Source organism: Pirellulales bacterium, from assembly GCA_036499395.1.
In the GTDB taxonomy this organism is placed as follows: domain Bacteria; phylum Planctomycetota; class Planctomycetia; order Pirellulales; family JACPPG01; genus JACPPG01.
Genome location: DASYDW010000064.1, coordinates 57,672 through 173,014, shown reverse-complemented (window position 1 = coordinate 173,014; position 115,343 = coordinate 57,672). Strand labels below are relative to the sequence as shown.

The window sequence follows — 115,343 nt, the reverse complement described above, 5'->3', positions numbered from 1 at the left end:
CCAAGTTCATTTGCATGACGCCCAGATTGTTGACGGCCTGGGCATAGGCGGGGCGTAGGTCGGCGGCGGCGGCGTATTCGTGCGCCGCGCCGCGCAAGTCACCCTGTGCCGCTAGCACGCCACCCAGTGCGTAATGAACCTCGGGCAAAGTGGGATCGAGGCGCAGCGCTTCTTGTAGATGGTCGCGGGCTGCCTGCGGCTGTGATCCGTTGAGCAATACAAGCGCTAGCCCATAGTGGGCTGCCGCGGAGCGCGGATCTTGTTCGACTGCTTGCTGCAAGTATTGGGCTGCTTCGTTGGCCTTGCCCAATGCCATGAAAATCGTTCCCCGGGCGTACAGCGCTTGCGCATTGCGCGGATTGATCTGCAATGCACGTGCGCAATGAGCATCCGCCTGGTCAGGCTGCCCACCTTTGAGCAAGGCGAACGCCAGATTCACGAGTGCGTCTTCGAAGTCGGGGCTGATCCGCAAGGCCTCGTTCAACTGTACCACTGCTTCGTCGAGTTGGCCTGGCTGAAAACCGTAGCGATCGCCAAGCGCCGTCAACGAAGCTCCCAGATTGTTGTGAATTCCCCGGCTGTCGCATCCCAGCGATAGTGCCTGCCGGGATACTGTGAGGGCTTCCTCTGGTCGACCGGCCACCAATAGTTCCGAAGCCAGATTCGCGTTGATCACGTTGCTAGCAGGGTAATAAGCAAGCGCGTCTTGCCAAATGTTTACCGTATCTGCGTACGCTTCCAGTCGGCGTCGATCGACGGCGCAATAGGTAATGATGAGAGCGATCCCGGCCGCCCCCATCACCCATAACGGCGCAGACGTTGGCGAATGCGCGGCCGTGAAGAAACGTCGCGCTAGGAGATAACCACCGCCGACGGCGAGCGCAACGAGCGCGGCCAGCGGCAGATACATGCGGCGTTCCACGGCAATTTCCGTCACGATCGGCACGAGCAACGTCGGCGACAGGACTGCAAACATCCACGTCAGCACGAATCCAGCCGCGGTGCGTCGCGCGACTAAAATAACGGTGAGCAGCATCAATCCGACGACGGGCAACACCCAAGGCAGCGCCGCGGCGACGGTGTCCAGATGCGGAATTTCGTAATGAATCACCAAGGGCCAAGGCCAAATGCAGAGCTTTAAATAAAGGAGCAGTACTTTCGTTTGCGTTGCCCACCACACATAGGGAGCCACGCCAAGATGAAAGCCGACCGATTCCGAACGCGATCCACCGTGATGCAAGACGAGCAGCAATAGCCAGGAACTTGCCAGAAGTGAATACAATCGCCACGAAGCGCGCCACGCCTGGCGAAATGAACCTGCGAGAAAGGTTCGTTCGAAGAGCAGCACCATGACGGGCGCCGAAGCCATTACTTCCTTGCACCCCATACCCGAGAAGCAAGCTGCTGCCGCGACCAGGCACCACGCCCACCGCCTGGGTTCGGTCGGGGCTGTCCAATAACGCAGGCTGGCATAGAGCGTCGCCAGATAAAACAGTCCCATCAGCAGCTCCGTTCGCTGCGTTACATATACGACCGCTTCGACATTCAGCGGATGAACGGCCCACAACAGCGCGACCAGCAGCGCAAGCGGATCGGCGACGCGTGCAAAGCGGTCACGAAAGAATTCGAGCCGCAGTGTGCGTCGCACGATTCTCCACAACAGCAGCGCCGAGAGGCCGTGCAGGACGATGTTGAAAAGGTGGTAGCCAGCAGGATCTAGCTGCCCAAAGTGGTAGTTGACCGCAAACGTCCAATTCACAACCGGTCGGCCAGCGGTCGAGAAATCCCTCGGCGGATTCAGAGGGCCCGGCCGTTCCGCGTCGCCGAATAGGGGCCACAGTTGCCTGATCGACGGATTGCCAACTACGCATTCTCGATCGTCGAAAATGAACGGGACGTGCAGCGCACCGCGATAGACGATCCCGACCGCCACGCCGACGGCTACGACTGCCAATAGGGTCCAGACCGGCGAATGTGGTGGTACGGCCGTTGGCACTCGAGGTACCTCGCCGGATTTCTCGCCGCGATTGGCACTGACGGGCGTTTGTAAGTTTCGTGCCATAGCGGATTTCGAGACGAGCGACAGGTTGCAACCAAGGGAGTGTTATTCTGGCTTTTGCTGACGTTTCATCTGTTGCGCTTGTTCGAGGTTGGCCCTGGCCTGCGGATTCTGTGGTTGCAGTTGCAGGACCTTTTCCAGATAGGGAATCGCCTCGTCGACTTTTTCAGAGATCAATAAGGCTGCTCCCAGGTTCTGCAACGCTTCGAGGTAATCGGGGCGCAACTGCACCGCTTCCATGTAGTGCTCGATCGCTAGATCCATCTGTCTCAGCGCGACGAAGGCGTTGGCCAATTGAAACTGCACGTCCGCACGGCTTGGATCGGCGGCGAGTAGTTTCTGGAAATGCTCGATCGCCGCGGCCGGGTTGCCTGCGTTCACCAAGGTGACGGCCAAGCCTAGTCGCGCTTCGTTATTCTGGGCATCGGATGCGAGTGCCTTTTCGAATGCGGTGGATGCCGCGGCCGTATTGCCCAGCCGAAGTTCCGCGATTCCTAGATTCACGAGCGCCGCCACATACTTCGGGCGCAGTTCAACTGCCCGGCGATAATGCAGTGCCGCCGCTTCAATTTCTCCTTTGGCCGAGAGAGCGTTGGCGATCGCATAATGGGCATCCGTGTAAGCAGGTTCCAGACGCAACGCCGTTTCTAGGTGCGCGATAGCCTCGTCGGTTCGGCCCTCCTCGATTTCCTGCAATCCCAGCCCGTAATGAGCCGGCGGCAGATCGGGGTCGCGCGCCAAGGCCTGCGCGTACCACTGCCGTGCTTCGTCCGGCTTCTTTAACTGCGTCATCAGTGAGCCCATACCGAACAGCGAGCGAGCGTCGCGAGGATTAATGTCCAGTGCGCGCCGCAGATGTACGACCGCTTCTTCGGGCCGATTGTCATACAGCATGGCCACCGCCAGATTGCAGTGCGATCCAAGGTACTTGGGATTCAACTCGCGAGCTTTACTTAATTCACGGACACTTTCGTCGAAACGTTCGCCGTGATCGCCAAGTTGCTGGCAATAGCCCAGCAGAATGGCCCCTAGATTGTTATGCACGCCAGCCCCCTCGGGATCACGCTTGATGGCTTCACGCGCGAGATCCAGCGCCTCGGCATTTCGGCCCAGGTCACCAAGATAGGCCGCGAGGTTCGAATAGGCGATGACGCCGGTCTGATTCTTCGCGATGGTGTCGCGATAGAGAACTTCCAGGTCTTCGTAAATCCGAGTCTGCTGAAAACTGAGTCCGACTAACATCAGCAGTACACCGGCCAGACACGCCTTGAGCATGGCGCGCCCCGGCGACGACAATCGCATCGCCGCAAGGCCCGCGCAGCTTCCGGCGAGCGCGAATAACGTCAGGCTGGCATGATATTGAAAATGATCTGCCACGAACGAGTAGCGAAAGGGATAGACGTTGAAGAAGCCCAAGGCCGGCATCAGTACGCCGCCATAAATGAGCGCTGCAGCCAGGGGACCGCGACCGATCCGGCGCCGCGCCATCCACAAAACCACGGGCACCATAAGCGCCGTCGCGGGATACAGGAATTGCCACCACTGCTGCTGGTCGATGTTCCAGCGGTGATAAAAGAAAATAAGCGGATAGGGCCAAGCCAGCTTTCCGGCGTAGAACCAGATCGCCCTGCCGGCAATCAAACCGCGTTCGATGGGCGTGAAGTCCCACTCTTCACCTTGTGCCCCCACGTGCGTCTTTTCCAGCATCGCCGTATGCCGGCCCATAATTCCGCCGATGATAAAAAACGGCAAGAGGGGGACGACGTTGCGCCAGCCGATTCGGCCTCGCTTCCACCAGATGACGACCAGGATTACAGCCGGCATCGTGGCCACGACCGTCTTGCTCAGTAGTGCCGCAAAAAACAACAGCCACGACAGCGCGTACCAACCCCAGCGACCAGCCTTGGACGAAGGCGATTCTTCGGCGTCGTCTTGATCCAGCGGCGCGAAGCGGAAATACGCGATCATCGAGCTCAGCACGAGCGCCAAGCTCAAGACGTTCTTGCGCTCGGTGACCCATACCACCGACTCGACGCACACGGGATGCACGGCGAATAATGCCGCCGCCAGCCATGCGCCAGGTACCTCGAGTCGCTTGAGCAACCTCCATAGCAGCCAGGCGCTCGTCGCGTGCAACAGCACGTTAACGAGGTGATATCCCAGGGGATTCAAGCCCCAGAGGTGATATTCGATCCAGAACGTCGTATGAACGAGCGGGTAGTATTGCGGGATCGACAGTGGCTCTAGCCACATTTGCCGCAACCCGGCGAGCGATCGCAAAGTGGGATTGCGCGTGACGTAGGCATCGTCGTCCCAAATGAATTTATCACGCACGACCGGCGCATAGGCGACGATGATCAGCAGGGCCAGTAAGGCCGCTCCGACCAACGTTCGGCGCGGTTCGAACCAATTTGTCGGCGCAGGCGCATCCGCCGGTTGGATCGTGCCTTGGTCTGGCGAGTTGTCACTCTGCAATACGTGCATCGAGATTGTTTCGTGTTTCGTCAATTCGCTTCGTCAGCGGTAGTTTTCTTGCGCTCGGCCTGCTGGTCGCCGCGGCTACTTTTCCATCGACATGCGCTTGAACTCTTGTGCTTGTGCCAGATTCGCACGGGCCTGGGCATTGTTCGGATCGAGGCGCAGTGTCTCGCCAAAGCACCGGATGGCGCGATCGTTCTGCCCCATTTTCAACAATGCGGCACCTAGGTTCTGCAATGCCTCGATATAACCGGGGCGCAATCTCACCGCTTCGGCGTAATGTTGTGCTGCCCCGGCGAGATCTTCTCGTGCGACGAGCAGGTTGGCCAGCTCGTAATGCACTTCCGGGCGATCGGGATACCGTTGGACGACGGCCGTCAAATGCTCGATGGCCTCGGACGTCTTTCCTTGTCTGACCAGCGCAACGGTCAGGTCGTTCTGGGCGTCGACGAGCCGCGGGTCACTTCTCAGTGCTTGCTCGAAGCGCTGTTGCGCCGCGGCCCAGCGGTCGGCCAGACCGTCCACACGGCCGAGCCCATACAAAGCCCGGGCATTTTCGGGTTCATAAACGAGCGTTTGCTCGAAATATCCGGCCGCTTCGTCGCGATGATCTTGCAGAGCCATGAAGCCGAGAGAGTTGTAAACATCGGTATACGAAGGTTTCAGACGTACCGCCTCTTGGTAATGCGCAATCGCTTCCTGTCGTTGGCGCGGATCACGGCGCGTCTCGCCCAATTCATCCAAAACATTTGCCAGGCAGGCATGCAGCCGTGGTTGGCTCGGCGCGACTTCCAGCCCCGCCCGCGCCATGTTCAGGGCCTCGTCCGCGCGACCGAGCGAATCCAGATGCGTGCTCAGGTTCAGATAAGCGATCCAACTCTGCGGATTCTTGGCGATCGTATCTCGATAGAGTACTTCCAGATCGTGATAGATAAATGTCTGACAATAAGTGAGCACGGCCAACGCGAACAGAACCAGGCTGGCTCCGACGCGCGCCATGACTCGCTGCTGCGGCTTTAACCCGCTCGAGAGGGTCACAGCACTCGCCGCGACAAGCGCGATCAGCGCTATGCTGGCATGGTACTGAAAATGGTCGGAAACCTGCGCGTACTGCATAAAGTAGACGTTAAAGAATCCCAGCGCAGGCACCATCACTCCACAAAAGATCAACACGGCCGCCAACGGGCCACGGCCTATCGAATTACGCGCGAGCCAAAGTCCGACCGGCAATAAAATGGCAGCCAGAGGAAAGAGGTATTGCCACCACTGCCCCGAGTCGATGGTGAAATTCGGATAGAAAAGCACCAACGGATGCGGCCAGGCCAACTTGGCTACATAAAACCACAGGGCGCGTCCGGCCAGGAGCAGACGTTCGACCTCTCCCATCGACCATTCGTTGCCCTCGGCGCCGACGTGATTCAATTCGACCCAGCGTGTGACCAGGCCCATCGCGATCGATAGACCAAACAGTGGGGCCATGTAGGCCACGTCGCGCGCCGTGACGCGGCCGCGTTTCCACCAATAAATCACCAGCATCACGGCGGGCAGCGTGACCACCACGGTTTTGGCGAACAGCGCCAGGGCGAACAGCACTACTGCGGTCGCATACCAGCGCCACCGCCCGGGACCGGGTGACGGTGCGGTCGAGGCTTCAGGCGGATCGAAGCGCACGTAGGCCAGCATCGCCAACAAGGCCAACGACAGGCTCAAGACATTTTTCCGCTCGGTCACCCAGGCTACCGACTCGACTTCAACCGGATGCACGGCAAAAATCGCCGCCGCCAGCCACGCCCCTGGCACTTGCAGCCGCAGCAGCAGACGCCACACCAATAGCGCGGCCGTGGCGTGCAGCAGGATATTGACCAGGTGATAGCCGAACGGAGCCAGTCCCCACAGGTGGTACTCCACCCAGTATGTGGTGTACATGAGGGGGTAATACTGCTGAATCGAGCGTGGCACAAACCACATTTGCCGTAGCCCGTCGAGCGATCGCAACGTCTCGTTGTTCGTGACGTTGGTTTCGTCATCCCAAATGAACTCGGCATCAAGCGCCGGCAGATAGGCAATGACGACCATGGCCACGAGCGCGACACCGGCCCAAATCGTCAACGATTGCCACGCCAGACCGACTTGAGGAGAGAGCGCACCGGCACCTCGGGTCGAGGCAGCTTGGCGGCGCTGTCGGTCCTGGGTCGACTTCGTGGGCGGCATGGCGAAGATACAAAGAAGTGAGATGACAATCGAGCCATCGGCACAGCGTCGGATACGCTGCGCCAGCGCTATCGCGGGCCGAATTACCGCAGTAGCAACAGCCCGAAATGGGTAGCGATCGGGGAAATCTTGAGCCTAATCGCCTGCCTGGCGGCGGACAAGCCGGCGTAACGCTTAAACCCAAGCCATTTCGGCCGTTGCACGCAATTGCATTGCCGCTTAACTTGCAACTTGGCGTCCATTTCGCCGAACGGCATTGCATGCGAGTGAACCGTGCATAGCGTCTGCTGCCGGCTCATGCCGCGAGGACAAGCTCACGATTCGAGGCCAAAAATCGATGCATGATCTCGTTCGCTGGACGGTCGCGGTGACACTCGTGCTGCTGGTGCCGATTATTCCATTTCTCAGCTTTGGTGACTCGCTCGAAGCGCAGGTCGAGCGCTGGTTCGACACGGCGCTTTCACCGATGGCGACGGCGGCCATCGTTGTCGGAATCCTGGCCAGTGACATTCTGCTCCCGGTTCCCTCGAGCTTCGTTAGCACGCTGGCCGGCGCACGTCTCGGCTTCCTCGGGGCAACGGCTGTGGTGTGGCTGGGCATGACGCTGGGCGCCATGATCGGTTTTGCACTGGCCCGCGCGTTCGGCCGGCCGCTGGCGCAGCGTTTCTCCTCGGCAGATGATCTGCGACGCATGGAAGCACTGGGCGAGGACCGCGGTCCAGCGGTACTGGCCCTGACCCGACCGTTGCCGGTCCTGGCCGAGGCGAGTGTCTTGCTGCTGGGTGCGGTGGGCGTTCCTTGGCGCCGGTTCTTGCCGGTCGTTGCGCTTGCCAATCTGGGGCTGGCCGCCGCCTACGCGGGCTTGGGGTACTATGCGGGTCAAGAAGGAAACTTGCCGGTCGCACTAGCGGCATCGATCGCGCTGCCACTGTTGGCCACGACGGCCGCGCGTTATTGGCTCCCCTCGGCACGCGAAGCATCTTGAGAATTGGCTAAGCGTGCTACGAGTTCAACACCGCTGATGTTGGACTATCGCTGGTTCGAATTGAATGTCCTTAAAACAAATGTAGTTGCTGATGACCAAGAATCACGAATTCTCTGCCGCCGAAGTCATCGGGGATAACCTGTCGGCCGTCGAGCATGTAACGACACATGCCACGGGCCCGGCTGGTGCGCTGCCGCTGACCGAGGAAATGTTGCGCGACTGGCCCAGCGGTGACATATTCGGACTGACGCAGAACGCGGGCATGGGCTGGCCCGTCACCGAAATGCTCGGCCCGCAGTTCGTCCTGCTCAGCACCCAAGGTGGCATTCGCGCAGCCGACGGAACGCCCATCGCCCTGGGGTATCACACAGGGCATTGGGAGGTCGGGCTGCTGATGCAGGCCGCGGCACGTGAACTAAAATCCGCAGGTGGCGTTCCATTCGCCGCGTTTTGCTCGGATCCTTGTGATGGGCGAACGCAAGGGACGACGGGCATGTTCGATAGTCTTCCTTATCGCAACGATGCTGCCATCATCTTCCGCCGCCTGATTCGTTCGCTTCCCACGCGTCGTGGTGTGCTGGGAGTCGCGACGTGCGACAAAGGGCTGCCGGCGATGATGTTGGCACTGGCCGGATCGCGTGAGTTGCCGTGCGTGCTGGTGCCTGGTGGAGTTACCTTGCCCGCCACCGAGGGAGAAGATGCCGGCAAAGTGCAATCAGTCGGGGCGCGCTTTGCTCATCAAGAGATCTCGCTCGAGGAGGCCGCGATCTTGGCGTGTCGTGCGTGTGCCTCGCCCGGTGGTGGCTGCCAATTCCTTGGTACGGCCGCAACGTCGCAAGTCGTGGGCGAGGCGCTGGGGCTTTCGCTGCCGCATTCGGCGCTCGCGCCGTCAGGTCAGCCGATCTGGCTCGACACGGCACGCCGCAGTGCACGGGCTCTGTGGAATTTGCATGCCCGCGGCATCAAGCTGCGCGATATTCTGACCGATGCGGCGGTTCGCAACGCGATGGTCGTACACGCTGCGTTCGGCGGCTCGACGAATCTGTTATTGCACATACCAGCGATCGCGCACGCGGCTGGATTGCGACGCCCGACGGTTGACGACTGGCATAAGATCAATCTACAAGTGCCACGACTTGTTGATGCCTTGCCCAACGGTCCGATGGGCCATCCCACGGTGCGCGTTTTCCTGGCGGGGGGCGTTCCCGAGGTGATGCTGCACTTGCGCGAGCTGGGACTCTTGGACCTTGGCGTGATGACGGCGGCCGGCATTACGCTCGGCGAAGTGCTCGCCTGGTGGGAGACGAGCGAGCGGCGCAAGAAACTTCGGCAAGCCCTTTTTACGGCCGACGGCGTTGATCCCGGCGATGTCATCATGTCGCCCGACAAGGCGCGCGAACGCGGCCTGACAAGCACTGTGTGCTTCCCGCGCGGCAATCTGGCGCCTGAAGGATCGGTCGTGAAAAGCACCGCCATCAGTCCCAAAGTCCTCGATCCGTCGGGCGTGTATCACAAGCTCGGCCCGGCTCGCGTCTTCACTCGCGAAGTCGATGCCACCGCGGCGATCAAGGGACGCGGCGAACGTCCGATCAAGCCTGGTGACGTGCTGGTGCTTGCCGGCCGCGGACCGCTGGGCTCGGGCATGGAAGAGATTTATCAGATCACCGCGGCGCTGAAGCATCTTTCCTGGGGCCACGAAGTGACGGTGGTGACCGACGCTCGCTTTTCCGGCGTCAGCACGGGCGCTTGCATTGGCCACGTCGGACCCGAGGCTCTGGCGGGCGGGCCGCTGGGTAAATTGCGCGACGGCGACCTGGTGCAAATCATGATCGATTGCCGCAACCTGGTGGGCACCGTCGACTTTGTCGGCGACGAGCACCAGCGACTCGAGCCAACGGCCGCGGCCGCTGTATTGGCCGCACGGCCGGTGCGCGAGGATCTGAAATCCGACGCCGCGTTGCCGGACGACACACGCCTGTGGGCGGCTCTGCAAAGCGCGAGCGGTGGTACCTGGGGGGGCTGCGTCTACGACGTCGACCGAATTATCGCGGCTTTGGCGCGCGGTGCGATCGAATAGCGGACTCTCAACGGGCTACGTCTACCGCACGGCGGCAGGAGTATGCGCCGATAGCTCGGCGAGCGCCGCTTGCAGCCTAGCGATCGCCGCTTCGTCATGAGCTGCGGATAGGCCGATCCGCAGTCGCGCCTGGCCCGGGACGACGCTGGGGGGACGAATCGCGGGAACATAGAAGCCGCGTTTAGCTAGTTCGCTCGATAGTTCCAGCGCCCGTTGCGGCTCTCCCACGACCAGCGGAATGATCTGACTGGCCGATCGATCGACGTCCCAGCCCTGCTTCGCTAGTGCGCTGCGCAACCGGTCGGCGCGTGCGAGCAATTGCTGGCGACGGCTTGGTTCTTCTCGCACGATCGCTAGCGCCGCCGAGGCCGCCGCACACGCGGCTGCCGGCGGGGCGGTGGAAAAGATATACGGTCGCGCGCGGTTGATAAGCCAATTAATCAGACTCATTGGCCCGCAGACGAAACCGCCGACGCCGCCGAGCGCCTTGCTGAGCGTGCCGACCCGCACGTCGATGCGGTCGCTGACACCGAAATACTCGGTCACACCGCGCCCTGCGGCGCCGAATACGCCCGTGGCATGCGCTTCGTCCACCATCAGCATCGCCTGATGCCGCGCGGCCAGATCCGAAATCTCGACCAAGGGAGCGAGATCACCGTTCATACTAAACAACGAGTCAGTCACGATCAGCCGGCGCCGCGCATCGCGCGAGGCGGCCAGCATCGCTTCCAATTGCCGCCAGTCGTTATGCGGATAAACGGCGATCTCGGCCCGCGACAGCCGGCAGCCGTCGATCAGGCTGGCATGGTTTGTTTCGTCCGCCAGGATGACATCCCCGCGCGAGACCAGCGTCGTAACCGTCGCCAGGTTGGCGGCGAAGCCTGAGGAGAAGACGATCGCGGCTTCCGCCTCTTCGAACGCGGCAAGATCGGCCTCGAGCTGCGCGTGAGCCGTGCCCCGTCCGGCCAACAGCGGACTCGCGGCGCTACCCCACCCTTCACGGTCGATACAGGCTTGCGCGGCGGCCGTCACGCGCGGATCGGCGGCCAGTCCGAGATAGTCATTCGAGCCGAAGTTCAAGCACGGCCGACCATTTACTTCGAGCGCGGCGCCTGCAGGTCCCTGATGCGTGAACTGCCGCCGCAGCAGATCCTGCGAGGCGAGTATCGTTAGTTCGTCTTCGATCCAATCGAGTGAGTTGCGTCTTTCGGCCATGCGTTACTTTCCGCCCTGGCGCGAATGAGCCAGCTTCACAATCGTGTCGAATTCCGGTTTCGTCACCGGCTGGATCGACAGTCGCGATCCCCGTTTCAACAGCTCCATTTTCGCGAGCGCCTTTTGCCCACGTAGAAAATCGAGAGGCAGTGCCGTCGGAAATATCTCTTCCAGTTGGATGTCGACCATGTACCAAATGGGTTTTTCAGCCGTCGACTTGGGATCGAAGTGATGATTCGTTTTTTGCCAGGCCGTATGGTCGGGATAGCCTTCGCGTACGACGCTGGCCGTCCCCACAACTGCCGGCGGGTCGGCGGCTGAATGATAAAACAACACATGATCGCCTGGCTTGATGTCGTCGCGTAGAGAATTGCGCGCTTGATAGTTGCGCACACCGTCCCAAAACGTCGTCTGTTTCGGCGCGGCAGCCAAATTTTGGATCGAAAAGCTTTCGGGCTCGGATTTGAAGAGCCAGTAGCGGGCGGATTTTGCCATTGTTGATAATGTGGGAACTGTGGCGATGAGCGGCAGGTTTGACAGCGGCTAAAATGCCGCAGCGAGTCGATTCTAGGGCACTGTCCGGCGATTCAAAAGGCGCTCGACAAGGGCAGTGATTTCAAGCCTTACCAGCTGCCACGGTATAATCTTAAGGCGATTCATGGCCGGCACTTCCGCGCACCGAGGCGACTCTTTTTCGAGAGTCGTGCAAGACGCCATGCCCTGGCGGTAACTCTGTTGGTAGCCATGACAAAGGCACAATCCCCCAACCAAGCCGAAGGGCGGGTGCCGCAGGTTGCGGTCGACTGGCAGGCGGCGCTTGCCGAGCACGACCGTTGGCTGCGGATGGTGGTCCGCGCGCGGGTGGGAGATTGGCAGGCGGTCGACGAGGTGCTGCAAGAGGTGTCGTTGGCCGCGGTGGCGCAGAAGGCGCCGCTTGCGGACGCCACGAAAGTCGCACCCTGGCTGTACCGTCTGGCCGTGCGGCAGGTGTTGCTCTACCGGCGCAAGCACGGCCGGCGGCGCAACCTGGTCGACCGTTTTGCACGCGAGACGCAGCCGACGGAGGTCGATCGACGCACGGTCGATCCCTTGCAATGGCTGATGGCCGATGAGCGAGGAAGACAAGTGCGCGAAGCGCTGGCGACGATGGTGTCGCGCGACGCGGAAATTCTGTTACTCAAGTATGCCGAAGATTGGAGCTACCACGATATCGCCAGCCACTTGGGTATCAGTCATAGCGCGGTCGAAGCGCGGCTGCACCGCGCCCGGCTACGTCTGCGCGAAGCGCTGACGGCGGTAAACGTGATCGAGGTATAACAATGATCAAGCACGAACAAGAATTCACTCCCGACGAACTGCGACAGCTCGACCGTTTGGTTGACGGCGAGTTGGGCGATCAAGAACGGCGGCAACTGCTCGCCACACTCGACACGCGGCCCGACGGCTGGCGCCGCTGCGCGCTGGCATTTCTCGAGGCGCAAACCTGGGAGCAGGAGCTAGGCAGCTTTGCAGTGCCGCCGAAATCTGTGAAGCCAAAAGTCGCGGATGTCGCCGCGCCGGTGGCGGAATCGACTGTGACGAGTTTCGAATCGAAACCAACGGTCGAAGCTTCTCCGAGCCTCTGGTGGAAAGCGACGAACGTGAGCCTGCCGTGGGCGATGGCCGCCACGTTCCTGTTGGCGTTTGGGCTGGCTTGGACAATTCGCTCCCCCGAAGCCCGGCAATTGGTCGGCGATTCCGACACGGGTGCGCCGGTCGTCACGAAATTGGCGACGGCCGATCCGCTGCCGCGCAATACCGCGAAGAAGGCTGATGCAGCTACTGACACAGGTCGTTTGGACACGGTCAAGCTCGTAATGGATGACGGCGCGCGTGGTCAGCGTGAAGTCGAGCTACCGATCGAATCCACAAGCGCTGACGATGCCTGGCTGACACAGCGCGAACCGATCGTGCCGCGCGAATTGCGGCAGGCCCTGGAGCGGATGGGACATCGCGTCGACGAGCGGCGGCAGTTTTTGCCAGTGCGCCTTGACGACGGTCGGCAGTATGTCGTGCCCGTCGACCAGGTCGAGTTCACGCCGGTCAGCGCCGCTGTTTACCACTAAATCCGTGTTATTGCGCCGAACCGCGGGGCTGCCGATTGGTTGGCCCGTTGCTGAAGATTAATTGAGGTACTACGTGTTCCGCCATTGTGAAAGGACAAATCCTATGGCACTCCCCACTTTGCGAACAAATTTGCTGCGCCTGGCGAGCCTGGCCGCCATGCTGACAATCGCCACGGTTGTACAGGGGCAAGAAACGCTTACGAAGGAATACATGCTGGGCGTGAGTTGCGCACCGCTCACCGAGGACCTGCGCGACGAATTGAAGATCGACGAAGAGAAAGGGCTGGTCGTCATCGACGTGATTCCCGACAGCCCGGCGGGCAAAGGGGGAATGCAGAAGAACGACATTCTAGTGTCGGTGGGTGACAGGCCGCTGGCCGAGGTCGCGGATTTGATCGCGGCGGTTAGCGCCGCCGGCGGAAGCGAGATAACCATTACCCTGGTCCGCGAGGGGGAGCGGCAAGACGTCGCCGTAACGCCGAGGAAACGTCGCGATATCAACTTCAATCTGCCAGTTCCTGGCGCAGGAACGCCGGTGGGTGTGCAGATCATCCGGCCGGGGCGCATGTTACCGCCACGGATGGCGCTGATGATGCATCATCCCGATCTGCCAGACGATATGTCGGTGACGATTCAGAAACGCGGCAAGGAGCCTGCGAAAATCAAGGTCGAGCAAGGAGACAAAACATGGGAAGTGACCGAAGGAACGCTCGACCAGCTTCCCGAAGAAGTCCGCCCGCATGTCGAGCCGATGGTGGGACGCCTGGCGATCAAACTGCCGGCAGGCGTTGGCGATGTGTTGACGTACGTGCCGAATTCCGACGAACTGCACGAGCACGTTCGCAATGCGCGTGATGCAGCTCGCACCGCAGGTCGCGAGGCCGAGCGGGCCGCCGCCGAGGCGCGCCAGGAAGCCGACGCCGTCACCCGTGAAGCGCAAGAGCAGGCTCGCGACGTGACACGCCAGGCGCGGCTGAAAGTTGTCGAGCTGCGGCGCTCTGCCGAAAAGGCCGCTCGCGATACGGCCGACGATGCCGTCGATCGCGGCCTGAGCTGGCTCGATAAACAACTGGACGAACGCTTCAACCAATTGGATCGTCGCATCGACGAACTGCACGGCATTGTCGATTCACTTCGCGGCGAGAAGATTCTTGTGCCGGATCAGGACGCGGCCGAGAAGCCAGCGGAGAAATCGGCCGACAAGCCGAAGGAATAGCCACATCGTAGCGAGAAGCAAAAATAAGGCGGCGGCCGTTTCGGCATGAGAGCCGTCGGCCGCCGCTTTTTTGTTTTCTCGCGTTGACGAGTGTGCGGAGCTATTTGCGCACTTGTTCGAAGTAGTTCGTCCCCTTCTTGTTCGACGTGGCGATGTCTAACAGTCCATCGCCGTTGATGTCGGCCACATCGAATTGCGTGCCGACGCCGCTGTCGTTATCGATTTCATGCGGAATCCAGATTGGCTTGCCATCCTGGCGCGTCAACTCGAACCAATAGACCACGGCCGGTGCGTCGGGATCGACGTCCCCCTTCGGACCGTGCGCCCAATAACGCTTGCCGGTGACGAAGTCGGGCAAGCCGTCGCCATTGATGTCGGCCATCATCAGGGCGTGCGTCTGCGAAAAGCCGCGATCGATCAGGTGGGTCTTCCAGCCTTGCGGCGATTGTTCGTGCCACCAGATGCCCAGCTCGTGTCCGGCCGAGGTGAGCACGTCATTGTCACCGTCGCCATCGAAGTCGTAGACGTACATCTGCGCGCAGTTGGCGCCGAGATCGGCCGGATGAAACTGCCATTCGCCTTGCGCTTTTTCCGCCGGTGGCGATTCCCACCAACCTTCACGAACGACCACGTCGTTGCGGCCATCTAGATTCAAATCCCCCACGCCCAGTCCGTGGATGAACTTGCCGGTACAAGGGGCGCCTTTGGCCGAGATGGCTTGGATCGGCCACAGCCCATGTACGTCTGCAGCCGGCCGGCGCGCGATGCCCATCCAGCGATCGGGTCCGTCGGGATTGGCAGGGTCGGTCGAGTATCCCATCACCAAGTCGCGGCGTCCGTCACCGTCGACGTCGAGATACGTGGGACTTTCGTTGTTCGTCACGGGAGTAACGATGTTTCGCTTCCAAGGGCCACCGGCCGATTGCGGATTCTCGAACCACCAGGTGTGTTGGCCCGGGAAATCGACGACCAAGAGATCGGTCCAGCCGTCGCCATTCACATCGTCGGCGAAGTTGCAAAAGCTGTTGCTGTAGTTGTGCGGGTCGTATTCCGTTGGATTCTCGATGACCGGATGCATCTTCCAATCGGGCGCGGCGAAATAAACATAGCCGGCCGAGATATCCTTAATCCCGTCGTGATTGAAGTCGCCGATCGAGGCCCCTTCACTACGAAACTTGCTATCGATTTGGGTGCGTTTGAAGCTGATCTTGGGCGCCTTGTCCGCGGCCGCGCCGTTCGAAATTAAGACGTTGAAGCATAAAGCTGCATAGAACAAACTCGCCATCGCCATTCCGCCGCGCATCGAGTCACCTCGCAAGTACATAGACCTTTCAGAAAGACCTCTGGCCACGAACACCAACCAGGGCCGGAGTTGCTTGCAAGTCTAACGTGCCGGCAACGCGGGCGATAGCACGCGAAACGCCGCGAAAATTGCCTCGGGAAGGCATCTGGTCGGGCGGTCTTCGGATGCCTCAAAGCGAAGGTATGTGACTCGATGGCCCGCTAGCGGCATGTGCTTGCGCACCCGCACGGAAAAATCGCGTCAATCGATCCGGCCACACGGCCGATACATGGAATACCGCACCTCTGGCGCGCTGAATTTTTGCGCGCCGCCGATCCTGCCTGACTCTCCTTCCGTCCTGTCATTCCTGCCGAGGCCGCGCCATGAAGTCGCGTTGCTGGACCTTCGCCATTGCAGGCACGCTGAGCGTGCTTGCCGGTTGCGTCACGACAAAGCAAACCGACACCGCGCGCACCGGCGTCGAGCAGTTGCTGCTTTCAACGGCCACGGATCAAGCGCTCGACAAGATCGACCTGGCTCCGATCGCCCGTGCCAAGGTATTCGTCGATACGCAATACCTGGATTGCGTGGATAAGAACTACGTCATTGTCTCGCTGCATCAGCGATTGCTGCGACAAGAGTGCAAGCTCGTCGAGAAGCGTGAAGACGCCGAAGTGGTCGTCGAAGTCGGTGCTGGCAGCCTGGGCACCGATCGTACGGAATGGTTCGTCGGCGTTCCCGAAATTCCGCTGGCCATGCCGTCGCCGATTTCGATTCCCAAGCTCTCGGTCTTCACGCGCACCAAGGCGATCGGCACGGCCAAGCTGTGCGTCGTCGCTTTGGACGTGCAAACGCACCAGGCCGTAATTAATTCGGGCTATTCTCTCGCGCGCAGCGATCAGAGAGACTGGAACGTGCTAGGGATCGGAAGCGTACAGACCGGTACTGTGCCGAAGCAAATCGAAGATTCGACGGGTGAGAGTGAGACGCTGAAGCTCCCGTCGAACATCGCGCAGAAAGCAACTTTGAAGCGCTAGCGCAAAAAAAGAACCCCCCTCGTCTCCGAGGGAGGTTCATCTGGTTGTTGCAAACGCGCGTTGACCTGATGCCACGATGCATCGCGCGGCCTAAAATCCCAGGTCCGAATTCTCGCCGACCAGTTGCTCGACCCGTTGCTTGATTAGAGAATCTCGCGAGCTGGTTCGCTTGTCGATCGATTCGCGCAAACGCTTGAGCTGACGCTCGAGGCGTTCCAATTCGAGCTGTCGGCGCTGCTGACGCACTTCGAATTGCTGGAGCACGACGTCTTCGAGGTCGCCACGCAGTGCGTCACGGTCGCTGTCGCTCGTCGTCGCTCGATAGCGGACCGTGATGTCTTGAGAGCGCGCTTCTAAGCGCGCTTCGGCCGTGTCGAGCTTTTCCATCTCGGGGTCGCGCGGACGGGGACCCGAGGGATGCGGCGCATACGGCGACATCGGGGGGTGTGGCGGCCTCGCCCCGTAAGGTCCAGGGGGCGGAGGAAGTGGTGCCCCTAGGCCATCACCCGGTTGCCGCGGCGGAGGAGGGCCATCAAGTCGCGGACGGGGAGGCGGCCCCGGCGGCGGCATGGGATCATCCGGACCCCGCTCGAAACCTCCTGGAGGCGCGTATGGGCTATCTGCGGCCGGCCGAACGGCCCGCGGCGCGTCGTCGTCAGGGGACGCTGGCTCGGCGCTCTGCACGTCGCCGGCCGCACGCAGTGCCGCACCAACGCCGGCGCGCAGTGCATCTGCCGCGGGGCGAGGTGTCCCCGGCGCGGCGCTCAAGGGCCTTCGCAGCCCACGCAGGCCGCCACCAGGCACCGCGGTTGGCGCTACTGGGGTGGCGGGCTTGGCCGCTGGTGCTGCCTTTGCGGCGGGCTTAGCCTCCTCGGCCGGCGCAGCCGGGCTCGCCGCAGCTTCCGCAGCTGGCTTGTCCGAGGACGATTCTTCTTTGGCCGCTGGAGCTGTGTCGTCGGCCCGCGCGCTATGGGCAGCGCCCAGCGCCAAGGCTATCGCGAAACAGATCAGATATCGCAACGTCATTTTGGCACTCCTAAAGTTCGCCACCCTTGATTTCCTGTTCGAACTGGTCGACTTGCGACTGAAAAAGCGCGATGCTGTCCGGCCGCTCGCGCCACTGCTTTTCGACGGTTTGCATCTGTTCGGCCAGTGACGCTGTCTCACCGGCCAATTCGTCTTCCCAAGGACTGATCTTGTAGGGCGGGTTAGCCGTCTCGATCGGAGAATCGTCGGCGATGGCGCTTTCGGGAGTCAAGGCCAGTCCCGACGGAACAAAGTCTTGCGGGGCCTGTACGGCCCTTTCAGGCAAGGCCACTGCCACGACCGTCTCGCCGCGTGGCGCTAGCATAACCCCACTAGCCAGAAGCAACAGTGATGCGGCCGTGGCCAATAGACTGGTGCCGATCACGAATCGTTTGCGCCGCTCGTGCCGTGTAATCTTGTCGAGCAATCGCGAGGTGAAAGCGCTCTCGTCGAAAGCCTGTTCGGACGCAGCCGCGAGGTGCGTAAAAGCACCCCAAGCCTCGGCCAGTTGCGGATCGTCGAGAGGATTCGGTTCCGAGTGATTCACGACGGATTCTCCACCAACAGCTTTCGCAGTGCCATCAATCCGCGGCGGGCATGGCTCAGCACCGTGTTGGTTGGGCATCCCAGAGTCTGTGCGATTTCCTGGAATTCCATATCGCCGTAGTATCGCAGTAGTAATGTGCGTCGCTGCACGTCGCTGAGGATCTCCAACGCTTCGGCCAGTTGTTGCCGGTTCTCGGTGCTCAATAGCGCCGCCAGCGGCGGACCATCAGCCACGACCGGCTCGACTTGTTCCCAATGCGCCTCGGTAATGATTCGTTCGCGTCCTGCCACCCGGGCCCGATCGCAAACCAACCGGTCCGCGATCCGCAGCAGGTAAGCACGCGGTGTGCCCTGTTCGGCGTAGCGTTCGCGGGCTTGCCAGGCTCGGCAGAATACCTCTTGCAGCAGATCGTCCACCGCGTGCTGGTCGCGGATCATGGCCGCCAAAAATCCCCGCACCGGCCGCGCATGGTCGCGGACCCATTCGGTCAGGCGCTCGGTGTGCGGGATGCGATTGGCCATGACTACAACGTTAACAACGACGTGAGGGAAGAAAAATTGCAGCCGGCAACAAAAAACGGCCAAAAGCGGACTTGTCGGCCGCCGGGCGGTGTGAAGAGTGTGCCCCACGCCCTGAGGCAGACCCCCTTTTTGCTGCGTTGTGGCCTGGGCTTGGCGTCCGGGGGGCCGATCCCCAGACAGTCCATAAACGACCGTTGACGCGGTGACTCGGCCGACGGATGCTCTATAGAAGCCGCTAGCAGCCGGGGTTGAGGCGGACCCTGCGAGCTGCTCGTTCCTCGAGGAGCTTGGGGTGCCAGAATCCCGCCTGTTGATCATTGACCCGGATCCCGCTGCGCCGGCCAGCTACGCCCAGGGGTTATCGGGCTTGGAAGGCTGCGTCCAGGTTTTCGAGCAAGATTTGGCCGCGGCCGAGCGGCGACTCGGCGACGAGTGGTACGACGCACTCATCGTATCATTGCGCCCGCCAGAGACGGCCACGCTCGAGCTGGTCGAGCGAGTTCACGGTCGTGAACCGTCGCTGCCGATCATCTTGGTCACGGATCCCGCGCTGCCCAACGGCGCGTCCACCGCGGCCCGGCTGGGCGCTGTGGAAAGCCTGTCGTTACCTTTGGGCAAAGGGGCGATGACGGCGCTCTTGGAAAGATTGCTCAAAGAGCGTCGCCGGGATGCCGAGCGCAGTTTGCTGCGCCGCCAGATCGAGCGTCCCTACAGCTTCGACGATATCGTCGGCACCTGCCCGGCAATGCGGAAGGTCTTTGAAACCATAAACCAGGTGGCGGATTCCGGCGTCGACGTGTTGGTCGTCGGCGACACCGGAACCGGCAAGGAGCTGGTCGCGCGTAGCATTCATCGCCGCAGCCGCCGCGCCGAAGGTCCGTTCGTGCCGGTCGATTGCGGCGCGATTCCCGAAAATCTCTTGGAAGCGGAATTCTTCGGCCACGAGAAGGGGGCCTTTACCGGCGCCGATCAGCGCAGCATCGGGCTGTTGGAGTTCGCTGACGGAGGAACCTTTTTTCTCGATGAGTTGGGTGAGTTGCCGCTGTTGATGCAGGCCAAGCTGCTGCGAACATTGCAGGAGCGAAAGATTCGCCGCGTCGGCGGCCGCCAGGAGAACGACGTAGACGTGCGCATCGTCGCCGCGACGGCGCGTGATCTGGACGCGATGGTCGCGCAAGGTCGATTCCGCAAGGATCTTTACTACCGCATTAACGTCGTACGAATCGACCTGCCGCCGCTGGTGGCGCGCGGCGACGATTTGGGACTGCTGGCCGAGCATTTCGCCGTGAAATACAGCCGCGAGATGAACAAGCCGGTCTCGGGCATTACGCCCGAGGCGTACCAGGTTTTTGCGCACTATGCCTGGCCTGGGAATGTTCGAGAGTTGCAGAACGTGATTCGCCGGGCACTCGCGCTTTCGACGGATGCGATGATCGGGCTCGAGGATCTGCCTGACTCGCTGGTCGTCGCGGCCGGCGCGCATAAGGCGCTTCCCGACGGGCCGGCCGGCTACTTTCGGGTGCGCGACGAACACATGGCCAAATTCGAGCGGCAGTACCTGACGGAGCTTTTGCGCCGCCACGGCGGTGAGGTGACGTCGGCGGCGCTCGAAGCGCAATTGCCGCGCGGAACGCTCTATCGACTGTTGAAGACCCACGGCATCGACGCCGGCAGTTTTCGCACGTAATTCGCCGTAAACTGCGCGCCACAGTTTTGTGACAGTCATGTGCAGCGGCGCGGCGCAGGGCTTAAATCACGATGGCGAATCATCTTGCGTAGCTGCGACCGGTGGATTTCTGCGCCGGAGCCGTCGCGCACGTAGTAATCAGCTCGCTGCGCATTTCCGCGGGCGCAAAAAATATCGGGATCGCGAAAGTGCAACGCAGTGGCGGGTTTAGCACGCGCGTCATCGCTTCGTTTGTACCCTGCGATTCTCATGGCACGCGCGTTGCTTTAAGGGATCGTGGCACCTGAAGGTTTTCGGGTGAGGCGGCCGTTGGCCGATATGTTGATTTGAGAATGAAAGAGAGCGTCGCCATGAAAAAGATCGAAGCCATTATTCGCCATTTCAAGTTGGAGGACGTCAAGAACGCCCTGACCGAGAAGGGCGTACACGGCATGACGGTCTCGGAAGTACGCGGTTTCGGCCGGCAGAAGGGGCACACCGAAACGTACCGCGGAGCGGAATACGCTGTGGACTTCATCCCCAAGGTGAAGATCGAGCTCGTCGTGGCTAGTGCCGACGCACACACCGTCGTCGACGCCATCGTGAGCAAGGCCCGCACGGGCCAGGTTGGGGACGGCAAGATCTTCGTGTCAGATCTGACCGAAGTCGTGCGCATTCGCACTGGTGAGACGGATCACGCCGCCCTGTAAGAGTCACGCATCGCACGACAGGCGGAGTATGCAGCCGCGGAGCGACGGATGGCGACCGTTGCTCTGCGGTTGCATTTTTTTGCGCTAGCAGAACTCTAGTCCGGCGCACGTCGAACTATGAGGTCGCGATTGATTGCGCGGCACGCGGACCGGCATTGCGAACTTCTTCGTCCGCGAATTGAGAATACTTGGCGAAGTTCGCCTGAAACAGGCTGATCAACTTGTCAGCCGTACTCTGATAGGCGTCGGCCGAGGACCAGGTGTTTTTCGGCTGCAGTATCGCGGTAGGCACACCCGGGCAGCTTCGCGGAATCTCCAGCCCGAATGTGGGCTCGATGATCGTCTCGGCCTGCGCCAGTTCGCCCGAGTGGATGGCGTCGATTATGGCGCGGGTGTAGGCGAGTTTGATGCGCGAGCCGACACCGTACGCGCCGCCGGACCAACCGGTATTCACCAGCCACGCTTGCGCGTTGTGACCGCGAATCCGTTCGGCCAACAGCGTGGCGTATTTCGTGGGATGCCACACCATGAATGCAGCGCCGAAGCAGGCCGAGAAGGTGACCGTTGGATCCGTGACGCCAACCTCGGTTCCGGCGACTTTGGCCGTGTAACCGCTGAGAAAATGGTACATGGCCTGGGCCGGCGACAGCTTGCTCACTGGCGGCAGCACGCCATAAGCGTCGCACGCCAGGAAGATGACGTTCGAGGGCTGGCCACCGACGCATGGGATCTTGGCGTTGGGAATGAACTCGATCGGATAACAGGCGCGCGTGTTCTCGGTGAGCGAGTCGTCGGCATAATCCGGCTCGCGCGTTTTTTCGTCGTGGACAACGTTTTCCAGCACCGAGCCGAAACGGATGGCGTCGTGGATTTGCGGTTCGGCCGCGGCCGACAGGCCGATGCATTTTGCGTAGCAGCCCCCTTCGATGTTGAAGACGCCGGCGTCGCTCCAGCAATGCTCGTCATCGCCGATCAGTCGACGATGCGGATCGGCCGAGAGCGTCGTCTTGCCGGTGCCTGACAGGCCGAAGAAGAGCGTGACGTCACCGTCGGATCCTTCGTTGGCCGAGCAGTGCATGGGAAAAACGCCACTAAGCGGCATCAGGTAGTTCATGATCGTGAACACGCCCTTTTTCATCTCGCCGGCGTATTCCGTGCCCAGGATCACGACCTCGCCCCGTTCGAAGCTGATATCGACACTGGTGCGCGACGTCATCCGCGCGGTCAGCAGGTTCGCCGGAAATTCTCCGGCGTTGAGAATCGTGTAATCGGGCTTGCCGAATCTGGCCAGCTCCTCGTGCGTGGGGCGGATCAGCATGTTGTACATGAACAACGCGTGATAGGGACGCGCGCAGATCACGCGCACTTTCAATCGATATTGCGGGTCCCAGCCGGCGTAGCCGTCGACGACGTAGATCGTGGGGCGTGTTTCCAGATAGTCGACGGCGCGCTGTAAATTCGTGAGAAACGTGTGCTCGTCGAGCGGAATATTGATGTCACCCCACCACACGTTCGGCGAGCTATCGGGATGATCGACCAGCCGCTTGTCCTTCGGGCTGCGTCCGGTCTTCGAGCCGGAGCGCGTGATCAACGCGCCCGACGCGGTGAGCGCGGCGCGATCGTGTAGGATGGCTTCCTCGTACAGCCGCGCCGGCGAGGCGTTGTAAACAAGCTTGGGATTGGTCAGGCCATACGGGTGAAGATCGACAGAGTCCGTCATCGAAAGTCTCTTCAGAAAGAAGTCGGCCGCGGGCAACCATTCCCACGACAATTGGTGCGCGTTGTCGTCTGGCTGAGCGGCCGCGCCGTTCGATGGCTCGTTAGCGACGCGGCCAGACGATGTTACGAATTGATTATCGCCAGCGAGTGCCCCGCCTAGCGCGCTTGCTGGCCGTGAACTATACCCCGGTTGGACTCTCCAGGCCAAGCTCCGGTGCAATACCCTGCAGTGCGTCGATCACGAACTGAAAGTGTTCGTCCAGGTCGACCCCCAGGTCCTCGGCCCCGCGACGGATATCTTCGCGATTGACCGCCGCCGCAAAACCCTTTTGTTTCAACTTCTTGCGCACGCTCGATGCCTGCATTCCGGCGAGCCGTTCGGGACGCATGAGCGCGACGGCGACCGCAAATCCGGCCAGTTCGTCGCACGCATACAGGGCCTTATCGAGCCGCGAGCGGCGGGGACAGTCTGTCAGATAATCCGCGTGCGACTTGATCGCATAGATCACGTGCTCGGGATAGCCGAGGCGCGCCAGGATCGCGGCCCCCTCGAGCGGATGCGCGGGGGGATCAGGCCAGCGCTCGTAATCGAAATCGTGTAGCAGGCCGACGATGCCCCACGTCTCTTCGTCCTCGCCGAAGCGCCGAGCGTAGGCCCGCATGGCCGCTTCGACGGCCAGCATGTGCTTGCGCAGACTGTCGCTGGCGGTGTACTCGCACACGAGCTGGAAGGCGTCGGCTCGATTCACTTTGACTTCGTGCGAATGACGCGGCTAACGACGGACTAACGGTTCACGATTTAGAAAACAACATACGACACTGCTCGCCAGCATCCACCGATCACCCTCGGCAGGCGGTACGACTTAGCGACGCGTGGTGTCGCCGCCTTGGTCGGCCGCGGCCGTCTGCAGTTCACGCCAAGGCTTCGACGATTGGTAACTTTCCAATTCCTTGGACAGATCGGCCTTTTGCGCCTCGTCGCCAAGCTCGAGCGCCTTCTTCGACCATTCGACGGCGGTCGTAAAGTCGCCCGTCTCGGCGTAGCCGGCAGCCAGTGTGCTGAGAATATGCGGCTGCTTGTACTCGGTCACCTCGCAGGCTCGTTTGGCCAGCTCGATGGCGCGGCTGCCGTTACGTAGGCCTTCGTCGGGGCTGGTCGCCAGGACCCAGGCCAGGTTGTTCAGGACGCCGCTGTCGTCGTCCTTGATCGTGAGAGCTTTTTCCAGGTCGGCGACCGCGTCACGATGTTTTCCCGAGGTGAGATGCAAATCGCCGCGACCGCGATATGCCATCCAGTTTTTCGGGTCAGCCTGAAGGATCTCTTCGTAGATGCGTTGGCCGTTTTCCAATTTGCCTTCCACGACATAGACCGCGGCCAGTTGCAGCGCGGCCGCTTGATCGGCCGGCTCCAGCTTTCGGGCGAGCTCCAGATCGCTCACCGCGGCGCTAAACTTCTTGGCATGGGCCAACAGCGATGCACGCTGACGCAGCGCGGGCACCAGGCCCGGACGCAGATCGAGCGCTCGATTCAGATCCTCGAGTGCTTCTTCCAAGTGATCGGGAATCGCGGCTTCGGCTCGCAACAGCAAGGCGGGAACATTTTCCGGATCGATTCGCAGGATCTCGCTGAAATCCACCAAACCGTCCTCGTTGTTGCCGGACATGACGTTGATTCGCCCACGCTGCAGCAGAATCTCGATCGAGCCTGGCGACAGTTCGAGTGCGCGATCGAGCGCCGCTCGCGCGGCTTCCCATTTTTCGTCGGTGGCCAACGTGAGGGCCTTGGCCTCGTACGTGGCTGCGTCGTCCGGTTCGAGTTCGAGCGCCGCGTCGAAATCGGCCACTGCGCCGGCCGAGTCCTTCAACGCCAGCTTCATGGCACCGCGAGTCCGCAGCGCCTTCGGATCCTTCGGCGCCAACTTTACCGCGTCGTTCAAGTCAGCCAAGCCCTGCTCGGGCGATTCTTGCAAGCCGCTGCGCAACACCAGCGCCTCGGCCTGCTTCTCAGGCTCTTCGCCGCTGAGCCGCACCAATTCGTTAATGGCTACTATCGCGCGTTTGCGATCTCCGCCGGGCAACGTCTGCAATCGGGCAATCAAAAGGTGCGCCTCGGCCACATTAGGATCGTATTGCAGGGCGCGCTCCAGATCGGCCAGGCCGATCTGTCTCATTTGCGGCCATTGCGGAGGAGGAGCGCCGCGGCCGAAGATCATTTCGCAAATCGCGGAACCGCGCTCGACCAGTGAAGCCGAGAGGAGTTGCTTGGCGAAAACTTCGTTCTTGGTGGTCAGCCCTTTATCCAGCGCGCTCTCGCACAGGGTGATCACCGAATTCAACTCGCGAATGCTGTGCGCCCCCAGCTTGGATTCGATCGCGCGATCGAGATCCTCTTGTCCACCTTCCTTCTCCTCGACGGCCCACGCGCTGGTCGCGGCAAGGATCATCAGGGAGAGAAAGCTCGCGGCTCGAACGGACGCACGCATAATGTAACTCCCTCAAATAGCGATTCTGTGACCGTCCCTGGCACAGTCTCCAGGTTCCCTAACCCCTATTATGCCCGCAATCGGTATTTGACGCTATCCGAGTCCTACGGCGTAAATGCTGGCGTACTAGCAGTTTATAGTGGGGCCGGTAAATCGCGTTGCGAGAAGATCGCAGCGGCCACCACATAACAGGCCAGTCCGATGCCGATCAGAACGCCGTCATATCGCACCGATAGTGCCCAGGCCTGCTCGGCGTCGATCACCAGTGCCTGAGGCTCGCAGGCGGTGCCAAACGTCAAATACATCAGCCACGAAAAACGGTCGACTAGGCGGCCGATGACCTTAAAAACCAACTGCACCACATAAAAACCGCCGACTACGCCGATCGTGCGCCAGCGATGATTGTCCGTCGACGAGACCAGGGTGCTGACGCCTGAGAGAAAGAACATCATCGCGAACAGGTTCACGGCGCCGGGCACGAACGTGGTCCAATCGACGTGCTCGCTCAGCGATACCGTGGCCAGTCCCATGCAAGTCCCCAGCAGCACTGCCGTGGCCAGAACGGCCGAGCCGAGCGTCGTGACCGCGGCTTGCGTGGCCAGCACCGAGATGCGGCGTACCGGCTGGGCCAGCAGCATCTCCATTGTTCCGCGCCCGATTTCACCGCTTACGGCGTCCGAGCCGCGTCCGACCGCCCAGATCGTGGTCGCGAACAGCACTACCGGGTCGACGTAAGCTGCCGAGATGCGACCGACCGGTGTCGCGACGCTGGCAAACGGAACGCCTGATAATTTTTCGAAGGCCGGCGGCAGCGTTTGCAAGAATACGCCCAGCGGTCCTAGATCGATCAAGCTCGATAAATACACAAAGAGCCAATTGAAGCCGAACAATAGCGCGGTCAGAAACAACAGCAATAGCCGCGCATCGCCGATCGCTTTCCGCCACAAGGCCTTATTGCCCATCACTCACCTCGGCCCCGTGAAAACGATCATAAATCGAGCGCAGACGAAACGGCTCGATGCGCACCTCGGCCAAGGGCAGCGTGGCCAGCCAACCCAACAGCGGCGAAAGCTCGCCGGGCGTTTCGATACGAACCGAATCGGGGCCGTCGTAATGGATTTGAATTTCGCCAGCCAATCGGGCAGGTACTGGCGGCAAGGCGGCCGTGAATCGCGCGGTGATGCGGTGCTGGCGCAGCAGTTCGCCCATGGCTTGCGTATGCACGAGCTTCCCCTTGCGCAAGATGCAGACGCGGCTGCAGGCGTCTTCGACTTCGTCCATCACGTGCGACGAAAAGATCACGGTCCGTCCGGCCTGTTGCGCTTCGCGAACGATCGCCACGACGTCGCTACGCACGGTGGGATCAAGATTTGCTGTCGGCTCGTCGAGGATCAACAGTGGCGTGTCGGCCGCCAGCACCGCCGCCAGGGCCAGTTTCTGCCGCATGCCTGTCGAGAACGACACGACTTGCCCCGACAGGTCAAGTTCCAAGCGTTCGGCAAAATCTAGCGCCCGGCTGAGGTCGGATTCGCGTCGCACTTCGCAAAAGAAACGCAGTACCTCGCGGCCGCGCATCTGACCGAATAGGCGCGCGTCACCCGGCAGATACGCCACGCGATGATGAACGGCCACACTCTGGTGGTAGCAATCCAGCCCGTCGATCGTGGCCCGCCCGCCGCTGGGGCGCAGGTATCCCATTAGCAGGCGCAGCAGCGTAGTTTTGCCGGCGCCATTGGGGCCGAGCAGGCCGAGGACTTCCCCCTGCGGGATCTCCAGGTTGCAGTGGTCCAGCGCAGTCTTGGGACCGTAGATCTTGGTCAGTGCTCGAGTTTCGACCAGCACGCGGACCATCCTTGAGGACATCGGCAAATGTCACGAGCGGCGCGATGCCGCAAACCGGAAAGGGCCTTACATTGTTGACGTGCGCACGAGCGGTGACAAGCGGGCAATCTGAGCGTGGCCCGCCGGAACGCGTTGCGATAAACTCGTGCGAGAATGGATACTCGTTCGTAGGGCCAGTGGTTTTTGAAATCAATCTGAAAACGTCGGATTATTTTGAATGGGGCAAAATCGCGTCGGTGATCGGCGTCCCATCGCGGCACGCGAGCCGGCAGTCTCTCGGCGTACGGCGCGTTGGCTAGCCGCACGAGGCGTTTCCGCCAACACGATCTCTGTCGCAGGCATGGTGGCTGGTTTGTCGGCAGGATCCTGCTTTTCGCTGACGGCTGTCTGGCCCGAATTCGCGCGCATCTTTTGGTTGATGGGCGCCGCGTGCGTCCAACTACGGCTACTAGCCAACATGTTCGATGGCATGGTCGCCATCGAGACAAAGACGGCATCGCCGGTCGGCGAACTATTCAACGAAGTGCCGGATCGCATCTCTGACACGGCGACGCTCATTGGACTGGGCTATTCCGCCGGTGGCATTCCAGTTCTCGGTTACTGGGCGGCCATCGCCGCGATCTTCACAGCTTACGTTCGTGGCGTGGGGAAGGTAGCCGGCGCTCCCCAAGATTTCTCGGGTCCGATGGCAAAGCAGCAGCGAATGTTCGTCGCAACGGTCGTGGGTGTTTATCTGGGAGTTGCTCCCAACTCCTGGCAGATACACGGGATTGGTTCGCTTGACGGAGGTCTGTCAGCCTCCGCTCTGTTGTTAATCATTGTGGGAAGCATTGTGACCGCAGGACGTCGGCTGTTGCGCACAGCCTCGATCTTGCAGCGAGGCGATGTATGACAGATCAAACACAGCAGCGTCTGTTCGGCTATAGCCATGCCTTCGATCAGGCTATTACTCTGTGGATCGTGGCCGCCGTGGCTGCTTTGCTCGCCCTGGCGCCGCTGCTGATCTTGTTTGTAACCAGTGTAACGGGCGCTTCTGCGAAGCTGCATGACGAATTGTGGAAGCGTTATTTGTCCTGGCTGTTTCTCGTGCCGGTCATGGCGGTTCCAGTTCTTCTCGGCGCAATTTGGACGATCCTGGCCATCGCCGCGCTCAGTCTACTTTGCTATCGTGAGTTCGCCCGTGTGACCGGACTCAATCGCGAACGGACTGTGAATACCACGGTGTATCTTGGCATTCTTGCTATCCATTTTGCCGTTCTCGATCACTGGTACGGATTCTTCGTCGCGCTGATTCCACTTTCGATCGGGGCTATTGCGGCCGTAACGATTTTGGATGACCGACCCCACGGATACATTCGGCGCGTCGCACTAGGGTCGCTGGGTTATGCGCTGTTTGGAAGTGGCCTAGCGCACCTTGGTTACCTGGCAAACGGTCCCAACTATCGCCCGCTAATCCTGACATTGCTCGTGACTGTTGAGTTGAACGACGTATTCGCCTACATGACGGGCCGTGCGTTTGGACGTCGGAAGCTCGCTCCGAACACGAGTCCCAATAAAACCGTCGCGGGTGCCGTCGGCGCGCTGATTCTCACCACGGGACTCGCCGCCGGGCTTGGGCATTTCGTGTTTGCCGGAACGCCACTTTCGCAGCCCGCACAGCTGGTGCTCTTTGGCGCGATGATCAGCACTTTAGGACAGCTCGGCGATTTGCTGCTCTCGTCAGTCAAGCGCGACTTGGGAATCAAAGACATGGGAGACTCAATTCCCGGCCACGGCGGAATCCTCGACCGATTCGACAGTCTGATCCTGGTCGCCCCTGCCGTATTTCACTACGTGCACTACTTTGTCGGCGTGGGACTCGACGAACCGGCTCGCATTTTCACGTTGCGATGACGTTGATGGGCAATGCCCTCAAGCTTCAGCGACCATGGCTGTGATGTTCTCGCGCGTCACGGGATCGATCACGCCCCGCTCGCAGATAATGGCCCGAATCAGCCGTGCCGGTGTGACATCGAAGGCGGGGTTGTAAACCTTTACTCCCGCCGGCGTGGTCTGTCGGCCAAAGCCGTGGGTGATCTCACGCTCGTTGCGTTGTTCGATCGGAATTCCACTGCCGTCGGCCAGCGATAAGTCGAAAGTGTTCGTTGGCGCTGCCACGTAAAACGGAATGTTGTGTGCCGCCGCCAATATGGCCACACCATAGGTGCCGATCTTATTCGCTGTGTCGCCGTTGGCCGCGATCCGATCGGCACCGGTCACCACGGCCTGTACGCGTCCTTCTCGCATCACTTGCGCCGCCATCGAATCGCAAATTACCGTGACGTCGATGCCGCGCTCTTGCAGTTCCCACGCCGTAAGCCGCGCTCCTTGCAGCAACGGACGCGTTTCATCGGCGTAAATATGCAGTTTCTTGCCCGCCTCCTGCGCTGCGAAGAACAGTGCCAGCGCGGTACCGTAATCGCTCGTGGCCAGCGCCCCGGCATTGCAGTGCGTCAGTACGCCTTGGCCATCACTGAGTAGCGCTTGCCCGTAACGGCCGATGGCGCGGCACATGGCGCGATCTTCTTCGTGAATCGCTTGTGCTTCGGCGAGCAGGCGGGCGATGCGGGCCGAGGGCGCAGTATCTATGTTTTGCGGTTCGCTCACCACACGCCGCATGCGCTCGATAGCCCAAAATAGATTCACGGCCGTAGGCCGGCTTTCCGCCAAACGATCTGCCGCTCGATGCACATCGCTTAGGAAAGAAGAGGCATCAGCCGAACTGGCTTGTTGCGCTCCGATGACAACGCCGTATGCGGCCGCTACACCGATGGCCGGCGCTCCGCGCACGCGCAGCGAGCGAATGGCCTCGAACACGGTTTCCACGTCGCGGCAGGCGATTTCGAGCACCTCGACCGGCAACAATGTCTGATCGATCAGCTGCAGATGACCGTCGACCCCGCCTATCCAGCGGAACGTCGGCCGCGCGCCGTTAATTTTATCAAGAGGCATGCGACTCCGTTCTATTCAGCGGTCAAATCGCAAATCGTGCTCGAAGCCAAACGTTTCGGCCACGGCGCGATTTGTTACGACACCATCCGTGATGTTAACGGCGCGGGCAATCGGCGCGAATCGCCCTGCCGCTTCGACGATGCCATGCTTTGCAATGTGCAAAGCCCAGGGCAGCGTCACATTGCACAAGGCATACGTGCTGGTGCGGCCAACGGCGCCAGGCATATTCGTGACGCAATAGTGCAAGACACCGTCGACCAGGTACGTCGGTTCGCTATGCGTCGTGGGGCGACTTGTCGCCACGCACCCTCCTTGATCGATCGCGACGTCGATAATCACGCTGCCGGGCTGCATGAGCTTCAGGTCGCTGGCTTCGATCAGCATTGGCGCCCGCGCGCCAGGAATTAGAACCGCGCCGATCACCAGATCCGCGCGCGATAGCTGGTCGCGTATCGTGTGGCGGTCGCTGAACAAGCAATCGACGTTGGCCGGCATGATATCGTCGAGATACCGCAGCCGTTCCATGTTGACGTCCAAGAGGCCAATGTTGGCGCCGAAGCCGGCCGCAACTTTGGCCGCGTTCGCCCCGACCACGCCTCCGCCGAGAATCGTGATATTGGCCGGCGCCACGCCCGGCACCCCGCCGAGCAGGATGCCGCGCCCCATCTGCGGGCGTTCGAGATACTTTGCCCCCTCTTGAATGCTCATGCGGCCCGCGACTTCGCTCATCGGGGTCAGCAGCGGCAGGCGACCGGCGTCATCTCGCAGGGTCTCATAGGCCACTGCGGTGCAGCCGCTCGTGAGCACGGCCTCGGTCAGTTTGCGATCAGCCGCGAAATGAAAGTAGGTGAAGACGACTTGGCCGCGCCGCAAGAGCGGCCACTCGGCCGGCAAAGGTTCCTTCACCTTCATGACCATGTCGGCCGCCGCGAACAACGGCTCGGGCCGGTCGACCATCTTCGCGCCTTGCTCAATGTAGCGCTCGTCGGGAATACCCGAGCCGAGCCCGGCGCCCGATTCGACCAGCACCTCGTGCTTAGCACGAACCAACTCTTCGACGCCAACCGGCAATAGCGCGACGCGATATTCGTCTCGCTTGATCTCCTTCGGCACACCGACAATCAAGGCATGGTCCTTTGCTCAAGATGGGTGAATTTTCACTCGCACGTTGGATTTTTGCGCGCTGTCGTTGGCGGCCTTGAAAAGGCACGTCGCGATTATTCTTCCTGTGCCGGCGTCGTGTCCAACTCGTGGTCTGTTGTGTCGGTGCCGCCGAGGCCGCTTCCTTCCTCGCTGCGACGCAAATAGAGCTTGATCGGTACTTCGGAAAACGGGAGATGATCGCGGAAGACACCCAGCAGGTACCGGCGATAGGGCGTCTTGAACAAGCGTGGATCGTTGCAAAACAGCACGATCGTCGGTGGCTGTACACCGACCTGCGTGCCGTAGTAAATCTTCGGCCGGCGATTGGTGGCCAGCGGCGGCGGATTCGCCTCGACCGCGGCTCGTACCAGCTTGTTCAACTCGGCGGTGGAAACGCGCGCCTGCGACTGCTTGAACAGCATCTGGCCGTGATTCAACAGTGCTTTGACGTTTTTGCCGGTTTGGCCCGTGATGAACGCGATTGGCACGTGCCACATGGTCCGGAAAGTGTCGCGTAAATACGTCACCCACTTTTCCGTGGGCACGCCACCGACATACAGGTCCCACTTGTTGACGACGAACACGCACGGCTTGTATTGCTCGCTGATGTAGTCGCCGAGCTGTTTGTCCACCTTGCTGATCGGTTGCGCGGCATCAAAGAACAGCAACACGACATCGGCGCGACGAATGGCGCGCTGCGCCCGGTGGGTGCTGTAGAAATCGATATCGGTGGTGATGCTCTTGCGGCGACGCAGGCCAGGAGTGTCGATGGCCACGAACGCTTTACCATCCAGCTCGAAGCGCACGTCCACGCTGTCGCGCGTGGTGCCTGGCACCTCGCTGACGATCATCCGCTCGGCGTTGGCCAGGGTGTTTACGAAGGTGCTCTTGCCGGTATTGCGGCGTCCGACGATTGCGACCTTCATGGTCGCCTCTTCCGGCGGAGGCGAGAGCGAACTTTCCGGCGGCAGCCGCTCGACGATCAGGTCAAGCAATTCCTGCCGGCCTCGGTTCTCCTTAGCGCTGACGGCCACCGTTTTGCCGCGCCCCAGCCGATAGAAATCATCGGCCAGGTTTTCCATACTGGGGGCGTCGGTCTTATTCGCCACGCACAGAATCGGCACATCGACATACCGTAGCCGCTTGGAAACTTCCTGATCCGGCGGCACCACCCCCGCGCGTGAATCGACGACAAATAACACGACGCTGGCCGATTCGAGCGCGATTTCGATTTGGTGCTCGATATCGGCCGTTAGGTTATCGGCGTCCTCGACCCCCATGCCACCGGTGTCAACCAACTCGAAGTACCTGTCCTCGACGCACATCAGGTAGGTCATGCGGTCGCGGGTAACGCCGGCGCTCCCCTCGACAATTGCTAACCGCTTGCCGACGAGCCAATTGAATAGGCTCGACTTGCCCACGTTCGGGCGGCCGACGATGACGACTTGCGGAATTCCCATGACCGAAACTGCGTGCGACTTTGGAATGCGAATGCGTGCCGCCGATGGGTGGCCCGTTTGGCCCGCGGCGTGCGGAGCACCTATGATACCTTTGGCGGCGGCTTGGACGAATGGGCAATACGCTCACCTGGGCTGTTTTATTTTACGCCGCGGGGGCTGGGCGTTTATACTCGGCAGCCCTGCGTTCTCTTTGGCTCGTTCGATGGAGGCACGGATGTCGCGAACTCCCCCTGGTCGCCCGCGCGATCCCGCGCGGGCGGTGCTGCAATCGCTCGAATCGCTGTCGCGAGCCGGCGTCACGCACTTGCCTAAGGCTCGGCGTAAGTCAGCGCGGCGCGCCGCGGAAGCTCCTCCGCCGATCGCCAAGGCTGTCGAGGAAACGAAGGCGCCGCGTCAACCGGCCAGCAAGGCGACCGCACCCGCGGCGCAAGTTTCGACGCGCTCCGCGCCTGCCCAGCCCGTGGGAAATTCACGCGACAAGCGCGTGGCAGCGCTGGATGTCATTCGTCACGAGGTTGCCGCATGCCGGTTGTGCTCCGAATTGGCCACGACGCGCCAACAGACGGTCTTCGGCGTGGGCAATCCAAAGCCGCGATTGGTGTTCATGGGCGAAGCACCCGGCGCCGATGAAGACCGCCAAGGCGAGCCTTTCGTCGGCCGTGCCGGACAACTGTTAACCAAGATCATCGAGGCCTGCACGCTGCGTCGTGAGGATGTGTACATCCTCAATACACTCAAGTGCCGTCCCCCAGGCAACCGCAACCCGCTGCCAGAAGAGGCGACCAATTGCCGCGGCTTTCTCGATCGGCAATTAGAGGTGCTGCGGCCGGAATTCATTTGCTGCCTGGGCGCCGTGGCGGCGCAGAGCTTACTGGGCACGCCGGAGACGATCGGCCGATTGCGCGGCCGGTTCCACGATTACAACGGTATTCGCGTACTCTGCACGTATCATCCGGCCTATCTGCTACGTAATCCGCCGGCCAAGAAAGATTGCTGGCAGGATATGCAGATTCTCTTGGCGGCAATGGATATCAAGTTGCCCGGCCAAGGCTGAACTCGCGTGCGCTTAAGTTTCGGCGGTTGCCACCGGCGGCACCAGGCGAAACAGCACGTCGCGAAACTCGCGCAGCTTAATCGGCAGTGAAACGATCACACGATGCTCGCACAAGTGAGGCTGGATTTGCTCGCGCCACGCCTTGCGCCGGTCATCCAGGAGAACGACGACCGGAACTTTGCAGGTTTGTTCGCCGGCGGCTAATTCGATCAGCGCGTCGACGGCCGCGTTGCCCAACTCTCCCGTGCTCAGCACGACACCATCGATCACGTTGTTCGTGTCGTCGACGCGCGCCACGGCGCGTTTCGCGTCGCTGATCACCAGCACGCGATAGCCGTAACGCTTGAGCGCGTCACGGAACAAATCCTGCAGCTGTGAGTTGGATTCGACAACCAATAGCGCTCGCCGCTGGCTGTCGGGAAGATAGCGGGCCGATTCTCGCTGCCGCTTTTGCAACTCTTCCGGGGAAAGTTGCTGCAAATCAATCTGCGCCGTGTCCTCGCTACCGACGAGGGCTTCGGTTTCACCGGCCGCCAAACGATCCGCGGCTTGCCGTAGATCGGCGAACATCATGCCAGGCGTCTGGTAGCGCTTGTCAGGATCCAGATTCATTGCCTTGTTGACCACAGCAGCCACGACGCGCGGTATGCCGGGACAAGCCTGATGGATCGGCACCACGCTGGTGAAGCGAGATTTGGATAGCCTTTGAATGCGGTCGCGCGTCTCGGTCAAAGCCGGCAGACCGGACAGCATGTGGTAATAGATGCAGCCAATGAAGTAGATATCACTACGTGCGTCGTCTTTGCGGACACCGGTGGCGCGCTCTAGACCCGCATAGTCGATGGTACGCGCGTTCAGCGTTTCGCCGGTGATCGATTCATCGGCCAACTTTTCATCAGCGCCGGCCAGTCCAAAGTCCACCAGCTTCCCTTGTCCGCGACTCGAAAGGAGCACGTTGGTGAGTTTCAAATCGCGATGCGAAATGCCGCGTTGAAACGCGTAGTCCAGCCCCGCCGCGACGTCGGCGGCCACTTTTGTTGCTTCGACGGCCGAGAACTTCTTGCGCACCTTCATGAAGTCGCGCAAATTGCCACCTTCGACGAACTCCATCACGAGGTAATGGGAATTTCCCTTCGAGACGGCTTCGTAGATCGGCACAATATTCGGATGCCGCAGCGAAACACCCATCAAACCTTCGCGATAGAACTGGTCGGTCTGCGCCTGATCCTCGCTGTAACGTCGGCGCAGCACCTTCAGCGCCACGACCTTGCCGGTCTCCTTGTGAACTGCGCGATAGACGCGGGCAAAGCTACCGCCGGCGACAATGTATTGAACTTTGTAATCGCCGTAGAAGTAACCCCCTTTTTCGCCGCGCAGGAGGCGTTCCAGTTGAAAGTTCGTCATCAGCTCGCGACGTAGCAACAGCTGAACGAACTCATCGATCGAGACGTTGCGACGACCGAATTCGCCCCAAATCTCCTGTAACTCTCGATCGGACAATAGGTTCAGGTCGAACGCGCGCTGAGCGATCGATTCAGCGGTCTGTTCGGCCATGGCCTCGGTCACTCCCTCGTTCCCTGGGCGCGCGCCGGCACCCTCGACGACCCACCGTGATAGAGACAAAAGGTGGGCTGGTTCCTCTGCCCTCAATCGTACGCTGACCTGCAAATGCTCGCAACGAGCGCCAAGGGAACTTCGGCGTCGGCGCAAAAAAAACGAAGCACTCGGGCTCGTGGGAGGAGAGACCCGAGTGCTTCAAACGCGGAATGAGGCGAGGCTGGATTTGTTACGCGGGAGGTGGCTGGCGGTGTTTTCGAGATCAGGACTGTTCCAGACGGTGCCGATAGTCGTCGCGCTCGCGGCGCGTGGCCTCGAGATCGAAGACCAGGTATTTCATGTCCAAGCGAAGTTGCCCCAACGCGTCCTGGACCATGCCTAGGATCCGGCGGCGACGCTGCGTGCTCTCCATCACCCGGGAGAGGGCCGGAGCCAACTGTTCGCGCAGCTCGACGGGCAGCGCCTCGATCTGCGAACGCAGATTGCTGAGATCCTGGGGAACTTCGGACGTTTCGGCGGCCAGGGCGTGCGGGACATGACTCATGATGCCGATCCTAGTTAGAGGCGTGCTGAATTGCGTAGGAGACGTAAAGCAGGGCGCGTGCCACGATCAGTCACCGTCCCTTGAAATTCGTTTAACTTGTTTCGCAGTCACGACTTTCGAACTGGGACACTGGTGAGATGGAAAACGCCACGTTGTCAAAACACCACCCCAAGTGATCTGGAGAGAGTTCGCAAACCCTGTTAGAAGAAGGGCTTAAGGAGAATCCAGGATTCTCTCGCCGTGTCGCTTTTTCGCCATACGGCGCGGGAACCCATTCCGCAGGTTGTGGGCCGATGGATCGTCCCCGGGGCCAGTCGCATCGCTGGCTCGCTATGTCGATCGTCTTTGCGACGTTGCTTTTCGCACCGGCGGTCACGCTGCGCGCGCAGGTCCTCGTTCGACAAGATTTCGACGGGCCCGAGCCCACGTGGCGCGAAGGACGCGGCAGCCCGGGCTACCGCATCACGAATCACGAGCGCACTTCTGAAGGGGCACATGGCGGGTCGGGCTGCGAGTTTTTTCGCATCGTTTCTGGCGCCAGCGGCACCTTTGTCCATCTGGTGCATGACCTGGCCCCCGCCCGCGTGATCAGTGAGTTAAAGCCGAGCCTGTGGGTTCGTTCGGACCGCCCTGGAATCCAGTTGCGGGCCCGTGTCGTCTTTCCACGCAGCATCAACCCCAGCACGAATCAGCCTGATTCGGTGCTCATTGCCGGAACCAGCTATACGCGCGCCGCAAGCTGGGAGATGTTACGAATCGACGACGTGCCCAACCTGGTCGCGGCACAAGCACGTGTCCTGCGGGCCGAAATGAAGCGCGACGTCGACACGCGCGAGGCCTTCGTCGATCGGCTCGTGCTCAATCTCTACACAGGATCGGGCCAGACGCTGCTATGGATCGATGACCTGGAAGTGGCGGGTTTCGTCGGCGAAACACCACAGCCCGTAGCCGTGGCCCCGGCGGCGGCTCCCACGTCGAAGCCGATTTCTCTGCAGACGCCGCCCCCTCAGCAGGAACTCGTTCCTCCTGGGACGCCCGTTGCACGTCGCGAAGGGGCGAAGCTGAACGGCTCGGTACTAACGTTGCGTGGACGCCCGTTCTTTCCACGCGTGATTGAGCATCAGGGAGAGCCACTGACGTTCCTCAAGGAACGCGGCTTCAACGCCGTCCGGTTACGTACACTTCCCCCCAGCGACCTGTTGGCTGACGCCGCCCGCATCGGTATGTGGATAGTCTGCCCCCCTCCGATGCCCGCCGGACTGGATGTGCCGTCCACAACTGCTTCACCGCTCCCCGAGATTGGCCCGGAATTCGACTCGGTCTTGGCCTGGGATCTGGGCGAGGGGCTCACCGGTCGGGAGTTGGATGCAGTAAAGCGTTGGGCCGAGCAGGTGCGCCGTGCGGACAAGCTTGGGCGACCGATCATTTGTGGTGCGAGTGCCGAGCTTCGTGCCTATAGCGCTCCCGGTCGCGCCGACGTGCTCGTGCTGGATCGCTTTACTCCTTCGACAAGTTTTGAACTGAGTGATTATCGGCGCTGGCTGCGCGAGCGGCCTCGCTTTGCCCGTCACGGCACGCCGGTCTGGAGCACGGTCCCTACTGAGCCGGCGCCCAGTCTGGTGGGGCAGATCAATGCCCTGTCGAGCGGCCGCCCGGCGAGCATTCTGGCCGGAACCGAACAGACACGTCTGGTGGCTTACACGGCCCTAGGCTCCGGCGCGCGAGCCCTGCTGTTTGCCTCGCACGCACCGCTGACCGGCCAGGACGCCGACACGCGGTGGCGCGCCAAGCAGCTCGAGCTGCTGAATTACGAGTTGGAACTGATCGAACCTTGGATTGCCGGTGGCACGCTCACCACCTCGGTCACTAGCACCGACAACGAAATCCAAGCCGCGGTGTTGCAAGCCAGCGGCGCGTACATGGTTCTGCCGGTGTGGACCGGTCGGGGCGCGCAATATGTTCCGGGGCATACGACGGCCACCGCAGAGATCTCGTTTGTCGTGCCCGGCGTTCCCGAAACGATGAGCGCCTTTGAAGTCTGGCCCGGCGGCATGCGAAAGTTGCGCGCCCATCGAGTTACCGGGGGCATGGCTGTCGCCATTGACGATTTCGGCATTACGTCCATGATCTTATTGGCTCAGGACATGCTTGGCGAAACGACGCGGCGCACCGCGGCAGCCGGCGATCGGGCGACGCGCCTGCTGGTCGAGATGACGCGCACCAAGCTGCAAATCGATAGCGAGGTCCGCCCACGACTGACGAATCAGATCAAACCGAAGTTATTGTCGCGCGGCGATGTTCTGCTGAAAACGGCCGATACCGAACTGCAGGCTGCCGAAGGCGCGCTCGGGGCGAACAATCTCACCGACGCCTTTCGTCACGCCCAGTTTTCCTTGCGCAATCTGCGGGCCATGGAGCGCGACTACTGGACCACGGCCGTGACGAAGCTTGCCACGCCCGTCAGCAGCCCTTATGCCGTGATGTTTTCCACATTGCCGCAACATTTCAGCTTGATAACGAACGTCGAAAGTGCCAAGCGGATGGCCAATCAATTGCCGGAAGGGAACTTCGAGGACCTGGGGCGGGCCATCAATGCTGGTTGGAAGCACTATCAACATCCTCCGGAAGGAGTCCGCGAAGAGGCCGAACTGTCGCAGGTCAAATACTTCGAAGGAAAGCATTGCCTGCGATTGGCTGCCACGGCCCTCGATCCCGATGCTCCGCCGGATCAGATTGAAACGCCTCCCGGTTGGATTACGAGCCCACCGATCAACGTCGAGGCAGGCACCTTGTTGCGTTTGCACGGCCGGGTGCTTGTGCCGACGGCCATCAAGGGAAGCCCTGACGGATTGCTGATTCTCGATTCGCTGGGAGGCGAAGCCTTGGCCGAGCGCGTGACGCTTGCCGCTGACTGGAAAGAGTTCACGGCGTATCGAATCGCGGACTCGGCAAAGACGTTTACGTTGACCTTCGCGCTAACGGGACTGGGCGAAGTATGGATCGACGACGTAACGATCGAACCCGTCGCGCCCCGCGGCACGCCGGCAGGTGGCTTCGGCGCCCCGGCGAGCCCTACGGCCGGAATGCGGTTCCCCTTTTTGCGCTAGCAGGTTGCTAGCACATCGGTCCGTGGTCTGGGCGGCCGACGTTCGAAAGCCATTCAGTCTCGCTGCCTTTCTCGCTGCGGTCTCACCCGGTGCATGACCGCGACGGCAAACTCTTCCGCACGCGCACAGCTTCGCAGTATCGCCTGACTCAAACGCGGCAGATACGTGTAAGAGGCTCATGCGCATGAGGGTTTGCAGTAGGCCCCGTAGCGGCGCTGTCGATATCTAAAACAAGAGCGGCCCTTAGGCGCGTCGCGCGAGGTCGCCGTCGGGCCCTCCGATCGGAGCGATCAGCGGGCGGATCTTATGACTCGTTCCGCCGAGCCACTTGTGGAAAGGGGTGATGCCATGACTCGTTCCATGACGTTTGGTATCGCCGCGATGCTGATTGCCGGGACTCCGGCCTTGCACGCCGGCGCGCCTTGTTGTGGCGGATGCGGCTGCCAACCCTGCACACGCAAAGTTTGCCGGCTGGTCTGCGAAATGAAGGAAGAGACCAAGCGCGTCTATGAGTGCAAGTGTGAAGACTTTTGCATCCCCGGCCCCAGCACTTGCTGCAAAACCCCTTGCAACTGCCCAGGCAAGTGTTGCAAGGACCATACTGTCTGGAAGCCGACGTGCGGCTGCGTTAAGCAACGCACGGTACTCGTGATCAAGAAGGAGTCGAAGAAGGTGCCAAGTTATAAGTGCGTCGTAGAAGAAGTTTGCACCCGTTGCGGGCACTGCGCCAGGTCGCGCGATTATCCTGGAGCCGATGACGCGGCAACGGCCCTGGCGATGGTCAAGGACGTCGACGTTGATCAGGTGATCGGCGCCGAGGCGACTCCTCCGGCGAACCACGTCAGCGCACCGGAAGCAACGGCCACTACTGCATGCCACACGGCGTTCGATCGGATGTTCAGCAAGTAATCACGGGGCCGGTAACTGACAGAACGACCAAAGCCAGTTATTTGCCGCGGGGACGGGCTTCTTTGTTTTCCAGTTAACCGCTCGCTAGAACTCGGTTTGAAATCGCAAGGCGAAGATGTCGGTCGAGTAGAAACCGGTGTTATTGCTCTGCACCATCGAGTGGATGTAGTTGAACTGCACGCGCATGTACTGGTTCCACCACCAGTTCAGTGCGAGCGTCGGTTCGTTCAGCACACCCGGATTAATGATTGGGGGAGGTGCGACGACCGGCGTGGGGGGCGCGACTGATTGTGCTGGCAAGTAATTCGCGGCGTGAACCTGCGTTGAGCTTAGGTCGAGCCACGACCAGCGGGCCGCCAATTCCCAGGCGCCCCAACCGCAAATCGGCTTCTTGCGGCCGATGCCGAAGAACTCGGTATGGGGCGTGACGTTGTAGTCCAGCGCACCTAGCAGCTTATTGTAGCCGGTGTTTTCGCCGGTCAGGAAGTAGCCCCCCTGCACGTACCCGCCATCAAGGAACACGGTGCCGCCCCCCAACTGTTGGACGAAGGTCGCCATGTATTCCGCCTGGTAATGGGCCGGTCCCCAACTGCCGGCCAATTCGGCGTGGAGCATCTGGTAATTGGTAGCCAGGAAGCGGCCCGTGTCGACCACGTTCGGCGTACCGGCAGCCGTCAAGAAGACGCCGGCCTGATCACCGACGAAGAACTCGGGAATGCTCCGGGCTTCGTACGCCTTGGCATTGGGACCGGTAGTTCCTTCGCCACCGAGTTCGCCGAATAGGTAACCGCCACCGATGTGCATCAGGTAGCGGTCTTTGGCATTGGGATTGGGATCATAATACAGCAGGTGTGAAGCACGCGCGGCGAAACTGATGCCGCCGCTATCGCCTAATTGGGTGCCGAAGCGATTGTCGTTGCCTTCCGTGCTGTACTGCGTGGAGGCGCCGTTCCAAAAAGTCCAGCCGGTGCCGAATAGGCTGTAGGCCCACATCGTGCGTTCGTCTTCGCTGGTGTCCGCACCCATGATTCCAACGCGGCGGAAAGGATCCATCGCGATGAAGGGCGCCGATCGTTCGAGGAATTCCAGGTGCTTGACGTTGGTCCAGGAATCCATCGTCACCGGTTGCCGATACTGGCCGATACGAACGCGGCCGAGGAGCGGCAGGTTGGATTGCTCGCCCCACACATCCATGAAGCTGGGACGGCCGGGAAAGGCGAAGTCCATTTCGATGCTGAAAGTGGTGAACTCGGTGAGTTGACCGAGCCCCTGCAGACGAGTGCGGCGGAACCCGGAGCCGTTTTGAATGTTGCCCAGCACATCCTTGCTGTTCACGTCCTGACTGAACAAGCCCGTGTCGTACTGGAAGAAACCACTGAGCCGGACGATCGGTAGCGGCCTTTCCACCGCTGCTGCCTTCCGGCCTGCTTCTTCCAATTCCGAAACGCGCTTCTCGTTGGGCGCCATTTGCTGCTGCATGGCGTTGAGCTCGGCCTCGGCAGCCTCGAGTCGGCGCAGGATGTCGCCGTAGGGCAAAGCCCCGGCCGGCGCCGGCGGCTCGTTCGAATTCTGAGCGCTGTTGAACGAGGCCAAGTAGCTTCCGGGCGGACCACCAGTCGCTGGCGGTGTTGCGCCGGCCGACATCATTGCACCACTTGGCGCGCTTGCGCCCGTGGGTGGACCAAAGCCGGCGACCGGCTGCATAATCGGTTGTAAACCGCCCTGCGGCGCACTGGACAGCAAGCGGGCCGAGGCGCCGTTTTGCGCTGCAGGATCAAGCGCCGGTGGCAGCGGTTGGAAAGCGACCGCCGGCGCCGCGTAGGGCTGCTGCACGGCCACTGCCGGGGTCATCACCGTTTGCGGCAAATTTGGCTGCGGATAGCCGGCCGACGGCGGCTGAGGTGCAGGCACCGTCGCGGTCGGCGGATAGGCAACTTGCGGCTGAAACGCCACTGGCTGCTGGAAGGGAACCGGCGGTTGAATCGCGGCTTGCTGGGTCGGCGTGAAATCAGCCGCCGAGGTTGCACCAACGGTGAGTAGAATCAGGGCGCAAGACAGAACGCTGGCGAATAATCGCACCGTAAGTTGCGAGACTTCGTCGCGCGCGGGAGCGCGCGCAGCGTCTCGAATTGAGCTGGACAACAAAAAGATCGCCGGACGTGCATGCTGATAGCAATCTGCGCGCCGACGCATAGCAGCTCCTCTCGGCTGCCCAAAAGCGCAGTGGCAAGCGGTCACTCGCCAGAGCGCAGCAGGGCGCGAGGCTCGCAAAGACGTTAAATGGCGATTTTTCGCCGGAAAGGTAGAAAGGTGCGGGATGGTAGCGAGCCATATCGCGAAACGCAAGGGCTTTTCGGATGACTCGCGCGCGTTACCGTACATGATTCACCGCGCGCAAAGGCAGGCATAGACTGATCTTGCGAAGCCACAGTCGGAAGTCGTTGCGCGTGGTCGTCAGGCTAAGCCGGCGCGCTGATTGCTTGTCCCGATCCGGATGCCGCGACGCTACTCTGCGGCGGGCCCGGTGTTATCACTAGTGACGAAAATCCTTTTGGCTATTGGGGAGGCTCGTTGGTCGCCTTTTGAATGCTGGCTTGAGAGGTCAAACGATGCCCAAATGCAGCCCTGCGATTACTAACATGCATGACATGCCAGCTACCCTTCCGAAAGCACTCCGATTGATGATCACCACGATGAACCACTCTCCGCGACGTTTGGAATATCCCCTGGTTTTGGCAGTCATCGCCGGTTTTGCAATGGCGCGCCAAGCCGTGGCCGACGAAACGTCGCAGCCGGCGTCGCGTCGTCCGAACATCGTCATTCTTTTGGCGGACGACCTGGGCTATGCCGATCTCGGCTTCCAGGGAGGTCGGGACATCCCGACGCCGCATCTCGATGCACTTGCCGCTAGCGGTACCCGCTGCACAAATGGTTACGTGTCGGGCCCGTATTGCAGTCCGACCAGGGCCGGCTTGCTGACCGGGCGCTATCAAGAGCGTTTTGGCCACGAGTTCAACCCAGGCGGAGAGGCACGATCGGCCGATAACGTGGGATTGCCTGTGACCGAAACGACGATCGCCGACCGTTTGAAGAGTGCCGGATACGTGACCGGCTTGGTCGGCAAGTGGCACCTCGGTTCGGCGCCAAAGTTTCATCCGCAGCGACGCGGCTTCGACGAGTTCTTCGGGTTCCTGGGCGGGGCTCATGCGTACTTTCCGGAGCGCAACGCGGCGCCCATCTATCGTGGAAAAGAGGTTGTGGAAGAAAAGGAATACCTGACCGATGCATTCGCGCGCGAGGCCGTGGCGTTTATCGATCGGCATCAGAAGCAGCCATTTTTCCTCTACCTGGCATTCAACGCCGTACACACGCCGATGCACGCCACCGACGCGCGGCTGGCAAAGTTTCAATCGATCGGCGATGAGCGGCGCCGCACCTATGCCGCAATGACGTCAGCCATGGATGACGCTGTGGGTCGGGTCCTCGATAAATTGCGTGAGACTGGACTGACGAATGACACGTTGATTTTCTTTTTCAGCGACAATGGTGGTCCTACCATGCGCACTACGACGATCAACGGTTCGCGTAATACGCCACTGCGCGGATCGAAGCGGACGACGCTCGAAGGGGGGGTGCGCGTTCCCTTTGTCATTAGTTGGCCTGAGAAAGTGCCGGCCGCGAAGGTCTATGATCGGACGCTGATCCAGCTTGACGTGTTGCCCACAGCGCTGGCCGCGGCCGGCGTCGAAGTAAAACCCGATTGGAAGCTGGACGGCGTCAACCTGTTGCCCTATTTGCGAGGAACGTCAGCCGATGCTCCGCATGAGACTCTTTATTGGCGCTTCGGCGAGCAGATGGCGCTGCGCCGCGGAGACTGGAAACTGGTGCGCTATGACGCCCTGGCGGATGACGGACCAGCGCGCGCCGTTTCGCCCGTGCGGCTTTATAACTTGGCCGACGATATTGGCGAGTCGCACGATGTGGCCGCGATGCATGCGGACCTTGTCAAAGAATTGACCTCCACGTGGTCCGCCTGGAATGCCCAATTAGCGCCGCCACTGTGGGGGCAAGCCGTACGGCCAGGCGCTGACTGAACGTCACACAGGAGCACACTTTGTCAGATCAGGCTCCCGCGTATTTTCTGTCTCCTGACTTGCGGCAACCGAACAAAAAATGGGCTTTCCTGCCGGTTGTGACGCTTGCAGCGGACATGTGTCCTCATGTCGCAGTCGCTTGCAGCGGCTCAAATCTCGTAGTAAGCATAAGGTATTCCCCGGTGGCGATTGTCGTAGTCGCTGTTCGTGGGACGAAAAACCTGAGCTAGGTTTTCTTACGAACCGGCCGTGGTTTATGCAACGTGGTGCGATGTTTTGGCGGACATTGCAACTGTGCCGGGTGGGGGTATTCTCAAAAGCATTGCCGCCAATTTCTTGATGCATTCTTGCGTCGGTCGCTCATGACGGCCGTTCCGACGCCAGGAGTTTTGCGAGCACGCACGCCCAGGCGGGCTCCGTGAGTTTATCGCGCGACGGCAGTCGTCGGGCGAGTTAATCAGACCTTCTAGTTACTGAGGACAAGTCTTATGCACAAGCGATTTGTTTTGACCACTTGCGCCCTCGTTCTTCTGGCCGCGGCGCCCGCCTTGGCCCAGAATTCGGTCCGCACCGCCGGCGAAAAGATCACCGGCGCCGCGTATCGCGAGCAGTCGTCGCAAGCCTATTGGAGCGGCGCGTACAATCACGCTGATACGCTGAATAACTACGCCCGCACTTACTCGTACATCCCGGCCGAGACGGCCGAGGAGCATACGGCCGAGGTGCATCGCAACGTTACCGCGGCGAAGAAGGAAGTCTCGAAGCTCGGCCCGAAGGCCAAGACCGATAAGAAGCTGCAAGGTCACGTCGATACGCTGCACAAGCATTACGACTCGGCCCTGGCCCACTCGAAGACTTTGAGCGAAGAGAGCAAGAAGGGGGACAAGGCCGACCCCAAGAAGCTGCACGAGTCGGCGACCGGCATGACCGATTCATTGAAGGCGGCGGATGCCGAGCATAAGAAGCTTAATGATCACCTCAAGACGACCGACTCGAAGTAAGAGTTCGACCGCCGTTCGAGGTGAGCCTGAGATTCACTAGAACCCGGCCGCCGGATGCTTTTCCGACGGCCGGGTTTTTTTGCGCGACTAGGTTCCTGGTGTTTTCGGTTTCGACTTAACGTCGACATGTGGCCCTCGAATGACCTTACATTCGACCGCGATTGCCGTGCCGATGATCAACGGACCGTGGCCGGCTCCGTACTTGCGACACGCTCGAATTTGAAGTCACCGTCCTCATAATCGATCCGCACCGTGCTCCCTTCGGTGAACGTCCCTTTCAAAAGCTCGGTCGCCAGAGGGTTTTGCAGCTTCTGCTGAATGACTCTCTTCAGCGGCCGCGCCCCGTAGACCGGGTCGTAACCGATGAGCGCCACGGCATCCAAAGCCGCTTCAGTCACTTCCAATCCCAGGCCAGCCTGTTCGACCTGCTTTTGCAGTCGATCGACCTGCAGTTGCACGATCTTGCGAATCTGCTTCGCGTCCAGCGGGTGGAACGTGATAACCTCGTCGACGCGGTTTAAAAACTCGGGCAAGAACCGGCTTTCCAATTGTACCTGCACTGCCGCACGGATCGCCTCTTGACCGGCCCCCTCGCGCGTCAGTTCCTGGATCTCTTGGCTGCCGATGTTCGAGGTCATCACGATGATCGTGTTCGTGAAGTCGACCGTGTGGCCCTGATTGTCGCTCAGCCGGCCATCGTCGAGCACTTGCAGCAACACGTTGAACACATCACGATGCGCCTTCTCGATTTCGTCCAGCAGGACGACCGAATACGGACGGCGGCGTACGGCTTCGGTCAGCCGCCCTCCTTCGTCGTAACCGACATATCCCGGTGGAGCGCCGATCAGGCGGCTGACCGTGTGGCGCTCCATGAATTCGCTCATGTCGAGGCGAACCATGGCGTTTTCGTCGTCGAACAGCACTTGTGCGAGCGCTTTGCACAGCTCGGTTTTGCCGACTCCCGTCGGACCGAGGAAAATGAACGAACCGATCGGACGATTCGGGTCCTGCAAGCCGCTCCGGCTGCGGCGCACTGCATTGGACACGGCTTCGATCGCCTCGTCCTGCCCGATGACGCGCTGATGCAGACGTTCTTCCAACACCAGTAGCTTGGCTTTTTCGGTCTCCATCATGCGGGTGACGGGAATACCGGTCCAGGCGCTGACGACTTCCGCAATTTCATCGGGGCCTACTTCCTGCCGCAACAACCGTCGTCCGCTGGTTGGCGCCGGGGTGCCCGCGGTTTCCAGCCGTGCGGCGAGCTTTTTCCGCTGGTTATCGAGTTCGTACAGGCGTTGGTAATCGCGCTCGTCGATCGGCAGACCCTGCGATTGCCGATCTTTGATCGTGTTACTGAGCTGGCTGAATTCCAACTCGACCTTGTCGAGTTCCTTGCGAATGGTTTGCACATCGCCGACGCCATGCTTTTCGGCTTCCCACTGCTCGCGCAAGTTACGAAGCTTGAGGCGTAGCTCCTGCATCTCCTCTTCGATCTCGACCAGACGGTCCTGCGCGTGTTCCTCGGTCTCCTCCGATAGTTGCCGCTGCGCGAGCTCGAGCTGCACGAGCCGTCGTTGCACTTCGTCGATCTCGCTCGGCACACTTTCCAACTCCATCGCCAGCCGGCTCGTGGCCTCGTCCATCAGGTCGATGGCCTTATCGGGCAGGAAGCGATCGGTGATGTAACGGTTCGACAGGTTGGCCGCGGCGACCAGGGCTGAATCCTTGATCTTGACCCCTTTGTGATGCGCCTCGTAACGCCCCTTTAATCCGCGCAGGATGGCGATCGTGTCTTCCACCGAGGGTTCGCCGACCATCACAGGCTGGAAGCGCCGTTCCAGCGCCGGGTCTTTTTCGATGTGTTTGCGATATTCGTCGAGCGTCGTGGCACCGATGCAGCGTAGCTCACCACGCGCCAGCGCCGGCTTGAGCAGATTCGCCGCGTCGTTGGCCCCCTCGGCCGCACCCGCGCCGACGACCGTGTGCAATTCGTCGATAAACAGGATCACACTGCCCGACGATTGAACCTCTTTCAGCACGGCCTTGAGTCGTTCTTCGAACTCGCCGCGGAATTTTGTGCCCGCGATCAAGGCGCCCATGTCCAGCGAGATGACCCGCTTGTTCTTCAAGCTTTGTGGTACGTCGCCTTGCACGATGCGCAGGGCCAACCCTTCGGCGATCGCGGTTTTACCGACACCGGGCTCGCCGATCAGCACGGGATTATTCTTCGTGCGGCGCGACAGAACCTGAATGACGCGGCGAATCTCCTGATCGCGGCCAATGACCGGATCGAGCTTGCCTTGATTGGCGCGCTCGACCAGGTCGATGCCATATTTTTCCAAAGCCTGAAACTTAGCCTCGGGGTTTTGATCCTCGACGCGGGCGCTTCCTCGCACAGCTTGCAGCGCCTTGAGAATATCTTGCTCGCCGATGGCGTTGAGCTTGAGAACCTGCTTCGCCTTCGAGTCGATTTTCGCCAAGGCCAGGAGTAGATGCTCCGTCGAGATGAACTCGTCCTTCATCAACTCGGCCTGCTTGGCCGCCGCGTCAAAGACCTGCGTCAGCGCCGACGCCGGCTGCGGCTGTGCTCCGCCCGAAGCCGTCGGCAGTTGTTTCAATTCTCCTTCGAGAATCTTTTCCAACTGCCCACGGTTGGCGCCGATCTTGTCCAGCACTGGGCGGATGACACCCTCGGTTTCGGCCAACAGGCCGGCCAGCAGATGCAAGGGTTCGATTTGCGAGTTGCCGCGATCAGCCGCCAGTTCCTGGGCACGCTGCACGGCCTCTTGCGCTTTGATCGTGAGTTTGTCGAAACGAAATGCCATGTATATGTCTTCTTTCTCGGCCTGATAACGACCGCGGCCGGCAGTTCGCGAGGAACCTGCCGGCCGCCGTGCATTAGATTGGGCTCGGCCGAAAGCCTTATTCCTTCACTTCGAACTCGGCGTCGATCGCCTCTTCATCGCCGCCGGTTTTCTTCGCTCCGTCGGTAGCAGCCGTGTCGCCAGGCGAGGCGGTGGCCGCCTCGTGCAACACCTTGCCAACAGCGTGGAATGCCGCCTCGAGCTCGCTGATCGCGGTTTTGATCGAGTCCACGTCCGAACCCTTGGCCGCTTCGCGGGTCTTGGCGATGGAGTCCTCGAGCGGTTTCTTGTCCGCGCCGCTGAGCTTCGTCTCGTTCTCCTTGACCAGCTTTTCGACCTGGAAGCACAGCGACTCGGCCTGATTGCGGGCTTCGGCCAACTCCCGTTTGTGCTTGTCTTCCGAAGCGTGGGCCTCGGCGTCACGGGTCATCTTGTCGATTTCGTCCTTCGACAATCCGCTCGACTTCTCGATGCGAACTGTTTGCTCCTTGCCGGTGCCAAGGTCCTTGGCCGCGACATTGAGGATGCCGTTGGCATCGATATCGAACTTGACCTCGATCTGTGGCACCCCGCGAGGCTGTGAAGCGATCCCCTCCAAGTTGAACTGGGCCAGCAAACGATTGTCGTTTGCCATTTCGCGTTCGCCTTGGAATACACGCACCGTGACGGCCGTCTGGTTGTCGTCCGCCGTACTGAAGGTTTGCTTCCGCTCGGTCGGAATCGTGGTATTCCGCTCGACGAGCTTGGTCATGATGCCGCCCAGGGTTTCGATGCCCAGCGACAGCGGCGTCACATCCAACAGCAGCACGTCCTGCACTTCACCGGCCAGCACACCACCTTGAATCGCGGCGCCAATGGCCACGACCTCGTCGGGATTCACACCCTTGTGCGGTTCCTTACCGAAGATTTTGTGGACCAGCTCCTGCACCTTGGGGATGCGCGTCGAGCCACCGACAAGTACCACCTCGTCGATATCCTTGGGGCTCATCTTCGCGTCTTCCAACGCTCGCATCACGGGTCCGCGGCAACGCTCGATCAAGGGATCGACCAGTTGCTCGAACTTCGCTCGGGTAATGTTCATTTGCAAATGCTTAGGACCGCTGGCGTCGGCCGTGATGAACGGCAGATTCAGATCGGTCGAAGCGGCCGAGCTCAGTTCCTTTTTTGCTTTTTCGCAGGCCTCCTGCAGACGTTGCAGAGCCATCTTGTCCTTGCGCAGGTCGATGCCCTGATCCTTTTTGAATTCGTCCGCGACGTAATTCAGCAAGGTGAAGTCGAAGTCGTCGCCTCCGAGGTGCGTATCGCCGTTGGTGCTGATTACGCGGAAAACACCCTCCGCGACTTCCAGCGCCGAGACGTCGAACGTACCACCACCGAGGTCGAACACGACGATTTTCTGCGCCTCTTTCTTATCCAGCCCATAGGCCAGCGAGGCGGCCGTCGGCTCGTTGATGATGCGCGCCACTTCCAGGCCTGCGATCTGGCCGGCATCCTTGGTCGCCTGTCGTTGGGCGTCGTTGAAGTACGCCGGCACCGTGATCACGGCCTTGTTCACTTTGTGGCCCAGATAAGCCTCGGCCGACTCTTTCAACTTTCGCAGAATCTTGGCCGAGATTTCGGGCGGTGTGAACTCCTTGTCGCCGATCTCTACCTTCACGTAATCTTGTGGCCCGCCGGTCACGGTGTAAGGAACCAGCTTCTCTTCAGCGGCTACCTCGCCGTGGCGGCGGCCCATGAATCGCTTGATCGAGTAAACCGTGCGCGTCGGATTCGTGACGGCTTGGCGGCGTGCGGGCTCGCCAACCAGCACATCGCCTTTATCGGTGAATGCGACCACACTGGGCGTGAGTCGATTGCCTTCTTGATTCGGAATGACCTTCGGATCGCCTCCCTCCATGACCGCCACCACAGAGTTGGTGGTGCCCAGGTCGATCCCGATGATCTTTTCGCCTTGTGCCATGGAATTTTGCTCCTGAAACCTGTTTCGCGTTCATCTCTCAACTGAGAGATGAATGCGGAGTGATGTTTTATTGGTTGCTTTAAAAGCTTCGATTGCCGTTTCGTCTGTTTTATTACGCCGCAGCGGTTTTTGAGTTGAGCGGCAAACTCCAGAAAAGTTGAACCCCGCTCGAAGGATTTGTCGGAGAACGCGGTTCGCGACCTCGCTATTCCTTTTAAGCAAAGATCGTGCCGGGGTGGTTTTGAACCGCCCAAATCATAACACTATAAATCGCATTTAGTTATGGCGAGGGAGCACGGCAAGTTTTGAGCCGTCAGGCAGCACCGGGATTTCCCTATCTGCCAGAATGACCAGTCCCTGAAAAGTTACGATTCTGGCCCTGCCAAAGTGGCAGTCGACGAATTCGGTCGTACCCTTGGAGGGAAGCGACCTTGGCATCGGAATTCTATTATGACCGACCCTTTGACCACCAAGCGACAGTTTGTCGGAACCTGGATTTGCGATGCCCCTTCCGAGCCGCAGTGAACTCCTCATGGCATAGGCGCATCATCCCAACAGATATCCGGGCTCAACGACATCAATACAAACGTCAGCTACATTAGGGCCCGCTCGCGTACGAACTCAGGCTCAGACGGACATACGACTCGTGGGAAAAGAGAACCCGAAATCCGAATCGCGCACGCGTGCGACGAAAAACCGTACGGTGGTCGAGCTGCGCACGGCGCTCGACCGGGCTGATCGCGAGCTTTTGACGCAGATCAATGCCCGGGCATCGCTCGCGCGCTCGCTGGCCGAAGCTGAAGCGGACAAGTCCGGTAACGAGAGTTCGTCGGTATTCACGCCCGGCCGGGACGACGTCGCACTCAAGGCCGCGGTCGAAAACAACAAAGGGCCCTTATCACCGGACAGCGTGCGTGGCGTTTTTCGCGAGATCCTTAGTGGCTCGCGTCAACTTACTAAGCAATTGCGAGTCGCCTTTCTCGGTCCGTTCTATACGTACAGCCACCTGGCCACATTGCACCGCTTTGGGCAGAGTGTCGAACTAGTGCCCGTGGGCACGATCGCCGCCGTGTTCGAAGAGGTCAACAGCCAGCAGGCCGATTATGGGCTGGTGCCGATCGAGAATTCAACGGACGGGCGCATTGCCGACACGCTCGACATGTTCACCCGGCTGCGGGTAAGAATCTGCGGCGAGGTGCAGCTGCGCATTCGGCACACCTTGATGGGCCGCGGGCCGCGCAGCGAGATCGTCGAGGTATACAGCAAGTCGCAACCCTTTTCGCAATGCCGAAACTGGCTGACAAAGCACTTGCCGGCGGCGCGCACCGTCGAGGTGACGAGCACCACCGCCGCCGTGCAATTGGCCCTGGAAAAGCCGGGCACCGCCGCCATCGCCAGCCGCGAAGCCGCCACGCATTATGGCCTGGACGTGCTGGCCGAGGGGATCGAAGACAAGCACGACAACATCACGCGCTTCGCGGTGATCGGGGCTGATGCCGCGGCCCGCTCAGGCCGTGATAAGACCGCCGCCATGTTCCAGATCGCGCATCAGCCAGGTTCGCTGGCCGAGGCGATCACGATCTTCAAACGCAACCGGCTGAATCTGACTTGGATCGAATCGTTTCCGATCGCTCATGGCGAGTATCTGTTCTTCGTCGAATTTGACGGGCACGAGACCGACTTGAAGGTGCGCCGGGCGCTCGCGGCCCTGCGAAAGAAAACCCAACGGCTGGAAATCCTCGGCTCGTGCCCACAGACGCAGCCAGTCGGCTAACGTCAGTTCGACGTCGAGGATGAGAACTCGGGTCTCAAGTTGGCAGGCGAAATAGCGCCCGGGCGTTGGCCGTCGTCTGCTCGGCAAATTCCGTGGCATCGACACCGCGCGCCGCGGCCAGGCATTCCGCTGTGTGGCGGACGTGGGCCGGTTCGTTCCGCTTGCCGCGCAGTGGATGCGGCGACAGATAGGGTGAATCGGTCTCAATCAGGATGCGGTCCGCAGGCACCGTTGCCGCCACGGCCCGCAGCGCGTCGGACTTCTTGAATGTCACCATCCCGGCGAAGCTGATGTACAGCCCCAGTGCGACGCATTCGGCCGCGGTCTCGGCCGTGCCGGTGAACGAATGCATCACGCCCGACAGGCTGCCACGTTGCCGCGCGGCCCGCAACATTTCGAGGACTTCGGCGTCGCTCTCCCGGGTATGCACGATGAACGGCAGCTCCATTTTTTGAGAGAGCCGCAGATGCCGGTCAAAATAGTCCTGCTGTAGTGGTAGCGGCGACGTATCCCAGTAACGATCGAGCCCCGTTTCGCCCACAGCCACCACGCCTGACGCGCTGGCGATCGCCACGATTTGATCCCAATCGTCGGCCGCGGCATGAATCGTATCGTTGGGCTGAATGCCTACGGCGGCGAATACGCCGGGATAGCGCGCGGCAATCTCGATACTCTGCCGGCTGGAGACGAGGCTGTAACCCACGGTGACGATCTGCGCGACACCGGCAGTTCGAGCTCGCGCGATGACGTCGTCGCGATCGACGTCGAACTCGGGCTGGTTCAGATGCGCATGGGAGTCGACGAGACGCATCACGATTTTCTACCGAGAAACGCGCTTTCCATGAAGCGATTGGCAAGTAGTACACGTCCGCGAAGGTTACGTCGCGGAAATTGCGCCGCTAGTCGCGGTTTCTCGCGGAAATTACGTAGGCTGCTTAAGCAGATCCTCAAGTGCCTCGAGATGAGCGCGCTCGCTTCCCAGGACCTCTTCGGCCAATTCGCGTGCCTCGCGATCGGTGCCCAGGCCGGCCACGATCCGCTCAATATCGACGAGGTCGCGTTTCTGACAGCGGACCAACTCCAAGAGCAGGAAATCGAGCGACAGCAGGTTCATGTCCGTGTATTCCATCGGAAAGGAACCACGGTCGATCCGTCCACCCCGCGCGTCGATCAATTCGCCGAGTCGGCCGACCATCGCTTGTTGATCGGCCAGGATGTGCGTCAGGGCCGTTGTTGCCGATTCGTCGCCTGGATGAGTCCAGGGACAAGCGTCGGCCAGATACGTAGGCAGCGTGCGATTCTCGATCGCAAGCAACTGATTCAACAGGTCGATAGTTTTCGAGCGAGCCATGAATTCCTTGATCGAGTTCTTAATTCAGCAGTTGATGGCTGGCTGCCGCGGCCCATTGATAAAGGGGATCCCAAGCGACGCCTAATACGACAACGGGCACCGTGACCAGGGCCACGAACGCCCCTTCGGCCGAGACCATCGAAAAGTCGACCGGCAAACGGTCCTCCGGCTCGGCATCCATGGTCATCGTCTTGATGATCCGCAAGTAATAGAACAGGCTGATCGCGGTGTTCAAACCACCCACGACCAATAGCCAGTACAGCTTGGCAGGCACCAGCGAGTAAAACGCCAGCCATTTGGCGATGAAGCCGCTGAAGAACGGTAAGCCGACCAGGCTGATCAGAATGATCGAGAAGCAAACCACCAGACCCGGCGACGTACGAATCAGCCCGGCGTAGTCCTTGATCTCTTCGCTACGCATCGCATTACGCAGGAAGGCCACGACGGCAAAGGCCCCCAAGTTCATAAACAGGTAAGTCGCGACGTAAAAGGCCAACGCAGCGACACTCTTTTCGGCCATGGCCGAATCGCGGCCGATCAAGGCGACCGCGGCCGCGGCGGGCATCATCATGTAGCCGGCGTGCGCGATTGTCGAATAGGCGAACAGCCGCTTGATATTGGTCTGCGCGTAAGCGGCCAGGTTACCGAACGTGCAAGTGATGGCCGCGAGAAAGGCAATGATGCCGACGATGTAATCCCGGCTGCGCTCAAGCACGCTGGGCGATTCAACGTCCGCGATGAGACCGAAATTCGGCAAATTCTTCGCATCCAGCCTGGGATCGACCAGCGACAGATCGCGCTGCTTGGCAACGCCGAGCCCAGGGGCCGCATCCCGCTCTGCCGCGACGAGGCGAACTTCGGCCGCCGGCGTTTGCAAGGCGACCGGTTGTTCGTGAACTTGGTGGGCGAAACCGATGCCGACCCGAATCAGCAATGCCATCGCGGCTGCCTTGGACGCAACCGATAGGAAAGCGTCAACTTCGGCGCTAGCTCCTTCGAAAACGTCGGGGCACCAGAAATGAAACGGTACGGCCGAAAGCTTGAACGCCAGCCCCACGGCCAGCATCAAGCCCCCCAGCATCAGGACCGTTTCTCGTTCAGCGAAAGCCTCGGCCGACATCGATGTGAGCTGGGAAACGATCGTCGGCATATGGGCCGAACCTGTCGCGCCGGCCAGCAAGCTGATGCCGTACAACATGACGCCAGCCGTGCCCGCGCCGAACACGGAATACTTGAGAGCCGCTTCGCTGCTTTGCCGCCGACCCTTCAGAATGCCGGCCAAAGCGTACGACGGCACACTGGCCATCTCGACCCCCAGGAAGATCATCAACAGATGATTCGCCGAGGCCATGATGCACATGCCCAAGGTCGCGCCGAGGATCAGCGTGTAGAAATCGGCGCCATCCTCGGAATCGGGAATGCCGGAGAGCCGCGTCATCACGAGAAACAGCACGGCGAAGATCAACAGCACCGAGCGGAAATAGACCGTGAATCCGTCGAACAGCAGCATGCCCGTGAAGATTTCGGTGGGATACGGGCTGCCGCCGGTGATCGGCTCGCTTCCCAAATAGCGCCACGGCGCGGCTAGCACCAGCGCCGCCACTGAACCAGCGAGCGCGACGTAAAACGCGTCGACGCGAAATCTTGGCAAGCGGCCGAGCAACATGAGCACGATCGTGACGCAGATCGCTAGCTCCGGTCCGAAGCCGGGTAGCGACACGTCAATCGTGTCGAGTCGCAGATTATTGACCAGTTCCTGAAAATTCACGGCTGACCGTTTCTTATCTCGTAGCGTGCCTGGACTGCTGCGTTATTCGTCGCCAGCCGCGAGGCACTCGTGGTTTCGCCTGACACTATGATTCAATTAAACGCCGACCGCGTCGGCTCGCTATCGCTGCCCGTCGGCCAACGCCAACTCCGAAAGATCCTCGGCAGCCTCGATGCGCGGTTGCTTTACATTGCGAGTCCAATCGGCCAACTCACCCACCTCTTTGTTCACGCTGGGGGTAAGGTACCGGAAGATGGCCTGCGGATAGACGCCGAAGATGATGGCAAAGCCCAGCAGCGGGGCGGCAATGGCCAGCTCGCGCGGGGTCATCGGGTAAATACCTTCGGGGTGCGGTCCCTTGTATTCCGGGCCCAGATAGACACGTTGCAGAGTCCACAGGATGTAGCCGGCTGTCAGCACGACGACCGAGGCCGAGATCACGGCCAAGGTCTTGCTGAACGACCAGACCGAAAGCGTGACGAACACTTCGCCGATGAAACCACACAAGCCCGGCAGTCCCAAGCCGGCAAAGAAAATGCCGAAGGCCAGGCCGCTGTACACCGGCATCTTGGCGAACAGGCCGCCGAATTCGTCCAGGTTGCGGTGATGCACGCGGTCGTAGATCACGCCGACCATAAAGAACATGCCAGCCGAACTGATGCCGTGGGCGATCATCTGGAACATGGCGCCATTCATTCCCAGCGCCCAATAATCGGGGTTAAAGTCGGTGCCGATCCAGGCACTCCATACGCCGATTCCCAGGATGACATAGCCCATGTGGCTGACCGAGCTATAGGCGACGAGTCGCTTGAAGTCTTTCTGCGCCATCGCGGCAAAGGCACCGTAGACCATGCTCAACACGCCAATGCCGGACACAACGTACGCCAGCTCGTATCCGGCGTCGGGGCAAAGCGGGTAGCAGATGCGAATGATGCCGTAGCCACCCATTTTCAAAAGCACGCCGGCCAGAATCATGGAAATCGGCGTCGGCGCCTCGACGTGCGCATCAGGCAACCACGTGTGTACCGGCACGATCGGCACCTTAATGGCAAAGCCGATGAACAGGAGCACGAAGGCCCACCATTGAATCGACTTGCCCAACCACAGCTCACCATCAAACGGCGAATCAGGCAATTGCCCAATCTCGGCCAGCGCCAGCAGATTGAAGGTGTGGGCCGGGGCTGTGGCGTCCTGTGCGATAGCGGTAATCACGCTCTCGGGCACGTGCGCCTTGGCGAGTTGCTCGGGGCTGAGCAACTTTAGATCGCTGTTGAAGTACAGCATCAAGATCGCGATCAGCATCAGCACGCTGCCCACCAGCGTGTACAGAAAGAACTTGATAGCAGCGTATTCGCGACGCGGACCACCCCACACGCCGATCAGGAAGTACATCGGCAGCAGCATGACTTCCCAGAACACGTAGAACAGGAAGAAATCGAGCGAGAGAAACACGCCCAGCATGCCCGTCTCGAGCAGCAGAAACAGGATGCAATAGGCCTTCACGTGCTTGGTGATGTTCCAACTGGCCGCCATCGACAGCAAGCTGACGAACGATGTCAACACCACCAGTGTGAAGCTGATGCCGTCAACGCCCATGTAATAGTAGATGTTGAACGACTTGATCCAATCGAGCGAGAAGGTGTCCTGCATTCCGGCCTGGCTGATTTGAAAGCGCGCGCTCTCGACGTCGTCCGCCGGCCGGTCGATCGCCATCCAGGCCGTCAGCCCGAACACGGCAATCGTAACCACCAGGCTGAACAGGCGAATGGCATCGGGTCGCTTGTTCGAGAACACGGGCAGCATCAGCGCCAGGGCGCCTGCCGCCGGTAGAAACGCGATCAAGCTCAGCAGCAGCACGTAGTTCGATTCCATGTCAATTCAGTTCCCGCGATGATTCTCGCATCAGGTCGGCCGGCATACGGCCGCGAATGTTAATTTCCAGGTTGTTCGCGATCGATTTAGGTCGTGGCCGCCACACTCCAGCGAATCAACAACGTTAGCGCCACGGTTCCGATCACGATCAGCATGACGTATTGCCGCAGCTTGCCGGTTTGCACGCTGCGTAGCGAATCGCCGATCGAATAGGTCCAGGCCGCCACGACGTTTACCAGGCCGTCGATCAAGTAGCGGTCGATCATGTCGTCAATACTGGCGATCGAACGTACGCCGCGCGCCAGGGCGTCGATCGCGCCGTCGATCACGCGACGGTCGAAGTTGGACACCATCTTCGAGAAGAACATCACCGGCCGCACGAAGATCGCGTTGTACAACTCGTCGAAATACCATTTGTTCCAGAACAGTCGATAGATCGGAGCAAACTGCCGGCGAACGTCCTCGGGATTCAAACTTCGGAAGACGTAGAAGGCGGCCGAGAGCACCAGGCCAGCCAAGGCCACGAAGAACAGTGAGATTTCGGCCAGCCCATGAATGGCCGGGGAATGGCTCAGCGGTTCTTCCGGATAAACCAACGTTGGCAGCAGGTAGCCGAACGACGTCGCTCCCACGCCCACGGGACGGGCCTGCTCGAGCAGCTTCACCACGCTGAACGGGAACCAAGGGAAGCCGACGATTACGGCGAACACTGCCAGGATCACCAGCGGCAGATACATGACCTTCGGCGATTCGTGCGCGTGGTCATAAACGTGATGATCGCGCGGCTTGCCGGCGAACGTCATAAACCACAGCCGAAACATGTAAAACGCCGTGAGCCCGGCGCCACCGACGGATAGGGCGAAGAAAATCCCGCCGTGCGTCGGGTTGACGTTATAGAACGACAACACCTGGGCGACGATCGAATCTTTCGAATAGTAGCCGCTGAAGCCGATCACAAACGGTATCGCGGCACCGTAGATCGCAAGTACGCCGACGAGCATCGTGTACGCAGTCCAGGGCATCTTGTGTCGCAAGCCCCCCATACGCCGCATGTCATTAGTATGCGTGGCATGGATCACGGAGCCCGAGCACATGAAGAGCAAGCTTTTGAAGAACGCGTGCGTCACCAGATGGAAGAGGCCAGCGGCCCAACCGCCGACGCCCAGGCCGAGCATCATGTATCCCAATTGGCTGACGGTCGAGTAGGCGAGCACGCGCTTGATATCAACGGCCGTGATCGCGATCGTCGCTGCCAAAAACAGCGTGATGCAGCCGGCATAAGCGATGACCAACAACACTTCGGGAGCGAAGACCGGATAAAAACGACCTGCCAAGTAGACACCCGCCGCCACCATCGTCGCCGAGTGGACCAGCGCCGAAACCGGAGTGGGACCTTCCATCGCATCTGGCAACCAGACGTGTAGCGGAAACTGGGCGCTCTTGCCGACGCACCCACAGAAGATGCCGATACCCGCGATCACCAGCAGCCAGTACCCGTAGCCTTCGGCACGCCAAGTATCGATTTGCTCGGCGGTCGGCTCGACGCCGGCCGCGATCTGGTCCATCGCCGCATAGCGCACCATGCCGTCGGGCACGGTCAATTCGTAATTCTTATCGGCCGGCCGCACGGTGCTGAAAATTCCCTGCTCGCCGCCGACATCACCAAAGGCGAACGTACCCAGGCTGGCCCACAACGCCATCAGACCAATGATCATGCCGAAGTCGCCGACACGGTTGACGATGAACGCCTTGTTAGCCGCGTTCGAGGCACTCTTTCGTTCGATGTAGAAGCCGATCAGGAAGTAGGAGCAGATACCCACCAATTCCCAAAAGACGAACACCATCAGGATGTTGCCCGCGATCACCAGGCCCAGCATGCTGAAGCAGAACAGCGACAGGTACTGGAAGAAACGGTGAAAGCGACCCGGCCGGTGCAAATGGTGACCGTCGGAGAGCGTGACTTCATGATCGACGACTTCATGCAATTCGTCGTGCATGTAGCCGTAGGCATAAAAGTGAATCAGCGTCGCGATGAACGACACCATCGTGAACATCAAAATTGTCAGCGAATCGATGTAGTAGCTGACTGCCAGCTTCAACTTGCCGATCTGGGCCAACGTGTACATGTCCTTGGTGTAGGCCTTCGACGGCTCGGTCGGCAGCCCGTGGCCGGCATGGCCCCCCTCGTGAACCTCACCGGCATGCTCGAGCGTGGCGTGCTCGGCCATGATGCTGTCGTCGACGCTTTCGCCCACGGTGTCCCCGTGGTCGTTCGCTTCGTGGCTGGCATGCACGGCGGCGACGTCACCTCGCGCGCCCAAATGGCCGAAATGCCAAATGCAAAACGCCGTCAACGACAACAGGAACGAAGTCAGGATCGCGCCCGTGGCGACATAGCTAGCCAAGATACCGTGCTTGCCCATGCGTGGGCCGAACAGCACGATCAGCGCAAACGAGGCCAGCGGCACCAGCCAAGCCAGCGAAAGCAACAGCGGCAGTGATTGGTCGGGTGACATCAGCCTTTTAGTTCATCCGCGCGATCGACATCGACCGTCGCATGATTGTTGTAGAAGTTCAATGTGATGGCCAATGCCACGGCCGCTTCGGCCGCGGCCAAGACGATGACGAAGAGCGAAATGAACTGACCGTCCAAACCCAAAGAGTAAGGAGAGCCGCCGCTGAGGAACTCGCTGCTAAAGGCCACGAAATTGATATTCGCGCCGTTCAACACCAACTCGACGCCCATGAGGATGCCCAGAGCGTTACGCTTCACAGCCATGCACACAATGCCAGAAATAAACAGCACCGCTCCCACGACCAGGAAGTGCGAAACGCCGACAGGTTGAGTTAACAGGTGCATGGCTTCTAACCGCTCTTTACATCTTCGGACGCGCGCGACGCTTGGTGCGGGCGAGATAGGCCGCCCCGACCAAGACGACCAGCAAATGGACCGAAACCAATTCGAAAGGCAGCAAATAGCCTGACATGCCAGCCTTCAGCCCAGCAGGCCCCGGCTGCAAGCGATCGACACGCGCCCCTAACAGGCCCAGACCGATCGGCGTCGAGGTCTTCGGCGGCGCGTCGGGAATGCCGTCCCCGTTCGTGTCACCAGGCGTAGTCGACACCGTCCAGTCGGGCACGGCATGTTCGTCGGCGTGCTCTTCGGCCGTCGAGGTCAAATACACTTTTGCACCGCCGGCCTGCGCGGCGTGCTCCGAGTGTACTTTAGTGGCCGGGGCATTGCGCCAATCGGCCACGGTGAACGCCGCCGGAATCAGTATCGCCGCCAGGCAGCCGGACAGCATCACAGCCACGATCCAATCACCGCCCCCCGTCTTCAACGAGACGAACGGCCCTTGTGCGGTGAGCATGACGCCAAAGATCAATAGCACGAGCGTGCCGCCGACGTAAATCAACAACTGCATCGAGCCGACAAAGTCGGCACCGGCCAGAAAGAACAGGCCGGACGTCGCGCCCAGCGAGATAATCAGGCACATGGCCATCCGCACAATGTTCGCCGCGACTACCGTTGCTATGGCGAAACCGCACGCAAATAGCGCGAACAGCAGAAAGAAGAACGTGTGCCAATTGATCGCGTCCACGTTCATTCCCCTTCCGCCGTCGATCGGACCACGGCGCTAATTTGCGTCGCTTCGGCCGAAGTCTGCGCGACGTTCGTAGCCGGAGCCGCCGGCGGCGCGGCATCATAGAATTTCAAATACCGCTCGGCGTAGGGCATCGCACGCAATCCCACGCCGCCGGGCAGGTAAAACGTCCACAGCGTGGCGCCAAGGAACATCACGGCCGCGATCGGCGTGCAGTACTTTAAACAGACCTGCATCACCTGGTCGATTCGCAAGCGAGGCAGCGTCCAACGAACCCAGATCATGAACGTCACGCCGGCGACGCATTTGAAAATGAAATTGAACAAGCCGAGCAAGTTGCCGATCCAGGCCAACACCGGACCGTTATCGGTTGTCAGGCCGAGTAGATCGGCAATGGGGATCGGGCCATTCCACCCGCCGAAGAACAGAATCGCGGCCAGGCCGCTGACGATGAACATCGAGCCATATTCGGCCATGTAAAAGGCCAGCCAGCGAAAGCCCGAGTATTCGGTATGAAAGCCGGCGACCAATTCACTTTCGGCCTCGGCCAGGTCGAAGGGGGCGCGATTCACGCTGGCCGTGGCACAGGTGAAATAAACCCAGAACGTGATGAACGTGAAGGGATCGTGAAACACAAGCCAGTTCGTGAAGAAGCCTTGCTGGATGTCCGCGATCTTCACCAGGTCCATCTGGCCCGTGATCAGCACTGGCACGACAACGCACATACCAAGCGGCACTTCATAGCTGACGACCTGCGCCGCTTCACGCATGGCGCCGAACAACGACCACTTCGAAGCCGACGCGTAGCCGGCCAGGATCACGCCGAAGACTTCCAGCCCCAGTACGGCCAGGATGAAAAACACGCCGACGTCCATTTGCTGTGCGACCCAGCCGCTGGAAAACGGCAGTGCCAATAGCGCCGCAAACGAGGCGCAGAAACTGACATAGGGAGCAAGCCGAAAAAGAACTGCGTCCGCATCTGCGGGACGAAGGTCTTCTTTCGTGATCAGCTTCAGTCCATCGGCCAGAAGCTGCAGCCAGCCATATTTGCCGCCGCAGCGCGTCGGACCCAAGCGATCTTGAATACGGGCCGAAACCTTGCGCTCGATCCAGACGAAGAACATGGCGCCGATGAAGGGCACCAAGAGCAGCAATCCGCACTGCAGCAATCCAATGGCGACATAGGCCAGCGGAGCCAGCGACTGCGGCAAATAACTCGCCAGTGCTTCAGCCACCGTAGGATTCATCCCTGAGCGACGTCAAAATCGCTCGTATGAGTCGTGAGACCAACCGCTCGGCGACGCTCAATGCGTCAATACCTAACTCGTTACCGAGCACGGGCGTCCCATAAGATCGTGAAATATGGCACAAGGTCCGGGGTCTATTCAAGCCCCCCGCCGCATGAATTTACCGATAGCCGAAACCGGAAAAATCGAAATCCGAAGAGACGGGAAAGACGGCCCGTTATCGGGAATCGAAAAGCCCAGAAAATAGACCGCTCGCTCGTGCCGAGATTTGTGCTGAAGCCCTCCCTCGGCGCTGTCGATTTCGACAGTTTTCGGGGAATCCGGAATCCGCACCCGCCATGACTGACTAGCGATCAATCTCGCCCATGACCACGTCGAGCGAGCCGACGATCGCCGGTACGTCGGCAATCAAGCAGCCGCGACATAGTTCGTGGGTGACAGACAAATTGCAGAAACAACTGCTACGCGCCCGGACGCGCCGCGGAATCGTTCCGCCATCGCTAACGATGTAAAAGCCCATCTGGCCTCGCGGCGCCTCAGTTTCGAGATACGCTTCACCCTTGGGCAGCTTCTCGGTGAGCTTTACCGGAGTGCCGAAGTCCCCCTTGGCCGTGCTGTAGCGGTCGATCCCCTGACGCACCAAGTCGATCGCCTGCATGACTTCCAACATGCGGACATAGAAGCGGTGCCAACAATCTCCAAGGATCGCCGAATTGGGGACCGCCGGGTACTGGTGGTCGCGCGGATAGTGGCCGTCGCGTTCGACGATTACCTCGAAGGCGTAGCCATCGTACATGTCCGTATAGCGGTCTTCACCATCGCGACGCAGATCGTGGTCGACGCCGCTGCCGCGCAACACGGGACCGGTGCAGCCATAGTCGATCGCCATCTCGGGCGTAAGAATGCCCAGGCCTGCAGTACGCTTTACGAAAATCGCATTGGTCGTCAGCAGCGTATGGCACTCGACAATCACGGGCAGCAACTGGTCGAGGAATTCTTCGCACTTCTTTAACCAGCCCGAGGGGAGGTCGTGCGTCGCACCGCCAACGGTCAGGTAGCTGTAGGTTAGGCGAGCCCCGCAGGCGAGCTCGAACAGGTCGAGGATCTTCTCGCGCTCACGGAAGGCGTACAAGAATGGGCTGAAAGTGCCCAGGTCCAGTCCATACGCGCCCATTCCAACCAGATGGCTGGCGATGCGGTTCAGTTCCGAGATGATCACGCGCAAGTGCTTGGCCTTCTCGGGCAACTGATATTTCATCAGCTTCTCGACCGTCAATGCCCAGCCGAGATTCATATTCATGCCGGCCAGATAATCCATCCGGTCGGTATAGGGAATCCATTGTCGCGGCGTGAGGTTTTCGCCGATCTTCTCTGCACAGCGATGCAGATAGCCAATATGCGGCACACACTCGGACACCACTTCGCCGTCGGTCCGCAGCACAAGGCGAAGCACGCCGTGCGTGCTGGGGTGCTGGGGCCCCATGTTCACCAACATTTCGTCGGTGCGAACGTCGAACTCGATAATGCGCGGATCGTCGAGATGGGTGGCCATGGCAACTTCTGTCGCTGAATGTTATTTCGCAACCGGTATGTGCGCGGCGCCCATGCGAAGAGACGTCGTGCGTTTCATCAATAACAACACCGCGCCTAGCGGGCGCGAATGCCGTGATAATCCAGCGGCATTTCGTAATCTTTTCGCAGCGGATGCCCAACCCAATCCTCGGGGCAGAGGATGCGGCGCGGATTCGGGTGCCCCAGAAATCGCACGCCGCTGAGGTCAAAGACTTCGCGCTCGTGCCAGTCGGCCGTGCTCCAGATGCCGCTCACCGTGGCAACCTCGGGCAGTTCGCCGGGGACGTCGTCCTTCCAACGCGGCAGCATCACCTTTACGACCAGGCTGGTTTTGTTGGGAATGCTCCACAAATGATAGACCAACTCCAGGTGCGGATCGAAGCCGGCCTTGGCGGCCTTCTTCGGATCCGGCTCGAAGTAGTCAACCACGGTAATGCAATTCAGCAGATTGAATCGCAGGCTGGCTTCGTCGCGAAGATACGTGCATACGTCGACGAGGCCTTCGGGCGATACCTCAATCCAGGGATCGATCGCCTCGAAGTTCCCGCCAGTGATCGCGTCGCCAAAGCGCTTCTGCAGTGAAGCGAGAAATGTTTGACCGCTCATGGAGGATCGTTAACTCATCTAAAGCAAGGGGCCGCTTGTTATCGCGAAATCGCAAGTGCTCGACCGTCCGGTCGCGGGTACCGCAATCACAGGCTCTTCGGTCAGCCGACGAGCACAGGCTCCTCTTCTTCGATTGGCGGAGTGCTCGCCGGAGCTTGGCGACCGCGTTCGAGACTGAGTGCGCGGACCCAATCCAAGTCGCCGCGTCGCCATACATAAGCGAAGCCAACTAGCAGCACGGCGAAAAAAACCAGAATGTCGGCAATCGACATCGCGGCCAGTGTTCGCGCCGTTTCAGGAACTTGCGCTGCGTCCTCGGCCTTGGGCCTGGCATCAACAGGCACCGTTAGCGCGTCGTAGACGGCGTTCACGGCCGGGCTGAGATGGCCTTCTTCCTTCATCGCCACGATCTGTTGGCGCCCCGTGACATGGGGATCCATCAACTCGGTCGACTTACCGAACACGGCGCCCCAGGGGAAGAAGAACGCCACTTCGACGTCGAAGATGATGAACAACAGCGCGACGACATAAAACCGCAAGTCGAATTGTACGAAGCTGGAGCCGATGGCCGGCTCGCCGCATTCATAAACTTGCAGCTTTTCGACCGATGGTTTCTTGGGGCGAATGAATCGTCCCATCACCAGGTGAATGAACAGGAAGAAAAACCCGAAGCCAAAAAACAACGCCAGATACCCGGCGATCAAGGTTGGCGACATGGCGGGAGGACCAGAATAAGTGGGGAGAGCGGGAAATCTTCCCGTAAGAACAGGATTCTAGGCCAACCCCGCCCTTTTGCAACCCTGCCCGCCGGCGTGACTTTCCGCGCGACGGCCGCTGGCCAGCCTCGCGGGAACGGGGGGCGGGCGCTTGATTGAAATCGCTCTCCCGGTCCGCAAGAGTCAGCTCTTCAGCACCGCGCCCGCTGCGATTGGATCGAAGCCGTCAGGCCAGCGCGTCCGCGCGTCGTAGATGGCCCCCATCAGGTTGGCATCGGTCAGATCGACTGAAGAAAGGTCGGTGCCGAGCAGCGATGTCCGTTCCAGCCTTGCCCCGCGCAGATTCGCCTGAAACATGCTGGCGTGTCGGAGATTGGCTTCGCGTAGATCGCATTCGGCCAGTGAGGCCGCGATCAGCATCGCGCAATTCAGATTCGCACGTACCAGCAGCGCCTGCTCTAAGTCGGCCGAAGCCAGATTCGCAAACGACAAATCCGCCTCGCATAGATCGCTTTTGCGCAGCACGGCGCGCGTCATGCCGACTCCCGAGAGGTTGGCGCCCCGCAAAACAAGGCCCGCCAGATTTGCCTTGTCGAGCCGCCGTCCATCGATTTGGTGCAAAACTGCACCATTCTTATCCTTGATTTCGAACAGCTGAGCTCCCCCACTGAGCAAGACAAACCGCGCGACTGCCACCTGCGCTGGTATCTATGCATTGTAAGTCAAAATGGTTCGAGCGTCTTGCCAGGCGCGCGGAATGGGCGCGAAGAAGGAAAGCATAGCGAGGTGGGCGCGGCGATCGGACTTAACCGACACGCTGCCGGGATTCAGTCGGCCACGCTAGTCCGCGCGCCCTGCCGTGGCCCCGGCGACCAACTGCTGGCGACCGCGGAATCCGGCGTCCAACTCGTGCCAGTGCAGCACTTCCGACTCTCCCAGCTTCCAGCAAAGGTAGATAGGGCGTCCCTCGAGCCGGGCCGGGAAATCCACCAGGCCATCCGGGCCGTTCTTGGGCTCGACTCCCAAGAGGCGAAGCTCTTCGACGTATTCTTGCAGGCGTTGACTGTCTTTTTCCAGCTCTTCTTCGATCTGCGAAAGCTCTTCGCCATACAGGTCATGCGCGCCGCGCTCGCGTCCGGCAAGCAGCAGCCCCAACCGCTCGCGGCGTTCCACGACTTCCCGTGACAACTGGGCAAGGTCGGTCACGATCGCGCGCACCAACGGTAACGAAGCGTTCGCCGCCTCGACCGTAAAAATCTTTCGTCCTTCGAACGGATCGCCGGGCATGACTGGCCTCGTTCTCAACGGGACGCGTTTATTGATTCGGGCCGCCGTGAACCGGCTCCGCAATCACCTTCGAGTTCGCCACAACAGTCGGATTGAGCGTAGCTCGTCCCCAAGCCACATCGACGGGCAGGCGAGAGAAATCCACGATGCATCCATCGCGGCTGTAGCAGCTCAAATCGTGCGTCGCACCCATAAAGATGCAATCCACCGGGCAGGGGTCGACGCATAAAGCACAGAACATGCATTTCGTGTAATCGATCGTGAAGCCCGTGACCTTGAAGCCCTTGCCATGGGTCACACGCTCTTTGCCGATGTAGATGCAGTCAACAGGGCAAGCCTTCGCGCACTGGTCGCAGGCGATGCACGTCGTTAGGTCGTAGCGATGGAATCCGCGGTAACGGGGAGCGACGGGCACCGGCAATTCCGGGTACTCGAACTTTTCGGTGAACGTCTTGCGCTGTGGGTCGTATGTCGCAAGCCAGTATCGCAGAGTGACATACAGCCCGTTGGTGACCGTGAAGACGGCGTCACGAATATTCCGCAGCCATTCCAACATTGCGAGTATATCCAGAACTGATAACGATTTTGGTCAGCTCATCCTGTAGAACGCGGCGCGCATGCTCGCACGCTGTGATCTAAGAATGCAATGTGCCAGATTATAAACACGCGGCCTGGACTCGCAAGCGACCCTGTGGCCACGTTGCAATTGTCGACGACGAACTTCAACAACTCCGATTCCATAATAGGCATGCGCTTCGTCGAGAGCGTTGGTGTTTGTCCTAAAAATACCCGTGATCGTGGTTGTCGAAGATGATGATCTTCCAGGCTCCAGCGACGTTCATGGGGCCGACACGAACTACGCGTCGCATACCACTTACGCGCGCAGCAAGCGTCCAACGGGCTCAACCGTCCACGTCGACCGGGTGGGGGCTGGCAGTTTCGGAAGTGCCTAAATTGCGTGCGTGGAATGTCGAGAACTGCGACGATGCTCGGCTGATCTCGCGCGCCTCGTTATTGTATGGTGGGTAGTGTTGGCGCGGCGGCTAAGTCCTTATGTTACAAGCGATTGGGTTTTCGCTTTCCAATGGTCGCGCCCAGCCGGCTGACTGGCATTGGTGAGTTCACCCCAACGAATACCGTGCCAAAATGTCCGATTCTGGTCAAAAAAACGCCGACATGGCCGATCCGGCAGCTTGACTCCTTTTCCGGGCCACGTAGAGTGAATTGAGGTATATCACCTAGGTGATGTACGGAAGTTGACCCTATTTGTCGGTTTCCGTAATCCACGGTGACGTGGATTAACTGACCAGAAACAAGGAAGTCGCTCCCTGACGGGAAGCATTCCCAACGAAGGAACGTCCGATGTTGGTCCTATCGCGGAAAAAGAACGAGAGTATCGTCATCAACGATGACATTACGATCGTCGTCGTGGAAATCCGGGGGGACAAGGTCCGCCTGGGCGTCGAAGCACCCAAGGAAGTACCGGTGCATCGCAGCGAGGTCTATCAGGCCATCCATCGCAACGACGCTGACAAGGATGCTAAGAAGCCGGAAGTCGCCGACGCCGATTCGGCGACCGAAACCGAAGCGTAGGATTGATGCGGTAGCATCGCGGTTAAAGACCTGCTCGCCTCACGTCGCCCACTCTGTGTTACCACTCGGTCCCCGCGTGCGTCTTCGCGCTGTGCGGAACTTTGCCGCAATCCCCTCTCGGCCTTCGATCGATGAAACCACTCGCGAGACAGTTTCATCGCGAGCGAGCAACTCCCCTTGCTACTTGGAGCACTCAGATTTGTGCTGCTCAGCGCGCTAGCTACTTGACGGCCGATAGGCCGCGCGATTATACAGCCCTCTGGGTATCCGCCGGGTGCCCGATCCGCGGCCCCGTCGTCTAGTCGGCCTAGGACACAGGCCTTTCACGCCTGCAACACGGGTTCGAATCCCGTCGGGGTCATTGTTTCTCCATCGCGCCGCCAGCGGCGCGATTCTGCGTTGCGCGAGAGGGCTTTCACCATCGCGCTCTCGGCTTGGCTACCTGGCCCGCAGCTCGCGCAGCATTTGCGTCAGTTGCGGCAGCATCGCTTCGGCCGCGGCTTCTCCGACGTCGGCCAGTTCGTGCGCCCGTGTGAAGTCGGCGAATTCGAAGGCGGAAGTATCGGGCGTGATCATCAGATCTACGGCGCCGCTGCGCAGCGCCGTGATGCCGTAGGCCTGTACTTCGTTGACGCGGAACAGCGTTTCCAGAGGGCCGGCCCGGCGCATTTTTTCGGTAGGCATGCCCGGCTCATTACGCCCGTAACGGGTCGGCATTCGCGTAGCTACGTCGATTCCCAGCACGAACGATGCCCCGCGTTCGGTCAACACGTCGGCCGGTAAGTTATTTAGCACGCCGCCGTCCACGAGCGCCATGCCATCAGAAAGGATGGGGCGTGAAATCATCGGTACGTTGATACTTTCCACGACAGCCCGCACGGCATCCCCGCGATCGCGAATGACCTGTTTGCCGGTCACAAGGTCGACGGCCACGGTCGCCAGGGGTAGTTGCAATTGCTCGAGCGTGGCGCCTTCCAGGAAATGTCGCAGCATGCGATCCCAGGCGCCGATGCGAAACATCGTCCAAACATAGATGCGATTCCCGCCTGGCATGGCGCGCACGAATCGCGGCGGAGTTAGCGCTTCGCGAAAGGCTTCGATCGCCTCTTGCGGTGACCAGCCAGCGGCGTATGCCACTCCCATCAGCGCCCCGCTGCTGGTGCCGGCAAGCATGTCAAAATCGAATCCGGCCCGCTCAAGTCGGCGCAGGGCGCCGAGATGGGCCAGGCCTCGAGCACCGCCACCGCCGAGCGCCAGTCCGAGGCGCACGCCTTGCAAATGACGGACGAGTCGGCGAATCCCCAATTCGTGCCCGCGGCTGCTCGCTTGGCGCGGCTCGTCGAGTATTACTTTGAAATCGGGCCGCGCGATGGCCGCATCCGGCGGCGACCGCGGCGCGAATCGCTCGGCATGCGTCATGATCCACACGATGCGCACACGACCTGCCAGCCGGGGCTCGGCCACCAGCAATTTTCGGAGGTTCTGAAAACTAGTTTCAGCGAACCGTGGCTCTATGAGCCACCATACTTCCTCGCAGAAGCCGAGCAACTGCGGCAACTCATTCTCCAAACCAGCCTGCGTCAGATCCAAGAGCACGCGGCGATGGTGGTCGACGACCTGGTGCAGCCGTTCGTTGACGGCGCGCACTTTTTCGCCCCCGGTCAGGCCCGACGGAATTCGCTCGATCAAATAGTTTCCTTCGGCCGGCCATTTGTCGGGGCGGTCGGTGAGAACCTCGATCGATTCCCCTTCGGCGGCCAATGCCCGGGCGACCGGCCCCACTAATCCTTGGGTGCGCAAGGTGGAATTCACGAGCCCGACCAAGGTCAATTCCTGATTGCGCTTGCTGCGGCGCGAGTCCCAACGCAACCGAAAACCCAGCGAACGGCTAAGATTCGCGCCGAAGCGCGGAACCGATTCCAGCAGCCGCTCGAAGTGGTCGCGATCGAGTTCCAGGAGCTCAGTGTCAATGACTGCCGACACGGTGGCAGTGCGCAGGCCATCGGTCAGGACCGCCATTTCGCCAAAATGCTGACCACGTCCCAGATAGCCAAGCAGTCGGTAAGGCTCGCCGTGACTGTCGACAGTGAGTTTCACGCGGCCGCGTATCACGACGTACATCGTGTAGCCGGTATCTCCCTGGCGGCAGACGAGATCGCCCCCCGGCACGGCAATCGGACGCACGGCGTCAGCGACCGTTTGAATCTCGGCGGTATTCAGTCCTCGGCACAGTTCAGTGCGCCTCAGGATCTGTAATGAAACGTCGTTAATGACCGCATCCTCCCTGACATGGCTCTCCTGACCAAAGATCATCGGCTTGCCTGCGCGGATGTCAACGGCGTAGCCATACTTGGGTACGCGACGGGCGGTCCTGCCTTGAATACGCTCGTGCGGCTGTCGATAATCCCTCGGCGGCATTTTGCAGTTAAACGCGGATGTAACGGATACGTTTCACGAAAGGAACGAGGCTCTTGCAAGACACGGCCCGAGAATCGTACGACGCTTTACTTGTCCTCTCGTTCGGCGGCCCTGAGCAGCCCGACGATGTGCTGCCATTCCTCGAGAATGTCACGCGCGGGCGAAACGTACCGCGAGACCGATTGCTGGCAGTCGCTGAGCATTACTATCATTTCGGCGGCAAGAGCCCGATCAACGAGCAAAATCGAGCCCTCATCGGGGCGCTGGCCCGGGAGTTCGAACGCCACGGCCCGCGGTTGCCGATCTACTTTGGCAATCGGAATTGGCATCCGCTATTGCCGGACACCTTGCGTCAAATGGCGGCGGAAGGTGTCCGACGCGCTCTGGTGTTCTTTACGTCGGCTTTCAGCTCCTACTCGGGCTGCCGGCAATATCGGGAGAACATCGAAGCCGCCCAATGCGAGGTTGGTTCCCAGGCGCCGCAGATCGATCGGCTGCGGAACTTCTTCAATCATCCGCTGTTTATCGAAACCATGAGCGAACGCGTGTCGCAGGCGCTCGAGCAGATCCCGACCGAGCGACGTGCCAAGGCATTCCTTGTCTTCACCGCGCACAGTATTCCCTTGGGCATGGCGCAGAACAGCCAGTACGAAGCGCAACTGCGCGAGGCCAGCCGACTAGTGGCCGAGTCGTTTGTCGGCCACTCGTGGCGGCTGGCCTATCAAAGCCGTAGTGGTCCACCCAGCCAGCCTTGGCTCGAACCTGACATCGGCGACGCGCTACGAGAATTAGCGGGGCAGGGAATCAAAGACGTTGTGGTCGTGCCGATCGGATTTGTTTCCGATCACTTGGAGGTGTTGTACGACCTCGATTACGAAGCTCGGCAATTGAGCGAAGAACTCGGCCTGATTATGGTCCGCGCCGGCACGGCGGGCGACCATCCAAAGTTTGTCGCAATGATTCGCGAATTGGTCCTGGAACGCGTTGAACCCGGCCATCCGCGGCGCGCGGTCGGAGCGTTCGGTCCGAATCACGATGTATGTCCGGCCGATTGCTGCCTGCTGCCGCGACGTTGATCGCGACCAAAACCGAGAAGACGGCCATGTCGAACGAAGAACACTTTCGCAAGCTCGAGCGGATGTACGTGCGAGCGCCGGGGAATGATTTCTACGCACCCCGCCTCTCGATCGCGCATGCCGCGGCCGAACTGGTCATACCCATTGATCGCCGGTTTTATCACAGTGGTGGCGGAGCCCACGGCTCGGTCTATTTCAAGGCGCTCGACGATGCGGCCTTCTTTGCCGTGAATTCGCTGGTCGAGGATGTGTTCGTGCTTACGGTCACTTTCACGACCTACCTGACGGGGCCGATTTCCGACGGAGCGATGCATGCTCGCGGTCATGTGGTACATGCCGCACGCAGCTTCTTCGTCGCCGAAAGCGTGGTCTGCGACAGCAACGGCAAAGAGATTGGCCGCGGCAGCGGAACGTTCACCCGCAGCCGCATCCACCTGACGCCCGAGATCGGCTACTACTAATCAGGCCGAGACGGGCGTATCCCGCGAGAGCGCTCCCTATTCAGCCCGATCCCTTGTTCTTCTCAAGTTGTGCCCATGCGCCAGCCGATTGGGCTGATGGACAAATTTTCCGGTTGCGGCGAGATTACCGCGACGAGGCCGCTGGCATCGCTAGCAAGCGAGTTGCGGTCAACACCACGCTAGCAGTAGCGTAATCCGGCGGTTCAATTGACCCATCGACCATAACACGAGTATCCTGCCGCTCCGCTGCCTGGGGGCGATGGCCATCGGCGCTATACCGCACACGGAAGTGCGAGATGCGCCGCTTATGCAAAACGGCGTTTAGAAACCACGGAAGGTTCTCTGACTCGATGAGTCCACTGCTGCTTGTATGGCTGGTCTTGGCGACCGGCACGCTCGGACAGGCCCTGTTGCTCACGCTGCAGACCTACGAGCATCGCCGCTTTGCACGCAGTCGTCTGCGCAACGGGCGCACGACCCCGATGAACATGCGCGTGCGCCTGCTCGCGCCGTGCAAGGGGATCGATGTCGGCCTGGCTGACAACCTGCGCCCGCTGCTCGAGCAAGATTACACGAACTACGAGGTCGTATTTCTTGTCGAAAGCGCCGAAGATTCGGCCTGCGAGACGATCCGCCGCCTGATGACCGAGAGCACTCGTGTGCCGGTTCGTTTGCTCGTCTCTGGAAAGGCGAGCGACACGGGACAGAAGGTCCATAACCTATTGGCCGGTACGGTCGATCTACCGTCCGAGGTCGAAATCCTGGCGTTCGTCGATTCCGACGCGCGCCCGCATTCGGCCTGGTTGCGTTTCCTTGTGCAACGACTCGATAACGGCCAGGCCGCGGCGGCAACCGGCTATCGCTGGTTTGTTCCCACGCGGCCGTCGCTGGCTAACTACATCCAATATGCGATCAACGCTTGTGCCGCGGTGATGTACCGCGCCGATTCACGCGGTTTGGTGTGGGGCGGCTCCTGGGCCATTCGGCGCGATAAATTCGAAGCGTGCGGTCTGCGGGCGGCGTGGCAGGGAACGCTCAGCGATGATCTCGTGGCTTCGCGTGTGCTGCGCGCGGCGCGGATGCGCGTCGAATTCGAGCCGGCCTGCATGCTCCCTTCGCCGCTGGAATTGAGCTTTTCGCAAATGCTCGAATTCTTGCGTCGCCAGTACGTCATCGGACGAACGTATGCCCTGCGGACGTGGTGCATTGGGTTCGCTGCCATTGTCACGACGGCAGCCGCGTTTTGGGGAGGATTGCTGGCAGCCCTGTACGGCGCTGCGAGCGATGCGTCCTGGACGTGGATTCCTGCCTCGTTTTGCCTCGCCTGGTATGCGCTGAACGTCGGCCGCGGATACATGCGACGCGCGACCGCTCGAACCTATTTCGGCGACCGCTTCGTCGCCTTGCGCGGCGCAACCTTGTTCGACGCCTGGTGTGCGCCACTCACGGGGCTAGTGAATGCGGCCATGATGTTGTCTGCCGCCGTCGGCTCGCACATCACCTGGCGCGGCAATTCGTATCGCATTTATCAAGGAGGGCGAATTCGGCTGCTGACTGGGCCGCCGAAGCTCGACCTGCCACACGGCGTGCGCATCGATCAGGCGCAAGAAGTCTTCGACATGTTTCACGCCCAGCCACGCCAACAACTCAAGAAGTTCCTGTAAGCCGGAGAATGGCCATGCACGTTGTCTTGTGGGACACTCGCCAACTGGACGTCGCGAAGGATTTCGCCGGCGGCTTCGGTGTGGGCCAATATCATGGTTTCGGCGGCTTTCGTGGCCGCGTGATTCGCTGGGCCTACAAACGCGATCGCCGCCCAGTGGCGCTCAATTTCGCCTATCTGGCCGCGATTTTTCGCAAGCTTGGGCATACGGTCGAGTACTCGGAAGATGCCGTACCCTCGGGCGCCGAGATGTACGTCTTCAACCCGTCGCTGATTACGCTGCATCTCGAAATCGCCGCGATGCGCGAGGTGCTGGACAAAAATCCCCGGGCCAAGGTGTTGGTCATCGGCCTGGTTGCCTACGCGCTGCCCGAAGCCTTTGACGGCCTAGATGTGACGATCGTACGCGGCGAGTCGGACATGCTGTTGTGGAAGTTGGACGAGGTTCTCGAGGCCACGACGCGTGTCGTCAACGTCGGCAGCGTGCGCGAGCTGGATCATCTGCCGTTTCCCGACTGGTCGCCGTTCGGGCCGTCGAAGTTCAAGATCGGCTACGATTTCACGCGCTTTCCGACTGGCCTGGTCCAGCAAAGTCGCGGCTGCACGTTCACCTGCAACTACTGCCCGTACATCATTGTTGAGAATACGACGCGGTTCCGCACGCCGGAAAGCGTGTTCGAAGAGTTGCGACACGGCATGCAGGAATATGGGTTCCGCTCGTTCAAATTTCGCGACCCGTTATTCGGTCTGGATCGCAAGCGAGTGATCCGCCTGGCCGAGCTGATTGGCAAGCTGCCGCGAAAGATCGAATTCTCGATCGAGAGCCGCATCGATCTGCTAAGGCCCGAGACGCTGCGCATCCTGCGCGAAGTCGGGCTGACCGCCATTACCGTCGGAATTGAAACTCCGGACGAAGGAACGCTGCGCCAGTACAAACGCGCCCCGATCAAAGACGACAAGCAACGTGATTTCGTCACCTTGTGTCGCGGGTTGGGCATCCGCACCGTGGCCGGGTTCATGATTGGCTTCCCGGAAGACAACGTCGATTCGATTCGCGATGTGCTCGCTTATGCGAAGGGCGTGAATCCGACGTACGCCAACTTCAATATCGTGACGCCCTATCCCGGCACTGAGTTCTTCTCGCAGGTGAAGAGCGAGATCGCGGACTTCGACTTCACGAAGTACAACGTCTATACGCCGGTGATGAAGTACAAGAACCTGACGCCCGAGCAGGTGCAGTTCTGGCATGCCAAGTGCTTCATGCGGTACTTCTTCCGTTGGGAATGGCTGACCAGCAATGCCCACATGTTGTGGCCCAAGCTGCAGTACCTGGGCGTGGGACGAAAATTCGCGAAGCAAGTTGCCGAGATGCTTCCGCCGGCCGCGACCACGCAGTCTGCACCGGCGGCAGCGCCGGCCAAGCCGATGTCGCTGCCGATTTTGGACGGACCACGCGAGCTGCGTACCGATCAGGCCCACCGACACGCCACCAGCGAAAAGCCGAGTGGGTCGAAGAAGGCGTCGTAACGATCGGTTGTCACTACTGTCGCTACAAGGTGGTGCCATGCCTTTTCGACCGCAGGGCGAATAGGCATGTATGCAACGCCCGCGCGGCGACTACGCGCGGACCACGATCACGTGCCACTTGCCCGGTCCGTGTACGCCCGTGGTGAGCGTAAATTCGATGTCGCCGGTCTTGCTGGGGCCGGTAATGAACGCAAGATTGCTCGGCAGGTTCTCGTAACCCTCGTCGCGTAGTTCGGCGAACAGATCAAACAGATCCGGCAGGATTTGTTTACGCTCGACGATCGCCACGTGTACCGGCGGCAGCAGGCTCGCCAAGCGCTCGCGCCCCGTCTGGGCCATCATTACCAGGCTGCCCGTCTCGGCAATCGCATACGTGACGCTCGTGATGCCGATGTCGGCCGCCAGTATCTTCGCGCGTTGTTCTGCTGGCGAAAGCGCGGCCAGACCTTGCTGCGATAACTTGCCGATTCCCCGCTCGTTTAAGTATTCGTCCAGCGCGAGTGCATCCAGCACCGGATGCTGCCAGCAAAACGCGGTTCGCGGCTTGTACTGTTCGACGACTGTCGCGAGCGCCTCGCGCGCGCCGGACAAATCATTCACTAGCGTGGCTTGTCCGCCGACGGCCGTGATCTCGGCGGCCAAGCGCGCCGGCAGATCATCGCCGCCGCCAACGTAGCCGGCTTCGTTGGGAATCGTCGCGTCGGCATTAACACGATAGGCCCGACCGGCTGCTGCGGCAGTCCGCACCCGAGTCAGGAACTCCTCGCGATTCACGTCGGGCCTCCTTTTCCTTCGCGTTCCCACCAATCGCGAAAGCGCTCAGCGGCAGGGGCCGGAAAGTCGCGGCTGACGGTCCAGCCGTTCAATCCTCCCGGCAGCTTGCTCATCCAGCGACTGGTCCAGATGCGTCCGGCGGTCCGCGTCGCTAGCCAGGTACCCAGACGATAGAGTGTCGGGCTGCGCATCATGCGGGCCCACACGCGATATGCGAGCGCTTCGATGCGTCCTGACTCCCCCGGCTCATGGTGCAATTGCTCACGCAGCTTGATGAGCATTTCGGGAATGGCAATTTTCACCGGGCAGGCCGCCTGGCAGGCGCCGCACAGGCTCGACGCGTGCGGCAAGTGATGATTCGCGGCCAGCCCGTCGTAGAGCGGAGTAAGTACAGCGCCGATCGGGCCGGAGTAGATGCCGCCGTAGGCGTGTCCGCCGATATTGCGGAAGATCGGACAAGCGTTTAAGCAGGCCCCGCAACGAATACAAAACAAGCTTTCGCGCAGTGGTCCGCCGAGAATCTTCGTGCGTCCGTTATCCAAAAGCACCAAATGGAATTCTTCCGGACCGTCGAGTTCGCCAGGGCGGCGCGCGCCGGTGATCAGCGAGGTATAAACCGACATCTTCTGCCCCGTGGCGCCGCGGGCCAGGATCTTCAAGAAGACCGGCAAGTCGGCCATGCGCGGGATGACTTTCTCGATTCCTACCACCGCGACATGGACACGCGGCATCCCGGTCGAGAGGCGAATATTCCCTTCGTTCTCCAACAGCACGACCGTGCCCGTTTCGGCCACCACGAAATTCGCACCCGTGATCCCGACATCGGCCGTGGCGAATGCCTCGCGCAGCCGTTTGCGGGCAAAGGCTGCTAATTCCGTGGCATCCGGCGGCAGTCGCTCGCCAGCCACGGGACTGAGAATGTCGGCCACGTGCGACGCGCGCAAATGGATGGCTGGCGCCACGATGTGCGATGGCCGTTGCCCCGCAACCTGGATGATGTATTCACCGAAATCGGTTTCCACGGGCTCGATGCCGGCGGCCTCGAGCGCCGGATTGAGGTGAATCTCTTCGCTGGTCATCGACTTGCTTTTGACCACGCGACGCACGTTCGCTTTTGTCAAAATATTGAGAATGATTTGGCAAGCATCTGCCCCGTCAGCGGCGAAGTGTACCTGACCGCCTCGTGACTTTACGCTCGCTTCGAGCGTTTCGAGATGCTTGTCCAACTCGGCCAGCGTGGCGTCTTTGATCGCCCGGGCTTTCTCGCGCAACTGCGCCGAGGCGGGAAATGCGGCGAATGCCTCGCTATTGCGGTGCCCCAGCGTCGAGCCTAGCAGCGACAGCGACGATTGCAGACTTTCGTCGGTGAGCGCCGCCTGGCTGGCCGCCAGAAACTCGTGATGTTCCTGCCGGGAATAATCGGTCTCGGTTGTCGTTTTCACGGAATTCATTCCAGGCGCATCACGGTGTGGCGATCAGGCTGCCAGACAGCAGTCTCACAATCATCGCCGCAACAGGTACCAATGACACCACGGCAGCGAACACTAAAATCCCGCGCGGTGGCGTCACGCGGCGCATGCGTACGACGAGGACCATCAAGCCCAGCGAGACTAGCCCAATCACGAGGGCCGCGAACAACAGCATCGCGGCCAGGGCCTGGATCGTTGCCGTTTTGCTGTCAACCAATAACAGGTAGCCCCGCGCCGCGACGAATCCCAATTCGCACACAAGTGCCGTCATCACCGACAGCATCCAGGCCACGGTCAAGAATTCGACACTCGGATTAGGATCGCGCGGCGATGGCACCTCGATCTTTTGTTTGCGCTTCGGCATTAGCGTATTGTCACCGCACGCCGACGTTTGACAACCTCTCGGCGGTCGATTCGCCGACGAGTCAATCGACCGCCGAAGCTTCGCTATTCTCGAACACCGTTCCGCGGGTATCCAGAGCGAGCCAGAAGACCGCACCGGTGACATAAATGCCAGCCATGAATAACGGAATCCAGTCCCAGCGTTCACTCCACTGTACGAGTATGCCGACGACCACGGGAAACGCCGCGGCGCCGATATTTCCTGCCATGTTCATAATGCTGAAAACGGTTGGGACGTGCCGGCCTCCCATGTCGATCGTGATCGCGTAGGCGACCGGGCCTGCGACCGCGCCAAAAAAATTTGCGGCCGTGATCAGGACGATCGCCGTTTGCGCTCCGCTGGCGAGGCCCGCCGCCAGGAACAGACCGGCGCACAGGAACATGGTGACGATCGCAGTTCCCTTACGGCTGAGCTGCCGGCTGCCAGTACGCGCCAGCAGCCAGTCCGAAAACGCTCCGCCGACCGGCGACCCGATGGCCACGGCGACAACGGCAATACTGGTCAGAAAGCCGGCCGCTTCGATCGAAGACCCGTACATCTCTTGCAGGTATTTCGGAAACCAACTGGCGAACAACGCATACCCGGCAGCGCGAAAAAACTGCTGCATGGCGATCAACCACATCGGGATGCTTGTCGCGAGCGCCAGCCAGGGCGTCGGTTCGGTGACCACATCGCGCGAGCCCGGTTCGTCGCTGCCGGCTTGGATCGTGGCGAGCTCGGCGGCGCGCACGCTTTTATGTTCTTCGGGCCGATTACGAAACCAGGCATAGAACCCCACAGCCCAGGCAATGCCGGGCACGCCGACGAGGACGAACGCGCTGCGCCATCCAACGTACTCGTGCTTTAGGAGCCAACCGCCGCAGGCGAGCGCGGCAGCGCCGCCGGCGGACATGAATCCGGTTAGCAGGCCGCTAGCCATGGCGCGCTCGGTACGTGGAAACCAGCGCGCGATCGTGGCCGTCGAAGCTGGAAAGATGCCCGCTTGCCCGATGCCGATCACCGAGCGCAACAGGAACAGCGACGCAGCGCCGAAGGCGGCACCTGTCATCGTAGTCGAGAGCGAACAGCCCGCCACGCACGCGGCCAGCGCAGCGCGGCTTCCCCAACGACTGGCCAACCAACCGCCTGGAATCTGAAACGCGGCGTATGTGATGAAGAAGGCCCCCATCACCCAACCCATGGCCTGGTCCGAAAGTGCCAGGTCGGCTTGTACCAGCGTGGCGCAGAGTCCCAGCAGAAAGCGTTGACCGTAAGCCAGCGCCGCCGCCAGGCAGAGCCAAGCCAGCACCAGATAACGGATCGCGACACGCATTCGCGGCAGGGATTCGGGGACAGTATGGCGATCGGGCATGGGACAAGTACTGCCGGCGAATGGTCCCTTCGAGGCCGATGCTGCGCTATCTCGCTCGCACGATGCCAGCGGCATCCGGCCGCCAATTGACTGGCCGTGGCGCTCCATGTCAACACAAATCGGCTAACTCTTGGTCGTCGTGTCGACAGGTGCTACGCTCGTGTCCTAAACGCGCGCTCGCGGCGATCGGTGCGCCATCCGCACCGATCGCCGCAACGTTTGAGCGGTGCCCGCCGGGCACCCTACTTGAAGTACTCCGCACGTGACCACAAAAACATGAAAATCACTGCCATCGAAACGCACGTTTGTCACGCTCGGATGCGGAACTGGATCTTCGTCAAAGTCTTGACGGATCAGCCGGGTCTGTGGGGTTGGGGAGAAGCAACACTCGAATGGCACACCCGCGCCGTGGTGGGCGCGATCGACGATCTTGCGCCGCTATTGATCGGCGAGGATCCGACGCGCGTCGAGCACCTGTGGCAGATGATGTTTCGTCAACATTTCTGGCACGGCAATGGTGTCGTACGCGGCACCGCAATCAGCGGCATCGACATTGCGCTGTGGGACATCGTGGGCAAAATTCACGGCGTTCCTTGCCACAAGCTGTGGGGTGGGCCAGTGCGAGACTACATCCGCACCTATTGCCACCTGGGCGGTGGGAAGATGGAGGACATGTACGAATCGGCTCCCGGAGATGCAGCGCGGTTTGCGGACCTCGCGGCCCGTGCCGTCGATGAGGGCTTTACCGCGATGAAGACGATGGGCGTGCCCGAGACGATGCCGCTCGAGGGGCTGCGGCCGATCCGCTATGCCGAAGCCTGCGTGCGCGCGATGCGTGACGCCGTGGGGGACGGCATCGATCTGATGGTCGATTGTCACGCGCGCCCCTCGCCGCGAATGGGTCTGCTTTTTGCCAAGGCGCTCGAACCGTACGAGCTGTACTGGCTGGAAGAACCCTGCTGGCCCGAAGCTCCCGCGGCGATGGCCGACATTCAGCACGCAGTGCGAACGCCGATTGCGACGGGGGAACGGCTGATCGGCATCCACGCCTTTCGCGAATTCTTCGAGCGTCGCGCTTTTAGCGTGGCCCAGCCCGACATCACGCATACGGGCGGACTTTCCGAAGCACGGCGCATCGCGGCGCTGGCAGAGGCGTATCGCGTCTCGCTAGCACCGCACAACCCGCAAGGGCCCGTCAGTACCGCGGCCTCGCTGGAGTTCGGCTTCGCCACGCCTAGTTACATCATCTGCGAATCGGTCCACCTGGACGTTCCGTGGCGGCAGGATGTGGTCACCGAAGGTTTTCATGTCGAGCCCAAGGGTCGAATCGTTCGCCCCGGCACGAAGCCCGGCTTGGGAATTGAAATTAACGAAGCCGAGATCAAAAAACACCCCTTCCAACAAGAGCTGCCGCAACGCACATTCTATGCTGATGGCAGCGTGGGGGATTGGTAGATGGTATCCTAACGATCAGGCTCGCGCTCTTGGGCAGATCAACCGACGTTGATTAAGAACGCAGCCCATGCACACGGAGGTGCCTCATGCCGAAGAGCGACATTCCGCGGAGCGTCGCGTTCTTACCTGGACTCGTGCATCTGGCATTTTTTATCCGCTACGCCTTGCTGGTGCCGGCTGCGCTTGTGCTGCTGGCGTTTCTCGGTTGGCAGTTTCGCACCAATACGATTCTGGGAAACGTATTTCTGGTCGACGGCCAGCATCAGATGTTTCACCTTACCTGGCTGTCGCTTGTCGCGGTGGCGCTTGCGATGGTCGAGGCTCGGGTCACGCTGCTGAACGCCAAGGATCGCTTTCCCGATTGCCCCGATTGGGATTTTGACGGTCCGTCATTCACCTTCGCCTGGTCCGCGATGTGGATCACGCTATGGCTTGCGATCGGCCTTTTGATCCCATTGGTCTGCGCCTGGGCTACTCCCTATGGCAATACTGGAAGTGCGCCGTCGCTTGTGGAAATCGTCGAGCACTCGGGCCTGGCGGTTCTGGGGGGCGTCGGCGCCGCGGCACTGCTGCTGATCGTGGCGAGCGGGACGGCCCGCTTTGCCATCGGGCATCAATTGACGGCGGCCGAGTTATTGCCCAGCGACGCACTATTTCGTCGCCTGGTTGGCACGCGCGTCGTCGCTGCGCTCGACGGTGTCGCGGCGCATCTGTTAAAGGCCAGCACCGGATACGCCGAGCAGGTCGTCGACGACACGATGCACAAGGATGATCCGCCGATCTATCGTCTGCGCCCGGGTCATGCGCAGCTGTTTTTCACACTGCTGTTGGCGCTCGTCGGTTATGCGACCGTGTATTTCACTGTCAAGCCAACGAACGAAATGGTGCCGGTGCTGTTCTATGTGATCTTGATTCTGATCATCGCCGGTGTGCTGCTGACGGCAGCAGCGTTCTGTCTCGATCTTTACCGGCTGCCGGTGCCGATCGTGCTGCTGACCGCGGGCGTGCTGCTAAGCCTGGCGTCGCGGAACGATCATTATTTCAACATGCAGCGGCGCGGGGCCACGTCCCCCGAGCCGCCGACACTGTACGACGTCGTGCGACAATGGCAGCCCGGCGACGATGACCAGAACCCTCTCGCGCTTCCGCGCAGCAAAGATGGAAAGCGAACACTCGTGGTCGTCGCGGCGGCCGGCGGCGGCATTCAAGCCACGGCCTGGACGGCCAAGGTCATGACCGAGCTGCATCGCCGTTATGGCATTCCGTTCACGCGTAGCGTGCGGCTGGTCAGCGGCGTTTCGGGGGGCAGCGTGGGTTTGATGTACTACCTGGACCGGTACGCGGAGCTTACTGGCGCGACATCGCCCGCCGCTACGCAGGCCACGATCGATACGATCAACGATAGCGCACGAGCTTCGAGCCTCGAAGCCACGGCCTGGGGCATCGCGTTCTATGACCTTGTGCCGACGATTCTACCGGTGCGGCGCGTGTGGCCTGGTTTATTGCGAGATCGGGGGAGCGTGCTCGAAGATTTGTGGTCCAGCCGTCTTGCGCATCATGACGCATCGAACTATACGATGCGCCGCACGCTGCATGATGTCGAAAAATCGGGGGCGCCGATTCCGGTTTTCAATAGTACCAATGGCAGCACAGGTGCCCGCTTTCTCTGGACGCCGATCCGATTGATCGAGCGCGACAACGGACGTATCTGCGATCCGGAAGAGCTGGTGCAGGCTTATCCCAATTGGGACTTGAGCGTTGTTTCGGCAGCGCGGCTGTCAGCGACATTCTCGTACGTGGCGCCGATCTGCCGGCCTGTCTTCGATGGCGAGCCCTACCCGCGCGTGCCGTTCGCCGATGGCGGCTACGCCGAGAACGAAGGTATTCTCACCGTGATTCAAGCGCTCACGCAGTTGCTCTCGCATTTTCAGACTGACGACGAAGATGACCAATCCCCGCCATTTGACCGCATCTTAATCGTGCGCATTTTGCCGTTCGCGGGCGCGCAGCCGCAGCCTCGTACGACTTACGATGCGCAGGACGCGGCGCTTGAAGATCAGGTTTCCAGTTCGGCGTGGCGCCGGGCACTGACCGGACCTTTGGAGTTGCTGACGCAGGTGCGTGAATCTTCGCAGTCCGAACGCGGCGAATGGGAGGCGGCCCAAATGCAAGCCATGCTGATCGCGGAAGTGCGCCGCTGGGCCGATCGTGCTGGCCGCCGACAGGCGGCGCAGACTGATGCTGCGGACGGCGAGCACACGACAATGCGCCGCTGGCTTGAACCTTTTGCCGTGACGCACAACCTCGTGCGCCGTCAAAAGACGGGTGAGGTCACGCCGCTGGGTAGCGTGCCGGAATCGGCAACGCCGACCGACGCCCATCCACTGCGCGAGCGCAAGCATCGATACCAGCCACCTCTGCAAATCGCGTCCGTCAAATTCGCCTTCACGCTTCCCGGGCATGCCGGCGTCAGTCATGCCGCGAAGTTGGTCTTCAAGCCCACGACCGAAGAGTGGGATGATTACTTTACCCCTCTCTCGTGGAAGATGAACGGCCGGCAGAAGCAAGCCATTGATGCCGCCTGGACGCGCATTGCCGAAAGCCATCTGGGCAACCTTTCACCGCTCGACGAACCACTGTTCTTTACCGCCGGCGACGAAGAACCGTCGTTGACGCTGGAAGACTTGTTCGAGCACGCCGCGAATTAGCTGCCTGCTATTCGCATCGGCCGTAAATGTCACGACCGGCTTGCAGGGGCGTAGTTCCTCCTCATGACTGTGCATTCCTGCGGAATCTGAATTAGAATTCCTGACACCGCCCGCCATGCATCCCGGTCGCGCTCAATGATCAAGGGTTCCGCCATCAGCACTCACCTTACCTGCGATGATTTCGGCTACACCGCGGTTGCCGATTGGGCGCAGCGACCAACGCACGTCACGTGGCAAGAAGTCACGGCCGTCGCGACCGATTCGCGCGGACGGGTTTTCGTTTTTAACCGTGGCACGCATCCGGTCGCCATCTTCGATCGTGATGGCGTATTTCTGGAATCATGGGGCGAAGGAGTATTTGCCCGGCCGCATGGAATTCATATCGGTCCCGATGATGCCATCTATTGCACTGATGATTTAGATCACACGGTGCGAAAACTCACGTCCGAGGGGCGATTATTGCTCAAACTGGGCACAAGCGGCGCGCCATCGGACACAGGCGCCACGAGCGTTGACTATCGCACGATCGAGCGCGTGGGTGCGCCGTTTCACTTTCCTACGAACGTGGCACTTGCCGCGACGGGCGAGATCTTCGTCAGCGACGGTTACGGCAATGCGCGAATTCATAAATTCGATGAGATGGGCCGACTGTTGCGCTCCTGGGGCGAGCCGGGCGACGGCCCTGGTCAGTTTCACGTGGCTCACGGCATCGCCATCGATCGGCAAGGCATCGTGTATGTAGCTGATCGCGAAAACAGCCGTCTGCAACTATTCACGCCCGATGGCGAGTTTCTCAGCGCTTGGACCGACGTGGCACGGCCTTGCCAGGTGTTCATCGACGAATCCGGCGATATTTACGTCGCCGAACTCGGTTATCGGGCAGGCATGTGGCCGGGTACATCGGCTCCGAGTGATGCCCCGGGGGGACGGCTAAGCATCTTCGACAGCGCTGGGACGCTCAAGGCACGTTGGGGAGGCGGAACCAATCCTTGCGCCGCGGGAGATTTCTACGCGCCGCACGATGTCTGGGTCGACGCCGCGGGAAGCATCTACGTGGCCGAGGTTGTGTGGTCCGCCGGTGGCCGACGAGGGATGGTGGCACCAGACTGCCATACGTTACAAAAATTTGTCCGCAATAGATAATTGAACCGAAGGTGGAACTGCGCGATGAAAGCCTGGCGATTTTACGGCTTCGGCGATCTGCGGTTGGATGATGTACCCGAGCCGGAGTGCGCGCCGGGACACGTGTTGGTCGAGCCCTTGTGCGTGCAACCGAGCGTGACCGAGGCCCAACTGGCGCTTGGCATACCCACGCTGGCATACGAGCGCGTGAAACGCCGCCTGGAAACCGAGGCGCCGATCCAACTTTTCGGCCATGAATTCTGCGCAAAGATCGTCGCCGTTGGCCGCGGTGCCAATCGATTTCGCGTGGGGGATCGCGTCGCGGCGCGCGCCAAACAACCTTGCGGTGAATGTCCATTGTGCCAATCGGAGCGCAGCCATCTCTGCCGCAAAGGTCCAGTTATCGGATTTGATTTGCCAGGCTGTTTTTCCGAGATCGCGATTCTGCCCGAGATCGCGCTGGTGAAAGTCGACGATCGGATCTCGGATAGCGAGGCGGCCTGCTTGCAATCGCTCAGCGACAGCGTGGCCGCGGTCGAGACTGCGCAGATTCAGGTCGGCGATACGGTCGTCATTCTGGGACAAGGAAGCATGGGGCTGGAATGCCTGCAGATCGCGCGACTGTGCGGCGCGGGGCTGACCATTACGGTGGACGTCCGCGAAGAAGCGTGTGCGATCTCGCGCGAGCTGGGGGCCGACCATGCTTTGAACGCCAACCAGTGCGATGTCGTCGCGACGATTTGCCAGTTGACCGAGGACGTCGGTGCCGACGTTGTTTTCGAATGTGCGGGCGGCAGCCCCCGACAAGGTCTTGCTGGTCATCGGTCGCTGTTGCAGGCGATCGACACCGTGCGTTCCGGCGGCAAGATCATTGGCGTTTCGTTCTACGGAGGTGCGATCCCGCTCGAAATCGATCTGCTGCGCGAGCGCAGTCTGCGCTACATTTTTCCGGACATCAGCACACAAGCCCATCTGGCCTATACCGTGCGACTGGCGGCGACAGGACGCGTGAGCTTAAAGCCGACCATCACGCACGTGTTGTCGGGCATCGGGGCCGTTCCTCAGGCTTTTGAAATCACGGCCAATAAAGGGAAGTATCAAGCAATCAATCCGGCGCAGGTAATGATGCGTGCTTGATGGGCCGGTAAATTCTTTGGGCACGTCGCGAGCCCAGCCTGCTCCTTGGCTCGACAGCGGCTAGAGGGTAATCCCCCTACCACCGTTAACACCCGTACAGTATCCGGTTGAACGCACGCGGTGAATTTGCGGTGAGGCGCGGCCGGGCCACGTCGCAGAGACGAAATCGTTGCGTCATCCTCGACTGAGGGTTAGCATGGACCCAATCGAGGGGTAAGCTGCGAGGGCCATTCTATCGCCTCACATTTCGGGATGTTTGAGCATGCACCGGCCAGCGTCAGGCAATCTCTCCGGCACGAACGGCCGTGATCCGATCGAAGCCGCTCGCGCCGGCTCGATCGAAGATTTTGGGGCGTTAGTCTCTGGACTGCGCGATTATCTGTTGTTCGTGGCCAATCGGGAATTGACTCCCGATCTTCGCGCCAAGATCAGCCCGTCGGATGTGCTGCAAGAGACGTTCATTCAAGCGCAGCGAAAGATCGCGGATTTCGCCGGCAGCAGTGAAGGGGAATTGCTGGCTTGGTTGCGCGGAATTCTATTGAACAAGATCCAGGTCGCCGAGCAACGATACATCAGCGCGCAGGCGCGCGATGTCCGACGCGAAGTCTTTTTGGATGATTCCGCGGCGACCTTTCCCGACAAGGAGAACTTGCCGGGAGACTTCGATACGCCCAGCCGGCGCGTCGTAGCTGCCGAGCAGACCGCGGCCGTCGATACGCTGCTCGGGTGTTTGCCGCCGGAATACGAGCGCGTACTCAGGCTGCGCTACTGGGAACAACTCCCGCTGGACGAGATTGCCCAACAGATGCATCGTAGCACGGATGCGGTGCAAAAGCTTTGGTTCCGGGCCGTGGAACGCCTCAAACGGGAGATGCATCGCCGTGAACAACCATGAGCTGTCCGCGCAGACGGGCGAAACGGCGGGCGACGACCAACTCATCAAGGCCGCCTGGGCCTTCGATGAAGAGTTGATTCGTCGCCGTCCGGGCGAGATATCGATTTCGCTTGCCGGCAGCGGCACCTTGGATCCAGCGTCGCGCGCACGCTTGCATCAGGCGCAAGCCGCGATGGAATTTCTCTTCCATGCAAGCACGGACTCGCTCGAGCACACGGCTTCGTCCTTCTCTCGCGCGATCGAGGTGACGGACGACGAGTCCTGCCCGAACGAGACAGATCCAACGAAGCCGGAATTGCCCAAGAAGTTTGGTCGATTCGAGGTTGTGCGGGAGCTGGGACGCGGGGGGCTGGGCGTCGTCATGCTGGCGCGCGATCCAATTTTGAAACGCGAAGTGGCTGTCAAAGTTCCGCGCCCCGAAGCCCTGTTGACGGCTGATCTGCGCTCACGATTTCTGCGCGAGGCGCAGGCCGCGGCGCGCTTGACGCATCCGAATATCGTTGCCGTCTACGAGGCGGGACAGGTGGGCGTCGTCATGTACCTGGCGGCCGCCTATTGCCCGGGAACGAACCTGGCCGTTTGGCTGCACGGTTGCGGAGGGACGGTCCGGCGCCGCACAGCTGTAGAGATCGTTCTTAAGATCGCCGAGGCGATCGATTACGCGCATCAGCATGGCGTCTTGCATCGCGACTTGAAGCCCGGCAACATTCTGCTCGAGGCGTTCGAGCCATCTGGCACAACGGACGATCAACGACCGTTGGGGTTCATTCCCAAAATCTCGGATTTTGGCCTGGCGAAAATCCAGGACGTCGCTGGCGACGATACTCGGGCCGGTTTGGTCATGGGAACGCCAGCGTACATGGCCCCTGAACAAGCGGAAGGCCGCCTCGATATTGTTTGCCCCGCCACGGACGTCTACGGCCTGGGTACGATTCTTTACGAACTGCTTACGGGACAGCCGGTCTTTCGAGGCGCCAATGACGCCGACGTCCTGCGCAAGGTCGTGATGGACGAGCCAGTCGCTCCGCGGAGTTTGCGGCCTAGAATTCCGCGCGACCTGGAAGCCGTCTGTTTGAAATGCCTGCAGAAAGAACCGTCGCATCGTTATCCCTCGGCGGCGCGCCTGGCCGCGGATCTGCGGCGTATCTTGAATGGCGAGGTCACCGAAGCACGAACGCTGTCGTTGCCGGAACGCTTCTGGAAGTGGGTTCATCGTCGTCCGGCGATCGCCGCCATCGTGTTGATAACAATATTCTGCGGGTCGGCAATTGCAGCCTTGTCGGGCCTGTATTCCTGGCGGCTGTCGAAGGAATTGCAGCTTTCGGAACGGCGCCGTGTCGATGCCGTTATGGCGCGGGCCGACAGCGAGAAGCATCGCAACGACGTGCTGCGCGAGCGAGACGTCAACGAACAGTATGCCTACGCCGGGCGTATGCAAGAGGCATTTCAAGCTCTGGCACAGGGAGACGTCGAGGATATCTCCAAGCTTCTTGCGCATTACGAAGATGGTACGCGACGGGCCAAACTGCGCGGATTTGAGTGGTACCATTTGCAACGCTCTTTGGCCGGAGAGCGATTGTTGCTGCGAGGTCACAAGGGAGAGATTTACGGCGTCGCATTCTCACCAGATGGCCGGCTGCTCGCCACGGGAGGAGCCGACGGCACTATACGTCTTTGGGATCCGTCCAGCGGCGAGGAACTGCGTACCATCTATGCGCACGCGAATTGCACAAACGACTTGGATTTTTCGCCCGATGGACGATCGCTTGCCAGTGCTAGTTGCGATGGCTCGATCAAGCTGTGGGACACGCGCACGTGGATGCCCAACCGCACCTTAACGCAGGCGAAGAAGCCTATGTTGTGCGTAGCCTTCTCGCCGGACGGGCGATTTTTGGCAGGTGGTGGTAATGGTGGCGGCCTGAGAATATGGGACCCGGCGGGGCGGATTGTCACGACTCTTGATATCCCCGATCCAGTGAATGCCGCGATTTGGAGTTCTGATTCACGCTATTTGGCTACTCCCATCAACGGCGCAGTCCAACTGTGGGACACCTCGGATTGGTCGCAGCAAAAGATCCTTGCAAAATCGGTTGTCATGAGTGCCGCATTTTCCTCCGGCGATAAAATGCTGGCGCTAAATTTGGAATCCGATATTGGGTTCGTTGGTGTTAACGAGCGAGAAGCGAATCCGTCGTTGATAGGCCATCGCGGACGAATTTTTAAAGTGCTGTTTCGGCCTGGGGGCACCGAATTGCTTTCCTGTGGTGAAGACCGGACGGTGAAGATCTGGAAGGTGATGTCCGCCAACCGAACTCCGAGTAGCGATTCCTCGGACGATGGAACCGAGGCCACGGAAAACCGTTCGCTCGTCGGGCATGGGGCGCGGGTGCAAGACATGGTTCTAGCGCCCGACGGCCATACTCTGGCCACGGCCAGTTTCGACGGAACTGTGCGACTGTGGGACTTGGACGCGCGCGGCGGAGCGACGCCGATGCTGTCATGTCCGGTGACAAGGCTGTCCGTGGGCTACGCCCCGCCCACCTTTTCGGCTGACTTGCGCCGGCTTGCCGTGTACACGGACCAGGGACACGTCAATCTTTGGAATGTCGACAATGGCCAGCGACTGCTGGATCGAGACGTTGAATCCGAAGGTCTCTCGGCGAATTGGTTTGCCAGCGATCTGCGTTACTTCGCGGCCTGGGATGGGGATCGCGAATTGCTCTCGTTCCAAACTCTTGAGGCAAACGAACGGATCGTAGACTCGACGAATTATGTCGGCAAAGTGCACGACGTCCGATTGAGTGCTGATGGGGCAAAGGCCGTGGCCGGTGACGGAGTCGGCGTGCGGATTTGGAACACGGCGACCGGGGACGGGGGCTTTGTTTACAGTCCGCCCGGGTATAGCGAGGAGGAGCGCCATGATTTCGGCGGCAGAGTCCGCCCTGCATTGTCGAGCACGGGACGATTGCTCGCCGTCACTAACGTTAATAGTCCAGGACTCCTCAACCTCGAGACGAATGCCTGGACGGACCTTTCGGGCCTCGAAGGGTTTGTCGCGGACTGGTATTTCTCACGCGATGATCGCTATTTCATTGTGAACAGCTATCCAATTGGTGTCAGTGTTTTCGATACACAAAGTGGCAGGCTCGTACGTCTGTTGCGGCTGCAATCACGCGTGACCGCCTCGGCCTGCTCGCCAGATTCCAATACCGTGGCCGTCGCAACAGGTCGCAAGATCACGCTGTGGCATGCGGAAACCGGGCAAAAGATGGGAAGCGTCGCCACGCAGGAGGAGGCCGGTTCAATCATCCACGTGCAGTTCTCGGACGATGGCAAGCATCTGGGCGCCGTGACGGCGAAGCCGGCCGACGACGGGACGGGCCTAGCGACCGTGTACGTGTGGTGACTTCTTGCGAATGCGCCCCGGTCGTTATCGGCCCATCCATAAACGGCGCAATAAAAAACCCGCGGTCAGTGGCATCACTAACCGCGGGCAGGAAAATGGCGGGGACAGGATTCGAACCTGCGACCTCGAGGTTATGAGCCTCGCGAGCTACCGGGCTGCTCCACCCCGCGTCATGTTCTGGTGGCGTCACCGGTCGATGGCGTTCGCTCCCTGAGAGGAGTTCGCGTCGACGGGCGACTCTCAGAGTATACCACCGTTATACGGCCATCGGCAAGCGTACCGATTTGTGCGGTGAAACGCCCCAAATTGTCGTCGAGGCAGCAACCTTTGCGATTTTCATTGCTATGGTGGAAGTAATCCTCGGGGGCGCGCCGAGACCAATCAGGTCAATCATCTGGTGCAAAAAACCTGTCGCGCCGTGAACTGGTGACGATGACGCCAGCGGGATTTGCGACGTGTTGGCCCCCGCGCCGCCCGCAGAATCGTTGCGACAGGTGTTCGCGCTGTAACAATTTGGCCTTTGCCGTCCTCATATCCGGCCCGTGTCGATCGTCGCAACTCGCTGTGCTGCTTGTACTTTCTTGCCCGCATCTGGGGGCACTGTTAGAGTGGACATTAGCGGCTTGCCGGCGGCGATTTGTCAGGCCCGCTGCGAGCCCTGCGCACATTCGACGAGCACCGGCGCGGTAAGTTGAACCGCGATAGATTCGAGTTCGCGCAACCGGCTTTCAATTCGGAAGTTCGGCAAACTGCGCCGGCAGGTTGAGTATCAAGTGATGGTCCGACGCGCGCCAACGGAAACGGACAGAGGTTAGCCCCATGGCGGATTCGGAATCCTTGCCGATGCAAGGTCCGCCCCAGCACGTGACGCCCTTGCGCGCGCCGGCCGGGCCGCCGCCCATTCCCGATGCTCCGTCCCCGCCTGTATCAGGTACACGTCCAGCGCCGCCGTCGTTCAGCGCTCAGGACCGGTCGACGGCAGCAAGTTCGCCCCCCGAACCGCCTCCGTCATGGCTTACCGTCCCGAACGTGACCGACCAGGTACGCGGCGCCGCGGCGCGGCAGCCGCCATCGTCGCCGCCTGCTGGGCAACCGGCGCAGTTCCAACGACCGGTAACGGGCTCTGCGGTACCAACGATCCCTGGCGGCAAGCCAGTGCCGATGGCCACCGTGGCTGGCGCCGCACAAGTGCCCCGCGCTCAACCGGTCGGTTCGCGGCCGCCGGCCGTGATTCCGCAGGGCCGGCGCACCGAACCGGCCGCCGACGAATCGTTGGAAGAGCGCGCCTACAAAGCCGCGCCCCCGTGGCTGATCAGTGCGCTGGTACACATGCTGCTACTGATCATTCTCGGGCTGATTTTCGCCGCGCCGCGCATGCGGCTGGGACGTGACACGCTGGAACTCGATGCGATTTACGCCGATCGACTGGGCGATCAGGTGCTCGACGACACCGTTTACTCGGGCAAGACCGCGCCGGATCATGCTAACAAGATGATGATCACGCCCACGGACCTGGCGGCGGTCGACGATCCTTTCGCGGCTCCCAAGCAGCCGGATGTGGCGCTCGATGGCACCGCGGCGGCCATGGATCTGCGGGCGCCGACGATTGGGTTGGCGCTTTCTGGCCGGCAAGAAGGAATGCGGCAATCACTTCTCGGCGCGTACGGCGGCAACAAGCTCAGCGAAGGGGCGGTGCAGGAAGGGCTGGCTTTCCTCGCTCGTCAGCAACGCAACGATGGCTCGTGGAGTTTGAAGGGCCCGTATCGTGACGGCGCCTACAACGAAAACGTCGAGGCCGCCACGGCCATGGCGTTGTTGGCGTTTCAAGGGCATGGAAATACCCACAAAAACGGAACCTATAAGAAGAACGTCGAAGCAGGTATCAAGCATCTGCTGAACGTTCAAGGCCCTGACGGCAACTTCTATCAGGGAAGCCGCGGCAACGAATGGCTGTACACGCAAGGGCAATGCTCGATCGTGATCTGCGAACTGTACGGCATGACGAAGGATTCGCATCTGCGCCTGCCGGCCGAAAAAGCGATCAAGTTCTGTATCGAAGCCCAGGATGCCCTGGGTGGCTGGCGTTATCGCCCGAAGATGGACAGTGACACATCCGTGACCGGCTGGATCGTCATGGCGCTGCAAAGCGCGCGGATGGCCGGCCTCGACGTGCCCAAAGAGACGCTCGACCGTGTCAGCGGTTATCTCGACAAGGTGACGACCGATGGCAGCCTGTACGCTTATCAGATCACTCACCAGCCGGATCATGTCATGACCGCCGAGGCGCTATTGTGCCGGCAATATCTCGGCTGGAACCAATACGACCCGAAACTGGTCGCCGGCGTGGATTACATCGGCAGCCATCTACCGAATTGGCTCGATCGCGACGTCTACTATTGGTACTACGGCACGCAAGTCATGCACCACATGGGAGGCGCGCACTGGAAACGTTGGAATGATTCGTTGCGCGACATGCTGGTCGAGCATCAAGAGAAGAGTGGGCCTGACAAGGGAAGCTGGGACCCGAAAGGCAAAAGCCCCGACGCCTGGGCCGTGCGCGATCAAGGGGGGCGGCTGTACGTAACTTGCCTGTCGCTATACATGCTCGAGGTCTATTACCGCCACCTGCCGATCTACAGCAGTGGCGCGGCGAACATCGAACGATAGCGCTGCCGGCATGGCTATCGGCTTCGCTCTCCGCCAGGGGCGCTGGCCACGGGCCCGCCGCGTTGGCCCCCTTCGTAGACGCTGAATTCGGCCCACACCGGGAAATGGTCCGAGACTTCAAGCGCGTCTTGCAGCGAAAGCTGATACTCGCGCATCAAGTTCAACACGCCCGACCGGCCGGTGTACTCGGTCGTCGCGCGGCGGTCGAAGATAATATTGTCGTACAGCTTGTTGCCACGCGTATTGGACGGGGTCTTCGAGATGGCCGTGACCAGGTACGGCATTTTGCCTAGCTCGCCGAGGTGCCCGTCGTCGGTATTCAAATCTCCCAGCAGGATGACGTCGTCCTCACGACGGCCATCGTCGCGTACGGCGCGGAATACGTCGTCGAGTGCGTTCATTTCCGACGCGACTTCGTCCGGGTCGGTGTGAATGTCAATCAGCGAAAAGGTGAACGCTTGGCCGGGCGCCGGTCCGCGCACCGTAAAGCCACATACCATCGGCTCGCGATGCAGCCGATCATCCGGATCATCCACGGTGTACATGCTGCCGGGCACCGGTTCGATGCTGGCCCGATTGTAGATAATGGCGTACTGTTCCTTGCTCGAAGTTCTTCCCAGGCGCGGGCCGATGACGAAGTCGTAGCTGGCCCCCTCGGCGTTGATCAACTGCAAGAAGCGCGGCATGACGTCCTGGGTCGTGGCGCGGACTTCCTGAATCGCCACGACGTCAAAGCGGCGAATAACCTGGGCCAGGATCTGCATCACCTGCGGCTTAGCCAGCTTGCTTTCGCCGAAAACCTGGATATTGAACGACGCGATGCGGATCGTGCCCGCCGCGTGATCCGCCGGCGGAACATTCGAGGTCGGCTGCACGTCGGCAGCAATCCCATCGCCACCAGCCGCGGCCGCGCCGCGCCGCGTGATCGTGACCTGGTCGAGGCCATGCACCTCGAAATTGCGCTGAAACCAAACGCCGCAGCCGATCGCCGCGGCCGTAATCACTAAGGATAGAAACTTGCGCGGCACGTGCCCCTCCATGGGCGAGTGACGAGATTAGCCCACGGCGCTAGGCGCGCAGCGGGGCCGGAAGAATGGGCCAGGAAGAATAGCGAAACAGCCGACACGGCTCCAGGGCAATTATGCTGGCAGCAGGATGCGTGCAAACATACGCTCCAAACGGGCGTTATAGTCAGGCTGTCGCCGACGAACGACAAACCAACACTGGACAAGGCGATTCGGGGCAAACCACGATGTCTGCTAGCGAAACCCTGCTGTTTCTGGGGCTGCCGATTGTGTCATTCACGATCGGTTTTGTTCTGGCAGCTTTGGCAACTCGCCGCGCGTGGTCTTTGCCGCGCGCGCAATTCGTGGCCGCCGGGATTTGCTTTCTGTTACCGCTAACCGTTTTTTTCGCGATCGAGTTTCAGGCGGTCATGGCGGCCGATCGCGGCTTCGGCGCGGCGGTTCGAACCGCCGGCTCAACGGCCGTTGTGCTGTCGCTTGCCTGTGTGCCGCTGGCGCCGATTCCCGCCTTTATCGGTGCGCAGATCGCGGCCAGGTTGAACACCTCCCGCGAAGACGAGATCGAGAGTTAACGACGCCGCATCCACGGCCGATCATCGGCTGGGTGTGCGCATGCAATGGCCATCGACCTGACGCACGAGTGCATGCCAAAACTACGTAAACCGACTGAAGACGGCATTCGCCGTTTCCTAGCGCGGCAAGCGGTTGCCGATTTTTCGTACCGCGAACTGCAATGCACGCGCGACACGGCACCAGCCGGCTGGTACTGCGATCGCTATCGCGGGCATCTGGGGAACGGTACGGATACGTTTGCGCGCGCCCGCAAGGCCGTTGTGGCGTGGTCGATGTTTCGGCTCGGCTGGGTCGAAGCACATCCCGCCGCCTCGGCCATCACACCGGGGGCGAATGTGGCGGTACTCGTTCGCGCCTGCGGTGCGTGGTGGCTCAACGGGGCCAGGATCGTATACGTGCATGACTCGCCGTCTGACGATCGACAGTTTGGTTTTGCTTACGGCACGTTGCAGGATCATGCAGAGTGCGGCGAAGAACGCTTCTGGGTTGTGCGCGATCACGACGACCAGGTGTGGTTCGAGCTGACGGCGATGTCGAACCCTGCGAAATGGTTCGTGCGCGCCGCCCTTCCCCTGGTGCGCAGGTTGCAACGTTGTTTCGCAGCCGATGCCCAAAGGGCGATGCAAAGAGCGGTGGGAGGGGCCTAGGTCCGGCACACAGAGACGTGCATTCGCTCTGGCCGGTAGATAAGATAGTGCTCTGTCGACAGCGAGCATGTGCCGACTTACCCCGGTTCATTCGCGCGACCCTCCAAGCGGAAATCATTGAGCGGAGACTCGATCGTGGATAACTCATCAGACGTTTCGCGTCGTGGTTTCTTGAAAGTCGGCGCCACGGGCGCGGCCGTAGCCGCGGCCAGCACCATCGCTGCGCCTGCGCCGGCACGGGCAGCCGGAGCCAATGATCGCATTCGCTTGGGCTTCATCGGGCCGGGAGGTCGCGGTTTCGGCGCGCACATCCGAACGCTCAACAAGCTGCGCAAAGACGGCGCCAACATCGACCTGGTCGCTGTCTCGGACGTCTATACCAAGAATCAAGAGCGTGCCACGGGCTTCATCGAGAAGGAAACCGGGATCAAAGCCACGTTGTACGAAGATTACCACGACATGCTGGCCGACAAGAATGTCGACGCCGTGTGCATCGCCACACCCGACCATTGGCACGCCAAACAATCGATCGACGCCATGCGGGCCGGTAAGCATGTCTATTGTGAAAAGCCGATGACGCACACCATTCAGGAGGCGATGGACGTCGTCGACGCATGGCGTGAGACCGGCCGCGTGATGCAGGTGGGCGTGCAATCGACCAGCTTGCCGATCTGGGATCGCTGTCGCGAACTGATCGACGAAGGAAAGCTCGGCAAAGTGCTGCAGTTCCAGACCGAGTTCTTTCGTAATTCCGATACCGGACAGTGGCGCAAATATGGGCTGACCAAGGAACAGACCCCGCAAACGATCAACTGGCGCCGCTTTCTGGGCGTCGACGAGGGACTAGCCCCCGACATGCCATTCGACCGCGCCGTGTTTGCTCAGTGGCGCTGCTATTGGCCCTTTGGTTCGGGTATGTACACAGATTTGTTTGTCCATCGCACGACTGCGATGCTGAAGGGGACCGGCCTGCGGTATCCGGGGCGCGTGGTCGGCGCAGGCGGAATCTTTCTCGAGTACGACGGACGTGATGTGCCGGACGTGGCCACCGTAGTCGCGGACTACAACGAGGGAGCCCAGGCGATCATTACGGCCACGATGTGTAGCGACGCCACGCCGATTCAGCAATTGATCCGCGGCCATCACGGTTCGTTTGTCTTTGGCAACGGCGAGGAATTCACCGGCTTCGACTTCATCCCCGAGCGACCGCAAGTCACGCGCGACAGCAAGTTGCAAAAGGAACGGATCGAGGTCGGCCCGGCCGGCGATACGACCTACGCGCATTTCAAGAATTTCCTGGCCGCGGTGGCCGATGAAAATCCGGCACTTTGTAACAACCAACCCGACCTGGGCGCCGCGGCCATCGTGACCGTGAATCTGGGCTCGCGTAGTTATCGCGAAGGGAAGGCGTTTTTCTTCGACCCGCAGGCAAAACGCGAAACGCTGGCGGACGAAAGCTGGGCCGCGCGTTGGGAGAAGATGTCGAAAGACCGTGCCCATCCGGTGCATGTTCCAGGCTGGAAGGCCGGCGATTACGGCAGCCTGTTGCGACCGCCCGAGCACATGAATCTGGCCGGTCCCTGGATCGACGGCAAACCGCCCGAAGATCAACCGCCGAAGGGTGCAGGTTGAAATCGTCGCGGGCTGCTTTCGTGCGTCGCTGTACTCGTGTAACATCGCAGGACTGTATTGCCTGCCGCGCGGGCTGATTTTGTTTAGACTTAACCGCGCCGTTCTGCCCCACGAGCCTCCCTCCCCCCCTGCCCGCACTCTGCGTTGCCCTGAACGGCGGCGTGGCCAGCGCTAGCCCCTAAAGAATATGTCCACTGCTCCCGCCCCCAAAGCACGGCTTGCTTCGCTCGATCAATTTCGCGGGTACACCGTCGTCGGCATGGTGTTCGTGAATTTTGTCGGCGCGTATGTGGCGATTCCGCTGATCCTGAAGCATCGCAATACGTATTGCAGCTATGCCGATACGATCATGCCGCAATTCTTCTTTGCGGTGGGCTTTGCGTTTCGGCTGACCTTCGGACGCCGAGCTACGAGCGACGGACTATTTTCGGCCTACGGGCATGTGGTAAAGCGATTACTGGGTCTGGCTCTGGTTGCAATGATCGTCGAACGCGTGCATTCACCGGCGGCGAATTGGGAGCAGCTGACGCAACTGGGCTTGTGGGAGATTCTTGGCACTCCGATTACCAAAGGATGGTTCGGCAGTCCGCTGATGCATATTGCCGCCACCAGTTTATGGATCACGCCCGTGATCCGGGCTCGCGCGAGCGTGCGCGTGGTCTACATGTTGCTGTCGGTTGCGCTGCAATTTGTCTTATCGCATTGGTTCTATTTCGATTGGGTTTACCATAACGGTGTCGATGGCGGTCCGTTGGGATTTCTTACCTGGTCGATTCCCACAATCGTCGGCACTCTGGCCTGCGACACCGTGATGTCGGGTACGGGCTGGGGACGCGTGACGCGGATGTTCGCCTGGGGCGCGATTCTGATGGCGGTCGGTTACGGGCTTTCGTCGTTGACGACGCTGTACGACGTGCCGGAACATCGCGTTGATGAGTTAAAGGGGCAAGAGACCGCGACCGATGCAGTCATCCCCGACGGGGAGCGCTGGCGCGAATGGTCATGGCAGTGGGCTGAACCGCCGTTCGTGCCGCCGCCGCGCGAAGACCTGCGCAAGCACAACTACTGGATGATGAGCCAACGCGCCGCCACACCGTCTTATCACACGTTCGCTGCCGGATTTGCGCTCGTAGTTTACGCGCTGTTCTATATCGTATGCGACGTCTTGGGGTGGCAGCTCGGGCTGTTCCGTACGTTTGGCTCGAACGCGCTTTTGGCGTGGATCGTCCACAACCTGGTAGGAAATGCCGTCGAACCGTTCGTCCCGCGCGATTCGCCCCTGTGGTATGTGTCGGCGGCGTTCTTGCTCTATTTCGGCGTTATCTATCTGGTCGTGCGCACGATGGAAAAGAACAATATTTTTCTGAAGCTGTGACGCGCGTCGACGTCGGAAAACTACGAGGCACCGCAAACCAAGAGAGCGAGCGGCATCCCCGCCTCGTCGTCTCTTGGTCGTGTAATTCGTGGTTGTGGTGAGCGTCGGAACGACCCGCGGCCCTATGCAGCGGCTTAACGCTGCGAGCGTAACAGCCGGCCAAATCGTTCGCGACCGAATTCCGGAACGAACTGTGCGTCCTCGAAGGCCACTCGCCCGCCGACCAGGACTTGCCGCACCACGCCGTCCGAGCGTTTGACCATCCGCATCGCGCCGTGTAGCCGATCGTCGTAATGTTCAATCGGCGCACCCAGACCGGTGCGCAGCTTCTGCGGGTCGACCACCACGACGTCCGCCCGGGCGCCCGGGCGCAGAAATCCCGCGTCGATCCCCAACCATTCGGCCGATTGGCCCGTGAGCTTGTGAATCGCCTTTTCGATCGACATCAACTGCGGGTTCAGCAGTACCTGCTGCAACATCTGCAGACCGCCGTCCTGGAAGGCCATGTTGCGAGCGTGGGCGCCTGAATCGTTGAAGCCTGGCAGCGTCGTATCGTGGGCAAAAATGAATTGCCGCGGCGCGGCCCGATCGTTCGTGACGACCGTCTTCCAGCGGACCGCCGAATCGTGTTCGGCAATCAGGTCCATGAAGTATTCGAGCGGTTCCTTGCCGGCGGCGCGGGCCAATTCGTCGAACGACTTGCCTTCCTGGCCTGGCACTGGTGACGAAACGATCCACATATCGGCCAGGTCGCGGTGAAACACGCGTGCCTTCGAGCTTTCCCAATCGCGACGGAAATCGCGGCGGTAGCTGGCGTCCGCGAACATCTGCTTACGATCCGCGCTGGTGGCGCTGATCGCGTTGACGCCGGTCGGAAATTCCTCGAAGAGCGGCGTGTGGACGCCGTCGCAGTAGTTCAAAAATGGTTCGGCCAGGGCCTGCCAGCGGATATTAGCGCGGAAAAATTTGTTCAAAACCGTGCCGCCGATCGTGGCGATCTTGTAAATCGCACGATTGGTTTTCACATCCATCGCGGCCACGATCGTCGTACGCAGCGGCTTGCGACCAATTCCGGTGCTGAGCATCCCTAGCGTGGCGACCGTGCTCTTGGTCAACGCATTGGGCGTGGCCTGCAGCACGCGATCGCTGGCGCGCACCGGCTCGGCCAGACTGCGATATTCGCTGGGATGCGCATGTTGCGATGGCACGGAAATTCCGCGGAACGGTTCGCCATCCAAGCGATGCCAAGGGAGCATATCGATCGAAAGGCCGACGTAGCCTTCGTCGATCGCTTCCTCGACGAGCTTTTGCATCTGGCGAACTTCTTGCGGTTCGGCCTTGGCGACGCTCAGGCTCCGCTCCATTCCCATCACGTGGGCACGGACGTTCGAGTGCCCCAGCAGCGAGGCCACATTCGGTCCCAGCGGCAATTGATCCAGGTGCTGGTAATACTCGCGCACGCCGTTCCACGGGATCGAATCTCCCAGCCAACGTGACAGTACGTCGCGAGGCAAACTTTCGACGCGGCAAAATAGATCGAGAATGTCCTTCGTCTCGCCCAGGGCCGCCGACAACGAGCAATTGCCCATGACGACCGTCGTCACGCCGTGGCGTACCGACTCCTCCAGGCCAGGCATCGCCTCGACCTCGGCATCGTAATGGGTATGGATGTCCAGCATGCCGGGCATCACCCATTGGCCGCGGGCATCGATCTCGCGCCGGCCGGTCAACGGCAATTGCGTGCCCACGGCCCGCACCTTGCCATCGGCGATCGCCACGTCGGCCGTCTGGGCCGGCGAGTTGGCGCCGTCGAAAAACTGGCCGTTGCGGATCACGACATCACAGGTCGCGCCCGCCTGATTTTCTGCACTCTGCATTACACAAATCCTTCTACCGCCGTCAAACGCCGCTTCACATCTTAGCCCGCCATGGTATGCGGTGTAGACCAGTATTTTCGCTTTTCGAGGGCCGGTTGGCTATGGGCAGGCGAGTGAAGCCGGGCAGGGCTCGGCGGCGGAGTCGCGGTTTGCGGCGATCCGATTTGACGCCCGATTTTGCCCTACCTACGATGCGAGGGTTCTCATCTATCTGGCCGGCGCGATGCATTCTTTGGCGTTATCGCACGGTGTGGCGAGGAACCTACTGTGCCCCGTAGCGACCGGCGTCAATTTGTCGTGGCGATCGATCTTGGCTCAAGCGGTCCCAAGGTCGCCTTGGTGGCAGACAACGGAGAAATGGTCGCCCACGCGCGCGAGCGAGTCGAGACATTTTTTCTTCCCGGTGGCGGGGCCGAACAGGATCCGGCCGATTGGTGGCGCGCCTGTACCGATGGCGTTCGCCAGGTTCTAAAGACCGCGCAACCGGCGGTTGAAGATGTGATCGGCATTACCTGCACAGGTCAGTGGTCGGTCACCGTGCCGGTGGATCGGGACGGAAAACCTCTGATGCGGGCCGTGCATTGGATGGACTCGCGCGGCGCCCCGTATACGCGCGCCGTGACCGGCGGTTTGATCAAGGTGGCCGGCTATGGAGCGCGCAAGCTTGCGCGCTGGCTGAGCCGCACTGGCGGCGTGCCTACACATTCCGGCAATGACGCGCTCGCGCATGTGCTCTTCATCAAACACGGCTGCCCGGAAGTTTATCGACAGACCCACGCCCTGCTCGAGCCAAGTGATTATCTCGGCATGCGTTTAACAGGTCGCATGGCGGCGACGCAAGCCACGATTTTTCCTTACTTGCTGACCGACAATCGCGACTTAGCCAAGGTCGATTACGATCCGCGCCTGTTGGCGTGGAGTGATGTCGATCGCGCAAAGATGCCGGACCTCGTGCCCGTCACCTCGGTGCTCGGAACAATTCTTCCGACCGTGGCGGACGAATGGGGGCTTGGTCGGCATGTGCAGGTCGTCGTTGGTTGCGGCGATACCTCGGCCGCGGCGGTGGGCTCGGGTGCTGTGCATGATTTCGACGGCCATCTGTGCATTGGCACGTCTTCGTGGCTGACATGCCACATTCCGTTCAAGAAGACCAGCATCGGCTCTTACATGGGGACGATGCCGGCCGCGATTCCTGGACGGAACCTGATCGTGGCCGAGCAGGGGCCGGCCGGAAAATGCCTGGAACTGTTCGTCGAGCGTTGGTTTTTCGCCAATGACGAAAACCTGCAGCCTGCGCCGGGCTTCGATCGTTACCAGCATGCGTTACAGTTGGCCGCGCAGGCGCCGGCCGGTAGCGACGGACTGATTTTCCTGCCGTGGGTTAATGGCGCAGGCCCACCGACGGGGGATGCCTTCATGCGTGGCGGATTCTTGAATCAAACGCTGCGCACCGGCCGGGCCGAGGCCTTGCGTGCGGTGCTCGAAGGGGTGGCGTACAATCTCAACTGGCTGCTGGCGGCACAAGAGAAATTCATCGGACGACGCTATGCCGAGTTGAAGTTCAGCGGCGGCGGCGCCCAGTCCGACTTGTGGTGCCAGATTCTGGCCGACGTGTTCGATCGCCCCATTCGTCAGATCGACCAGCCGAATCACGCCATCGTGCGTGGCGCGGCCTACCTGGCCCTGATTGCGTTGGGGCGATTGCAGATCGACGAAGTTCCGAGCATCGTGAAGTCCAACAAGACGTTCAAACCGCGATTGGAAAACCGTGCCGTTTACGACCGTATGGTCGGAGAATTTGTGCAAGCGTATCGAGCCAACAAATCGCTGTTCCGCCGTTTAAACGGACCGACTTAATCCACTGCCTGAGATATTCGAAACCATCGAAAAGTTATTCGCGCCGGAATTCTTGGCCGGCCTTTTCACTCGAAATTGGGAGATACTCGCGTGTCAAATCTTGCCGAGGAACTGGGCCTGCTGCAGCCGCTCGATGAAATGATGCACCCCTACCGGGAGCAATTTCCGGCCGTGAATCAGTTGCCGGCCACGGGCCTGCCACATGAAAAAGTGCTGGCGATCATGGAAAAGCTGCAAGCCATCGAAGCCGGTCGCTGGCGCGAAGGCTACGCTTCGGGCTCGGTCTACCACGGCGACGACTCGCACATTGAGTTCATGAACCGTGTTTATGCCACGCAATCGCAAGCCAATCAATTGCACTCCGACCTATGGCCCAGCGCCGCGAAATTCGAAGCCGAAATCGTTTCGATGACGGCCCATATGCTTTCGGCCGAAGCGACGGGCGAACCGTTCGATTCCGAGAACGGCGTTTGCGGGTCGGTCAGCTCCGGAGGCTCGGAGAGCATCCAACTGGCGATGAAGGCTTACCGAGATTGGGCCCGTGATAAGCGCGGCATTACCGAGCCTGAGATTGTTGTGCCCCGCTCTGCGCACGCGGCGTTTTACAAATCGGCACAGTATTTCAATTTGAAGCTGGTCGCGACGCCGTTGGACGATCAGTTCCGCGCGGATGTCGACGCCATGGCCGCCGCGATTAACAAAAACACGATCGCGCTCGTCGCGTCGGCGCCCAACTTTCCCTACGGCACAATCGACAAGATCGACGAGATCTCGGCGCTGGCCTTGAGCCACGGCGTCGGCTGCCACGTCGATGCCTGCCTGGGAGGTTACTTTCTCCCCTGGGCCGAAAAGCTTGGCTATCCGGTCCCGGTCTTCGATTTCCGCCTGCCCGGCGTTACGAGCATGTCGTGCGATACGCATAAGTATGGTTATGCCGCGAAAGGGACGTCCGTGGTGCTGTATCGCGGTCGCGACCTCCGGCATTATCAATTCTTTACGATCGCGGACTGGCCGGGCGGGCTGTATTACTCGCCGACGTTTTCCGGTAGCCGTCCCGGCGGCCTCAGCGCCGCATGCTGGGCGTCGTTAGTGACCATGGGCGAGTCGAACTACCTGGCCGGCGCCAAGGCGATTCTCGATGCCGTGGCCGTCATGAAAAAGGGGATCGAGGAAATCCCCGAGCTCAAGCTGTTGGGCGAAACTTTCGCAGTGTTCTCGTTCGGTTCGGACGAATTGAACATGTACGAAGTGCTCGACCAGATGTCGCATCGCAAATGGGCACTAACGGGCCTGCAACATCCGGCCGCGATCCATGTCAGCACAACGTTACGCCACGCGCAACCGGGCGTGGCCGAACGGTTCGTGAAGGACCTTAAGGAATCGGTCGAGCACGTCCGCGCCAACCCCGGTGCCGACGGAGGCATGGCCCCCATCTACGGCATGGCCGCGGCGATTCCTGACAAGACGATCGTTCACGACATGCTGCGGCAAGTCATCGATATCTATTACAAGACATAGCCGCCGCAGTAGCCTGAAGAGAACAGAGATACAGTCGCAGATTGCGCAAATGAACGCAGATCGAGCCAAAGAGGGAATAGTTGCAACCGGCCCCGCATTTGTTCTGCGAAATCTGCGCGATCTGTGAAATCTGCGGACGACTTCTCTTCGTTGTTAGACCGCCGGTTTTTTTAGCCGGCTGCCGCAAACCAACCTGACACGGCCGGCCAGAAATCGTAGATCGCCCAGTACGGCACTGCGTACGCCGCCACAGCCGCGATCGTGACGAAGGCGAACCATAGGCACGCGTCCCACCGCTTTGACGGGGCCAATCGGCGATCCGTGCGCTTGTAGCGTAGATAAAGCGTGGCGGCCGTGATGATTGGTAGCGTCGCTGCCTGAACGAAGCCGCCAAGGATCACCATTCCCTTGGGATCGCGCCACCATAGATACAAGATCATGCCCACCATGGGATAAGCGATGCAGCAGCGGCGTATCCAGCGGTCCCGATCGGCGTCGCACGTGTAGGTCACTAGCTTTGCCAGGCCGAAGAAATCAGCCGTCAAGCGACTGTTCGACGCCGAGGCGACGTACAACGTCTTGAACAACACGGCCCACACGCCGATCAAGAACACGGTCTTTGTCCAGGCGCCGAAAGCCGGCACGTACATGCTGGACAGCGTTTCGATCATCTGCGACTTTTCGGGCACCAGCCCTTGCCGGTGTAATACGGTCGCCCCCAGCAAGTAAAACGACACTGTCGCCACGGTGAAGATGACCATGCTGAACCAGGCGTCCAAATACATGACGCGCATCCAGCCGTGCGCGCGGCGTGCCCAGTCAGGCGACGGCGAGCAGCGACCGGTGAAACGGGCGTATCCCTTTTCCAGGCACCAGTACGGGTAGGCGTATAGCTCGGATGCTCCCACGCCCGTGATGCCGAACGTGCTAAAGGCCGCCGCGATGGCCACGGCCGGCAGCGCCAAGATTTCGAGCGAGAATCCCTCGCGAATATCGTCCATGCCGACGGGATATCCCATACCCGGCAGCAGCGCCACGCAGGCCACCGTGATCAGAGTTACGGCGGCGACCAGCACGGTTGTTACACGCTCCACGCGCTTGTAACCACCACTGAGCAACAGCACGACGGCAGCTAGCGCCGTCAGCACCGCCCAAGGATGCTCAGGCTTATCACGAATCGTGTCCGCCAGCAGCGGTGCCCACGACTCGCATGCGGCGGCCAAGTTGGACGCCACTTGCGGAAAGGCGAGGTTCAACGCCTGGCCCACTCCCCCCACCATAGCTCCTAATTGGAACACGGTGATCAGCAACATGATGAACCACCACCAGACGAGCCAATGTGCGCCCAGGCGTGGGCCCGGTAGGGCGTTTAGTGCGGTCAGGGTGGGCAAGCCGGACGACAGCGAATAGCGTCCCAATTCGATCTGTACGAAGACCTTGATCACGCAGCTGAAAAGAATCAGCCACAGAAAGACGAAGCCGTAAGTGGCTCCCAGCGCTGTCGTCAGTAACAGCTCGCCCGAGCCGATGATGCTGCCGGCCAAGATGATTCCGGGACCAATTTTGCGAAAGGCGGACCACAGGTTATGGGGTGGGTCGGCGATATTGGCGTCGTCCAGCGCGTCCGGATCATGAAGCTTCGCCTGGTCCATGCCGCTGGTCCGCCAAGGAGATTTTCTCGCGCCCGCCGCCGATGCGGCCCCTATGGTAGCCGTGGCCAACGCAGCCCGCCACGGTACGACCGCGATTATTAAAGCCCCGATCGCGTCGACCGCGACCTATGATTTCACAACCCCCATTGACTTTGCAGGGCCTGGGCGGAACAACAACGTTTTCAGCCTACGACGATCTCTCATGATCGGGGGCGATAGGCTGACGCAAAGCTTGCGGTTCGGGGCCGTGGTCAAACAGGCGCGCTTCGTGGGCATGCCTGTTAAGGACCTTCAGTGATTTGGCTTGCAACGGCGCTGTGCCTTGCGGAAGGAGTTCGACGGATGGCCTGGGTGATGTCGGTGCGTGCCCGTGAAGTTCTCGATTCGCGCGGCAATCCCACCCTCGAAGTCGACGTGTCGTTGGACGATGGTGCGCGCGGGCGTGCGTCGGTCCCCTCGGGGGCTTCGACCGGTGCGCGCGAAGCCGTCGAGCTGCGCGACGGTGATCCTGAACGCTTCCGTGGCCTGGGCGTCACCAAGGCCATGCGCAACGTCAACGAAACGATCAGTCCGGCCTTTCACATGTTCGACGCCATCACGCAGGAGGACGTCGACCGTCGGTTGTGTGAATTGGACGGCACAAAAAACAAGAGCCGCCTGGGCGCCAATGCGATCCTCGGCGTCTCGATGGCCGTGGCCCAGGCTTCGAGCGCCAGCGCCGGCATCCCGCTCTATCGTTACCTGGGGGGCTTCAATGCGCACCTGCTGCCGGTGCCACTTTTCAACGTCCTTAACGGTGGCGCGCACGCCGACAATAGTATCGACTTCCAGGAGTTCATGATCGCGCCAGTCGCGGCCCCCAGTTTTCGCGAAGCGTTGCGAATGGGCGTCGAGGTCTACCACTCTTTGAAGGCGCTCTTGAAAGAACAAGGACACTCGACGGCCGTGGGCGACGAAGGGGGCTTTGCGCCGAACTTGAAGTCGCACGAGCAGGCGCTCGACTTGTTGTTGGCGGCCATCGAAAAAATCGGTCTCCGTCCTGGTGAGGACGTGCTGTTGGCGCTCGATTGTGCGGCCAGCGAGCTCTACAAGGATGGCGCCTATGTCTTCAAGAAATCGGGGGGCGCTCGCAAAACGACCGACGAGATGATTCGCCTGTACGCCAATTGGCTCGACAACTATCCGTTGTGGTCGATCGAGGATCCGCTTGCCGAGGATGACTGGTCCGGCTGGCAAGCACTTACGAAAGAATTGGGGAGCCGTGCCCAACTGGTGGGGGACGATGTCTTCGTGACCAATCCCGCGATCATTCGCCGTGGAATCGCCGAGGGGGTCGGAAATGCCGTACTCGTCAAACTCAACCAAATCGGCACCGTGACCGAGACCCTCACCGCGATCAACGATGCCCAAGAAGGAGAGTACGCCACCATCATCAGCCACCGCTCGGGCGAAACGCCCGACGTTTTCATGGCCGACCTGGCTGTCGCCACCGGGGCAGGTCAGATCAAGGCCGGCGCTCCTTGCCGCGGCGAACGACTGGCCAAGTACAACCAGTTGCTGCGCATCGAAGACGAGCTCGGCAGTCGAGCCCGCTATGCCGGCCCAAATATCTTGCGACAGCGCCGCGAGTCGAAAGGCTAGTGCCGTAGCGGCATAGAATGCCACCTGCTCGGCGACTGCGTCCTCGGCGATTCGGCCTGCACTGGCAAATCGCAAAGCATCGAGCTGCTGCCCTCCCTTTGGGTTATGCGCACCGCCCGGAGATCACCGTGTGGATGGCAGCGCGTCGTGGTCAAAATGCTTGCTTTCGCACAGCGCCGCGGGGATACTTTCACTTGCGGTGCGCAGGGACACAGTTCGGGATTGGGGAGAGTTCTCGTGCGTTTTTCTCGACAGCGCATCGCGCGGTCGGCGTTCAATATCTTGCGGCCTTTTCCGCTGCAGCGACCGTCACGTGAACCGCGAACCACGCGCTGGATTACGTGCGCTGGCACGCTCCGTTGTGGGATGGCCGCCGCTTTTCTTGCTCACCCATTTCGGTGCTCGTGCATCTGAGACGAACATTCCCAAGATCAGCAGGCCGGAAGTATGGAACGTGCCGACGATCTGCCAGACCTGAGCCCCGACGAAGAGCGGGTGATCGGCCACCTCGTCGAGTATCAGCAAGCGCTCGCCGATGGGACGCCGACCACGGACGAGACTCACGAGGCCACGGACGTTGCCGCTGAGTTCAAGGATCAGTTGGTCCGCGGCAAGCACCTGCTGGAACTCATGGCCACGATCGGCCAGGAACGAGACGATCCGATCGAGTTGTCGGGCTATCCCGCCGATGCCGCCGGACCAACGACGGCCGCCCGACTGGAAGACCTGCTTTCGACGTTGCAACACCAGGGGAAAACGCCTCAGCGGCTCGGGCGATTCATCATCCAGCGCGAACTGGGGATCGGTGGGCACGGCGTCGTACTCTTGGCATTTGATTCGGTGTTAAAGCGTCAAGTTGCCCTGAAGATTCCCCGGGGCGAGGCGCTGGTCTCGAGCAATCTGCGCCGCCGGTTCGCGCGCGAAGCGCAGGCCGCGGCGCGACTGACACATCCCAATCTGGTTTCCGTCTACGAAGTCGGCGAGGTCGGATCGATCGGCTACATCGCGTCGGCCTTCTGCACGGGTCCTAGCCTGGCGACATGGTTGCAGCAGCGACGCGAACCGCTGTCGCCCATTCAGGCGGCTCACCTGGTGGCGCCTTTGGCTGACGCCATGCAATACGCTCATTCGCAAGGCGTGCTGCATCGCGACATCAAGCCAAGCAATGTATTGCTCGAGCCCGAAGCCGGCTGCGTGGCGGGGGCGCCTGGTACGTTGGCTGATCTGCCGTTCGTTCCGAAGCTCGCCGATTTCGGGCTCGCGAAACTGGAAGGTACGGCCGGCACCGATACGCTGACCGGCGTCGCGCTCGGCACGCCTGGCTACATGGCGCCGGAGCAAGTCGAGGGGCGCATGGCCGACATTGGCCCGGCGACCGACGTTTACGGCCTGGGCGCGCTTCTCTACGAAGCCGTGACCGGAAAGCGGCCTTTCGTTGGCACGTCGGACGCCGAATGCATGCAGCGCATTCTCAGCGAGGATCCGCCCCCGCCCAGCCATTGGCGCTCCAGCATCAATGTCGACATGGATGCCATCTGCTTGAAATGCCTGGAGAAAAGCCCCGGCCGACGATACGCGTCGGCCCAGGCTTTGGCAGACGACCTGCGACGGTACCTGGCGGGCGAGCCGATCCACGCACGGTGCGTGACTCGCGTCGAACGCCTCGTGCGGTGGGCACGCCGGAATCCGCGCATCGCTGCGCTGACGGCAATGGTGCTGATCCTGTTAACATCGATTGCCGCGATTTCGACCGTGGCCGCCGTGCGCATCGATCGGGCGCGCCACCGCGAACAAGAAGCGACAGCCGAAGCGCAGCGCGAGGCTCAGCGCGTCGAGGAATTCGCGCTACGCGCTCAGAGCGAGTCCGACACGGCCCGCGGTGTCGCGAATTTCTTGGAAGGAATGTTTCGCTCGGCTGACCCGATCGGTTTGGAGGGAGTCCGCTTTCAATCTCAGGTAACCCACGCGACTGAGCTTTCGGCCGCTGACATTCTGCGGCAAGGAACCGAATCGCTGCGGACCGACTTGAAAGATCAACCCGCGGTTCAGGCCAAGCTGATGGCCGTGATCGGCAGCGTGTACGTGACGATGGGCAAACTGCGTGAGGCGCAGCCGTTGCTGGAACGCAGCCTGCGGATTCGCGAAGAGTTGACCGGACCGGACAGCCTGGAAACGGCCGAAAGCTTGCACGATCTGGCCACGTTGCGTTTCGCGAATTTCGATTTTAGCGCCACGAGGAATTTGCTCGAGCGGGCGCTGGCGATCCGCTTGCGCCGACTGGGCGCCGACGATCCCGACACGATCCGCACCAAGTTCAACCTGGCCTGGCTGGCCGTCACCAGCGGCCACAGCACGACCGCGGAAAAGCAGGCAGCCTTGCCATTGATGGAGGAAGTGCTGCAATTCCATCGTCGCGAAAACGTCTCGCCGACGCGCTACGGCTTTGCACTGATCGGGTTGGCGATGCTGCGCTACGAAGTAGAAGCCAAGCCGATGCACGCGGCGGCACTGCTGGCCGAAGCCAACCAGGTGCTGACCGAAAATGGGGGTTCGGATATCGGCGCTGGCCTGTTACTGATGCTTCGGTCCTACGTGCAGTGCCGGGTCGGTAGCGGCCGCGTCGCAGTGGCGACGATCGAGGCCGGCATCGAACGTATTCGCAAAGCGGCTGGCGACCGGCATCCGGTACTAATCTGGCCGCGATACATGTGGGCCGATGCGCTCATCAGCACGGGGCGATACGACGAAGCGTTGGCCGTGCATCGCGACACGATCGATCTCTGTCGGCAAATTTACAATGATCGCCATCGCGCGGTCGGCCTGACGAAAGTCCGCATGGCCGAGCCCTTATTGTTGATCGACGATCGAGCAGAAGCCGAAGCGACGCTGCGCGAAGCGCTCGATATTTTCCGGTACGAGAATTCGAATCTGAGCAATCGCGAATACACCCTGCAGGATTTGCTGACTCTGTTGCAAACCGACAAGCGTTTTGCCGATGCAGCCCAACTGTGTCGAGAAGAGCTAGCGGGTGCCCGGCGCATTCCCCCCGGCGAGGAATCTAATGCGTACTTGACGTCGCTGCTGGAAAAAACGGCGCTCGCCGAGGAAATGTCAGGCAACTGGAATGCGGCGCAGTCCGCGCTGACCGAAGCCATCAGTCGGAAGTCGGTCGTTGCCAGTCCCGCCGATCCAGCTATTGCCGAGATGTGGCTCGATGCAGCGCGTGTGGCGCTTGCGCAAGGATTGCAGGAAGATTACCGTGCGATCTGCCAGCGATTAGTAAAGGATTTTGCTCCTGACGCATCGCCAGAACTACTGCGTGCCATCGTGTGGACTTGCGTGATTACTCCCGACACGGCGTCGGGTTCGTACGATTTTGTGGGGCTTGCGCAGCGCGCTCTGGAAGGAAATAGCAAGAAGATCACCTTTCAGCGCATGCTGGCCATAGCACTGCTGCGTGCGGGCCATTATCAACAGGCGAAGACTCTGTACGAAGAATTGTTCGAGACTCCCGGTTGGACAGCGCGCTGCGCCGATTTCGCGGTCGTGAGCATGGCACATTCCCACTTAGGTGATATGGCGGCAGCGCAGGCGTGGCTGGAAAAAGCCGAAGCCGAACCGGTGCCGACGTTTGATGATTCGTCACCATGGCGCGCCACGCAACGCGAGCTGCTGGAGCGGGATCTGCTGGTCGACGAGGCCCGACAATTATTAAAACAGGCGACGATGAAGGAATAGCGTTGGCACCAGCGGCGGCCAGGCACCGCGGTAGAGATACCCTCCATGTTGAACAAAACACCTTCGCGTGACGCAATAAATCCGGATCAAGGTCCGGCCCGGGCGCGCCCCGATTTGCAAGCCATGCTCGACGCATTGACATTGCATGGCGAGGACACGATTCTCGCCGTCGATGGCACCGGGCGGGTGCATTATTGCAATCGTGAACTCTCCATGCTGGCCGGCGACGATGACGACGAAGGTTGCACGATTTTCGATTTTCTAGCTCCTTCGGGCCATGCGCGCTGCCGCGACGTTTTGCACACCGTTTGCCAGTTGGGACAGGCCGACCAGTTCGAGTCGCGCTGGATCGACGGGTCGGTGCGCGCGATCCGCGTAATTCCCTTGCCGCGGCAAAAGACGGCTTTGGCGCTCGCGATTTGCGGCGATGTCACGAAGGTGCGGCGCGTGGAAGAAGCGCTGCGCGAGAGCGAGCTACGTTTTCGACAATTGGCCGAGAATGTACGCGAAGTGTTTTGGTTGATGGACGCCGACAAAAGCCGGGTACTCTACGTCACGAACGCCTATCAGCGAGTTTGGGGGCGGGCGGCGACCGAATTGTACGACGGCCTATTCGGCTGGTTCGACGCCGTCTATCCCGAGGATCGACCGCGCGTCGAACGTGCGTTCGCGGCGGGCCTGGCTTCCGGGGGTTTTCAGGCCGAATATCGTATCACCCGCCCCGACGGCTCGTTGCGTTGGATTCGCGACCGCGCGTTCGCCTCGTTCGGCGCCGACGGCCAGATATCGCGTATCGCCGGCATCGCCGAGGACATCACCGATCAACGCAATGTGGAAGACAGCCTGCGCATGGAAAGGAAGTTACTCAAACGGCTGCTCGATTTACAGGAGCGCGAGCGGCACTTGCTGGCCTGCGAAATCCACGACGGGTTCATTCAGGATCTGGTCGGCGCGAAAATGCTGCTCGAGTCACTCCGCCCTGGCTTGCCGCCGGAGAATCCCTGCTCGATAGAGCGTCTTGACAAGATCGAAGCGGCGCTGCGTAAGGCTATCGGCGAAGGGCGACGCATGATTTCGAATCTGCGACCCATGGTCATCGATGACAAAGGGATCCTGGTCGCGATCGAATACTTGATCAACGAGAAACAGGCCGACTCGGGGCCGCAAATGACTTTTGCGCACGACGTTCGCTTTACGCGCCTGCCGCCGCTCTTGGAAGGGGCCTTGTTCCGCATCGTGCAAGAATCGCTGACCAATGCCCGGCGGCATAGCAAGGCTGCGCACGTGCATGTGGATCTGGCGCAGGTCGACGAGCGGGTGATCTTGACGATTGTCGACGACGGCGTCGGTTTCGACCGCGCGGCGGTGCCCGAGGGACGCTTCGGCCTGCGTGGCCTTGTCGAGCGGGCTCGCCTGTTTGGTGGGCGCGCGGATGTGCGCAGTGAACCCGGTTCCGGGACTCGCATTTGGGTCGAACTACCCATTAGCAAAAGCGCCCTCAGTCTCTGAGCGGCCCACGCCGCTGTCTTTGTCCGGCGCGCCTCATCGCATAGACTAACGTCTACGAGACTCTCCTATGCATTCACTTTTAAAATACGCGCTATGGGCCCTGGTGCTGCTCTCGTTTGCGCCAGGCGCGCTCGTTGCCGGGGACAACTGGCCACAGTTCCGCGGCCCGGCTGCGCAAGGGGTTGTTGACGATCCACGCCTGCCTGAAGCGTGGAGCGCGAGCGAAAGCATTGCCTGGAAAACTGCGATTCCCGGTCGCGGCTGGTCGTGTCCTATCGTGTGGGGCAATCGCGTCTTCCTGACCAGCGTCACCAGCGACGATGACCAGGTCGAGCGCAAGCGAGGAATCTACTTCGGCGGCGATCAGCACGAGGCGCCCAAGACTGTGCAGCAATGGCGCGTCGTCTGTGTCGATTTAAGCGATGGCCGTATCCTGTGGCAGCACGTCGCGCATCAAGGGGTACCACCGCAATCGGTCCATCTGAAGAATACGTACGCTTCCGAGACCCCGGTCACCGACGGCGAACGCGTGTACGCCTACTTCGGTAATCTGGGCGTTTTCTGTTACAGCGTCACGGGCGAGCCACTTTGGTCGCGAACGCTCGGCAGCTATAAGACGGCCGATGGCATGGGGACGGGCAGCTCGCCAATACTGCATGGCGACAATGTTTTTATCCTCAATGACAATGAGGATGACTCGTTCCTGATCGCTCTCGATCGGAAAACCGGAGCCGAGAATTGGCGCGTCGCCCGTGCCGAGAAGAGTTGCTGGTCGACTCCCTTCGTATGGCACAATCCCATGCGGACCGAGATCGTGGTCTCGGGCAGCGGAGTTATCCGCTCCTATGATCTGGATGGCAAGCCATTGTGGCATCTGAACGACGTGTCGGCCCACTCGATTCCGTCGCCGCTGGCAGGCCCGAACTTGCTCTACCTGGCCTCGGGACACGTGCTGAGCAAGTCGCGGCCGATTCTGGCCGTACGTTCAGGCGCCATGGGAGATATTACCCTGCCGCCCGACGCGACAAGCAACGCCTTCGTAGCCTGGTCGCTGCGCAAAGCCGCGCCGTACAATCCGTCGCTGCTCTACTATCAGGATTACATCTACGCGGTGACAGACCTCGGCATCCTCTCTTGTTATGACGCGCAGAGTGGGAAGACGATGTACGAGAAGAAGCGCTTGCCTAATGGCCGGGCGTTCACGGCTTCGCCCTGGGCCGCCAATGGACAGGTCTTCTGTCTGAGCGAATACGGCGATACCTTCGTCATCAAGTCCGGGCCGACGTACGAACTGATACGCGTGAACGCATTAGGCGAGGACGAAATGTTTTTGGCCACCCCGGCCATCGCCGGGGATCAGTTGCTGATCCGCGGCGAACACGCGCTCTATTGCATCCAGAAAAAAGTCGCGACGGCCGAAAAACAGGACTAACCCACCCAAGAGTCCGCTGCCGACGAACCTTTGGCCCGCAGCACGGCAGTCGCGATTTACCGGCCCATTCCCATTTCGCGCACGCCGCCGCCCTGTGATTGCGCTACAATTACGACCGTAGGATGGGAGCTCGCCAGGCCGTGGCGCCGGGAACTCCTCGCAGCGCCGACTCAGGAATTAATGCTCTTATGAAAATGCGGAACAGTACCAGTCGCTCGCGTTTCTCCAACTATCGCCGGCAAGTGCGCGAGACGGGACATGGCGAGGCAGTTGCGCACGGGAAGCACGGGAATCGCAGTCCGGTGGGCCGTTCGAATCGTTCGGCCTGGTTGTTGGTGCGGCGTTTTTTCTTTCTCGTGACGGGGCATCGCGCGGCGCTCGCGATTGCACTGGCCACGCTCACGATTTCTACGCTCTTGAAACTGATTCCGCCCGCGGCCACGAAGCTGGTGGTCGATTACGTCTTCCCGGGCAAGCCGTTGCCGTTGGCCGAGCACTGGAACTTGCCAACCACGGGCACGCCGCTTTTGGCGATATTGGCCGGCGGAGTATTCGTGGTGTCGCTGCTGTCGGTCATCGTGAGCACGTGGGGGCGGTATCTGGCGACGGTAACAGTCAAACGCCTGCAGATCAGCCTGCGCAAACGCGTCTTCGAACATGCCGTGCGGTTGCCGCTGCATCGCGTCTATACGTTGAAATCAGGGGGCGTGGCAAGCATTCTGCGCGAGGATGCCGGCGGTGTGGGCGAACTGGTATTCAGCATGATCTACAACCCCTGGCGGGCCGTGATTCAGTTGCTGGCCAGCCTGGCGGTGCTGGCCTGGGTGGACTGGCGGCTGCTATTGGGTTCGCTCGTGGTCATCCCGACGGTCTTCTTTACGCATCGCACTTGGATCGGCCGCATCCGACCGCAATTCCGCGAGATTCGCCGGCAACGCCAAGAGATCGACAGCCATGCCACCGAAGCCTTCGGCGGCATGCGCGTAGTGCGCGCTTTTGGCCGCGGCCGTAGCGAGGCCGGGCGCTTTACCCGCGGTGGCAATTTGATGGCACGGCACGAGCTGTTGGCCTGGTGGTGGTCGCGCGGCGTGGAAATGGTGTGGGCTGTGCTGATTCCGGCGGCGTCGGCACTGTTGCTGATCTATGGAGGGTCGCAGGTTCTCTCCGGCACGCTTTCGGTCGGCGACTTGATGATGTTCCTCGTTTATCTGGTCATGCTGCTCGAGCCGTTGGCAGTGCTGGCCGAAAGCGCCACGACGCTGCAAAACAATCTGGCCGGTCTGGATCGCGTCTTCGACCTGCTGGAAGAGCCGCGCGAGATGCCATCGCTGCCGGGGGCGATCGACGTCCACCGCGACACGGTGGCAGGCCACATACAACTGCGCGACGTCGGCTTTCAATATCCCGGCAGCAATCAGCACGTCTTGCGTGACGTCACTCTCGAGGCGAAGCCGGGACAAATGATCGCCCTGGTCGGTCCTAGTGGCGCCGGCAAGACGACGCTCTGTAATCTCGTGGCGCGGTTCTATGATCCCACGAGCGGATCTGTAACTCTCGACGGAGTCGACCTGCGCAAGATCAATGTCGACAGCTACCGCCGGCTGCTGGGCGTGGTGGAGCAAGATATTTTCTTATTCGACGGGACGATCGCGGCTAACATCGGCTATGCCGGTCGCGACGTAACGCCCGAGCAGATCGAAGCGGCGGCGCGTATCGCTAACGCCCACGACTTCATCAGCAGCTTGCCCGATGGTTACGATACCCTGATTGGGGAACGCGGCGTCAAGCTCAGCGGCGGCCAGCGGCAACGGCTGGCGATCGCCCGCGCCGTCCTGGCGGATCCCAAGATCTTCTTGCTGGACGAAGCCACGAGCAACCTCGACACCGAAAGCGAGCGGCTCATCCAACAGAGCTTGAGCACGCTATTGCGCGGGCGCACCAGCTTCGTGATCGCCCACCGCCTGAGCACGATCGTGCATGCCGACTTGATCGTCCTACTTGTGGACGGGCAAATCGTCGAGCGCGGCACGCATGCCGAGCTGATGGCCAGCAGTGGCCGTTATCGCACGATGGTCGAAATGCAGATGGGGCTTGCCCACAAGCCGCAGGTGCCGGCTGCAGGGCAGAGTGCGGCGAACTCGCCCGAGATCGATCCGGCCCTGGCGACGCCGACCTTCTGAGGGTTTCGTTCCCTCTTAAGATATTACGCGGCATTGGCACGGCTGGAGAGTGGCGACAGCCCACTGGCTGGCGCGTTCGCAATCGCGGCCTGCGTGTCATGCTCTTGGCACAGCTCGTTGATTGCCTCGCGGACGTCGCTTTGCGCCAGCGCGACGTGCATCTCGTTATGCAGTTGCAGCCAGAAATGCAGCTCGAAGTCCATCGACGTCGAGCCAAATTGCTTGAGTAACACGATGGGGTACGGACTGCGCAGGACCGAAGGCTGCGACAGGGCCGCCGCCAGCAACACGCCCTTGGCCTCTTTGACCGTCATCTTCAACGGCAACGTTACCACGACCGTCGTTTGCACCAGGCAGTCCGACAGGGTCAGGTTCGTGACCTTGTCGGACAGCAATTTGCTGTTGGGTACCACCAACTCGTGATTCGCGTCGGTTTTGATGCGCGTACTGCGCGGGCCGATGTGATCAACCGTGCCTTGTACGCTGTCGACCATGATGATGTCGCCGACGCGAATCGGCTGTTCGGCCAGCAGAATGATTCCACTCATGAAATTATTGGCGATATCCTGGCTGCCAAACCCAACCGCGATCGCCACGGCGCCGCCGAGAAAGGTAAAGGCCGACAAAGGGATATGCACGACCTGAAACGACAAAACGCCGAACAGCACCGCCAACGAATAAAAGGCCATCGAGCGGACCGCGTGTGAGGCCCCCTCGTTTAGGCCCAAACGTGGCAAGACGTGTCGCCCCAGCAAGCGGCTTAAAAGCCGCGCACAGGCCACGCTGAAAAACAAGCAACAAACGAGCGTCACGATCTTGCCCACCGTGATCGGCCGGTCGTTGACCATGACCACTTCGTAATACCAGGCCGCGGTGAAATGCTCGGCGGCAACCTGCAGCC

General features: G+C 60.7%; 84 protein-coding genes and 2 tRNA genes (2 of these 86 cut by a window edge). 40 read left to right on the top strand and 46 right to left on the bottom strand.

Translation table 11 applies throughout. The features are described from left to right. The 3 genes from VGN12_11885 to VGN12_11875 all read right to left on the bottom strand — a co-directional run. Window positions 1–2,062, bottom strand: the 5' portion of a protein-coding gene (locus VGN12_11885; protein ID HEY4310143.1) for a tetratricopeptide repeat protein. Its footprint begins 131 nt before the window's first position; the window shows 2,062 of its 2,193 coding nt (coding positions 1–2,062); its start codon is at window positions 2,060–2,062; the stop codon falls past the left edge of the window. Window positions 2,063–2,104: 42 nt separating this feature from the next. After that, window positions 2,105–4,543 (bottom strand): tetratricopeptide repeat protein, encoded by a 2,439-nt coding sequence (locus tag VGN12_11880; GenBank protein HEY4310142.1) that lies wholly within the window; start codon window positions 4,541–4,543, stop codon window positions 2,105–2,107. A gap of 75 nt (window positions 4,544–4,618) precedes the next feature. Continuing rightward, window positions 4,619–6,748, bottom strand: coding sequence for a tetratricopeptide repeat protein (locus VGN12_11875; GenBank protein ID HEY4310141.1), 2,130 nt, complete (start codon window positions 6,746–6,748; stop codon window positions 4,619–4,621). A 337-nt stretch (window positions 6,749–7,085) separates the two neighbouring features. Between VGN12_11875 and VGN12_11870 the strand changes: the two genes are divergently transcribed. Both VGN12_11870 and VGN12_11865 read left to right on the top strand, forming a co-directional pair. Beyond that, a complete protein-coding gene (locus VGN12_11870) occupies window positions 7,086–7,733 on the top strand; it encodes a VTT domain-containing protein (protein ID HEY4310140.1) in 648 nt (215 codons plus the stop codon). 91 nt (window positions 7,734–7,824) lie between these two features. Continuing rightward, window positions 7,825–9,810, top strand: coding sequence for a YjhG/YagF family D-xylonate dehydratase (locus VGN12_11865; GenBank protein ID HEY4310139.1), 1,986 nt, complete (start codon window positions 7,825–7,827; stop codon window positions 9,808–9,810). Between the two features lie 21 nt (window positions 9,811–9,831). On the opposite strand, the gene bioF is transcribed toward VGN12_11865, so the two are convergent. After that, window positions 9,832–11,025, bottom strand: coding sequence for an 8-amino-7-oxononanoate synthase (gene bioF, locus VGN12_11860; protein ID HEY4310138.1), 1,194 nt, complete (start codon window positions 11,023–11,025; stop codon window positions 9,832–9,834). 3 nt (window positions 11,026–11,028) lie between these two features. Further along, complete coding sequence (locus VGN12_11855; GenBank protein ID HEY4310137.1) at window positions 11,029–11,520, bottom strand: EVE domain-containing protein; 492 nt, start codon at window positions 11,518–11,520, stop codon at window positions 11,029–11,031. A 249-nt stretch (window positions 11,521–11,769) separates the two neighbouring features. Here VGN12_11855 and VGN12_11850 point away from each other — a divergent pair, with 249 nt between their 5' ends. The 3 genes from VGN12_11850 to VGN12_11840 all read left to right on the top strand — a co-directional run bounded on the left by VGN12_11850 (window position 11,770) and on the right by VGN12_11840 (window position 14,346). Continuing rightward, window positions 11,770–12,342: an RNA polymerase sigma factor gene (locus VGN12_11850; GenBank protein ID HEY4310136.1), complete on the top strand. Its 573-nt coding sequence runs from the start codon at window positions 11,770–11,772 to the stop codon at window positions 12,340–12,342. Window positions 12,343–12,344: 2 nt separating this feature from the next. Then, on the top strand, window positions 12,345–13,130 hold the full coding sequence (locus VGN12_11845; protein ID HEY4310135.1) for a hypothetical protein: 786 nt from the start codon (window positions 12,345–12,347) through the stop codon (window positions 13,128–13,130). A 103-nt stretch (window positions 13,131–13,233) separates the two neighbouring features. Next, window positions 13,234–14,346 carry a PDZ domain-containing protein gene (locus VGN12_11840; protein HEY4310134.1) on the top strand — a complete coding sequence of 371 codons (1,113 nt, stop codon included), beginning with the start codon at window positions 13,234–13,236 and terminating at the stop codon, window positions 14,344–14,346. 100 nt (window positions 14,347–14,446) lie between these two features. Here the strand turns inward: VGN12_11840 and VGN12_11835 are convergent, their stop codons facing one another. Then, window positions 14,447–15,631 (bottom strand): VCBS repeat-containing protein, encoded by a 1,185-nt coding sequence (locus VGN12_11835; protein HEY4310133.1) that lies wholly within the window; start codon window positions 15,629–15,631, stop codon window positions 14,447–14,449. A 380-nt stretch (window positions 15,632–16,011) separates the two neighbouring features. On the opposite strand from VGN12_11835, the gene VGN12_11830 reads away from it, so the two are divergent. Further along, window positions 16,012–16,665: a DUF6655 family protein gene (locus tag VGN12_11830; GenBank protein HEY4310132.1), complete on the top strand. Its 654-nt coding sequence runs from the start codon at window positions 16,012–16,014 to the stop codon at window positions 16,663–16,665. Window positions 16,666–16,755: 90 nt separating this feature from the next. Here the strand turns inward: VGN12_11830 and VGN12_11825 are convergent, their stop codons facing one another. Genes VGN12_11825 through VGN12_11815 form a run of 3 tightly spaced genes read right to left on the bottom strand, consistent with a single transcriptional unit; the run spans window position 16,756 to window position 18,759 of the window. Continuing rightward, window positions 16,756–17,691: a hypothetical protein gene (locus VGN12_11825; GenBank protein HEY4310131.1), complete on the bottom strand. Its 936-nt coding sequence runs from the start codon at window positions 17,689–17,691 to the stop codon at window positions 16,756–16,758. A gap of 10 nt (window positions 17,692–17,701) precedes the next feature. Then, window positions 17,702–18,238 carry a hypothetical protein gene (locus VGN12_11820; GenBank protein HEY4310130.1) on the bottom strand — a complete coding sequence of 179 codons (537 nt, stop codon included), beginning with the start codon at window positions 18,236–18,238 and terminating at the stop codon, window positions 17,702–17,704. Further along, the gene (locus tag VGN12_11815; GenBank protein HEY4310129.1) at window positions 18,235–18,759 is read right to left on the bottom strand and encodes an RNA polymerase sigma factor; all 525 of its coding nucleotides are present in this window, start codon (window positions 18,757–18,759) and stop codon (window positions 18,235–18,237) included. Before VGN12_11815 ends, VGN12_11820 begins: the two co-directional genes overlap by 4 nt. 292 nt (window positions 18,760–19,051) lie before the next feature. Here VGN12_11815 and VGN12_11810 point away from each other — a divergent pair, with 292 nt between their 5' ends. Together VGN12_11810 and VGN12_11805 are read left to right on the top strand one after the other, a co-directional pair. Beyond that, entirely contained in the window at window positions 19,052–20,446 is a 1,395-nt protein-coding gene (locus VGN12_11810) for a sigma-54 dependent transcriptional regulator (GenBank protein HEY4310128.1), read from the top strand. Window positions 20,447–20,796: 350 nt separating this feature from the next. Then, window positions 20,797–21,135 (top strand): P-II family nitrogen regulator, encoded by a 339-nt coding sequence (locus VGN12_11805; protein ID HEY4310127.1) that lies wholly within the window; start codon window positions 20,797–20,799, stop codon window positions 21,133–21,135. Window positions 21,136–21,250: 115 nt separating this feature from the next. Here the strand turns inward: VGN12_11805 and pckA are convergent, their stop codons facing one another. The 5 genes from pckA to VGN12_11780 all read right to left on the bottom strand — a co-directional run bounded on the left by pckA (window position 21,251) and on the right by VGN12_11780 (window position 27,179). Next, a complete protein-coding gene (gene pckA / locus VGN12_11800) occupies window positions 21,251–22,855 on the bottom strand; it encodes a phosphoenolpyruvate carboxykinase (ATP) (GenBank protein ID HEY4310126.1) in 1,605 nt (534 codons plus the stop codon). Window positions 22,856–23,033: 178 nt separating this feature from the next. After that, entirely contained in the window at window positions 23,034–23,603 is a 570-nt protein-coding gene (locus tag VGN12_11795; GenBank protein ID HEY4310125.1) for an HD domain-containing protein, read from the bottom strand. 114 nt (window positions 23,604–23,717) lie between these two features. After that, window positions 23,718–25,337, bottom strand: a complete 1,620-nt coding sequence (locus VGN12_11790) for a tetratricopeptide repeat protein (protein ID HEY4310124.1) — start codon at window positions 25,335–25,337, stop codon at window positions 23,718–23,720. A gap of 134 nt (window positions 25,338–25,471) precedes the next feature. Further along, window positions 25,472–26,299, bottom strand: coding sequence for an ABC transporter permease subunit (locus VGN12_11785; GenBank protein HEY4310123.1), 828 nt, complete (start codon window positions 26,297–26,299; stop codon window positions 25,472–25,474). Next, window positions 26,289–27,179 (bottom strand): ABC transporter ATP-binding protein, encoded by an 891-nt coding sequence (locus tag VGN12_11780; GenBank protein ID HEY4310122.1) that lies wholly within the window; start codon window positions 27,177–27,179, stop codon window positions 26,289–26,291. The genes VGN12_11785 and VGN12_11780 overlap by 11 nt, the downstream gene beginning before the upstream one ends. Window positions 27,180–27,396: 217 nt before the next feature. Here VGN12_11780 and VGN12_11775 point away from each other — a divergent pair, with 217 nt between their 5' ends. Next, on the top strand, window positions 27,397–28,071 hold the full coding sequence (locus tag VGN12_11775) for a CDP-alcohol phosphatidyltransferase family protein (protein ID HEY4310121.1): 675 nt from the start codon (window positions 27,397–27,399) through the stop codon (window positions 28,069–28,071). Next, window positions 28,068–29,072, top strand: a complete 1,005-nt coding sequence (locus VGN12_11770; GenBank protein ID HEY4310120.1) for a phosphatidate cytidylyltransferase — start codon at window positions 28,068–28,070, stop codon at window positions 29,070–29,072. The genes VGN12_11775 and VGN12_11770 overlap by 4 nt, the downstream gene beginning before the upstream one ends. 18 nt (window positions 29,073–29,090) lie before the next feature. Here the strand turns inward: VGN12_11770 and mtnA are convergent, their stop codons facing one another. The 3 genes from mtnA to der form a co-directional block, all read right to left on the bottom strand. Further along, the gene (mtnA, locus tag VGN12_11765) at window positions 29,091–30,170 is read right to left on the bottom strand and encodes an S-methyl-5-thioribose-1-phosphate isomerase (GenBank protein ID HEY4310119.1); all 1,080 of its coding nucleotides are present in this window, start codon (window positions 30,168–30,170) and stop codon (window positions 29,091–29,093) included. A 15-nt stretch (window positions 30,171–30,185) separates the two neighbouring features. Then, window positions 30,186–31,295, bottom strand: a complete 1,110-nt coding sequence (gene ald / locus VGN12_11760; protein ID HEY4310118.1) for an alanine dehydrogenase — start codon at window positions 31,293–31,295, stop codon at window positions 30,186–30,188. 92 nt (window positions 31,296–31,387) lie between these two features. Beyond that, window positions 31,388–32,773 carry a ribosome biogenesis GTPase Der gene (gene der / locus VGN12_11755; GenBank protein HEY4310117.1) on the bottom strand — a complete coding sequence of 462 codons (1,386 nt, stop codon included), beginning with the start codon at window positions 32,771–32,773 and terminating at the stop codon, window positions 31,388–31,390. A gap of 214 nt (window positions 32,774–32,987) precedes the next feature. Between der and VGN12_11750 the strand changes: the two genes are divergently transcribed. Then, window positions 32,988–33,827, top strand: coding sequence for a uracil-DNA glycosylase (locus tag VGN12_11750; GenBank protein HEY4310116.1), 840 nt, complete (start codon window positions 32,988–32,990; stop codon window positions 33,825–33,827). A 12-nt stretch (window positions 33,828–33,839) separates the two neighbouring features. On the opposite strand, the gene VGN12_11745 is transcribed toward VGN12_11750, so the two are convergent. Both VGN12_11745 and VGN12_11740 read right to left on the bottom strand, forming a co-directional pair. Beyond that, the gene (locus tag VGN12_11745) at window positions 33,840–35,381 is read right to left on the bottom strand and encodes a protein kinase (protein HEY4310115.1); all 1,542 of its coding nucleotides are present in this window, start codon (window positions 35,379–35,381) and stop codon (window positions 33,840–33,842) included. Window positions 35,382–35,646: 265 nt separating this feature from the next. Then, window positions 35,647–35,928 (bottom strand): transcriptional regulator, encoded by a 282-nt coding sequence (locus VGN12_11740; protein ID HEY4310114.1) that lies wholly within the window; start codon window positions 35,926–35,928, stop codon window positions 35,647–35,649. A 293-nt stretch (window positions 35,929–36,221) separates the two neighbouring features. Here VGN12_11740 and VGN12_11735 point away from each other — a divergent pair, with 293 nt between their 5' ends. Beyond that, window positions 36,222–39,035, top strand: a complete 2,814-nt coding sequence (locus VGN12_11735; GenBank protein HEY4310113.1) for a hypothetical protein — start codon at window positions 36,222–36,224, stop codon at window positions 39,033–39,035. Between the two features lie 348 nt (window positions 39,036–39,383). Beyond that, on the top strand, window positions 39,384–39,944 hold the full coding sequence (locus VGN12_11730) for a hypothetical protein (protein ID HEY4310112.1): 561 nt from the start codon (window positions 39,384–39,386) through the stop codon (window positions 39,942–39,944). Between the two features lie 84 nt (window positions 39,945–40,028). Here the strand turns inward: VGN12_11730 and VGN12_11725 are convergent, their stop codons facing one another. After that, entirely contained in the window at window positions 40,029–42,137 is a 2,109-nt protein-coding gene (locus VGN12_11725; protein ID HEY4310111.1) for a porin, read from the bottom strand. Window positions 42,138–42,637: 500 nt separating this feature from the next. Here VGN12_11725 and VGN12_11720 point away from each other — a divergent pair, with 500 nt between their 5' ends. Both VGN12_11720 and VGN12_11715 read left to right on the top strand, forming a co-directional pair. Continuing rightward, complete coding sequence (locus VGN12_11720; protein HEY4310110.1) at window positions 42,638–44,038, top strand: sulfatase; 1,401 nt, start codon at window positions 42,638–42,640, stop codon at window positions 44,036–44,038. A 488-nt stretch (window positions 44,039–44,526) separates the two neighbouring features. Next, a complete protein-coding gene (locus tag VGN12_11715; GenBank protein ID HEY4310109.1) occupies window positions 44,527–45,039 on the top strand; it encodes a hypothetical protein in 513 nt (170 codons plus the stop codon). A 176-nt stretch (window positions 45,040–45,215) separates the two neighbouring features. Here VGN12_11715 and clpB read toward each other — a convergent pair whose 3' ends face one another. Further along, the gene (clpB, locus tag VGN12_11710) at window positions 45,216–47,864 is read right to left on the bottom strand and encodes an ATP-dependent chaperone ClpB (protein ID HEY4310108.1); all 2,649 of its coding nucleotides are present in this window, start codon (window positions 47,862–47,864) and stop codon (window positions 45,216–45,218) included. A gap of 97 nt (window positions 47,865–47,961) precedes the next feature. Continuing rightward, the gene (dnaK, locus tag VGN12_11705; GenBank protein ID HEY4310107.1) at window positions 47,962–49,863 is read right to left on the bottom strand and encodes a molecular chaperone DnaK; all 1,902 of its coding nucleotides are present in this window, start codon (window positions 49,861–49,863) and stop codon (window positions 47,962–47,964) included. Between the two features lie 646 nt (window positions 49,864–50,509). Here dnaK and pheA point away from each other — a divergent pair. Then, the gene (gene pheA, locus VGN12_11700; GenBank protein ID HEY4310106.1) at window positions 50,510–51,637 is read left to right on the top strand and encodes a prephenate dehydratase; all 1,128 of its coding nucleotides are present in this window, start codon (window positions 50,510–50,512) and stop codon (window positions 51,635–51,637) included. Window positions 51,638–51,671: 34 nt separating this feature from the next. Here the strand turns inward: pheA and VGN12_11695 are convergent, their stop codons facing one another. The 14 genes from VGN12_11695 to VGN12_11630 form a co-directional block, all read right to left on the bottom strand. Next, a complete protein-coding gene (locus VGN12_11695) occupies window positions 51,672–52,448 on the bottom strand; it encodes a TatD family hydrolase (protein ID HEY4310105.1) in 777 nt (258 codons plus the stop codon). Window positions 52,449–52,559: 111 nt separating this feature from the next. Next, window positions 52,560–52,988 carry a hypothetical protein gene (locus VGN12_11690; GenBank protein ID HEY4310104.1) on the bottom strand — a complete coding sequence of 143 codons (429 nt, stop codon included), beginning with the start codon at window positions 52,986–52,988 and terminating at the stop codon, window positions 52,560–52,562. Between the two features lie 19 nt (window positions 52,989–53,007). Then, the gene (locus VGN12_11685) at window positions 53,008–54,756 is read right to left on the bottom strand and encodes an NADH-quinone oxidoreductase subunit N (protein HEY4310103.1); all 1,749 of its coding nucleotides are present in this window, start codon (window positions 54,754–54,756) and stop codon (window positions 53,008–53,010) included. Window positions 54,757–54,876: 120 nt separating this feature from the next. After that, entirely contained in the window at window positions 54,877–56,628 is a 1,752-nt protein-coding gene (locus VGN12_11680) for an NADH-quinone oxidoreductase subunit M (GenBank protein HEY4310102.1), read from the bottom strand. A gap of 86 nt (window positions 56,629–56,714) precedes the next feature. Beyond that, window positions 56,715–59,144 carry an NADH-quinone oxidoreductase subunit L gene (nuoL, locus tag VGN12_11675; protein HEY4310101.1) on the bottom strand — a complete coding sequence of 810 codons (2,430 nt, stop codon included), beginning with the start codon at window positions 59,142–59,144 and terminating at the stop codon, window positions 56,715–56,717. Further along, the gene (nuoK, locus tag VGN12_11670) at window positions 59,144–59,488 is read right to left on the bottom strand and encodes an NADH-quinone oxidoreductase subunit NuoK (GenBank protein HEY4310100.1); all 345 of its coding nucleotides are present in this window, start codon (window positions 59,486–59,488) and stop codon (window positions 59,144–59,146) included. The genes nuoL and nuoK overlap by 1 nt, the downstream gene beginning before the upstream one ends. Window positions 59,489–59,504: 16 nt before the next feature. Further along, window positions 59,505–60,236: an NADH-quinone oxidoreductase subunit J gene (locus VGN12_11665; GenBank protein ID HEY4310099.1), complete on the bottom strand. Its 732-nt coding sequence runs from the start codon at window positions 60,234–60,236 to the stop codon at window positions 59,505–59,507. After that, window positions 60,233–61,468, bottom strand: a complete 1,236-nt coding sequence (gene nuoH / locus VGN12_11660; protein HEY4310098.1) for an NADH-quinone oxidoreductase subunit NuoH — start codon at window positions 61,466–61,468, stop codon at window positions 60,233–60,235. The genes VGN12_11665 and nuoH overlap by 4 nt, the downstream gene beginning before the upstream one ends. Window positions 61,469–61,826: 358 nt before the next feature. Continuing rightward, window positions 61,827–63,032 carry an NADH-quinone oxidoreductase subunit D gene (locus VGN12_11655; protein HEY4310097.1) on the bottom strand — a complete coding sequence of 402 codons (1,206 nt, stop codon included), beginning with the start codon at window positions 63,030–63,032 and terminating at the stop codon, window positions 61,827–61,829. 95 nt (window positions 63,033–63,127) lie between these two features. Then, the gene (locus VGN12_11650) at window positions 63,128–63,658 is read right to left on the bottom strand and encodes an NADH-quinone oxidoreductase subunit C (protein HEY4310096.1); all 531 of its coding nucleotides are present in this window, start codon (window positions 63,656–63,658) and stop codon (window positions 63,128–63,130) included. 101 nt (window positions 63,659–63,759) lie between these two features. After that, window positions 63,760–64,374, bottom strand: a complete 615-nt coding sequence (locus tag VGN12_11645; protein ID HEY4310095.1) for an NADH-quinone oxidoreductase subunit A — start codon at window positions 64,372–64,374, stop codon at window positions 63,760–63,762. A gap of 183 nt (window positions 64,375–64,557) precedes the next feature. Next, window positions 64,558–65,070 carry a pentapeptide repeat-containing protein gene (locus tag VGN12_11640; protein ID HEY4310094.1) on the bottom strand — a complete coding sequence of 171 codons (513 nt, stop codon included), beginning with the start codon at window positions 65,068–65,070 and terminating at the stop codon, window positions 64,558–64,560. Between the two features lie 144 nt (window positions 65,071–65,214). Continuing rightward, the gene (locus VGN12_11635) at window positions 65,215–65,661 is read right to left on the bottom strand and encodes a DUF2203 domain-containing protein (protein HEY4310093.1); all 447 of its coding nucleotides are present in this window, start codon (window positions 65,659–65,661) and stop codon (window positions 65,215–65,217) included. Between the two features lie 28 nt (window positions 65,662–65,689). Further along, window positions 65,690–66,217: a 4Fe-4S binding protein gene (locus VGN12_11630; GenBank protein HEY4310092.1), complete on the bottom strand. Its 528-nt coding sequence runs from the start codon at window positions 66,215–66,217 to the stop codon at window positions 65,690–65,692. A gap of 806 nt (window positions 66,218–67,023) precedes the next feature. Between VGN12_11630 and csrA the strand changes: the two genes are divergently transcribed. Both csrA and VGN12_11620 read left to right on the top strand, forming a co-directional pair. Further along, window positions 67,024–67,254 (top strand): carbon storage regulator CsrA, encoded by a 231-nt coding sequence (gene csrA / locus VGN12_11625; protein ID HEY4310091.1) that lies wholly within the window; start codon window positions 67,024–67,026, stop codon window positions 67,252–67,254. Window positions 67,255–67,541: 287 nt separating this feature from the next. Beyond that, window positions 67,542–67,615 (top strand) — tRNA-Glu (locus tag VGN12_11620). Window positions 67,616–67,692: 77 nt separating this feature from the next. On the opposite strand, the gene VGN12_11615 is transcribed toward VGN12_11620, so the two are convergent. Continuing rightward, window positions 67,693–69,567: a cyclic nucleotide-binding and patatin-like phospholipase domain-containing protein gene (locus VGN12_11615; protein ID HEY4310090.1), complete on the bottom strand. Its 1,875-nt coding sequence runs from the start codon at window positions 69,565–69,567 to the stop codon at window positions 67,693–67,695. A 158-nt stretch (window positions 69,568–69,725) separates the two neighbouring features. Between VGN12_11615 and VGN12_11610 the strand changes: the two genes are divergently transcribed. The 4 genes from VGN12_11610 to VGN12_11595 all read left to right on the top strand — a co-directional run bounded on the left by VGN12_11610 (window position 69,726) and on the right by VGN12_11595 (window position 74,399). Beyond that, the gene (locus VGN12_11610) at window positions 69,726–70,748 is read left to right on the top strand and encodes a ferrochelatase (GenBank protein HEY4310089.1); all 1,023 of its coding nucleotides are present in this window, start codon (window positions 69,726–69,728) and stop codon (window positions 70,746–70,748) included. Then, the gene (locus VGN12_11605) at window positions 70,712–71,209 is read left to right on the top strand and encodes a PaaI family thioesterase (protein ID HEY4310088.1); all 498 of its coding nucleotides are present in this window, start codon (window positions 70,712–70,714) and stop codon (window positions 71,207–71,209) included. Before VGN12_11610 ends, VGN12_11605 begins: the two co-directional genes overlap by 37 nt. 350 nt (window positions 71,210–71,559) lie before the next feature. Continuing rightward, the gene (locus VGN12_11600; GenBank protein ID HEY4310087.1) at window positions 71,560–72,873 is read left to right on the top strand and encodes a glycosyltransferase; all 1,314 of its coding nucleotides are present in this window, start codon (window positions 71,560–71,562) and stop codon (window positions 72,871–72,873) included. Window positions 72,874–72,887: 14 nt separating this feature from the next. Continuing rightward, a complete protein-coding gene (locus tag VGN12_11595; GenBank protein ID HEY4310086.1) occupies window positions 72,888–74,399 on the top strand; it encodes a radical SAM protein in 1,512 nt (503 codons plus the stop codon). Between the two features lie 90 nt (window positions 74,400–74,489). Here the strand turns inward: VGN12_11595 and VGN12_11590 are convergent, their stop codons facing one another. The 4 genes from VGN12_11590 to VGN12_11575 all read right to left on the bottom strand — a co-directional run bounded on the left by VGN12_11590 (window position 74,490) and on the right by VGN12_11575 (window position 78,357). Beyond that, window positions 74,490–75,173, bottom strand: a complete 684-nt coding sequence (locus tag VGN12_11590) for a lactate utilization protein C (protein HEY4310085.1) — start codon at window positions 75,171–75,173, stop codon at window positions 74,490–74,492. Further along, a complete protein-coding gene (locus VGN12_11585) occupies window positions 75,170–76,615 on the bottom strand; it encodes a LutB/LldF family L-lactate oxidation iron-sulfur protein (protein ID HEY4310084.1) in 1,446 nt (481 codons plus the stop codon). The genes VGN12_11590 and VGN12_11585 overlap by 4 nt, the downstream gene beginning before the upstream one ends. A gap of 19 nt (window positions 76,616–76,634) precedes the next feature. Beyond that, on the bottom strand, window positions 76,635–77,006 hold the full coding sequence (locus VGN12_11580; GenBank protein HEY4310083.1) for a hypothetical protein: 372 nt from the start codon (window positions 77,004–77,006) through the stop codon (window positions 76,635–76,637). A 61-nt stretch (window positions 77,007–77,067) separates the two neighbouring features. Continuing rightward, window positions 77,068–78,357, bottom strand: coding sequence for an MFS transporter (locus tag VGN12_11575; protein ID HEY4310082.1), 1,290 nt, complete (start codon window positions 78,355–78,357; stop codon window positions 77,068–77,070). 315 nt (window positions 78,358–78,672) lie between these two features. Here VGN12_11575 and dgoD point away from each other — a divergent pair, with 315 nt between their 5' ends. The 6 genes from dgoD (at window position 78,673) to VGN12_11545 (ending at window position 89,119) form a co-directional block, all read left to right on the top strand. Further along, entirely contained in the window at window positions 78,673–79,851 is a 1,179-nt protein-coding gene (gene dgoD / locus VGN12_11570; GenBank protein HEY4310081.1) for a galactonate dehydratase, read from the top strand. A gap of 86 nt (window positions 79,852–79,937) precedes the next feature. Then, window positions 79,938–82,559: a hypothetical protein gene (locus VGN12_11565; protein HEY4310080.1), complete on the top strand. Its 2,622-nt coding sequence runs from the start codon at window positions 79,938–79,940 to the stop codon at window positions 82,557–82,559. A 135-nt stretch (window positions 82,560–82,694) separates the two neighbouring features. Beyond that, entirely contained in the window at window positions 82,695–83,702 is a 1,008-nt protein-coding gene (locus tag VGN12_11560; GenBank protein ID HEY4310079.1) for a peptidyl-alpha-hydroxyglycine alpha-amidating lyase family protein, read from the top strand. A 24-nt stretch (window positions 83,703–83,726) separates the two neighbouring features. After that, window positions 83,727–84,818 (top strand): alcohol dehydrogenase catalytic domain-containing protein, encoded by a 1,092-nt coding sequence (locus VGN12_11555; protein HEY4310078.1) that lies wholly within the window; start codon window positions 83,727–83,729, stop codon window positions 84,816–84,818. A 262-nt stretch (window positions 84,819–85,080) separates the two neighbouring features. Beyond that, a complete protein-coding gene (locus VGN12_11550; protein ID HEY4310077.1) occupies window positions 85,081–85,713 on the top strand; it encodes a sigma-70 family RNA polymerase sigma factor in 633 nt (210 codons plus the stop codon). Further along, window positions 85,700–89,119, top strand: a complete 3,420-nt coding sequence (locus VGN12_11545) for a protein kinase (protein HEY4310076.1) — start codon at window positions 85,700–85,702, stop codon at window positions 89,117–89,119. The genes VGN12_11550 and VGN12_11545 overlap by 14 nt, the downstream gene beginning before the upstream one ends. Before the next feature lie 96 nt (window positions 89,120–89,215). Here VGN12_11545 and VGN12_11540 read toward each other — a convergent pair. After that, window positions 89,216–89,289: transfer RNA gene (locus VGN12_11540), tRNA-Met, on the bottom strand. 649 nt (window positions 89,290–89,938) lie between these two features. Here VGN12_11540 and VGN12_11535 point away from each other — a divergent pair. Next, the gene (locus tag VGN12_11535; protein ID HEY4310075.1) at window positions 89,939–91,786 is read left to right on the top strand and encodes a squalene--hopene cyclase; all 1,848 of its coding nucleotides are present in this window, start codon (window positions 89,939–89,941) and stop codon (window positions 91,784–91,786) included. Window positions 91,787–91,800: 14 nt separating this feature from the next. Here the strand turns inward: VGN12_11535 and VGN12_11530 are convergent, their stop codons facing one another. Next, entirely contained in the window at window positions 91,801–92,814 is a 1,014-nt protein-coding gene (locus tag VGN12_11530; GenBank protein HEY4310074.1) for an endonuclease/exonuclease/phosphatase family protein, read from the bottom strand. 224 nt (window positions 92,815–93,038) lie between these two features. Between VGN12_11530 and VGN12_11525 the strand changes: the two genes are divergently transcribed. From VGN12_11525 to VGN12_11510, 4 genes are all read left to right on the top strand, one after another. Then, the gene (locus VGN12_11525; GenBank protein ID HEY4310073.1) at window positions 93,039–93,383 is read left to right on the top strand and encodes a hypothetical protein; all 345 of its coding nucleotides are present in this window, start codon (window positions 93,039–93,041) and stop codon (window positions 93,381–93,383) included. Between the two features lie 45 nt (window positions 93,384–93,428). Further along, a complete protein-coding gene (locus tag VGN12_11520) occupies window positions 93,429–94,031 on the top strand; it encodes a DUF1990 domain-containing protein (GenBank protein HEY4310072.1) in 603 nt (200 codons plus the stop codon). Window positions 94,032–94,166: 135 nt separating this feature from the next. Further along, the gene (locus VGN12_11515) at window positions 94,167–95,663 is read left to right on the top strand and encodes a Gfo/Idh/MocA family oxidoreductase (GenBank protein HEY4310071.1); all 1,497 of its coding nucleotides are present in this window, start codon (window positions 94,167–94,169) and stop codon (window positions 95,661–95,663) included. A 187-nt stretch (window positions 95,664–95,850) separates the two neighbouring features. After that, complete coding sequence (locus VGN12_11510) at window positions 95,851–97,038, top strand: heparan-alpha-glucosaminide N-acetyltransferase domain-containing protein (GenBank protein HEY4310070.1); 1,188 nt, start codon at window positions 95,851–95,853, stop codon at window positions 97,036–97,038. A gap of 134 nt (window positions 97,039–97,172) precedes the next feature. Here VGN12_11510 and VGN12_11505 read toward each other — a convergent pair whose 3' ends face one another. Continuing rightward, window positions 97,173–98,915, bottom strand: coding sequence for an amidohydrolase family protein (locus tag VGN12_11505; protein ID HEY4310069.1), 1,743 nt, complete (start codon window positions 98,913–98,915; stop codon window positions 97,173–97,175). 267 nt (window positions 98,916–99,182) lie between these two features. Between VGN12_11505 and VGN12_11500 the strand changes: the two genes are divergently transcribed. Together VGN12_11500 and VGN12_11495 are read left to right on the top strand one after the other, a co-directional pair. Beyond that, window positions 99,183–100,772 carry an FGGY-family carbohydrate kinase gene (locus VGN12_11500; protein HEY4310068.1) on the top strand — a complete coding sequence of 530 codons (1,590 nt, stop codon included), beginning with the start codon at window positions 99,183–99,185 and terminating at the stop codon, window positions 100,770–100,772. Between the two features lie 90 nt (window positions 100,773–100,862). Then, complete coding sequence (locus VGN12_11495; protein ID HEY4310067.1) at window positions 100,863–102,290, top strand: aminotransferase class V-fold PLP-dependent enzyme; 1,428 nt, start codon at window positions 100,863–100,865, stop codon at window positions 102,288–102,290. A 170-nt stretch (window positions 102,291–102,460) separates the two neighbouring features. On the opposite strand, the gene VGN12_11490 is transcribed toward VGN12_11495, so the two are convergent. Then, window positions 102,461–103,942: an Nramp family divalent metal transporter gene (locus VGN12_11490; protein ID HEY4310066.1), complete on the bottom strand. Its 1,482-nt coding sequence runs from the start codon at window positions 103,940–103,942 to the stop codon at window positions 102,461–102,463. A 342-nt stretch (window positions 103,943–104,284) separates the two neighbouring features. On the opposite strand from VGN12_11490, the gene eno reads away from it, so the two are divergent. The 5 genes from eno (at window position 104,285) to VGN12_11465 (ending at window position 114,442) form a co-directional block, all read left to right on the top strand. Next, a complete protein-coding gene (gene eno / locus VGN12_11485) occupies window positions 104,285–105,583 on the top strand; it encodes a phosphopyruvate hydratase (protein ID HEY4310065.1) in 1,299 nt (432 codons plus the stop codon). A gap of 447 nt (window positions 105,584–106,030) precedes the next feature. Then, entirely contained in the window at window positions 106,031–109,321 is a 3,291-nt protein-coding gene (locus tag VGN12_11480; GenBank protein ID HEY4310064.1) for a tetratricopeptide repeat protein, read from the top strand. Window positions 109,322–109,366: 45 nt separating this feature from the next. Continuing rightward, entirely contained in the window at window positions 109,367–110,830 is a 1,464-nt protein-coding gene (locus VGN12_11475) for a PAS domain-containing protein (GenBank protein HEY4310063.1), read from the top strand. Between the two features lie 67 nt (window positions 110,831–110,897). Continuing rightward, window positions 110,898–112,262 (top strand): PQQ-binding-like beta-propeller repeat protein, encoded by a 1,365-nt coding sequence (locus VGN12_11470; protein ID HEY4310062.1) that lies wholly within the window; start codon window positions 110,898–110,900, stop codon window positions 112,260–112,262. A 188-nt stretch (window positions 112,263–112,450) separates the two neighbouring features. Further along, window positions 112,451–114,442, top strand: coding sequence for an ABC transporter ATP-binding protein (locus tag VGN12_11465; GenBank protein HEY4310061.1), 1,992 nt, complete (start codon window positions 112,451–112,453; stop codon window positions 114,440–114,442). A 23-nt stretch (window positions 114,443–114,465) separates the two neighbouring features. Here the strand turns inward: VGN12_11465 and VGN12_11460 are convergent, their stop codons facing one another. Beyond that, window positions 114,466–115,343 carry the final stretch of a mechanosensitive ion channel domain-containing protein gene (locus VGN12_11460; protein HEY4310060.1) on the bottom strand. It continues 1,390 nt past the right edge of the window, so 878 of the gene's 2,268 nt are visible here — the last part of the coding sequence; its start codon lies off the right edge, out of view; the stop codon is at window positions 114,466–114,468.

Coding starts and splice junctions, on each gene's coding strand:
- nuoK (HEY4310100.1), bottom strand. CDS start 59,488: ATGCACCTGTTAACTCAACCTGTCGGCGTTTCGCACTTCCTGGTCGTG.
- VGN12_11650 (HEY4310096.1), bottom strand. CDS start 63,658: ATGAGCGGTCAAACATTTCTCGCTTCACTGCAGAAGCGCTTTGGCGAC.
- VGN12_11580 (HEY4310083.1), bottom strand. CDS start 77,006: ATGCCGAAGCGCAAACAAAAGATCGAGGTGCCATCGCCGCGCGATCCT.
- VGN12_11835 (HEY4310133.1), bottom strand. CDS start 15,631: ATGGCGAGTTTGTTCTATGCAGCTTTATGCTTCAACGTCTTAATTTCG.
- VGN12_11505 (HEY4310069.1), bottom strand. CDS start 98,915: ATGCAGAGTGCAGAAAATCAGGCGGGCGCGACCTGTGATGTCGTGATC.
- VGN12_11840 (HEY4310134.1), top strand. CDS start 13,234: ATGGCACTCCCCACTTTGCGAACAAATTTGCTGCGCCTGGCGAGCCTG.
- VGN12_11690 (HEY4310104.1), bottom strand. CDS start 52,988: ATGGCTCGCTCGAAAACTATCGACCTGTTGAATCAGTTGCTTGCGATC.
- VGN12_11850 (HEY4310136.1), top strand. CDS start 11,770: ATGACAAAGGCACAATCCCCCAACCAAGCCGAAGGGCGGGTGCCGCAG.
- VGN12_11735 (HEY4310113.1), top strand. CDS start 36,222: ATGGATCGTCCCCGGGGCCAGTCGCATCGCTGGCTCGCTATGTCGATC.
- VGN12_11750 (HEY4310116.1), top strand. CDS start 32,988: ATGTCGCGAACTCCCCCTGGTCGCCCGCGCGATCCCGCGCGGGCGGTG.
- VGN12_11790 (HEY4310124.1), bottom strand. CDS start 25,337: ATGCGTGCGTCCGTTCGAGCCGCGAGCTTTCTCTCCCTGATGATCCTT.
- VGN12_11535 (HEY4310075.1), top strand. CDS start 89,939: ATGGCGGATTCGGAATCCTTGCCGATGCAAGGTCCGCCCCAGCACGTG.
- VGN12_11855 (HEY4310137.1), bottom strand. CDS start 11,520: ATGGCAAAATCCGCCCGCTACTGGCTCTTCAAATCCGAGCCCGAAAGC.
- VGN12_11785 (HEY4310123.1), bottom strand. CDS start 26,299: ATGGGCAATAAGGCCTTGTGGCGGAAAGCGATCGGCGATGCGCGGCTA.
- VGN12_11480 (HEY4310064.1), top strand. CDS start 106,031: ATGGAACGTGCCGACGATCTGCCAGACCTGAGCCCCGACGAAGAGCGG.
- VGN12_11630 (HEY4310092.1), bottom strand. CDS start 66,217: ATGTTGGAATGGCTGCGGAATATTCGTGACGCCGTCTTCACGGTCACC.
- VGN12_11605 (HEY4310088.1), top strand. CDS start 70,712: ATGTCCGGCCGATTGCTGCCTGCTGCCGCGACGTTGATCGCGACCAAA.
- VGN12_11805 (HEY4310127.1), top strand. CDS start 20,797: ATGAAAAAGATCGAAGCCATTATTCGCCATTTCAAGTTGGAGGACGTC.
- VGN12_11550 (HEY4310077.1), top strand. CDS start 85,081: ATGCACCGGCCAGCGTCAGGCAATCTCTCCGGCACGAACGGCCGTGAT.
- VGN12_11880 (HEY4310142.1), bottom strand. CDS start 4,543: ATGCACGTATTGCAGAGTGACAACTCGCCAGACCAAGGCACGATCCAA.
- dgoD (HEY4310081.1), top strand. CDS start 78,673: ATGAAAATCACTGCCATCGAAACGCACGTTTGTCACGCTCGGATGCGG.
- VGN12_11715 (HEY4310109.1), top strand. CDS start 44,527: ATGCACAAGCGATTTGTTTTGACCACTTGCGCCCTCGTTCTTCTGGCC.
- VGN12_11655 (HEY4310097.1), bottom strand. CDS start 63,032: ATGGCCACCCATCTCGACGATCCGCGCATTATCGAGTTCGACGTTCGC.
- VGN12_11865 (HEY4310139.1), top strand. CDS start 7,825: ATGACCAAGAATCACGAATTCTCTGCCGCCGAAGTCATCGGGGATAAC.
- VGN12_11870 (HEY4310140.1), top strand. CDS start 7,086: ATGCATGATCTCGTTCGCTGGACGGTCGCGGTGACACTCGTGCTGCTG.
- VGN12_11720 (HEY4310110.1), top strand. CDS start 42,638: ATGAACCACTCTCCGCGACGTTTGGAATATCCCCTGGTTTTGGCAGTC.
- VGN12_11775 (HEY4310121.1), top strand. CDS start 27,397: ATGGGGCAAAATCGCGTCGGTGATCGGCGTCCCATCGCGGCACGCGAG.
- pckA (HEY4310126.1), bottom strand. CDS start 22,855: ATGACGGACTCTGTCGATCTTCACCCGTATGGCCTGACCAATCCCAAG.
- VGN12_11645 (HEY4310095.1), bottom strand. CDS start 64,374: ATGTCGCCAACCTTGATCGCCGGGTATCTGGCGTTGTTTTTTGGCTTC.
- VGN12_11615 (HEY4310090.1), bottom strand. CDS start 69,567: ATGATCTTTGGTCAGGAGAGCCATGTCAGGGAGGATGCGGTCATTAAC.
- VGN12_11555 (HEY4310078.1), top strand. CDS start 83,727: ATGAAAGCCTGGCGATTTTACGGCTTCGGCGATCTGCGGTTGGATGAT.
- VGN12_11520 (HEY4310072.1), top strand. CDS start 93,429: ATGGCCATCGACCTGACGCACGAGTGCATGCCAAAACTACGTAAACCG.
- der (HEY4310117.1), bottom strand. CDS start 32,773: ATGGGAATTCCGCAAGTCGTCATCGTCGGCCGCCCGAACGTGGGCAAG.
- VGN12_11510 (HEY4310070.1), top strand. CDS start 95,851: ATGTCCACTGCTCCCGCCCCCAAAGCACGGCTTGCTTCGCTCGATCAA.
- nuoL (HEY4310101.1), bottom strand. CDS start 59,144: ATGTCACCCGACCAATCACTGCCGCTGTTGCTTTCGCTGGCTTGGCTG.
- VGN12_11730 (HEY4310112.1), top strand. CDS start 39,384: ATGACTCGTTCCATGACGTTTGGTATCGCCGCGATGCTGATTGCCGGG.
- VGN12_11825 (HEY4310131.1), bottom strand. CDS start 17,691: ATGACGTTGCGATATCTGATCTGTTTCGCGATAGCCTTGGCGCTGGGC.
- VGN12_11565 (HEY4310080.1), top strand. CDS start 79,938: ATGCCGAAGAGCGACATTCCGCGGAGCGTCGCGTTCTTACCTGGACTC.
- VGN12_11490 (HEY4310066.1), bottom strand. CDS start 103,942: ATGGACCAGGCGAAGCTTCATGATCCGGACGCGCTGGACGACGCCAAT.
- VGN12_11560 (HEY4310079.1), top strand. CDS start 82,695: ATGATCAAGGGTTCCGCCATCAGCACTCACCTTACCTGCGATGATTTC.
- VGN12_11525 (HEY4310073.1), top strand. CDS start 93,039: ATGTCTGCTAGCGAAACCCTGCTGTTTCTGGGGCTGCCGATTGTGTCA.
- VGN12_11595 (HEY4310086.1), top strand. CDS start 72,888: ATGCACGTTGTCTTGTGGGACACTCGCCAACTGGACGTCGCGAAGGAT.
- VGN12_11680 (HEY4310102.1), bottom strand. CDS start 56,628: ATGGAATCGAACTACGTGCTGCTGCTGAGCTTGATCGCGTTTCTACCG.
- VGN12_11465 (HEY4310061.1), top strand. CDS start 112,451: ATGAAAATGCGGAACAGTACCAGTCGCTCGCGTTTCTCCAACTATCGC.
- VGN12_11635 (HEY4310093.1), bottom strand. CDS start 65,661: ATGCCCGGCGATCCGTTCGAAGGACGAAAGATTTTTACGGTCGAGGCG.
- mtnA (HEY4310119.1), bottom strand. CDS start 30,170: ATGCCTCTTGATAAAATTAACGGCGCGCGGCCGACGTTCCGCTGGATA.
- bioF (HEY4310138.1), bottom strand. CDS start 11,025: ATGGCCGAAAGACGCAACTCACTCGATTGGATCGAAGACGAACTAACG.
- VGN12_11740 (HEY4310114.1), bottom strand. CDS start 35,928: ATGAGTCATGTCCCGCACGCCCTGGCCGCCGAAACGTCCGAAGTTCCC.
- VGN12_11745 (HEY4310115.1), bottom strand. CDS start 35,381: ATGGCCGAACAGACCGCTGAATCGATCGCTCAGCGCGCGTTCGACCTG.
- VGN12_11845 (HEY4310135.1), top strand. CDS start 12,345: ATGATCAAGCACGAACAAGAATTCACTCCCGACGAACTGCGACAGCTC.
- dnaK (HEY4310107.1), bottom strand. CDS start 49,863: ATGGCACAAGGCGAAAAGATCATCGGGATCGACCTGGGCACCACCAAC.
- VGN12_11770 (HEY4310120.1), top strand. CDS start 28,068: ATGACAGATCAAACACAGCAGCGTCTGTTCGGCTATAGCCATGCCTTC.
- eno (HEY4310065.1), top strand. CDS start 104,285: ATGGCCTGGGTGATGTCGGTGCGTGCCCGTGAAGTTCTCGATTCGCGC.
- VGN12_11475 (HEY4310063.1), top strand. CDS start 109,367: ATGTTGAACAAAACACCTTCGCGTGACGCAATAAATCCGGATCAAGGT.
- csrA (HEY4310091.1), top strand. CDS start 67,024: ATGTTGGTCCTATCGCGGAAAAAGAACGAGAGTATCGTCATCAACGAT.
- VGN12_11875 (HEY4310141.1), bottom strand. CDS start 6,748: ATGCCGCCCACGAAGTCGACCCAGGACCGACAGCGCCGCCAAGCTGCC.
- VGN12_11470 (HEY4310062.1), top strand. CDS start 110,898: ATGCATTCACTTTTAAAATACGCGCTATGGGCCCTGGTGCTGCTCTCG.
- clpB (HEY4310108.1), bottom strand. CDS start 47,864: ATGGCATTTCGTTTCGACAAACTCACGATCAAAGCGCAAGAGGCCGTG.
- VGN12_11575 (HEY4310082.1), bottom strand. CDS start 78,357: ATGCGTGTCGCGATCCGTTATCTGGTGCTGGCTTGGCTCTGCCTGGCG.
- VGN12_11830 (HEY4310132.1), top strand. CDS start 16,012: ATGAAGTCGCGTTGCTGGACCTTCGCCATTGCAGGCACGCTGAGCGTG.
- VGN12_11665 (HEY4310099.1), bottom strand. CDS start 60,236: ATGAACGTGGACGCGATCAATTGGCACACGTTCTTCTTTCTGCTGTTC.
- VGN12_11815 (HEY4310129.1), bottom strand. CDS start 18,759: ATGGCCAATCGCATCCCGCACACCGAGCGCCTGACCGAATGGGTCCGC.
- VGN12_11600 (HEY4310087.1), top strand. CDS start 71,560: ATGAGTCCACTGCTGCTTGTATGGCTGGTCTTGGCGACCGGCACGCTC.
- VGN12_11695 (HEY4310105.1), bottom strand. CDS start 52,448: ATGCGTCTCGTCGACTCCCATGCGCATCTGAACCAGCCCGAGTTCGAC.
- VGN12_11725 (HEY4310111.1), bottom strand. CDS start 42,137: ATGCGTCGGCGCGCAGATTGCTATCAGCATGCACGTCCGGCGATCTTT.